This is a genomic window from Oculatella sp. FACHB-28 (genome assembly GCF_014696015.1).
Classification (GTDB): Bacteria; Cyanobacteriota; Cyanobacteriia; order Elainellales; family Elainellaceae; genus JAAUTN01.
This window is the reverse complement of record NZ_JACJPJ010000045.1, coordinates 1-115,343: the sequence shown is the minus strand read 5'-3', so window position 1 is coordinate 115,343 and position 115,343 is coordinate 1. Positions and strand designations below refer to the sequence as shown.

Here is a 115,343-nt window from a genome sequence, read left to right as displayed (position 1 = left end):
AATCAGCTGATCAGATGGGCAGAGAGTGCCCAAAAGAGGGCAGTTCACGGGCGAGTCATCGAGCGTATTGATCAATTGGCTCAAGCCGATGCGCGCTGGTTTGCCGTTCAGATTGAGGTTGGGCTGGGCAATAGTTACTGCTGTGGCAACACAACGCTGACTTTTCCGCTGATGAGCGCGATCAAGCCATTTCTGCTGCTCTATCTGTTGGAGCGCTGGGGAGAACAGGAAGTCTTTCAACAGATTGGGGTTCAACCCTCTGATGCTCCCTTCAATTCTTTAAAGCAACTGATTGTCGATCGGGGTCGCCCTCGTAACCCAATGATTAACAGTGGGGCGATCGCCCTCACCGAAAAGTTACCTGGAGACAACGCAAGTCAGCGCTGCCAGAACCTGTGCGACTGGTTAAACGAGCGATCGGATGCTCAACTGTGGCTAGATGAGGAAATGCTTGCCTCAGTTCGTTTGGCAGGCAGAGAAGTCAATCAATCCCTTGCTCGTTACCTATCAGAAGCAGGATATTTAGAAAATTTGGAAGTGGCACTTGATGCTTATGAACAGATTTGCTGTTTGTCAGGTCAAGTGAAAGACCTGGCGCGCTTGGGTAAACTGCTAGCGATTGAAAGTGATTGGCTAAAGCCGCTCCATCGCCAGATCGTGAATGCAGTCATGCTGACTTGTGGTTTATACGAAGCATCCAGTCGCTTTGCCATTCGGATAGGACTGCCGATGAAGTCAGGAATTAGTGGAGCGCTGCTGGCAGTCGTACCCGGACAAGGGGCGATCGCCTGTTACGGTCCCGCTTTGGATAGTGTAGGAAATTCTGTTGCAGGTCTTGCCTTCATCGAAGCTTTATCAAAAGAATTACAGCTTAATCTATTTGGATAATCCATCATCTCTATAGTTGTAGCCAAAAAAGGTAGCAATACTCAGTCCTGCCACTCTTTTTTGGCTAACTTAAGTGACTAACATTTCCCTTTTTTGCACAAATCACCAAATATTGATATACATTTGTATGTGACAAGTGTGATAAATTATCCAATTCGCACTTTAATAGAGAAAGAAAGGATTGAAAGAGTAAGCAACAGTGCGGTAACTGCAGGTTCTTTTTTTCTGTGAAACCAGCCCTACATGAAACTTTCAACCTTCCAATTTCAGTCTTAAAGCTACAGTCAATCAAGGAATCTCTAACAATGCCGAAGACAAACCGTGTCGATGATCCAACCCTGTCTAAGTTAATGGAGGTTGAATCCGATCTGGCAGCTCAAGAAGCGCAACTATTTGCTCAACTTGAAACGATTCGTGAAAAGCGTGGCAGCTTGCAATCTGTGATCAACATCTTTTCACCAGATTCAGCTCCAGCAAACAGTTCCGACACTGCCAATAAAAAATCTGCTGCTAAGCAGGCTGAACCTGATCTCGAATTGCTCACTTCTGCTGTTCAAACTGCTGTCGCTTCTTCTGAATCAAACGGTTCAAACGGAGCAGCCCCCGCAGAAAAAACTAAAAAAGCTCGTCGCCCTCGTGCAACTCAAGCAAAGGCTGCCGCGCCTCGCAAAGGTTCTCGTAGAGGACAAGATTTGCAGAATTACATGCGATCGGAGTTTGGTGGTTCATCTCTCACACAGGCCGTTCTAACTGTATTGGAAGGACAAAAAGATGGAGTGGTAAGCATTCCAGAAGTAATTGGCTCTATCTTTGTTTATGAAACGCCAAGAGAAATGCGGAGCAAAGCTAGCACCCGGATTGCTAACATTCTCTCAACCGGTTTGAAAAGCAATAAGTGGTATCGGGGTAAAACTGGACACTACAGCCTCTCCAAAGAAGCCGCAAATGCTGATCTAGCTTCTTAACCTGGTGATTTACCCAATGGTGATTTACGCTATTGGGAAGTCTCCCTGCATTTGCCCATGCATTTTTTTAATAAGTTAGAGTCTGCGATCGCACACCATTCCAGTTTGCTGATCGTCGGACTTGACCCAAACCCAGAACTGTTGCCCGCTCAATTTAACAGAGCCACAACATCAGAGTATCGCTGGACTGATAGCCCTTACCCTGGCGATACTCTCATTGAAGGGTTATGGCAATGGTTACAGTTCATCATTGCCGAAACGAGTGAATTGGTCTGTGCCTACAAGCCAACGTTGGGCTTTTATCAGGCATTAGGTGTCCCCGGAATGGAACTGTTGCAGCGAGTTTTGCAAGCAATTCCATCTCACATTCCGGTTATTTTAGATGCCAAGCATGGAGACTTAAACACCAGCACTCCCTTTGCCCGTAGTCTGTTTGAACAGTGGCGGGTCGATGCTGTGACGCTCAACCCTTATGTTGGGCAAGATCTAGTTGCTCCTTTTTTGGTGTATCCCGGCAAGGCAGTGTTTTTGCTTTGCTGTACGTCTAATCCATCTGCTTTGGCGGTGCAAGAGTCTATCCAAGTCCAAACTGCACAAATCCAAACTGTGCAAACTCAGCCCAATCTAGGTTTGCCACTCTACCTCCAGGTTGCCAAGGAATCGAGAAACTGGGGAACACCAGAACAGTTGGGATTAGAAGTGGGAACTACACTTCCCTCTGTCTTGAGCAGTGTGCGGGCGATCGCCCCAGAGCGCTTAATTCTGGCACGAAGCATCTGGCAGGAGGGGGTAGATCTCTCCCAAATGCTAGCGGCAGGTCTAGATGTAAATGGGGAGGGATTACTGATTCCTATCCCTCAAGACTGGCTGGGTCAGACTGATTTGTCTACAGCGGTGCGATCGCTGCGAGATCAGGTTAATTTAGCCAGAGCCAAAGCTGTGCGTGAAGGAGCAACCTGTGACCTCTGGGTATCCGATGTTTGCACCCTGGAGCAACAGCCCCACCTGGAACTCATCTTGCAGCTTTATGATATTGGCTGCATCCTGTTTGGCGAATTTGTTCAGGCGTCGGGCGAAACTTTTCCCTATTACATTGATCTGCGTAAGATCATCTCGAATCCACAGATCTTTCACCGGATTCTAAATGCTTACGCAGATATTCTCACAACGCTTGAATTCGACCGGATCGCAGGCATTCCCTACGGTTCCTTGCCAACCGCAACAGGGCTATCCCTGCGGCTAAACCGTCCCATGATTTTTCCTCGCAAAGAAGTAAAAGCGCATGGCACTCGTCGCCTGATCGAAGGCAATTTTGAGCCTGGAGAAACAGTAGTCGTCGTAGATGATATTTTAATCAGCGGTAACAGCGCTATGGAAGGAGCCGCAAAGCTGCAATCCGCCGGGTTAGAAGTCCGCGACATCGTTGTGTTTTTGGATCACGAAGGCGGCGTAAAGGATAGATTGCGGAGTAATGGGTATACTGCCCACTCGGTAATCACGCTGTCGGAAGTGACTGAGGCACTCTATCAATCAGGGCGCATCAGTCAAAAGCAGTTTGAGGCATTGGCAGAAGCCGAGGACTCTTAATTTTTGTTATTGGTTACTCATCATTCGTCATTTGTTGTTCATCATTCATTAGACTGCCATCAATCACTTTTTGAAGCGTGAAGGGTAGCGCGGCTCTGCCGCACTACCCTTCACGCAGAAGGTCTATTGTAAGGTGATGACCAGTGACTAGTGACCCATGACCAATGACCCAATACATCCTCGCCTTTGATCAAGGCACAACCAGTTCACGGGCAATTGTGTTTAACCCCAGTGGCGATATTCTCTCCATTGCCCAGAAGGAGTTTCGCCAAATTTTTCCGCAACCGGGCTGGGTCGAGCATGATGCAAATGAAATATGGTCGTCTCAACTTGGAGTTGCAAATGAGGCGATCGCCCACATTGGCATTCGTGCTAAAGATATTGCGGCGATCGGCATCACCAATCAACGAGAAACGACTCTGGTTTGGGATAGGAAAACTGGGCAGCCAATTCACAATGCAATCGTCTGGCAAGATCGTCGCACTGCTGGTCATTGTGATCAGCTGAAGGCGGCTGGTTATGAATCAACTTTTCAACAAAAAGCGGGGTTAGTGATTGATTCCTACTTTAGTGGCACAAAACTGAAGTGGTTGCTTGATCATGTCCCCGATGCGCGGCAGAGAGCCGAACGGGGTGAACTCGCCTTTGGCACGATTGACTCCTGGTTAGTTTGGAAACTAACTGATGGAGAACTTCACATCACTGATGCGACAAATGCTTGCCGTACTTTGCTTTTTAACATTCACACCTGTGAGTGGGATGATGAATTGCTAAAGATTTTAGATATTCCCCGTTCGGTGTTGCCAGAGGTTCGCTCCTCGTCAGAAGTATATGGACACACCGCAGAAGGAATCTTGGGCGCAAGAGTGGCGATCGCAGGCATTGCGGGTGACCAACAGGCGGCGACTTTTGGGCAGGTCTGTGGCGATCGCGGCATGGCTAAAAACACCTATGGCACGGGCTGCTTTGTGCTGCTCAACATTGGCGACGAGCCGGTTCTCTCCCGCTATAAGCTGCTCACCACCATTGCCTGGAAACTAAATCATCGAATCAACTACGCCTTAGAAGGCAGCATCTTCATCGCGGGTGCCGTTGTGCAATGGCTACGGGATGGACTGGGCATCATTCGCAACAGTGCAGAAGTGGAATCGCTGGCAATGAGTGTTCCCGATAATGGCGACGTTTACTTGGTGCCTGCCTTTGTGGGCCTGGGTGCGCCCCACTGGGACAGCTACGCTCGCGGTACCATCGTTGGGCTAACTCGTGGCTCTACCAGCGCCCACATCGCCCGTGCCGCCTTGGAAAGCATCGCCTACCAGACGGCAGACGTACTCACTGCCATGCGACAAGACTCTAACCTGGAGCTTTCAGAACTGCGGGTGGACGGCGGCGCGTCCCGAAACGACTTGCTAATGCAGTTTCAGGCAGACGTGCTAGGTGTTCCGGTGGTGCGTCCCAAAATTACTGAGACAACGGCTTTGGGAGCCGCTTACCTGGCAGGTCTGGCAGTTGGCTACTGGCAAGATCAAGCAGAAATTGCTCAGCAGTGGCAGGTCGAACGTCGATTTGAACCCAACATGAGTGATGACCAACGACATACGCTACTCGCCTCATGGCATCAAGCGGTTGACCGTGCCCGCTGGCAAAGCCCTGCTTCGTAAAGCTTTAGAGCTTTATGTAGAAACGGGGTTACTCTAGTTTGTTTTGCGTTGAAAGAATGACTGCATCTATGCCGCTCTCTTGGAGGGGTAAGCTGCTTGGCGCTTCTTCAATTAGAAAACCAGCCGTGCCGCCCTGCTTCACCAAATCAGGCATAAACTCACCTAATCGGCGTAGCCGTTCTGGATTGTCGTCCCAGTTGACTGTGATTGACTGATCAATTGCAAAGTGTTCAATTCCGCTGAGTTGGACAAAGTGATAACCCATTGGAGTCCATTCATCAGTTGTGATTTTGATGTGATGGCTGTTGCCACACCAGACCAGCAGTTTGGCACTAGTGGGCAGATTTTGTAAGCCGTTGACTAGATTCTCTGCCTGAACTCTCTCCCGTAAGTTTGTAAATTCTAGCGAAAGCGTGTCAGACAAGGGATATTCCTCAAAATCAATTTCGTAAGGAATTAGCGTCCAACCTAAACTCAAAGCTGCTTGAACAAAGGCTCTCATTTCAGGATGAGTCAGGTAGTTTGCTTCATCTTCTGGTAGTCTGGGCAACTGTCGAGTTTGGTTTGCCTCGGTTGCGACAGATTGTGTTAACGCTTCCATTGCCAGATAGCGAACTCCTGCCGCATGAGCAACAGGTAGAATTTGTCGTCCAATTTCACGGCTGCGAATGTTTCTAGTAGCTCCGTTGTGGGCTTCGTTCATCATCACAACGGGCGATCGCTCAAACCCAACGGCGACCAGTTCTGAGGGCGATCGCCATATCAAATTTGAGTTAGGAGTTGCCCAGCCCTGTTGTCGAGCAGTGCCTAAACCAAGTAAAACTCCTGCACCCGCTAAAAACTTTCTACGCTTCAATCGGGTTGATAGTAGTCCTGAAAAGGAACGGTTTATCTGGTAAAAACTTTGGCTTCCTTGATTCTGATGGGGTTGACGCATTTGCTAGAAGCTATTTGTTCGTACTATTTAACTCTCTATAGTCCGAAAGTTAACTTATGAAGCTTCGTTTGCCTTCACCCTACTAGTCTTGAGTGTTGAAGTGTAGCGAGAGATAGAGGGCGATCGCCAATTCTCAGCTATTTCTGAAGTGACTGCTGAAATGTCTTCACCGCTTCAACGTGATTTGTCATACCGATGCAACGTATCAACAAATCCAGATCAATTCCTTGCAATTCCTCACTGCTGGAAATCTTCTCATAGCGAAGCCCATCCTCTTCTGGTCGCAGGTGATAAACCTGTAACACACCGTCCTCCCAAAACCACACTTCAGGAATCTTCAGCCGCTTGTATGCCTCTAGTTTGTTAATGCCTCCACTGGTAAACACAACTTCGATCACTAAGTCAGGGCGCGATCGGTCGGGAGACAGTTTATAAGACTCATCTGCTTCGCGTTTAACGGCAGTCGCTTCATTTTCTATTGTCATTGACCCCGTTGGGATGAAATCGTATCCTGCCATCAGTAGGTAAAGTTCTACCAAGGCTGCAATTCTTTTTTTAATTGTTTCATGCGGTTCTCCTGGCATCCGTCTGATCTCCAATATTCCATCTAAAAACGACAGTCGGTAGCCAGGACGGTCTAACAACTGCTCAACAGCTTTGAACTCCCTCCAAGTCAGTGGCTCAAACAGCAGAGGTTCTTCCTTTTTAGTGGGAGCAATGATTGCTTGGGTCATAACATTCTCTAGTCTTGATGAATCCGGTTTAACTCGGGATTTCTGATTTGGGTGATGGACTACCTTTTTATCACTGCCTTTTCGAAAAATAGAGCATACAGCAATCTCCACTTAGATAAACCACAAGTCCCTGTAGGGGCAGTTCGCGAACTGCCCCTACGCTATGGCTTACTCATCCAAAAATGGCTTTAAGTGTCAGTAAACCTAGTCATATGTCATCTGAGTTAATTTCACCTTTCTCTTCTTCTAGTACACAAAGGCCCCAATTCTGGGTATTTGGCGAAGCGAGATTTGAACAAGCCGCCTACTACCTTCACGCTGTACTCAAGCTCAAATTGAAATGGCAGTGCCAAGGTTTTGCTTACTCTTAACCTTATCAATCAAAAGTTCCAAGGGTAGAATATGATAGGAGTATTAAGGAATGTAAATTGTATTTAGCAGGTTTCCAATGTCGAGTCGTACCTATTCCAAAGCTAAACGAGTAGTTGTGATTGGGGCGGGCATTGGAGGACTGACGGCAGCGGCGCTATTAGCGCATCGGGGTTATCAGGTGTTGGTGCTAGATCAGGCGCTGGTGCCGGGTGGGTGTGCTTCGACGTTTAAGCGACGCGGGTTTACGTTTGATGTTGGTGCGACTCAAGTTGCAGGGTTAGAACCCGGAGGAATTCACCATCGGATCTTTGCAGAATTAGACATTGATTTGCCAGAAGCAACTCCTTGCGATCCGGCTTGTGCAGTGTATTTGCCAGGAGAAACTCAACCGATCAGCGTTTGGCGTGACCCCGATCGCTGGCAGGCTGAGCGACAGCGGCAGTTCCCAGGCAGTGAACCATTTTGGCAACTGATGGCAGACTTGTTTCGCTATAGCTGGGCCTTTCAGTCTCGCGATCCGGTGTTGCCGCCCCGTAACCTGTGGGATTTTGGGCAGCTTGTTCAGGCGGTTCGTCCAGGAACGCTGTTTACGCTGCCACATACTTTTTCAACGGTGGGTCAGGTATTGCGCTGGTATGGGTTGGGGGGCGATCGCCGTCTCAAAACATTTCTTGACCTTCAGCTCAAGCTTTATTCTCAAGTTGATGCAGAAGACACGGCGCTGCTCTATGCAGCAACTGCGCTAGGGGTTTCTCAGGAGCCACAGGGACTTTATCATTTGCAGGGCAGTATGCAGGTATTGAGCGATCGCCTCGTCGCATCTCTAGAGCGGGATGGCGGCAAACTGCTGATGCGTCACACCGTTGAGCAGATCTATACAGAGAATGGGCAGGCAAAGGCGATCGCCATTCGCAACCAAAAAACAGGCGAAATCTGGACAGAAACCGCTGACCACATCGTCGCTAACGTCACTGTGCAAAATTTGATGCAGCTATTGGGCACAGAAGCTCCCAAAGGCTATGAGCGACGAGTAGAAAAATTGCCTTCAGCATCGGGCGCATTTGTGGTGTATCTGGGTGTTGACCAATCTGCTATTCCTGCTGATTGTCCACCACATCTTCAGTTTCTCTACGACTACGACGGACCAATTGGTGAAAACAATTCTTTATTTGTCTCGGTTAGCCATCCTGGAGATGGGCGTGCACCAGAGGGCAAGGCTACGGTAATTGCTTCCTCATTCACTGATCCAACAATCTGGTCACACTGCGACAACTATGAGTCATTGAAGCAGCAGTATACGGAAGAGGCGATCGCCCGCTTATCCCAATTCTTTCACCTCACTCCTGAAACCCTGGTTCATACTGAAGCGGCAACGCCACGCACCTTTGCTCACTTTACAGGGCGCGATCGCGGCATTGTCGGCGGCATTGGTCAACGCATCCCCACCTTTGGCCCGTTTGGATTTGCCAATCGTACGCCAGTCAAGCACCTTTGGCTGGTTGGAGACTCTACTCATCCCGGTGAAGGCACCGCAGGGGTAAGCTATTCTGCTCTTACCGTTGTTCGGCAGATTGAGGCATAGGACATCTGATGAAGGCAAAATAAGATTAAGGTCATTAGCTATTAGTCATTCATGTAAGCCAACACCTAACGACTAATAGCCAGTGGTCAACGACAATGATCAGTGACTAATGACTAACTACCAGCCCTAATTCTAAGAATCGCCAATTCTCATGACTGCCTACGTCCCGACTGAGCCAACCACAATCATCTACCCCAGTTCTGACGGTGAACCCTTGGCAGAGACTTCAATTCATGTAGATGCAATCATTGCGATTATCACTGCTCTGCGCCTTTATCTAGAAGGTCAGCAAGCCATCGTGTTGAGCAACCAGTTTTTTTATTTTGCTGAAGGATTTCCCCGGCTGCGCGTTGCTCCTGATGTCATGGTGATATTTGATGTAGTGCCTGGACCCCGCGACAACTATAAAGCTTGGGAGGAAGGTCAGGTACCCGCTGTCATCTTTGAAATCACATCAGAAGGCACCCGTGAGCAGGACAAAGTCCATAAGAAAACTCTGTATGAACAGATGGGGGTACGAGAATATTGGCTGTTTGACCCCAAAGGTGAATGGATTGAGGGGCAGTTGCAAGGATATCGCCTCCGGGGTGAGATTTATGAATCAATTATTGATGGGCGTAGTGAGCCGTTAGCCCTGCGCTTGCAGGTTGAAGCACAGTTACTTAATTTTTATCGTGAAGACACGGGTGAAAAGCTACTAGTCTCCGAAGAATTGGCGCAGGCACTGAAGCAAGAACGCCAACGGGCAGAACAGGAGCGCCAACGGGCAGAACAGGAGCGTCAACGGGCAGAGCGACTGGCAGCACAGCTACGCGCCGCTGGCATTGAGCCAGAAGAATAAGGGGCGATCTCGGAGAGATACCCGCAGGGGGTCGCCTCTCTGCTCGCCCTGGTCATCTGCTCAAGAAATTTAGTAAACTCCTCTGCAATTTTTCTCAAAGCACAGGTATCTTGTGTTCAGATCTCGCTTTAGCAGGGGCAGCATGACCGACATCTTTATTTCTTACTCCCGCAAGGATAAAGTCTTTACCCAATTACTTCATGCTGCGCTAGAAGCCACAGGACGAGAAGCCTGGATTGATTGGCAGGACATTCCCCTCACTGCCGACTGGTGGCAAGAGATTAAGCGCGGTATCGAAGGGGCAAATACTTTTGTCTTTATCATCAGCCCAGATTCCATTACTTCTTCTGTTTGTCGGCGGGAAGTTGAGCACGCAGTGCTGCACAACAAGCGTTTAGTGCCGATTGTGCATCGAGAAGAATTGAATCAAGCCTTGCTGCATCCTGCGTTAGCGAGTCACAACTGGTTATTTTTTCGAGAGAATGATGACTTTGATACTGCCTTTCAAGCTTTAATCAAGGCGATCGATACTGACCTGGAGCATTTGCATACTCACACTCAAATTCTCGTTCGCACTTTGGAATGGGAAGACAAAGGTCGCAACGACAGCTTTTTATTGCGCGGCAGCAACCTCAAAGATGCAGAGCAATGGTTGCAACAGAGTGCCAATAAAGATCCTCAGCCAACTGAGCAGCAGAAAAACTACATTAGCAAAAGTCGAGAGGCAGAAGATTTTAGTGAGCGAATCGCTCAGGCAAATGAGACAGCAAAGCGTAGACTCCGAATTGCCACCCTGGTCATGGGCATTGCTCTAGTGACTTTAGCGGCGGCAACAGTTGTCACAGTTCAGGCGTTTCAACAACAGCTCCATACCAAGATAGTCAACCGATTGGAGCAAGAAACAGACGATGCGTTGGAGCAATTTGACTCATCTCAATTAGATGGTCTGTTGAAAGTAATCAAAGCTGGACGGTATTTGCAGTCGGTGGTGGAGAATCGTTCTGTTGAGCAATATCCAACACTCAGTCCTGTGCTGGCTCTGCAAACCATTCTGCAAAATATTCAAGAACAGAATCGAATTCCAGCCCATCCCGGTGAGGTGAATGGCATCAGTTTTAATCCTAATAGGGGTCAAATTGCTACGGCCGGGGAGGATGGCGTGACCCGGCTCTGGAGTTTGACAGGAGAAAAGCTAGCTGAGATCGCCGGACATCCAGATGAAGTCAGCAACATTAGTTTTAGCCCTGACGGGATGCAGCTTGCGATCGCCGGGGAAAATGGAATGTTGCAGCTATGGGATCTGTCTGAGCAACAACTGGTTGCCCTTAGAATTTATCCAACCGGACTTACTGATGTCAGTTTCAGTCCCAGTGGTGGACAAGTGGCTACAGCCGGAGAAGATGGGATTGTTAGACTGTGGAGCTTTTCAGGTGAGTCCCGACAGTTTCAAGGACATACAGGAGAAGTCAACAGTATCAGCTTCAGCCCTGACGGTACTCAGATTGCTTCCTCTGGGAGAGATGACACGATACGGCTCTGGGATTTGTCAGGAAAGCCACTTGTCGAATTTAGAGGAGATGGAAGTGAGTTTAGCAGTGTCGATTTTCACTCAGACGGAACACAACTTGCAGCAGCAGGAGAAGATGGCACGGTCTGGCTTTGGAATATTTCTGGTGAAAAGATTGGAGAATTCAAAGCTCACCCGGTTGAAGTTACGAGTATTCAGTTCAGTTCCAATGGAACCCAGCTTGCGACAGCCGGAGAAGATGGCAGAATCAAGCTCTGGGATCTTTCTGGACAGCAACTAGCCAAATTCATAGGACATCAAAGTGGTGTAAATGTCGTGCGATTTAGCCCTGACGGAAAGCAGCTTGCGACAGCAGGAGAGGATGGCACTGTGCGATTGTGGGATTCTAGCCGCCAAGCTTCAGGACTTGAAGTGGAGCAGGAGGAACTAAGCGTTATATCAAGGGCTAATGAAAGCGTAATGGGAAATCAAGATGACTCGGTGCGATCGCTCTCTAATACCGACCTAACCACCTTTCTACAGCAAGGATGCGATTGGCTAAAAGACTACTTGGACACTAATCCTGCGATTGATGAGCGCGATCGTCAACTTTGTGGAAGGGACTAGGGGCTGGGGACTGGGGGTTAGGGCAGGAAGTTGTCATCCCTTATTCCTCATCTTTCTTATCCTCATCTTTCTCATTCTCTCCCTCCTTTTGCTCGTCTGGCTGTGACAATGCTGTTTTTGCTAGTCGAGTGGTGTAGATAGCGACTCCTACTGTTGCTAGTAGTCCTCCACCTTGGAGAATCAGGGAGCGAGGGGAATTGTCGCCACCGATGATGGATGTGCCGAAATAGCCGATGTAGACATATAGCGCGATCACCGGAATCATTCCCAGCCAGGTAAAGAAGAAGTACTGCCAGAAATTGACTTTGGTGCAGCTAAAGCCATAGTTCAGCACGTTGGAGGGAATGATCGGCGAAAGGCGACTGAGGAGTAGAATTTTCCAGCCTTTTTTTGCGATCGCCTGATCAAGCTGCCCAAAGGTAGGATAGCGCTGCATCAGTTTCTTCACCCGTTTGCGGGCAACTGTTCGACCCAGACCAAAACAAACAACGGCACCCAACGTATCGGCAACGGACGCAGACGCAATGCCTACGACTAAACCAAAAACGGTTCCTGCAACTAAAATCAACGCAATGTTGGGCAAGCCTGCAACACTTACCAGCACGTAAATCACAATAAATGCGGGAATCGCCCACCAGCCGAGCGATCGCAGCCAGTCATTTAGCCCAACTGACCATTCCTTTAGCGGTAGCGCACTTGTCGCTACGAGTATCGCAACTAGTACTCCAAGCAAAATCAGCAGTAGAGACTTTCTTTGACGTAACCATGCCTTCATAAAATGCTTTAAGAGACTTGTAAATGCGCCTCTTTTAAAGGTTTAGTCTACGACACAAAACTTTGCCATCTGTCTCAAGGAAACCCAATGGGTATTCCTCACAGAGACAAAATGCCTCGCCTCTATGTAGTGCTAAACACAAATGGTAGTGCCAAGGTAAGTGCCAAGCACAAACTATCCCAGCCTAAAGCTCTTCACCCGTTAGCTGCTGTCGCCAGGTTTGGGCCTGGAGCTGGGCAGCGTCATAAGCTTCAGTACGAGGTGGAATGCTCTCAGCGGTGGCGATCGCCCCCTCCAAATCGTATCCAGCCTGCTGCTGGGCGGCCTGCAAAATTTGCTGACTCCAGAGGTTGATCATCTGTTCAGCTTCTGGGCGAGTTGGGCTGTCCTCAGGAACTTGCTCGGCCGCCCGAATTGCTGCAAGCAACCCAGTCGTTGTGCTAATGCTAGCTGCCTCGTAGGCCTGCTGCATTCGCTCTTGCTCCAGAGTCTGGTTACGCCAGGTACGAATATCTGCCTGCGCCTCGTCGTGGAGGGCGCGTCCCTGTCCGATCTGCTCTGCCAGGGCAATCGCTTCTGGTAAGTTGCCCAGGGCAGCTAGTTCTCTCGCCCGGTCTAGATAAGGCTGGTCTTGAGTGCGCTGAATTTGATCTGTCCAATCTCGCACCCGCTGACGAGCCTCATCAGACAGGGCCCGACCCGACCCAATTCGATTAGCCTGCTCAATGGCTGATGTCAGATCACCGCTATTAGCAAACCGATCGGCTGTATCTAGGATGGGTCTGTCTTCCATCGTCTCAGCTTCACGAGTCCAGTCGGCGATCGCCTCTCGCGCCTCAGCCCGACGTGGATTGCCACGCGGAATTTGCTCTGCCTCGGCGATTGCTGCTCGCAAATCTCCTACAGAGCCAGGTTGCGCTAACTGTCTTGCCGTTTCCAGCCGCATGATGTCTTGTATCTCTGCCTGCCACTGGCTGATTAACTCCTGCGCTCTGCCATAAAGTGGACGACCCTGCCGCAGCCGCTGTGCTTGAACGATTGCAGCTTCCAGATCGGCAACCGTACCGCCCCACGATTGGGAATAAGCGGATGCTAAATGAGTCAAATCTTGAGCTTCTGCCTCCAAGTTGGCGCGTTCGGGAATGCGACGCAGAATGGCGATCGCCTCATCTGCATCCTGACGATTTAACGCTGATTCTGCTAGCTCCAGCATTCCTTTGCCCGCTTCAGTGATTACCTTTTGGGCTTCACCATAGGCATAGCTGCCATCACCAATTTCTTCTGCCAGCTTGACTGCCTCGCTCAGGTTGGACAGACCTCCTCGATCGATAAACCGTCTTGCCTCAGCGAGTTTCGCTGCATCCTCACGAGTCGCATTAATTAGCCCGTTCAACTCGTCATATTTGGTAGTCTTCCAGTAAGTGTTATCGACGGACAACAACCCAACCGCAATATCAAATGCCTTTCGCAAATCCTGCTGCCGAAGGGCGGCTTCTGCGTCTTTGTAAATCTTCTCCGCTTCTGCCCAAATTCCGTTCCAGCGATCGACCCGTTCCTGTACTTGGGCACGAGCAGAGGTGTCAGCAGGAATTTTGTTGGCAATATCCAATGCTTCTGAAAACTTACCCTGATCAAAGGCTTCCTCTGCCAAGTCCAAAACTTGTTGCGACCAGTCCTCAATGTGGCGGTTGATTTCTGGACGTAGGGGATGGTCGGCAGGCAGACTGTTGATTAGCTCAATCGCCTCCAGCAAGTCATTTGCCGTTTGCTTGTTTGCTGCCAGTTGAGCGCAATACAGCCGCAAAGATGCTGATGCAGTCGGCCAGAAAATCGACGGACAGTTTGGTACCGCAGGCAGCTTCAGCAATAGCGCAACCGAAACGATGCTAACTCCAGTCAGCGTAACTACAGAAGCGATCGCCCAAAACTTGAGACTGGTTGGAAGTCGCAGCTTGGGCAACTGTAATCTACGCCGTCTTGCCTGTTGAGGGTCTTCTGGATAGTCTGCACCAGGAAGATGAGGCGATTGCGCTGTCGTAAGCTGGGCGTAGGGCAACTGCTCAGCGGGTGGAATCGGACGGGGCGATCGTCGCCCTCCCGGCATCGGTTGGACAGTTGGACGCAGCAAAGAAGACTCAGGCGCAGGCAACTTCGGCATAGGTGGCCCCTGCTGGGGCAACGGACGTTTGCGAGACGCAGGTACTTTAGGCAGCTTTTTAGGAATTCGATGTGCTCGCCCCAAATCTGGACGATGCTCCGGTGTTCCCCAATCTTTACTCATATCCCAGCCCACAACAATGGCGCAGCAACCTAGATCGTCGAGCAGCAGTACGCAATAGTTGCAATCCTACTCCTCAATGGAGGAAAACGCCACTTTCTGGGGGCTAGAGACTAGAGGCTGGAGGCTAGGGAATGGAAGATTGAATGTCCCCAGACATTATCAGAGCGAAGCTCCTGCATCACCCCTAGTTCCTGGTCTCTTGCCCCCTTCACCCCCTAGCCCCTGCTTCTGCCTGCAAATCTCGAATCAACTGTTCTAGCTCATCGCTGCTAGCCTGATATACTTCGTTGCAGAAATGGCAGGTAGCTTCGGCTCCGTCGTCTTTTTCGATCATGTCTCGCAGCTCGTCCTTGCCCAACATCTTCAAGGCTCCTAAGACGCGATCGAAGGAACAACCGCAGTGGAAGCGCAACATCTGAGTTTCTGGAAAAATTTCCAGATTCATATCGCCCAACAGTTGCTCAAACATCTGTTGCAGCGATTTACCCTCTTTGAGTAATGGGGTAAACCCAGCTAGAGAAGCAACGCGAGATTCTAACAGTTGCACTAGGGCTTCATCTCTGGCAGCTTTGGGCATTACCTGCACCAGTAGCCCACCCGATGCCGTTACCCCTTCAGCACTGACAAACACGCCCAAAACGAGAGCTGAGGGAGTTTGCTCAGAGCTAACGAGATAGTGAGTGACATCATCCCCAATTTCTCCAGAAACCAGCTCTACCGTACTGGAGTAAGGATAGCCGTAGCCCACATCTCTAACGACATATAGGTAGCCGTTGTGTCCTACAGCTGCACCTACATCCAGCTTGCCAATTGGGCTAGGAGGAAGTTCTACGGTTGGGTTATCGACATAGCCGCGCACGGTTCCGTCTAATCCGGCATCAACTAGGATGCCACCTAACGGACCGTCACCATTGATCCGAATGTTCACTCGTGATTCGGGTCGCTTCATGCTGGAGGCAAGCAGAAGCCCTGCTGACATGGTTCGCCCTAGTGCTGCAGTCGCAACGTAGGAAAGGTTGTGGCGCTGTCTGGCTTCTTCTGTAAGACGTGTGGTAATTACGCCGACGGTGCGAATTCCTCCATCTGCTGCCGTCGCTCGAACTAACTGATCCGCCATGAAAATCCTAAATACTTCTTAATAGTCCCTTATTCCATTCTACGGTGTCTGTTTGATAGCCGAAGTCAGACGGACTACGTGTGGGTGGATATCCGTTTACTCGTTGCCAAGCTGAAGCTTAGTAATGCCGAACTGGAAGCTCCGGCTTTCTTCTCAATTTGGAGAAGACCAAAGCTGTAGCTTCTTTAGGTAATGGCCAAAGCTGTAGCTTCTTTAGGTAATTCTCAGGCTGGAGCTTGGGAACTAGGAACTATGAATATCGCTTTTGTGGATGTGTCTTTAGGGTGGAGCGATCGCCCCACCCCTAAACCTGATCAGGCAATATGAAACTAGCTATCCCCGGTGACAAGTACCTCGCCCTTGAGCATCCGTTGTGCGGCATCTAGTAGTGCTTCTTCTAGGTAAGGCTTCGTGAAGTAGCCTTTGGCACCCAGTTGAACGGCCATTTGGCGATGGCGATCGGCTCCTCTGGAGGTGAGCATTGCGATCGGCAGATGCGCCAAGTTAGGGTCTTTCTGAATACGTGAGAGCAATTCTAGACCGTCCATGCGCGGCATCTCGATGTCGCAGAAGACCAGGTCGCAGGGCAGTCCAGAACGGAGTTTTTCCCAGGCTTCCTGACCATCACGCGCTTGCTCGACTCGGTAGCCCACTTTGTTGAAGGTCATTGAGAGCAATTCGCGAACGGTGATGGAGTCGTCTACAATCAGCACCGTTGGGTCGGTCTTGATGACTGGCGGTTCGGCGGGTGGCTCTTGCTCTTTCTCCCAGAGGGCATTGCCTGCCTCACGACGAATCCGACCAACGGAGAGGTCAATTAGCTCTAGCACATCGGCGATCGGCATGATTCGCCCATCCCCTAGCACGGTGGCACCTGCAACACCGACGGGCTTAGGCACTGGTCCTTCTAGCTGCTTGATTACAATTTCCTGTTCGCCTAGCACTTGATCAACCTGGAGGGCAAGGAAATTGCCTGCGCTGCGTAACACGACCACTGAAACAATGTCTTCTTCCTGGTTGCCGCCGTACACACTGCCACGACCCAAACTGCGGTTGTATTTCAGCAATTCTGATAGCGGCTGGAAGGGCAGCAACGTATCGCGCCAGAGGATGCAGGAGCGTCCTTCGCTGTCAGTTTGAATGCGCTCTTTGGGTACGTCTAGCATGTCCTCTACCCCGTCCATGGGGAAGGCAATGCGAGCACGGTTGCTGATGCAGCAGAGCGCTTTAGAGATGCTGAGAGTGAGCGGTAGCCGAACGGTGAAGGTGGTGCCTTTACCGATAGTGGAATCAATGTTAATTACACCGCGAATTTCATTCAAGCTGGTACGTACAACGTCCATACCGATTCCGCGACCGGACAAATCATCTGCTTTGTCCTTCGTGGAGAAGCCGTGATGAAACAGCAGGTCATATACATCTAATTCGGTCATTTCTCTGGATTCGGCTGGTGTAATTAAGCCTTTTTCCAGTGCTTTGGCTTTGACCTTCTGGGGATTGATGCCAGCGCCATCGTCGGTGACCGAAATGACAGTTTGGTTACCCTGATGGAAGGTGCGAACGGTGATTCGTCCAACCGGCGGCTTGCGGGCTGCGATCCTTTCTTCTGGGGTTTCAATGCCATGAGTAATGGCGTTGTTGACCAGATGGGTCATTGGATCGTAAAGCTGTTCCAAAATCATTTTGTCGATCAGGGTTTCCCGTCCTTCGACGGTTAGCTCAGCTTGTTTGCCGCACTTAAGGGAAATGTCGCGTACGGCTCTGGGAAGGCGATCGGCTGTCTGAGCGAAGGGCACCATGCGAGAACGGGTTAAGCCTTCCTGAAGCTGTGTCGTGACCTGACGGAACATGCGCGTTACCTGGTCAGTTTCATCGACGACGAAATCGATGTCAGAGGCAGATTCCCTAACTCTGACAATCAGTTCGATCATTTCCTGGGAAAGGGTATGGAAGCCGGTGAAGCGGTCCATCTCCAGGGCATCAAAGCTTAAGCCTGTGGAGTGGCTGTTTTGGGTTATGGCTGAGCCGCCGTTGCCAGGAGAGGAAAGCTGATAACTTTTACGGTTGGAGAGCAGGGAGCTTTCTAAGAGCGATCGCTCATACAAATCGCGCATCCGTTGCCCTACATCACTCAATTGCTGCACCTGGTAGAGCAGGTTATCGAGAAACTGTCTTAGGCGTTCCTGTCCTTGCTCCAGGCTATTACGGTTAACGACGAGTTCCCCAACCAGGTTGTTAAGGTTGTCCAGGTTTTTCACCGAAACTCTCATCGTCTGGTCGCTAAGAACTCCGCCGCCTCGACGAGTATTGCGGCGATTGGGCGCGAGCGCAGGACGGCGGGCGTTCTTGCTAGTCGGTGAACCGCCTAGAGTTTGGTCGGCATCTTCCAGCAGCTTTTCCAGGTCGTCGAATTCGTCAACGGCTTCTACTGCCGGGTTCGCTGAATGGGTAGATGGCGATATGGCTGAAAAATCATCACCCAACAGTGCGTCCAAATCGGCGAAATCGTCTACCGCTTCTGAAGATGAAGCATCAAAATCGAGGGAGATGGGTTCAGCTACTTGATCTTCAAGCAACGTATCCAGGTCGGCGAAATCGTCTTGCAGAGGTGCGACTGATTCTTTAACCGAGTCAGTGGATGCAGTGGATTCTTCCAGCAGGGCATCTAAATCGGCGAAGTCATCAGACTCGATCGCATCGAGTTCAGCATCAAGGGCGACCCCCTGCGGGTATCTCTCTGAGATCGCCTCATCCACTTCATCAGCGTCATCCAGCAGCGCATCCAAATCAGTAAAGTCGTCCGCTTCAGTAATCCCGACTGCTTCCGGGCTGGAGTCTGAAAGGTCAGGCAAAACGTCTACTTCAGTCATTTCGCTGATTTCTGGAACGCCTGTAATTTCTTCCAGATCGGTTTCTGAACCAAAGGACAGGTCGCCGAGGTCGAGGTCGTTGGCATCAGTGGTGGGAGTGTCTGTTAGCTCATCAAAGGCGATCGCATCGTTGGAGGTGATTGCCTCCTCACTCAATTCCTCGTCTGCGCCAAACAGGTCAAAGTCAAAAGTTTCCTCGTTTAGAATGCCTGCGTCTTCGCCGACGTTCATCTCATCAAAACTAAACGCCTCATCAGTTTCTACGTCCTGCGCCGCAGAGAGTTCGGTTTCGAAATCTAACCCAGATTCTTCACCGAACATGGCTGAAAAATCCTGTTCCTGCTCATCTGCACCGTCATCAAGACTAAGCATCGCTTCATCCAATGCTTCTAAACTTTCAGTGCTATCAGTATCCAGGTTGAAGTCTAGGTCCGAAGGACTATCAGCATCCAGATCAAAGCTCAAATCCCCAGTTCCTTCAGTATCCAGGTTGAAGCCTAAATCTTCAGTGCTCTCAACATCCAAGTTGAGATTTAGATCCGATCCACTATTAGCATCCAGATTGAAGCCTAAATCTTCAGTTTCTTCAGCATCTAGACTAAAGCTCAAATCCTCAGCATCTAGACTAAAGCTCAAATCCTCGGTTTCTTCAGCATCCTCAGCATCCAGGTTGAAATCCAGATCCGAAGCACTATCAGCATCCAGGTTAAAGCCTAAATCTTCAGTTTCTTCAGCATCTAAGTTGAGATCTAGATCCGAAGTACTATCAGCATTTAGGTTGAAGCCTAAATCTTCAGTTCCTTCAGCATCTAGACTAAAGCCCAAATCCTCGGTTTCTTCAGCATCCAGGTTGAAGTCTAGATCCGAAGTATCATCGGTATCCAGGTTGAAATCCAGATCCGACGCACTATCAGCATCCAAGTTGAAGCCTAAATCTTCGGTTTCTTCGGCATCCAGGTTGAAGTTTGTTGTTTCAGCCGTTTCTGTGCCCAGGTCAAAGTCTAAATCGGCGGCAGATTCCGTCAGATCTAGATTTAGTCCCGTAGTGTCTTCCAGATCAAATAAGTTTTCTGAGAAACCTTGAGGTTCTGTTGAGTTTTCGATGGTGCCAAGATCGAAAAGGGCATCGTCAGTTCCAGATGAATCTGGAGCAGATGAGTCGCTCAAATCGGCTTCATCGTCCGTCTCGCCAAACAGGCTAGAAAACTCTGTATCTTCTTCTGAGGAAAGGTCGAGAGTAACTGGCTCAAGCGATTCAGTGATCTCTGGCTCGAACAAGCTATCAAAGCCGGTATCGTTGTCTGAAAGATTGTCTGAAAGATCGGATGTTGGAGAAGGAGCGATCGCTTCTTCCCCCTCTGAGGAAAGGTCGAAGGTAGCTGGCTCAAGCGATTCAGTGATCTCTGGCTCAAACAAGCTGTCAAAGCCAGTATCGCTGTCTAAAGGAGCGTCTGAAAGATCGGATGTTGGAGAGGGAGCGATCGCTTCTTCCCCTTCTCCAAAAAGTCCTTCCAGGTCTTCCCCTGTTTCTTCTAGGTCAGACGGGTTGGCTGTGAGATCCAGTGATTCTGCTGCAAAGTTGGCTTCAGGTTCAAACAGTCCGTCAAACTCTGCTTCAGATTCAGTTTCCTCTGTGTCAAACGAGTCAAAGACAAATCCTTCTACAAAGTCAGACGAGTCGGAAGTAAATCCTTCCACGAAGTTAGATGGCTCTGATGGCTCTGAAACAGGTTCGTCCTCAGACTCGGATAGGTCTATGACGAAGCCCTCTACAAATAGCTCCTCTACAACAACCCCTACTGGGGCAGCGGCATCTGTTTCGGCCATTGATTCGAGTACTTCGTCATCAAAAGCCTCAGAGGTTGCCTCATCTTCTGTAGCGTAATCAAGTTCTGGTTCTGCTTGCGGTACGGCCGGCACAACCTGTTGGGACGACGTTACGGGTTGAGCCGGAATAGGGTCGTCAAATGGATCGGCAAACAGATCTGCATCTGCCTGATTCTTTTTCGAGCTTTGAGTGACAGAGACTCCTGAGAATGAGTCAAAAAAGTCGTCGTCCGCATCGAAATCGTGAATTGAGGAAGGTTGTCCCTGAGTTTGAGTAAATTCCTCAAATTCCTCGTCCCAAGGATCAAATACGGAAGAAGCTGTTTGCTCTGCGTTGGGTATATCTGTGGCAGGCGGAGCCTCGGGCTCTGAGACAAACAGCGACGTATTATCTGGCTCTGAGACAAATAGCGATGCATCATCGGCTAAGGTTTCGATCGGCGTTTCTGTGTCTACCAGCAGTTCCTCTTCCAGAGGTAAATCTTCTTCAATTAGCAGATCCTCTGCAGGTTGAGCTGCTGCGGTAACGAGTGCATCGTCGTGTAAGAAGGCATCAATGAGAGAATCGTCGCCACTGGAATCTTGCAATATTTCCCAGTCTTGAGCGGCATCGGCAGATTCGGGGGAGTCGGAGGAGGGGCGATCTCCGAGAGATACCCGCAAGGGATCGCTCTCCATTTCCATTGCGTCTATCGAGAAATCATCTGTCTCAAAGCTGCTTAGGTCAACGTCGTCCAACTCCAGAACCAGATCATCTGCCTGATCTGTCTGATTAGTAGACAGGGTTTCTGAAAGTTCGTCTTCGTCTGAGAAGGGATCAGGGAGTTCACCAAACGGGAACTCAGCAAACGGTTCAGGAGCTTGATCTGGTTGCTCTAGTTCAGGTTCTTCTGCCGTAAACGCCTGATCTAAATGGTTTAACGAGAAAGGGTCAGAAGCTTCTGCCGTGAAATCCTCATCCAGATCGGCAAACAGATCCGTGAGGTTTTCCAGGTCACCGCTTGCTTTAGGCAGACTACTTTGGGTGTCTGGTTCGTCTACTTCCACATCGGCAAAGGGATCGGACAGATCCGAACTTTCAAATTCGCTTTCCAGGAAATCTAGAGACAGTTCGTCTGTGACTTCAACTATGGCTTCAACATTGAGGTTCGCGATTAGATCGCCCTCTGGCTGGTCAGGCATTTCGTTCATCAAGTCGCCTAGATCGTCCAAGGCTGACGACTGACTCATTCCAGAACTATCGCCAAAGAGTTCACTGCTGTTTAGCAGCCCTGACAGGTCATCATCATCCTGGATTTCGGTTTGCAGAGACAGGTCGTCGTCCAAAGCATCCTGGTCAAACAGCAGGTCTGAAAAGTCGCTAGAAGCATCTGCATCAAGCGCATCTGAGAAATCCCCAGATGCATCTACAATCACGACTTCCTCCTGCCAGGTCATTCCCAAATCGGGAACTTCCCCTTCAAACAGGTCAGCTAAACTGTTTAGCTCAGCCGCACCGACTTCTGGACCCGTATGATCTGCGAATCGTGACGGACTGGAAGGTTGCCCTAGATTCAGATCTGTACCTGGATCGTTGTACTCTGGAGCGGGTTCCCCAAACCCAAGGTCAGCTTCCGAGAAATTGCTCTCTTGTTGAGCAGAAGTTGATTCATCAACGAAAGTTGATTCGGTGAACCAGCTATCATCCTGGTCAAACAGATTGTCTGGCTCGGTAGATTCTGCAGCGGTCAATGGCTCGTCATCCGTGTCAAGCGCGAAGTCGGGTAGCTCCAGTTCGCTGTCGCTGCGGTCAAAGTCTACTGAAGCCAACAGGTCTGCAAAGTCGTCCAGACCTTCTGCGGGTTCAGGTTCAGCGGGCAATAAGGCTCTAAGGCTTTCGCTACAGCAAATTTCGGCAGAACGACCAGACAGAACAAGCTCTTGGGCTTGCTTAATGTCTTTGATAACGGTTGGCGCGAGGGTGCGGTAGCTGTTGTCGGAGTGGGCGATCGCCCGCCGAGCAAGTTCCAGCAGTTCACACCATTGAGCTAACTCAAACTGTTCTCCCGCTTGGGACAGATTACGGCATACAAACTGAAGCTGTTCACGACTGACAGGCTGGTCTGCTTGCTTAAACAGTCCCAACATCTCTCGCAACTGAGCCGGAACATCACTTTGAAATACTAGTCTCAGAGCACTTTCCTCAGAGACAGGTTGCATCCTTGTGGGGGCAGCAGGAGCAGCAGCGACAGGTTGTTCCAGCCCCAGATCGACATCCTCTGGGGGCACCGATCCGCACTGGCTAACAAGCCGACCCAGATGTTCGTTGAGTGCTGTGAATACGGGCATCACGTCCGACATCACCTCTTCAGCTTTGTCATCGGTTAAGCCAAACGGTCCTTGCAGGTGTTCAAGCAATTCCTGAAGCGTATCAAACACCCGCAAAAACAGAGTTTCTAACTTTTGGTCAACCTGAATAGGGCATTCTTTTAAGACTTTGAAATAATCTTCCAGGCGATGAGAGGTTTGCTGGATTCCGTTTAGCCCCAGCATGGCTGCCCCACCCTTGACGGAATGTGCCGCTCGGAACATCTCATTGACCATTTCTGGGTCAGCGATCGTACTTTGCAGATTCAGCAAACCCTGCTCAATCGTATTGAGGTGGTCTTTCGCCTCCTCAATGAAGTACCCCATAATCCGCTGTTGTTGTTCAGACAGCATAGCAGTGTCCCTCTGATTAATCTGGGCAAAGCCCCTCGACTAGAGTGCATTTCAACGGGGACAAAGCGACGACCTCAGGTGTGGTGTGCCCCCAGTTTTAACTGAGCTTCAAATTCAGTCTTTGTTTGATTAACTTTACCCGATTCTATTTAAATCGACATCAAAGCTAAGTAAATCTACTCTTGCACTACCTGAATCTTAATATCTAGGGTTCTCAGCTACTCCTAAACAGTGGCTTATTTGGGGTCTGCCTCTACTCGGAATCGCTCCACCGACGTGAGCAGATCTCGCGCAACGCCAACCAGGCTTTGCAAAGAACCAGACACTCGTTGGGCTTCTTGAGAGGTTTCTTGAGCCGTCAATTCGACCGACTGCATGACTTGTGCCACATTGCGGGAGGTTTCGGTCTGCTCAACGGTGTCGGCGGTGATGGATCGCACCAGTACATCGATTCGGTTTGACACCTGAATGATGTCTTCGAGCGATCGCTTGGCCTGCTCTGCTAGCCGAGTACCCTCAATCACCTGCTGCGTGCCTTCTTCCATCGCAGTCATTACAGAGCCCGTCTCACTCTGAATTTGCAGGACGATTTGCTCAATTTCCTTGGATGCTTTTGCGGCTCGGTCAGCCAACTGTCGCACTTCGTCTGCCACGATCGCAAAGCCTCGTCCCGCTTCTCCGGCTCTCGCCGCCTCAATACTGGCGTTCAGTGCCAGCAGGTTGGTACGAGAAGCGATTTGAGAAATCAATGCCACAATCTTGGAAATTTCTTGGGAAGATTCTGCCAGTCGCTTCACTTTACGGGTGGTTTCTGCAACCGTTTCTCGAATTTCGAGAATACCGGATACGGTGCGTTCTACCGCTTCGCCGCCCTTAAGGGCGGTTGCTGATGCTGAACGCGCCACTTCCTCGGCTTCACGGGCACTTTCGGCTACTCGCTGAATCGAGTCAGTCATCACCTGCACAGAATTTAGCGTCACGGCTAGCTCTTCTGCCTGTCGCAAAGCGTCAGAGGAAAGCGATCGCGCAAAAATTTCGTTTTCTGTTGCACCTTTATTAACCTGACGTGCCGCAATCTTCACCTGTTGTACGATGTCTCGCAGGTTCTGAATGGTCAGGTTAAAGGAATCCGCTACCGCGCCCAGCACATCAGCCGTTACCTCTGCCTGTACGGTCAAGTCGCCTCTCGCTGCGCCTTCTACATCGTCCAGCAGGCGAATCACCTGACGTTGCAAGTCTTCCTTAGCCTGTTCTTGCTCTTCTGCCTTGCGCTGCGCTTCGCTGGTAGTGGTCAAGATTACTCGCGCCATTTGGTTAAACCCAGCCGCAAGTTGACCAAATTCATCTTTGGAATAGACTGTTGCTCGCGCACTCAAATCGCCGTGAGATACGGCTTCAAATTGAGCCTGTAAATCGTCGGCCGTGCGCTTGATTTGCTTGTTGGTTGCTCCAGCGAGGATAAAGGCAGTTGTGCCACCGACCAATCCAGCAGCCAGGCTCGCTGCCAGGGCTGCCCGATCAAGCTGTGAAGCAATTTGGACGCGGGTTTCCTGAGCAAGGCTTTGATTTCTCGTTGTAACGAGTCTAAAGCCGTAGTGGATAAAGGCTACGGTTAAGAGGGAAACGACACCCGTGGCGATCGCCACCACCAGCTTCTTCCCACCCAGTGGTGTATTTTCCAGGAAACTGAGAGCGCCCTGTTCAACATTGACCTCGGTATCTAAGCTTTGATTATCAGAATGGGCAAACGTTGGCAACTGCTCGGAGCTGCCAGAGATACTAAAGATCTCATCCTCTCGGATGACCGAGTGATCGCTACTGTCACCAAAGTCAAAGCCACCATCGCTGTTGTTAGAACTGCCAAAGCCAGAGCTGATGTTGGGGCTAGCAAAGCCAGCAGAGTTATCAGACAAATCAAAGTCGGAAATGCTGCCTAAGTCATCAAACTCGTCAAATTCGTCGAGAAAGTCTACATTGCTGCGACTGCCTACACCTGCGGAGGAATCGCTGACAAACGCGACCTCTTCGTTGGTAGCAAAGTCACTTTCATCGAAACCTTCTGAATAGCCGTTTCCTTCTGAAGAGACAAAGGTGCGATCGTCATCGTCATAGAAACTACCGTTGTACTCGCCTGAGTCTGGATCAGCGTAACCAAACGTTTCTTCTTGCTTAAAGGTCGCCGCAGATTCTTCCGCAGCCATAAACAGAGTCTCTTCATCGGTGGGTGGACGCGTGTTTAACCCAGATGAATCCTGAAAATCAGGCGGCGTATAGTCAGATTCATCAAAGTCGCTGGGAGGAGCAAACTTACTGCCAGTCGAAAAGCCTGAATCGCTGGCATAACCCGAACTGCTGGTGTAGATGCTGGGCATATCTGCTGCATCTGGATCAACACTGTCCGAATTGCCTGAGAAGTCAAAAGAGTCTTCGTCTACTGTAAAGGGATCACCAAAATCGTCAAAGGTTTCGGCTTCGGCTTCACCCGCTACATGGCTTGTTCCGCCACTAGCAAAGGGGTCGTCAAACGGGGAGGTGCTGCTAGCAGCGGCATAGCCAGAACTTACTGGTATATCGTCGGAGCTATCTACATCAAGGCTGGCAAAGTCAAAGTCACTACCAAAATTTTGGTCGGGCGAATCTTGCCAGTTGTCAGCAGGCGCACCAAAGTTAGCGGAATTAAACGCCGCTTGAGACTCCATGGTGCTGTCAAAGTCCTCATCAATATCTGTAAATCCATCGGCAGCAAAGTCATCGATGTCGTCCTCATCGAGATCTCCAGCACCGATGAACTGCCCTGCATAAGCCATGCCGTTATTGGCGTAGTCAAGGTATTCTGCATCTGAGGTGAGTCCCAATACCGACTGATATTGCTCTAGTGCCACCTCGTATTGCTGTAAGCCATAGCAGTAGATGTGCCCCCGTAAAAGACGCACGTTTGGGTCTTCTGGGTAATCTTCAACCAGGCGATCGACAATGGCAGCGGCCTCCTCATAGCTGCCCTGCATGTAGGCTTTCTCAGCCTGTTGATATTCCTGTGCGTACTCCGTGCCTGATCCCATTTGCCTTCTCCTGCCCGTGCAATACCCGCTTATGCTAAAAGTTCATGCTGCCCACCGTGCTGATCGAAGAATTGCTATCTGATCGAGCAGTCTAAGAAATCGGTTAGATTCTTTTCCTGTTGACCACTCTCCCCGAAGAAAAGGAGCCATCCCGTCTGGGACGTTGGTTGGTATTTGAATTTCATCAACATCCAACCAGTCCATTCCTAAAATCCGGTCAACTGCTAAGCCTAGCATAGCGTCTTGATCTTCGACGGCGATCACTGAAATGTCTTGCCTATCTGTGCTTAAAGGAGTTGGATCTCCTAAAAATTGACCGAGATCCGCGACCCAGATTACTCTTCCACGAACGTTTAGTGTACCTAACAATAAGGGAGAAACATTCGGGATGGGAGTAATTCGGTCGGAAGAAGATGAGATGACTTCGCGAATTCCAGTTGCAGGTAAGGCAAATTCATCTCCTGAAGGCACAAAAAACCTCAGATGCAGTTCACCTTCAGGACTCTCTAATTCCTGAAATTCTGGAACTTGGTCTTGACCTCTACCTGTTAAGAAATCTGGGTTGCCTATCATCACACCTGCTATTTTTTGAAACGGCTTTTATCGCAATAATTCTACCCTCGTAACAATTGTTTAACCGTACCTACTAACTCTGTCGGTTGAAAAGGTTTGGCAATGTAGGCGTCGGCTCCTTGTTTCATTCCCCAATAGCGGTCGAATTCTTCGCCTTTGGAGGAACACATTACCACAGGAACATTTTGAGTTTTTGGATCAGCTTTAAGCCTGCGGCAAACTTCATATCCGTTCATGCGTGGCATCACAATGTCTAGCACAACTAAATCAGGACATTTTCCCTGAATTTGCTCTAGTGCCTCGACTCCGTCGCTGGCGACCGTTACGTCTAATCCGCTGCCTTTGAGCAAATCTGTAATCATCTCCCGCTGCGTCACACTGTCTTCTACCACTAGAACTGTACTCATAACTTCCCACCTGCTCACCGCGATCGCCAACGGAAAGAACTACTGTAATCTACCTTGGAGTCTAATCAAATTAAGTAAAGTACTCCTTATCATAATTAACTGGATTTAACCTTAAGGTTTTGATGAAGTAGAAGCGGAAGGAATATCAATTTCTAGCTCATCTTCCAAGGCTTCTGCGAGAAGGCGATCAGGGCGGGGGCGATCGGGATACCCCAACCCAACATATTTTTCTACCAGCATCAATAATTCATTTTCGCCAAACGGCTTCGTCAAATAGTCCGTTGCTCCTACCATGCGGGCTTTTACCCGGTCAATAAAGCCTTCTTTGCCCGTCAGCATCACGATGGGGGTTTGCCGGAATGCAGTAGACTTACGCAGCATGGCGCAAATTTCGTAGCCATCTAGTTCTGGCATGGCGATGTCACACAAAATCAGGTCGGGCTTTAGCTGAAAAACTAGACTCAGCGCCCTAACTGGATTGCTAATCGCAGTGGCTTCATAACCTTGCTCGTTCAAGATAAATTCCACTGCTTTGCGGATTGTTGCTCCGTCATCGATGCAAACAATGCGAGGCACCTTGTCTTGCTGCTGCAGGTCAAAGTTACGTCTGCCAAACAGAGATTCTTCTGAAGTGAGGTGCAAGAGCTGCACTAGCCCTTGCTGTACATAGGGATAGATAGCTTTGGCAACGGTGAGAATGTCCCGATTGAGGTAGCGCGCCATTTGCCGGATGGAGGTCTTCCCGTCTACCCATCTGCCTAGCATTTTGAAAGCATTCTCATTCAAAGCTTCACGCAACTGCGTAGGGTCTGAAATTACAGGGCACTGATCCGGCGACTGGATGTGAGGATGAAACTGCTTCCATTCCTGCACCTGTTTAATAATCTTGACCAGCAGCGGACCAATCTCCAGGGTGGTGAGTTGAGGAGAGAGGGCGGGTCCAATTTCAAAAATGAAAGAGCCTTGGTGAAAGCTGAGCAGATCAAACAAGGTCTCATGCACCATGCTCTGGATGATGCTGCGTCCCTGAGCGGGTGTGAGAATGTGGTTTTCTAGCAGTGCCCAGAGGTGTCCATATTCAGGTGCGTTGACGGTAGCAATTGAGGAAACGCTGATGTTATCAAGGACGTTATCTGTTTTTTTGTAGCGCCGCAGATGGTCGCGCAGCCGAGTTAGATTACCGCCGCTGTCGCCAGCGTAGATGATTTGACCATTGATGAAGAAAACAAACCAGGAGCGATCGCTCATTCGTTTAGAGGCACGTCGCAAGGCAGAGCTACCGACCGCATCGCCCACAATGCTTCCCATTCCATACGCTTCCACAAACAGCTCACCCGTTCTCTGACCCAACTCAACGAGCTGTAAAATGCTGCGGATATCGATTTCGCTCAACTTGCCCTGCATGTAGCCAAAATGCTCTCCTGAAAACAGCCTAAACCTGGGTCAAGCTTGCCTACCTGATCGCTCTAACTTTCACAACTTCCAAGTAACTGACTGTGGCAATCACTGCAATCCTAAAGCAACTGACTCGGCAAGGGTGCAATATGTGTCATATAACTATAACTTCCTCTTAGAAGTTTCAGTTCCCTTTTAATGAGATCAATCAGAAAAGAAGCAGTGTTGTTGGCAATCCGCCCTAAAGTGACGATACCATTGATGGATTCCAGGGGTGCTATTTGGTTCAGTTTGGCAATGTTGCTGTAACAAATCTGGTGGAGTTTAGGTGTCACTGTGGTGTCGAAAGCGAAATTGAATCAGTGAAATTGCTATAGAAATTGCTATAGCAGGTTGTTTTGCTAGCGTTGTCTCCTTAAACTGGATTCAATTAATTTAGATTTAAACCAATCGAATTTGAGCCAACTAGATTTAAGCCAACTAGACTGGATAGCTGAGTTCGCAAATAAGCTAATAGAAACAGAATCAAGCTAAGACACGGAAGGGGATTATCGGCGTGCTGTATCTGGCAGAAGTACAGAGAAAGGCTAGAGTGATTGGAGGTGGCAAGGCTGAGTTTAAGCTGTTAGCCTGTCAGCGGTCTGAGCAATGTTGGACTGCCGTATCGGGAGATGAAATCATTCCAGCACCGGATGACGCTGGATACAACGCGGGCGCACTGGTCATGGTGGATTTGACCAATGGCAAGCAGGTGCAGCGGCATAGTGAAGCAGGTCGCCAGCTCGTTAGCATTCTGCAAAACTTCTCGCGTTTACAAGAGAAGTTTAAAACCCAGGAAGAAGAAATTGAGCAGTGGAAGCAGTCTCTTACTTACCAGAGCCAGGAGCTAAATCTCCGAGAGATGGAGATGGAAACCCGCCGCGAACAGCTCGAACAGATGGAGCAAGAGTTTGAGAAGCTAGAGCAGCAGCAGCAAGAAATTGAAGCAACCCGTGAAGAAGTGAATCGACTGCGGGAAGAGTTTGACCGCAAGAACCAGGAGCTAGAGGGAGCGTGGGCGCAGCTGCACGGAGAGATGCATAAGCTGGAGGAGCGTCAGGCAGAGCTACAGCAGACGGTCGGACTGGATGAAGAACAGGCTCTACACATCCAAGAATTGTTGAGTCGATTGTCCGGAGCGGTTGCACCAACGGAGTCTGTGCGGGAACAGCTTAACTTTTCTTTTGAGGCAATTTCTCAGTATCAGCAAACGCTCGACCATCACTGGCAAAATCTGGAGCAACAGCGCAATTCGGCTCAGCAGCTTCAGTTGGAAGTAGACCAGCAGACTCCAGATATTCAAAATCGCTGGCAGGCTTGGCATGAAGCGCAGGATGCTTTGGAGCGATCGCGCTCTGAGCTATTGGTGCAGCAAAATGCACTGACGCTGAAGCAGGCACAGGCACAAGCGCTGATGGTGCGATCGCAAAACCAGGACGATCTGCATCGGCAGATTTGCCGAATTGCAGAAGGATCAGACAAGGTCTTGGTTGGAACTAGGGTTGACGTTGATACCCTGGAGCAAATGTCAATCGACGAACTGCAAAAGGTTGTACAAGATTTGCAGCGAGATTTAGAAAAGGTTTTTCGGTTTGTTAACGGGCAGGAAGAGGAACTGACGCTGCAACAAGAGGCGATCGATGCCCTCAAAGAGCGGATGCAGCAGGCTAGCGAGTACGACCGAATGGCGCTAGAAACGGAACTAGCCGAGGAACAAGATCGCTACAAGATGTTGAATGAAACACTGGTCGGTCAGCGGCGTAACTATCGAGATCGAGAGCAGGTGCTTCAGCAACATCAAACAGTTTTAGACCGTCGCCAAGGTAAAACGGTAGAAAATCCGCCTTCTGTTGAAGGCAATCTGAATTTAGAGCCGATTATCACACAGCTTGAGGAGCTACGGCAGCAGCAAGCAGAGGATCTAAAAGAACTTCAGGAACAGATTCAGCAGATTCAGACGGCAATTGAGCAAGCTCAGAGCACTGTCGATCATCAGGCGGGTGAACAAGAGCTAAAGCGCAATGAAATTAAGCAACTAGAGCAGCAGTGGCAAACCCAAAAAGCCCAGGCAGCAGAACTGTGGGGCAGGGTCAACTTATATCAGGAGACACTGCAACCGACCCAGGACAACCTCAATAGCGTGAAGGAAAAGCTGGAGGCGATCGCTAATCTCACCGCTCAGTTCCAGGAAGCTAGCGACTATCAGCTTCAGGCGATCGCAGAAATGCAGCAAACCATTGAGCAATTGACGAGCAATCCGACTCCAGAGTTTGCGACTTCATAAGCAGCCATTTTATGGATTGTTTGATGGATTGTTAGTGTGCAGGCAGATCCAGTCTCCCCGGACAATCGCGATTGCTCCTCCCGGGAAAGGGTCCGTTTGAGTGCGGTTTGGCGCAGAGATAAGTGCAGTGAGCTTTTCGATCTGGTCAAAGTTAGGGGCTTCGGGTAGAACCTGTTGCAGCCATTGCCGCATGACTCGTCGCTGAAGGGCTGGGTGAGCCGACTTTAACACCAATCGGTTGAGTCGATGCTCTGAGCAATCTTCCTTTGAAGGGGACTGGTTTGATGCGGAAGGCTCTAGTGCGGTTGCTTGCTGTCGCAGGGCAGTAGTAGCTGTTTCTAAATAATTGATGTCGCCTCGCAGTAGCTCCGCCGTTTGCGATAGCGCTTGCTCAATTCGGGGGTTGAAGTGAGTTTTGAGGTAAGGCAACAGTTCCCGGCGAATGCGGTTGCGGGCGTAGTGTAGATCCTGATTAGTTGCATCTTGCCAAACCTGAAGCTGAGCCGTTTCACAAAACTGGGCTGTTTCAGCCCGGGTCATTTCGAGCAGCGGTCGGACAAGATGCAACCCAGGACTTAGCTCTCGCTGCCAGGTCAGGGCTTGCAGCCCATCTATACCGCTGCCCCGCATCAGGTTGTAGAGCAATGTTTCAGCGCGATCGCTAGCCGTATGCCCTGTTGCAATGGCACTATAACCGTGTTTTCTTGCAATCTCAGCAAGCTCCCCATAGCGCCATTCTCGTGCTGCGGCTTCGCTTTTAGGTGGAGCGATCGCCACCGCCCCAAAATAGGGAACTTGCCACTGTTGAGCTAATTGCTCAACGTAATCTGCATTCGCTGAGGAATCCGATCGCCAGCGGTGGTCGCAGTGAGCGATCGCCAAGGTCCAATTCCATTTAGGCTGTAAATCGAGCAGCAACCGCACCAGACATAGTGAGTCCTGTCCACCAGAAACCGCTACTAGCAGATGTTGACCCTTCTGCAACAAACCTCTAGCCCGGATGATTTGATGCACTGACGCATGAATTGCTGTCCAGGTCATGCGTCATAACCCACGAGCAACCCTAGAAAAACCAACCATAGCTATGTAAGCCCTTCCCTAAGATATTGACTCCCAGGTAACAGACCCAGACGACGACAAAGCCTGATGCCGCGAGGATTGCGGGACGACGGCCCTGCCAACCCCGAGTGATCCGGGCATGCAGATAAGCTGCAAAAACGAGCCAGGTAATTAGCGCCCAAGTTTCCTTCGGGTCCCAACTCCAATAAGACCCCCAGGCTTCGTTTGCCCAAACGGCTCCAGCAATAATGCCAATCGTGAGCAGCGGAAATCCTAATCCAATGGTGCGATAGCTAATGTTGTCTAGCGTATCTGCCAAACTCAAGCGTTGAGGAGACAAAGGTTCAGTAGCAACAGGAGCAGAGGTTGCTACAGCATCTAATACAGCCGTGCCGCCTACAGCCTGACTCTCGATGGCTGAGGTCGTTTCAGCAACTACGACTGCCATCTGGTTAGCTTCACTGGGTTTGCGGAGTTGACGGCGCGAATCGCGATAGGCTCCCGTGCCGACAGAACTGCCGCGCAGTTCAATGTTTTGACCGCGAGTGACGACCAAGAAAGCGATCGCCAGCAGTGCCCCAACCAGTAGCGCGGCATAGCTCAGCAACATGACGCTGACGTGCATCATTAGCCAGTTTGACTTGAGAGCAGGCACCAATGGCTCAGCGTTCTGCATTTGAGAGGGCAGAGTCAGCGTTGCAAAAGCCGTAATGCTCATCGCCACAGGTGCCGTAACGGTACCAACGAGGCGACTGCGGCTCGAGTTCTCCACCACCAGATGCACAGCAGTAATGCCCCATGCCAGAAAAAATAGTGACTCGTACAGATTGCTGAGGGGAAAATAACCTGCTTCGATCCAACGGGAGGCTAGAAGGGTCGCGATGCAAAGATTGGCAATCGCCATTCCCCCCGTTCCTAAAATTGCCAGGTAGGGAATTCGGGGAAACGCCGTACCGCCCCAATAAAGCAGCATGGTGACAAACAGAACGGCAAATGAGGCGTTATCAAGCCATCCCTGAAGCGAAACCAAATCCATGCGTTTCTTCTCCCCCTTAAACTTCTCTCTCTATCCTATCGGTCTTCCTCTGCCTATAGGCGTATGGATTGATCCAAACCTCCATTCTTCACTCTTTGCTGTAGCTAATCTGGCTGGACTGATAGTTAGGTGGCTCGACATGAATGCTAATACGAACAGGGCCATATCTCTCTTCTAAATGGGTTTCTACGGCTTCTGTAATTTGGTGGGCTGCGGCTACGTCTTCAGCATCTACGATCAAATGCATTTCCATAAACACTTGCCGTCCTAATAGACCTCTAGAAGCAATATCGTGACAGTTGATCACACCGGGTACCTGCATCACGACCTGGTAGATTGCTTCTGGGGCGATCGCCATTTCATCCACTAGCCAGGGTAAGTTTGCTCGTAGCACCATCCACCCACTGCGAAACACCAGCAGCGCCACTGGAAATGCTAAGAAAATATCCAGCCATTGGTAGCCTAACCAAACACCCAACAAGCTCACTAGAACAGTGATGGTGATCCAGATGTCGCTCATGGTGTGGTGAGCATCTGCGATCAGAATATTGCTACCCAACCGTTGCCCTACCCGCCGCTCGTAAAAGGCAACAAAAATATTCACTCCTAATACAAACAACACGAGCCATAGAGCGATCGCCGACAGTTCTACGGCTTGCCCACCTGCAAAGATCCGCTCGACCGCTCCCTGCAAAATTTCAAAACAGGCAATTCCTAGAAATGCAGCAATTCCTAGCGCGCCGACGGCTTCAAATTTTTGATGTCCGTAGGGATGATCCCGGTCGGGTTGAGGTGAAGAAAATCTACTGGCGATTAGTCCTAAAACATTGCTAGCACTATCGGTGACGCTATGCAGCGCATCTGCAATCAAACTGAGTGAACCTGTCCACCAACCTACTCCTGCTTTAATCAACATGACCAGCAGGTTAAGCAGCAATGTGATCAGCAATACTCGACGCACCTGAGCGCGGTAGTCCACGGCTTTGTCTCACTTCAATAATGCTTTTCACCAAAATCACACGGAAATCACGGCATCTCAAGAAAAACAGATTGTGTACAAAAAACTATCTTTCCAATTTCTTAAATTCTGTGTAAGGGCAACTGAACATTACAACAATCCTCTTTGAAGCTACATCTAGAAACGGTATGAGATTGATGAGCGCGAATTCTGGCGGTTTAAGCAGGTTAAACGGTTGCTCAAACGGTTAAAAGCAACTGTATGATTGAAGACTATCAGCCTCCCCAACTCAATTCATGACAGTATTTGACGAAAGGCGAATTTCATCTGGCGAAATAGTCATTACGCGGCCAGACTTCAAATTTAGGCATCTTGAGATAAACGATAGACAAGGAGCTTAAGCTGAATGTCATTAAATTAGGATTTGAGCTACGTGGCTATTTAGTCTCAAGGCTATTGAATTCAAGGCAGTCGCAGCTTAGATTCCGCTTTTGAAAAGAACCTAAGTGATGCCAAAAATATCACCCCAATAACCGTTTTAGTGAGGATCATCCTATGGTGCGTCAGGTCTTAAGAGTGACCCAAAACACCGTCTTTAAGCGTCGTCCCGTTTCGGCTTCAGAGCTAGAAACAGAGGAAAGTTACAGCGTATCGGCGGGTGCTACGTTAGAAATTCAATCCTATGCTTACGCCGATGCAAACGGAGAATTTGATGGTCACATCAAGTTTGCGATCGCCAATCAAGCTTATTACATTCGCGGTATGAACACCTGGTATGTTTACAATCGCCATGCTCAGGTTGAGTTTGATGGCAAGGTGGTCTATCCGCAAGAAGAGCAGGCAGCCAGCTTTATTTTGAAAGTGACAGAAAATACACTCTTTAAGCGTCGTCCCCTTCAATCAGGGCAGTTGAGTGCTGAAGAAGTGCAGGCGATCGCCAAAGGTGCGTCTTTTGAGCTTCAGTCCTATGCCTATGCCAATGCTCAGGGAGACTTTAACAATCACATTAAATTTGCGTTAGAAAACCAAGAAGACTACATTCGAGGGTTGAGTTCCTGGTTTGTCTACGAACAGCACGCCCATGTCGAGTTTGACAACGATGTGGTCTATCCCATTCCTCAAGTTCCCAGTTCTACCCCATCGCCTACACCAAGCCCTGGAGCAGGAGCGCCCCGACCATTTCAAGGGAGAAGCTTTAAACTCCCTGGCAACCAGAGTACTTTCTACACCGATCAACCCATTATTCCGGGGGGTAGCTTTACTTGGGGGGAAGCAACTAAAAGCGGCACTCGTATTCCTAAAACGACTCAAGAAGTCAGTAACATTTTGGCTCTAGCAAGGCAGCTTCAGCGGGCCAGAAACCAGATTGGTAGACCGTTTAGAATTACATCCTGGTATCGCCCCGAGCCCTATAACACTCGGGTGGGTGGGGTGAGAAACAGTCAGCACTTAAGCGGCAGAGCGGCAGATATTTCTGTTGCTGGATATTCTGGGCGGCAGGTTGCAAATGCGGTGATGTCCTGGTGGCCAGGCGGTGTGGGAGTCTACCCTGGCAACCGCAGACATATTGTTCACCTTGATGTGGGCGGACGACGCAAATGGGGCTTTTGAGCAAGTGTTGAGCGCAGTGCAGGATGCTGCAAGATTGATAGTGTTCCCTGCGCTAACACACCCTACAGTTCTGCCTGCAATTATCTTTTGACCTATTAATAACTAACTTATTGAGGAGTGCTGTATGTCTTCCCAACTCAGGCTGAATCTTGTTGAGGGATCTGTTTCGTTTAACTTTTCACCAGAGGCAGCAAAAGCGCTTCAGGCGGCGATCGCCACTCTAATGGATAGCCTTAGAGCCACTGCCTCTCATGCCACTTCGGGCGGGGGGAAGCCTAATCCCCAAAAGCCAATGGAATACCAATATACCGGAGATGTCTTTTTAGAAATCTTTTGCAATCCGAATATATGGTCTAGCCCATTTGCAGCAAAAGTTTTGATCACGTTGCGGGATGAACGAATTCGTCTCAGCACAGAAGCCGAGTTGACGCGTCTGATCGAAGATATCAACCAATATCTAGAACAGCAGTGAACCAGCGCAGCAAGGATCGAAAGCCCCCAGCAATTGCGATCGCCTCACTGGAAAGCGTAGAATCGGGGCAACAGAACGCCTAGCCTCTAAAAACCTTAATGAACTCAGACACTCTTCTCCAAATTGTCCAAAAAGGATTTCGCGTTACCCTGGGCGCGACTGCATCATTAATTGAAACCTTGCAAGATCCGCAACGTCGTGACGAAAACCTTTACAGGCTAAGAGCTGAACTAGGTCAACTCACTGAAGAATGGGCCGTAAAAGGTGAGATGACGGAGCAAGAAGCACGAAACTTTGTGGACACAATTTTGTCTCAACACGCTGCTCAAACAAACTCCAGCGATACCCCTAACACTCCTAGCAGTTCTAGTACGGCAACGGCCGCTCCACCCGATGTGCAGCTTGATTTAGAAGAGCTGACTGCACAAATTGCTGCGATTCGGGCAGAGCTTGAGAGACTACGAGAGCAAGATTCACCATCTTAGTCTCGAAAAGTCCCTGACGCTCATTCTGGACTCACTTTGACACTTGCTGTATTGGCGATCGCCTAGTATCGCCAAGCGCGTGTCAGGGTGACTGATTGTTTTGTAGCTTTGTTTTGTGACTAATCGTTATCCCAATCTTCCCGCCCCAGCAGATCACCAATGCGATCGCGGAGCAGAAAGCTGCTTTTTTCTAACTCACATTCAACCCAATTCCATTCCCGGGCGGGAATGTACTGGCAAAGAACATAAATGGGCTGATGACGGCTGATCACTCCTTGTTGAACGAGTTGACGAGCTTCATCCCGAATGAAGTCCATGGAGTATTGAATGGATTGGAGCATTGATTCACCCTCTGCTTTAACCAACGTATTAACTGTGACGACCGAGAGCCTTGACCGAAAAATGAATAAAAGTGGAAGATTGCCGTATTAAGGCAAAATTAATAGACAAAATTGAACAGCTCAGCTAGCAAGCCCTTGACTTTGTAGCCCTCTATACTGAATCTTTTTTATCTTCAAGCTAAACCCTATCTGATTATATTAATAAAAATTACGAAAGTCATCAAGTCCTGACATTTTCCCCTTCTCCTGTAATCTAACGAAAAGCCCCTAATAGTTTATAGAGCTGGATTAGAGGGTTTAGCTGATTTAATTGCGTGATTGCTATTTCTTCCCTAAGTCGTATGTCCGACTGACTCAGCCTATGCCCCAGAAAACTCGTTAACTCTAGATCCTCAAAGCTTGCTTTTGCTAGAACTGATACTATTCTTTAAACTTAACCGCTCGACTTTAATACAAAGTGGTGCGTTGCTGTACTAACTCTGCTGCCAGTTGCAAAGCTGCTTTCATGCTGGTCGCATCTGCAACACCTCGTCCAGCAATATCAAAGGCCGTGCCATGATCAGGAGAAGTGCGGACAAACGGTAGCCCAATGGTGGTGTTGACGGCTCGGTCAAACGCCATTAACTTGACCGGTATTAGCCCCTGATCGTGGTAAAGCGCCAGGTATGCATCATGCGCTGACGATTGAGTAGTCCCGAACCAGGCTTGACCAGGACGCGTCCAGAGGGTGTCAGGTGGAACGGGTCCTTCCATCTGGATATGAGGATAGCGATCGCCCATTTCTTTGATCCAGGGAATTAACCAGTTCTGCTCTTCGTGCCCCAATTGCCCCTGTTCGCCACTGTGAGGGTTGAGCCCAGCGATCGCGATTCGCGGTTCAACAATGCCAAAGTCTTGCCGCAGACACAGCAGCAGCAGGTCTAACTTTGCGGTCATCAGTTGAGGCGAGAGGGCATCGGGCACCTGTCGCAGTGGAATGTGGGTCGTTGCTAGCAGCGTTCGCAGCAGCCAACCCGTATGGGGCGATCGCGCCACAAACAGCATTCCAAATCGCTCAACTCCTGCCCGTTCGGCTAACAGTTCGGTTTGCCCTGGGTAATGGTGTCCAGCTGCCTTCCAGGCAGATTTGGCGATCGGGGCAGTAACAATGCCCTGAAAGTCTCCTGCTAGTGTGCGGGCGATCGCCGTTTCCAAGAAGCTAAACCCGGCCGCACCACTCGCTGCATTACCCGTTCCCAATACAATTTGCGGCTCGATCGCCTCAGCTAGTGGCACGTCCAAGATGGTTAAGTTTTGCGGATCTGCTAAATCGTTACCTGATTGCCCCTGAGAAATCAGGGACTTTTGTAAAGTTTCGTAAGCATTTTGTAATAGTTTGCGACTGCCGACCACAGTCACATCACAGCCTGTTGTTGCTGGATCGGCAAGCGCTCTTAATACAACTTCAGCCCCAATGCCTGCCGGATCGCCCAGGGCGATCGCCAATCGAGGACGCGGAGCCGCTGTACTGGAAACTGGAATTGTAGGTGTGAGAAACATGGCTACAAACTGCTTTAGAATACTTCAGATAGGTTTGAAAATCCGATTCATCTGCACACAGGAGAACTTGAGTGAACGGCGAAATCTTTAATGCTGCAATATTGGCTTCTACCCTAATTCTGGTAGGACTAGGAATGGGGTTCCTGCTGCTGAGAATTCAAGGCGGCGAAGAATAAGGAGATCTTGTAGAAAAGAACTTTATCCTCTGGTAGGGGCAGGTTTTGCTATCTTTGCCCTTGGCTGACGGCATTATTGCTAAACCTGCCCCCACAGACGTTTTGTTCACCAAAATTCTCTAAAACAGCATCTGATCTCATAGGCAACTTAACTTCAGATCTAAGAAGATCTAAGGTACTTATTTCTAAAATTGAAGCTATTCTTCTGGCTCATCCAGATGTTCAGCCACTTCGTGGTAGAGATTCAGAACGTGGCTATCTTTCAGGTAATAAAAAACATTTCGCCCTTGCTTGCGATAGCTGACCAGCCGCAACGCCCGCAACGCCCGCAGTTGATGGGAAACGGCTGACTCGCTCATCTTGACGATCGCCGCTAGATCGCATACGCATAGCTCTTGAATTGCCAGAGCAGACAAAATCCGAAGACGGTTTGCGTCTCCCAGCAAGCTAAAAAACTCCGCCATCCGCTGAGACTTTTCAACACTGAGAATATCTCGATGCAGATTGCGAACATTGCTCAAATCAACTGGATGCTGAACCGTGCAGTTGAGATCGCGGTCTGCCTGAGATAACTTTGCCTTCGGTGTTTTAGCCGTAGAAGAATCCGAGATAGCCATAGGGAGTACAAAAGGAAGAACAAGGGCAACTGTCGGAAGACAGTCCCTACTCTATACCTACCCTATCAGCTTTATAAGGAGGGCGATCGCCCTGAGAGTTGAATCATCGCTGTCTACTGAGACAAAGAGCTATGCTTCTAATCTGGTGATTGCCAATTCATCACCCCAGGCAAATGAATGCGGAATAAATGAGTAGTTTCTGATAATCTTATAAAAAGTTAATGATCTTCTTATTGAATCTCTCATGACCTTATTGATCGTAGGTGCGACTGGCACCTTGGGAAGACAAGTGACCCGTCGCGCCCTCGATGAGGGATACGAAGTGCGCTGTCTCGTTCGAGGTTTTAAGAAAGCGGCCTTCCTGAAGGAATGGGGCGCTGAACTGGTGAAGGGAGACTTGCGTGATCCTGAAAGTATTACTGCTGCACTCAAGGGTGTAACAGCTGTCATCGATGCTGCAACTACCCGTCCGACTGATTCACTTAGCATCAGTCAGGTTGACTGGGAAGGCAAAGTATCCCTGATTCAGGCAGCAAAAGCAGCTAACGTCGAACGATTCATCTTTTTCTCAATTCTGGATGCAGAAAAATATCCCGATGTGCCGTTGATGCAGATCAAGTCCTGTACTGAAGCCTTCCTGGCTGAATCAGGATTGAACTACACCATTCTGCGCCCCTGCGGATTTTTACAGGGCTTAATCGGTCAATATGCCATCCCCATCTTGGAACGCCAGTCTGTTTGGGTGATGGGCGACACCTCCCCGATCGCCTACATGGATACCCAAGACATCGCCAAGTTTGCGGTGCAATCGCTCAAAGTTCCCGAAACCGCAAACCAATCTTTTCCGGTTGTAGGTTCACGTGCGTGGGGAGCTTACGAAATCATTCGCCTCTGTGAACGGCTATCTGGGCAAGAAGCAAAAGTGTCTCGAATGCCCATCGGCTTGCTGCGGGCTGTCCGCCGAATTGCTCGATTTTTCCAATGGGGTTGGAACTTGTCCGATCGCCTCGCCTTCACCGAAGTTATCGCCACTGGTAAGCCACTACAGGCTTCAATGGATCGCACTTACGAAGTATTTGGAATTGAGCCCAAAGAGATCACTACTCTAGAAGCTTATATGCAGGAATATTTCAACCGCATTATGAAGAAGCTGCGGGAGTTAGACTACGAAAAAGAAAAAGCTAAAGCAAAAAAGAAAACTCCATTCAAAAAGCAAAGTTGAGGGCAAACCGCTAAGGGAAAAGCATTCAGCTATAGGTATGTATAGGGGCATGGCATTTGGCAGATAAACTCTGGAATAGTCCAAGAGTTTTCGCCTAAATGCCACGCTTTTTTAATGAATACTTTCTACTATCCAAGTATTCAAGCACTTCCTTAATCTGTCTTTCACTAAGTTATTTTGCTTAATTTCCAAATTCAGTCAGATCAATCTTTTCTACCTCCAAAGTCTGAATTGTTTCTCTAAAATCTAGTAGATTCTTGACTCAGTCAGAAGAGTGATGAGTCTAAAAATTTCCCGTGCCATGATCTGAGGAAGTCGGGCTCAAAACCTGATTAAAAAAAATGAAACAGTTTTCATAACTTTTTGGGATAGGAGAACATCATGGCTAAGGCAAAAGACATTTTGACATTAATTGAAGCTGATCACCGTAAGGTTGAAGAGCTATTTGAAGAACTGGAAAAAAGCAAAAGCTCCAAGAAAACCTACGAATGTTTGACTCAAATCTACAAGGAATTGAATCTGCACGCTAAAGCTGAAGAGCTGGTTTTTTATCCAGCTATGCGGGAATATGATGAAACTGCTGAATTCATTGAAGAGGCAGAAGAAGAACATGAAGAAGCAGAAGTTCTTCTAGAAGAAATTAAGACAATGAGCCCCAGTGATGACCAGTTCAAGACGAAGATTGAGCAGCTTAAAAAAGCAGTTCAGCATCACGTCGAAGAAGAGGAAAGTGAAATCTTTGAAGCCGTCCGAGAATGCATGGAGGATGACGAACTGAAGTCTTTAGGCAAAGAGTTTCAAGACGCAAAAGCGAAGTTGGAAGGAGAGGTTGTTGCTGCAATCAAGTAGCAGTAACCCCTGCAATACCAACCTTCTTTAAGGCTGCACATAGAAATGGTATAAGCAGAAAATATCCCCGTAGGGGCTTAGCATTCAGTAGACGGACTATGAAATAGCCCGAAAACTCTTGCCCGAATGCTAAGCTCCTTTACTATTTTTGGATAACAGATGTTCTTAAAAGACAGATTGGACCTTCCAAATCCTCCCTGGGAATCGACTCAGAAAGTATCAAGACAGAGCAATCAAGATACTAATTAATAGAATCGTTCCTACAACGAACCAAACTGCGTTGCGACTAAACCAGCTTCTTGCTAGAGAAGTCCATTTTGGCTTGTAGGGTGTGACCTGCCGAATCTGCTGGGACTGGTCAACGTAGAGTGTGCAGTCCTTAGCATAGGGACGCTGGGGAAAGTTGCAGGTGTCATCGGCATGATAAAGACAGGTTGGACAGAGATAGTCTCCCCCGTCTGCACGATGTAGGGGGATACCGGGATGCCCGAAGGCTTTGAGCGGCAAGCGGCAGTGGGGGCAGGCGATCGCCTGCACTTCAACGGGCTGATGACAACGAGGACACTCAGACATCAACAAACTCTGGATAGTCAATGGACGCGGGCTACCCCAATCCTAGCCCAGCTAATTCTCAGCAACTCGGAGGTCAGGCAGATTCCATAAAGGTCCGCCTAGAGAAGAATACTCTATGCCCTGGACTGTATTGCGAACAGCAGCCATGTCCAAGGCGTTAACCAAATAGATAAATGGCAGGTGTTCCTGCATTAATTGCTGAGCCTGAGCGTAGATTTCCCTGCGTCCAGCTTCATCCAAAACCTGTGACCCTTTGACATAAAGGTTAGCGATTTCGCGTTCCCAATCGGCAAACTGTTGCCCTTCAACGGGAGGCTGCCCTGCGGTAGGTGCCTGGTTGAAGGTATGCAAGCTGCCGTCTAAAGCCCAAACTGCTGACCAGCCGTGAGGTTCAGTGCTTGCAGTGATACCTCCCAAGTAAGCGTCCCACTCAAAGGTATTGCCTAGTCGGTTAATCAGAGTGTTGAAATCAATTGGCTGAAAATCGACCTGCATCCCAATTTGAGCCAGGTCTTGCTTGATTTGAGCACCGATGGTTGCAATTCGTCTGCCGCCAGAATTGGTTAGAAGGGTGAATTGAACTCGATTGCCCTCTGCATCCAGCAATTGACCTGCACTGTTGTACTGAAATCCTGCACTGGTCAGTAACTCTTTTGCTTGCTCTAGATTGTAGTCGTAGGTTTTTAAGCCTTCCTGTGGAGAAAGATAGTAGACGCTCTGCACTGGAATTGGGGAATTTTGAGCTTCACCTAATCCCAAAAAGATGTTGTTGATCATCGTGGGGCGATCGATCGCATGAGCGACTGCCTGACGAAATTCCAAGGTGTTGAACCAGCGCGATTTGATTGGGTCAACGATTGGTTGTCCATTACGGCTGGCTTGATTCAAGTTGAAGCAGAAATAGAGCGCACTGGTGTCTGGACCGCCTTGATAAATACTGAAGTTTCCTCTGTTTTCTTCTTTCTTCAGCAGTTGAAAGGTGGAGGCTGAGATTTCAATTAGATCGGAGCCACCGGAGCGAAATTCGAGCAGGGCTGTGTCGGTGTTCTCAATAATCTGCCAGACAAACCGTTCAACATAAGGCTTAGGATTGCCTTGCTCATCCTGCTGCCAGTAGTAGGGGTTACGGCGCATGACGACCCGCTCTGCGGGGGAATAGCTGACCATGACATAGGGTCCGTTGCCGACGATTTCTCCAGGGTCGGTACCAGTGCCCCAAGTGGAGAGAAATAACGGTTCCCCGGCTGAATTTTTTGTTTCAACGGCTTCACGCAGTTTGTGGGCTGGCAAGATAGGTGCGCCGCCACCGTAGAGCAGGAGGGGAGCAAAGGGTTCGGGGGAGACAAATTCGATTTGGCGATCGCCCACCTTTCTCACAGTCGGTAACGCCCCGCTTTCGCCAATTCGCAGTACGTCTCGCGTGGGAGCCGGGATTTCTTCGTTCAGGTAAACGTCGTTGAAGGTAAAAACTACATCATCTACTGTCAGCGGTTCCCCATCTGACCACTTCAGCCCTTCGCGCAGGGTAAACGTAATTCTCAGGTTATCGTCTGAGACTTCCCATGATTCTGCTTGAGCCGGAATAATTTCCCCAGTCATGCCATCACTGGTAATCAAGCCCTCATAGATGTAGCCAAATACATTAGGAGCTGCTTGGTTGAGCGCATAGTTAAAGGTAGAGGGATCAGTGCCAACGGAGGCAACCATTTGAGGAACCTGAGTGGCTTCAGCTTTGAAGCGATCGAGGCTGCATGAGTTGAGGGCGATCGCTACCACTGACAGCAGCACCAGGCTTGCTTGACGTAGAGAAATTTTTGAGAATACAGAAAAAAACATTGAGCTAGAAAACTTAATTTTCAGTGACTTGAAGTTCGTAGAGATTCCAGATCGGACCGCCTAATGCAGAATACTTTACGCCTTCAATGCGATCGCGCACAGCCATCAAAGACAGCGGATTGACTAAATAGATAAACGGCAAATATTCCTGTGCCAAGCGCTGGGTTTGTCCATAAATGACTTTGCGTTTTTCGTCATCCAGTTCTTGACCACCCTGAACATAAAGCCGACTAATCTCTAATTCCCAATCTGTGACTTCACGCCCTTCGATAGGAGTTTGCCCTTGTGCGGGTGCCTGGTTGAAGACGTGTAGTCTGCCATCGACTGACCAGGTATTTCTGCCGCCATCTGGCTCAATCCCGGCTCCACCAATGCCTAATATTAGTGCCTCCCAATCAAGGCTGTTATCGAGCTTATCCACCAGGGTGTTGAACGAAATCGGCTGAAAGTCAACCTGGATGCCAATTTGGGGCAAATCTCGCTTAAGTTGCGATCCCAGCGCTTCGCGCACTTTGTTTCCAGCATTGGTAATCAGGTTAAAGCGCACTCGATTACCGTCTGCATCCAACAGTTGCCCTGCGCTGTTGTACTTAAATCCAGCACTTTCGAGTAACTCTTTTGCTTTAGCTGGATCGTATTCGTAGGTGGGTAAACCCTGCTCTGGCGGCAAGTAGTAGGGATTCTGGATGTAAATGGGGGAGTTTTGAGGAACACCCAACCCCTGGTAAATGTTGTTGATCATGGTGGGGCGATCGATTGCATAGGCGATCGCCCTCCGAAACTCCAGTGAGTTAAACCAGCGTGACTTAACCGGATCAATCAAAGGTGTTCCATTTCGGCTGCCCTTGTTCAGGTTGAATGTCAAAAAGGTGGTACTGAGCGCTGGGCCACCCTCATAAATAGTGAAATTACCCCTTCTTTCTTCTCGTTTGGTCAGCGCAAAGTATTCCGGCGGAATGGCTTCAACGTCTAATCCCCCCGAACGAAACTGCATTAGAGAAGTGTCCGTTGATTCGACGATTTCAAGCACAACGCGCTCAATGTAGGGCTGCGGGTTGCCTTGGGCATCTTTACGCCAGTAATAAGGATTTCGCTCTAGCACAATCCGTTGAGTTGGCGCATAGTTCGCAATGTAGTAAGGACCACTGCCCACAATTTCAGCTGGAGGGGTATCTGTTCCCAAAGCTGAAAGAAAGAAAGGATTGCCCTCTGAATCCGTCTGTTCTATGGAGTTCTGCAAGGCGTGTTGAGGCAAGATTTCGCCCAACCCCGCAAACCGTAGCAGGGGCGCAAAGGGTTCAGGAGAGCGAAACTCAACCCGACGCTCATCTAGTTTCCTAACGCTTGGAAAAGCTCCTGTCTCGCCAATCCGAAAGATGTCTTGAACACTGCTGGGGACCTTTTCGTTGAAGACAATGCTGTTGTAGGTAAAGACGACATCATCTACCGTCAAAGGCTCGCCGTCAGACCATTTCAAATCTTCCTGCAAGGTGAAAATAATGCTTTGCTGGTCGTCTGAAATGTCCCACTTTTCTGCGATTCCCGGTTCTAGCTCACCTGTTAGCCCGTTTTGGGAGAGTAGCCCTTCGTAGATGTAAGCCAGAACGTCGCTGGACTCGGTGTTAATAATTGGGTTAAAGGTTTTGGGGTCGCTGAGGCTGCTGACTACAATTCGTGGAACCTGGGCTGCTTCGGTTTTGAACGAGTTGAGACTGCATGAACTGAGGGCGATCGCCACCACCGATAGCAGCACCACCAGCATCTTTCGCCAGGAAATTCTTGACCACACAGCAGAAATCATCCAACAGATTGAACGGAACTTCTTTGCATCATAAACGTTGAGGCTTGAAGTGAGTGTTGCCTATTCTGCGGCGGTCTATTCTTCTAAAGGTAGATCAGCAAAAACGGTTGCAATGAAACAATGAGGCAGATGTTACTACCCATAGTTGCAACGAATCACAGTTACGAAGAATAGCCTCTCACTTCATCACTGCTCCCATGAATTTTAACTTTTCCGACACTTTCTGGATTTTGCTACTGATCGCCTCTGTTCAACCTGCGTGGCAGCGGCAAACCGTCGAGCTGCGACGTATGCAGGCACTGAAAGAATTTGAACGGCAACGAGGTGGTCGCGTTATTTTGCTGATTCACCGACAGGAATCTATTAACCTGTTGGGAATTCCGCTTTCGCGCTTTATCAGCATTGAAGATTCAGAACAAATTTTGCGGGCAATTCGCCTGACTCCGCCCGGAACTCCGATCGATCTAATTCTGCATACGCCCGGAGGTTTGGTGCTGGCAACTGAGCAGATTGCTAGAGCGCTGATTCGTCACCCTTCTAAAGTGACGGTGTTTGTGCCGCACTATGCTATGAGTGGCGGCACGATGCTGGCACTGGCGGCTGACGAAATTGTGATGGATGAAAATGCGGTGCTGGGGCCGGTTGATCCCCAGTTAGGTAACTTTCCAGCCGCCAGCATTTTGCGGGTCAGGCAAGACAAGCCGATCGGTGAGGTGGATGACCAGACGCTGATTATGGCGGATATTGCTCAAAAGGCGATCGCTCAGGTACAGCGTTTTGTCCGCACCTTGCTAGAAGATGAAGTGCCTAAAAGGAAAATTTCGCCTGAAAAAATAGATTCGATCATTGAAGCAATTACCACGGGGCGTGTCACTCACGACTATCCGATCACGGTCGAAGAAGCCAAAGAAATGGGTTTGCCGATCAATACCGATATGCCCACCTCAATTTATCAACTGATGGATCTGTATCCTCAGCCACGCGGCGGTCGCCCCAGTGTGCAATACATTCCCATGCCCTATGAGCCTCGTCCCCGCCTGCCAGAACCCGGAGGCACTTCACCTCAGCCGCAGCGCTAGGAGTTTAACCTGCCTACCTGTAGGGGCGATTCGCGAATCGCCCCTACATAAAATTTCTCGTTAAGCTGTTGGTTAAATCTAGTTTATGGAGATATTAATATGAGCAATTCAAATCAGAACGAAGACAAAAACATCATTAAAGTGGACGCTGTTACGTTAACAGCGATTGTGGTGGGGCTGTTGCTATTGCCCTTGCTGTTGACTGGGTTTATTTCCCAGTAAGCTTTAGGAAAACTAAAATACGCCAATCGATCGCGTCGGAAATAGCCGAAGCAGCGTCAGGAAAATTATTCTCAAACCGACAGGCACTTGCAGATTGCTTAATCGGTTAGGTCTTGCGCTGCTTAAGGATGTCGGTGATCGCATCAAGACCCCATCAACGAGTTGAAAAGGCTTCGTCAAAGCGACGAGTCACAGGCTCAATCAGGAATGTCAGGACTGATTTTTGGCGAGTCACGATTTCTGCGGTGGCAGCCATGCCGGGAACCAACTCAACGGGCTTACCCTGCACAGCCACAGAAGTGCGGTTTAACTTGACTCGTGTTGTAAAAACCAAACCCAAGTCTTCGTCGAGTGTGGCGTTGGGGCTAACCTGCATGACTTCGCCCTCAATCGTGCCAAACTCCTGAAATGGGAAGGTTGCGACTTTGATCTTTGCCCGCATTCCTTCCTCAATAAAACCGATGTCCCGGTTCAGCACCTTGACCTCTAGCATCAGGTCTTCGCCTGCGGGCAAGATGGACAGTATTTCTTCACCCGGTTCAATGGTGCGTTCTGCCAGTGTCGTTTCGATGTTGTAAATTCTGCCAGAAATAGGCGCACGAATAGTTTGTCCATCGGTTTTGATGGTCGCTTCATTCAACTGCCCTTCAATGTTTGACAACTCTTCCTGGCGTTGGGTAAGTTGAGTCAAAATTTCACTGCGCCGCTGTGATTCCAGGCTTTCAGCAGTCTGCTGTGCCGCTTGATAAGCCTGCTGTGCCTGTTGGATGGCTTGCTCTTGACCCGCGATTTCTTGCCCTAGTGAGGCAACTCGGTCCTGGGCTTCGGTCAGCCGATCTTTAGCTTCCAGATAGTCAAATCGGGGAATGGCTCCCTCCACCAAACCACGCAGACTGGCTTCTCGTTCACGAGCATTTTCCAGCGTTTCTCTAGCGTTAATCAAATTTTCTTGCAGTCGAGCCAGTTGGGTTCGGGCTTCATTCACTGCCGCTGCTTGACGATTTGCATCGGCGATCGCCGCTCCCCGACGCGTATCAAAGTCTCCTAGCCGAGCCGCCAATAGCTGATCCTGCACGGCATTGCCAGTCGATGTTTCACCTGTCCGCTCAGCTTCCAATCGAGCCAGATCTTGACGAACTAGCTCTGCGGCTGATTGCAGGCGATCGACTTCTGCTTGAGACAGGGTGGGGTCTTGCTCAACCAGGATGTCTCCCTGTTTGACTTCATCGCCTTCCTGCACTTTGATCTCACGGATTACGCCACCTTCGAGCGATCGCACCGGACGTACCTGAGTAGAGGGGATCAGTTCTCCTTGAGCAACCGCTACCTCATCTACTCTGCTGTAATGCGCCCAGGCGATCGCCCCTACGACTAAAATGCTGATACTTCCGGCTAGCAGCCGCGTGTAGAGAGGCGGCAATTGGCGAACGGCTTTACCCAACTCGTAAGACAGGTAATCTTCGGGGTTGACAAACTGCTGTCGGGTTTGGCGAGTTTGAGCGGCGGAAGTCGGCTGAGAAGAATCCATATCTAAGCAATCTCGTTCAAACAGATTTTCTGACGTTTAGATCCTAGTGGCTATCCCGGAGATAGACTTATTTCTTCATCTAAGGTTTCCCAATTTTTCAGTAAATCTCATGACCTTACCTTCAGGCTTCCTGCATGAATCATTTTTTGAAGCGTGAATGGTGGCGTGGCGAAGTCGCATCGCCATTCACGCTTTTTTGTATAAAGCTGAGTATTTTGAGTGCTCCGTGTACGCAGGGCGCGCTCAAAATACCCGGACTTGAAAAGAATTAGCGTTAAAAAAAGAGACATACATTGCTGTATGCCTCCTGATCTTGGAGAGAAAAATTGAAGCGTTGTTCCTGTAGAAATCCAGTTACGCGGGAGGTTAGGTGCAACTTAACGTTAGACCTTTAGAATCCAGGCTTCACGAGTGTTTGCACTGACAAACGGAGCAGGAACGTAGGGGATGTCAACGCCCAAGGAAACAAAGGCAGCACGAATTGCAGTGGCATGTGCTGTTTCGATAGAGCCAATGCTGGCACCTGCCGTCACCAATTCAGGAGCACCGAGTTTAGCGACTTCGTTGGCATAGGCGATCGCCGCATCTACTTCCAGCGCTAGCGCCAACTTGGCAATATTCACATCCGAGTCCAAAGCACCTTCTCCGGCTTCCAGGTAAGAAGACAGGTCATAGCTTTCCTCAGCCATCACGGGAGTTCCACCCAGGCTGGTAATCACTGATGTTAGAGTATCTCGGTGAACCATGTGGTCAGCCTGGTTTTTCAGCGCCAGTGCCAAAACTGCCTGACCGACTTCAGTGTCACTTAAAGCACCTGCGGCAAAGCCATAGGCCCAAATTGCCTGGTGCTCATAATAGAGTGCGCCGTTCAAAACTTCCCTATCGCGGCGGCGTCCAGCTTGAGCAGGGCGGGCCGTAATAGCCGATAGCCCCAATGCGCCTGATACTCCGGCGAGCGCTCCCCCAAATAGCACACCCCGTCGAGAAATACTGCGGTGGGAAGTAGGTCCAATCAGCAAAAAATTCTCTTTCGTCATAATAGATCCAGTTCTCCTCTAGACTCAGCAGGTAAGCAAATAATTGATTTAGGCTCGACAGGCTTCACGACAAGCTAGACTACGAACGCAAAAACCAGAGGAACAGCCGCAAAGCTGCTTCCCTCAGGGTGAAGTGCCAACTTACCCTTGCCAATCTAGAAAGATATACGCGTCACCGAGCAGTTTGGATTTGCCCACCCTGATACAACAAGTAGAATGGTTGGAAGTGCAGTCCGAAACCCTCGCAGATTTAGCTGTTTTTATCTTCTGTATAACTTTTGCCCTAACGTCGCATGACTCCTCCTCAGTCGCCTCAAAAACCACCCAATTCACCAAAAACTTTGCTGGGTGCTATCACTCAGGCTGTGCAAACTGTTCAGGCAAGGGTCGATTTTTCTAAACTTGCGCTGAAGCCAGACGCAAAGGTACCAGAACTGTGGGTGCAGGAGGCAGACGCAGACAAAGCTGAGGTTTATCCACTGCTGGGCGATCGCTACCTGCTGGGACGCAGCTCTAAATCTTGCGACATTGTGGTGCGAAATCCGGTGATCAGCCAGATTCACCTCTCCCTTACGCGTGACAGCAAACAGGGCAACGCCGCTTTCAAGATTAAGGACGAAAACTCCACTAATGGTATCTATCGCGGCAAACGCAGAGTCACCGAGACGACCCTGCGCCATGGCGACGTTTTTACGTTGGGGCCGCCAGAGTTAGCGGCTTCTGTGCGCGTTCAATACGTTTATCCGCCTCCCTGGTACATCAAAACAGCGCAGTATGGGCTATATGGACTAACCGGAGCAACTGCTCTTGTCGCGATGTGGATTGGGGTGGAATGGCAACGTTTCTCCGTTCGCCCCCTGCCCGAATCGGTTCAAGGTCCGGTCGTTGTTCTAGCCCGCGACGGTCAAACCCCTCTACAGCCGATTCGGAATGAGGCACACCTGGAGCTAGAGCAACTATCCAACTTTTCGCCCTATCTGCCAGATGCCGTCATTGCCTCTGAAGATTCTCGGTTTAACTGGCATCTGGGCGTTGACCCAATCGGCATCCTGCGTGCTTTGGTGACGAACGTTTCTAGCGGTGAAATTCGCGAAGGTGCCAGCACCGTTACTCAGCAGCTTGCTCGCAGCATCTTCCAGGAATATGTCGGGCGGGAAGACTCGGCAGGTCGCAAAATTCGTGAGGCGATCGTTGCGCTAAAGCTGGAAACTTTCCATAGCAAAGATTTCCTCATGCTGACCTACTTAAACCGGGTTTATTTAGGTAACGGTAACTATGGATTTGAGGATGCGGCTCAGTTTTATTTTGGAAAATCTGCCGCTGACCTGACGCTGTCTGAAGCCGCCACACTGGTAGGAATTTTGCCAGCACCCAACAGCTTTAACCCGGTTCAGGACTATCAAGCCGCTGTGGAACTGCGCGATCGCATCCTCACTCGCATGGCAGCTCAAGGCATGGTCAGCCAGGAAGAAGCTCAGCGGGCCAGGCGATCGCGCATCGAGATTAATCCAGAGGCGATCGAAGAACTGGAAAGCACAATCGCGCCCTACTTTTATGGTCAAGTTTTTAACGAATTGGAGACGCTTTTAGGCGCAGAGTTGGCTCAAGAAGGAAACTTCATCGTTGAAAGCAGTCTTGATCCCCAAATTCAAGCTCAGGCGGAAACTAGCCTTCAGGGTGCAGTGGGAAACGATGGATTAAACTATGGCTTTTCTCAAGGGGCGATCGTCACGCTCAACTCCAGCACCGGAGAGGTACTTGCCCTGGTCGGTGGTACCAACTACCAGGAAAGCCAGTTTAATCGCGCAAGTCAGGCTCTGCGACAGCCCGGATCAACTTTTAAGGTATTTGCCTACGCCGCTGCTTTAGAGCGCGGAATTTCACCTGGACAGTCCTACTCCTGTGCTCCTCTAGATTGGGGTGGTCAAACCTTCGCAGGTTGCCGTTCGGGTGCAGGTAGCATGGATATGTACACAGGTTTAGCTCTGTCTGAAAACGCGGTTGCGCTCCGAATTGCTCAAGAAGTTGGGCTAGATAACGTAGTGTCTGTCGCTCGGCGAATGGGAGTTGACTCTGAACTTAATCCAGTCCCTGGGTTGGTTTTAGGGCAAAGTGAAGCGACCCTGCTAGAAATGACTGGCGCGTTTGCCGTTTTTGCCAACCAGGGACAAAGAAATCGTCCCCACACGATTGGTCGTATCCTCGATAGCAGTGATTGTGGCAACCCTGAGGACTTAAGCACCTGCCGAGTGATCTACGACTACGCCCAGGATGCTGAATCTAACTTACCTGTCATAAACCCTCAAGTCGCAGATACAATGACCGATTTGCTCCAGGGTGTGATCCAGAGTGGCACGGGACGCGGAGCAGCCGTAGGCCGAGGTGAGGCTGGAAAAACAGGGACAACGAATGACAACGTAGACCTCTGGTTTATCGGCTACATTCCCAGACAAGAACTAGTTACAGGGGTTTGGTTAGGAAACGATGACAACACACCGACTTCTGGCAGTAGCGCTCAAGCAGCTCAAATTTGGGGTGACTATATGAGCCAAGTCAGGCAGTAAACCAAGTAAGTCGCTTCCTAAACTGGGTCAAACCCGGATTAGACAGTATTTTGGCAAACCTGTGCAGAAATATACAAGCCCAGCTTCTGTAGAAAGGTGTTCATCGCATCTTTACAGAAGCTTGTTTTTGGATATACTTCTTATCAATCTTTCCTAAAAAAGATAGGTAGGATTTTATGACATGCTGCTGTCATTGACTGAGAGATCAGCTATGATCACAGCGAAACAAGTTCAATAGCAGAACTGGGGTATGTCCGAATTAAACGCACTACCCTAAATCGCTCTGAATGGCACCTTTACATCACTTGGTTTGGAGAGGATCGTGACTATTTACATTGGCAACCTGTCTTTTCAGGCTACCGAAGAAGACTTACGTGAAGTATTTGCTGAATACGGTAAGGTTAGCCGGATCAGCCTCCCTACAGACCGCGAAACAGGCAGAAAAAGAGGTTTTGCCTTTGTGGAGATGGAGGACGAATCCAAAGAGGACTTGGCAATCTCTGAGCTTGACGGTGCCGAATGGCTAGGTCGAGAGATCAGAGTCAACAAGGCTAAACCCCGTGAAGGCGGAGGAGGGAACGTGGGCCGTAAGAACGGCGGAAGCTTTTCTAGAAGCTAAAGTTACTTCCCTTCAATCTTCTACAGCCGAGCGTAGTAGAGAACCTAAGTAGCAGAATCAGGATGATTTCCGGCTCTGGTGTCCGGCTCCACTAGCTGCTAAGGGATCTTTGCGTCGTTTGGTTAACGAAGACTCCAAGCAACAGATTGTTGCTGACAGCGATCGCTGCCTGATAGGAGCAATCTCCATCAAAGTACCCTTTTACTAGCATCTTATACTCTTGCTTGGCTTGCCTCTAGCTTATGGTAGAGTTCCTATTCTTGAGTGGAAGCTAACGAGAGCACAGAAGCTTTAGGTGCTGTTACATAATAACGTTTCTCTGAAAATGGGACACAGATGGGAGGGGTGCCCTTCCATCTGTGTCCCTAACTTTTGGAATTGGACAAGAAAGCAAAGCGTAGAGGCGAGTCCCCTACGCTTTGCTTTTAGCTTAAGTAATGGCAGCTTAAAGAAAACAGCTTATCGACAGAAGCGCATCCTGCAACACAAAATGCGCCCCCATCAACAAACTACACAGAAACAGTAGCCTTGGTGATGGCGTTGAGTTCACCCTTGGCGTACTTAGCAGCAAAATCATCCAGGGAAACTTGCTTGATGCCGCTTGCCTGACCAGCTGTTCCAAAAGCTTCGTAGCGGTCGGAGCAGACTTTTTGCATGTACTTGATTGAGGGCTTGAGGAAGTGGCGGGGGTCAAACTCTTTAGTGTTTTGTGCCAAAGCTTCCCGAACCGCAGCTGTAATAGCTAAACGGTTGTCCGTGTCGATATTCACCTTGCGAACGCCGCTCTTGATGCCCTTTTGAATTTCTTCAACAGGTACACCGTAGGTTTCGGGGATGGTGCCACCATACTGGTTGATGATCGCAATCAGATCTTCAGGAACGGAGGAAGAACCGTGCATTACCAAGTGGGTGTTAGGCAAACGACGGTGAATCTCTTCGATGCGGCTGATTGCCAAAATTTCACCGGTCGGCTTACGAGTGAACTTGTAAGCTCCGTGGCTGGTGCCAATTGCCACTGCCAGTGCATCAACCTGGGTCTGCTCAACAAAATCAACAGCCTGGTCAGGATCAGTTAACAGCTGGTCATGAGACAGCTTGCCCTCAAAACCATGACCGTCTTCCTTGTCACCCATACCGGTTTCCAAAGAACCCAAGCAACCCAGTTCACCCTCGACGCTAACGCCGATGGAGTGAGCCACCTTGACCACTTCACGAGTCACATCAACGTTGTACTCGTAGCTGGCTGGGGTTTTTGCGTCTCCTTCCAGAGAGCCATCCATCATCACGCTGGTGAAACCCTGGCGCATCGCAGAATAGCAAGTCGCAGGCTCATTGCCGTGGTCTTGGTGCATGGCAATGGGAATGTGAGGATAGGTTTCAACTGCAGCCAAAATCAGGTGGCGCAAGAAATTTTCCCCAGCATATTTGCGAGCACCGCGAGATGCCTGCAAAATTACAGGGCTATTTGTCTCATGGGCAGCCTGCATAATTGCCTGAATCTGCTCCATGTTGTTGACATTGTAAGCAGGAATGCCGTAGCCATTCTCAGCGGCATGATCGAGCATCAGCCGCATTGGTACGAGCGCCATAGATTATCCTCCTAATACTTCGTCGGTATCAAATCGCTTTTAGACAGTTTTTAACAGTCTCAAATCTTACGATAATCTTAAGGCACTTTTTAGACGAGTGCGAAACGGATTTTAGGAATCCTGATTAGCTGCTCTTACTGAAACAATAATTTCAACTAATTTGATTTAGAAGTTCGCCATTCCGCTATTCAAAGAAACACTATTCAGAAATATGGGTCGCCCGGGATTCGAACCCGGAACTAATCGGTTAAAAGCCGAGTACTCTACCTTTGAGTTAGCGACCCATCGCTACTAGCTTATCAGCTAAATCTAACGGTTTTCGCGTTAAATTTACTTCCCTGATTGCCGTTTACCAACATATCACATCCTTTGGTCAAGTTGTATAGGTTAATGAAAAGTTTCGGCAAAAAATAGCACTATTTGTCGAGGTGCAGATTCAAGGTCGGAAGTTGATGCTGAAGTAAAAACCGTAGTCTTGGGCGTTTTCGCCGCGATCGCTCAAGTCAACCAGGGGCAGGGCCGCATCCAGCCGAATGGCGAAATCGGGCAAAGGCTCCCAAATTAGCCCCAGACCCACTCCTGCTAAGAAGGTTTGATCGGGAAGTTGGTTGGGGTTGTCGTCAGAATTCCAGACTGAGCCGACTTCTGCAAATGGAGCAAGCTGGAGAATGGGAATGCCTGCCTCATCGCGTTGAAGCGCAGTGCGATTTTCAACTGAAAACCGGAAGCCGTTGTCTCCAGAGCGAGCATTTTGGCGATAGCCTCGGAGCGACTGCCCGCCACCGATCACAAAGATCTGAGAGGGCAGCAAGCTATCGGGGGTTAACTGCATGTCTGCCTGCATGATCAGCAGGTTGTCGGGATTTAACACCTGTACCCGCTGCGCCTGTCCCAACCAGCTAAAGAATCGCCCATCAGGGATTGGCTCAGGGTTGATGGTGGCATCAAGCAGGTCAACGCCCAGACTGAACTGCGATCGCAGTGCCCAGGCTCCCCGCACGTCTCGCCGCACGTAGTCTTGCCCAAATCGGATAACGCTGGTGCTGCTTCTGCCCTGCTCATCAGGTCCAAACTGGAAGGGTGTAGGAATATCAGAAATAAATGTTTGCCCGTCCTGGTGGGTGAAGCCGAGGGAGAGGGCAAATTCTTCGCGGGGCGATCGCACCAGCGGTTGGCGGAAACTGATTTCGTACAGATCAGAATTTCCTTCAATGTTCAGAAATGAAAATTCTGGGTCAGTCACGCGATAGTCAGTCGGTGAGTAGCGAAGCTGAAGCGTGCCATTCATCGGATTGAGCGGCACCCGATAGCTAAAGTCAAGAATGTTAGATCCGCCCGTCGTTGAGCGATAGTACGCAGCCGCCAATTCATCACCCAACCCCGTCGGGCTGCGATAGCGCAAGTCAACGCCAAGTCGCTCGGAACCAATGCCAGGGGGAGAGAAGTTATCAATGCTGAAACTGCTGACAAATGGGTCTGCTTCGGTCACTCTCACCGTGAGAATGCTTTGACCCAAGCCACTTCCTGCTCGGAGGCTGGCTTCTACATTGTCAAACAGCGGGTCTAGCCGCAGGAGGCGCAGTTGGTCTTCTAGTTCTGCTTGGTTGAGTGGAGTGCTGGCTCCGAGTTCAACGCGATCGCGCACATAGGATGAGTTAACGCGCTCAGTGCCTTCAATTTCGATGCTTTCTAGCGAACCTTCTACCACCACAATCTGCACGACTCCATCAGTGATGGTCTGGTCTGCTACGACTGCTCTGGAGGTAATGTACCCCTGATCAAGGTAGAGCTGAGTAATTGCATCTGCGACGGTAATCAGTTCTTCACGGGTCAGCGATCGCCCTTCAAACGGCTCTACGACGGGCGCAAAGTCGTTTTCATCAAATACTGTGCTGCCTACTACCTCAATTTGACGTACCTCAATTTCAACTGAGGAGTTATCTGGCACAGGTGGCGTTGCTTCTGATCCTGGCTCTGGCTCTGGCTCTGGTTCTGGTGTCTCTGTTCCCTCAACAGGTGCGACCGGAGTTTCTTCCTCAGGTGTGACCGGAATTGGAGCAGGAGCTGGCTGCAAGAAGCGATCGTCTGGGTCGGGCAAAGTTTCTGGACCAGCAGGAACTTGTCCCAGTTGCAGCCATTCTGGACTGTCAATTTGAGGCGCTTCAGCCTGAGGAATTTCAGCCTGAGGATTGTCGGAATTGAGAGCCGTTTCAATTGGGTTTGGTACAGCTGCCGCGCTCGAAGCAAGGCAAGCTGTTATCCCCGGAATTGAAACCCCACACCAAAATGCCAAAAGCCTGAAATGCCAGCGCATAAACGCCTGCGTCTCCAATTTCTCGGAAAGGTCATGCAAAGACTACCAGAGTTATTAAACTCCATTCCGGAAGATCCTCCAATTTTCTGTTTATTTACAGAATATGGGTGATACAGGATATGGGTGATCAGCGGCGACGGACTTTGCTCACCATTTTGCGCGAGAAGCGCAGGTTTAGCTGAGCTGCCTCTGCCCAATCTTGCAAAATTCGGAAGAATGTCTGGCGGTCCTCGGCTTGCAGCACAGCGGTTTGGTCGGCAGTTTCAATCACGTAAGGGTAGCCACTGCCGATGATCACTTCACCTCGTACCCAGTCCATGACGCGCTCTAGCAAGCCTGCCTCGTACATCCATAGCGGCATCTCAATGCGGGTGGGGTAGCCTTCTCGCGTCGTTTTGAGGTAAGTGAAAGCAATTTTGTCACGCTGTTCCTGGTAATCTGAAAGGATGCCGAATCGCTGACAGAGAAATAGAGGGGTGCGATCGCCCCACTCCATAAACGGATTAACCAACTGAGCATCGTGAATTGCCCCAACTTCTGGCAGTTTGTAGAGCTTTTGCAGCATCACGGTCAGGTCACGCGCATAGGTCGTATCAACGTAACCTACCAGCGGCACGCGGCACTTCTCGCTGGCGCGGAGTAATTCCAGGAAGCAATCGAGATATTTTTGGCGCAAATCCCGGTCGAAGGCATCTGCGAACGTGCCCACCAGTGATCCGTCAAAAAACACGAGGCAGTCATTGGAGTTGGGGTGTTCCTGAATGTATTGAATCAGCCGCTCTGTTTCCATTTGAAAGCGGCGCAAGTTGACCTTACGGTCAGCGGGTTCACCGCTGTTGCCGACCTGCAACTCACTGGGTGTCATCACATCCAGGGCAATGTCTTTGTTGTAGCTGCCGCTAGGCAAATGCGGATTCTCAAACCAGCCTATCTGCACCAGCGCTACGGGAATTGACAAATCTTTGCCGGGATAGATTTGAGAGCCATCTACTGCAAAGGTGGAAATTCCTATCAGGCGATCGCGCACCCAGTTCAGACTTTGCTCTCGACTTTGCCAGACTAACTTGCAGGGCAAAACGCCATTAGATGCACCATCGAAAGGCTCTAGCGATCGCGCCCCCATCTCAAACGGAAAATCGTCCAGCATACTTTCGAGTTTGGCTGGTGGCAATTTCATCAACTCTGCTAGGGCAGCTTGATACTGCTGCAAAAATTGCCAGGTTTCACGATCAAACGCATTGAACTGCTCGCGTTTGGCATCTAAGATATCGCGAACTTGGGAAGGTTTGAGAGGCATAAGCGGGAGATGGAAATGAGTGGATCGGGGGGTGGGAATTGGGGGTTGTGAGGTTGGGGGGGTGAACACTTGTAACGAGAAAAGGTCTTCAAAAATCTCTTTAGCCCCTAGCCTCCAGCTCTAGTTCCCCATTTCGATATATTAAGCTCTATTTCAATCTGCTTACATCTCCAGGACGAAGTAAAAATCGTCTGGAAGTCCGTGATACGATGCATCGCGTAGCCTTAGAGATGGGAGAAAAAACCTTTGGCACTACGGGTTGCTGTTGTTGGTTCGGGTCCGGCAGGCTCTTCCGCTGCTGAGACTTTAGCAAAAGCTGGAATTGAAACCTATTTATTTGAACGCAAGTTAGACAACGCTAAGCCTTGCGGTGGAGCCATTCCGCTGTGTATGGTGAGCGAATTCGATCTTCCACCCGAAATCATCGACCGCCGCGTTCGCAAGATGAAGATGATCTCGCCGTCTAACGTCGAGGTCAATATTGGGGGCACGTTGACTGACGATGAGTACATCGGCATGTGTCGGCGGGAAGTGTTGGATGGGTTCTTGCGCGATCGCGCCCACAAGCTCGGCGCAAAGCTGATCAATGGCACCGTTCACGCACTAGAAATTCCGTCAAACAGCACTGATCCTTACACGCTCCACTATGCTGATCATTCCAACGGCAACTTGGAGGGCATTGCTAAAACCCTGCAAGTCGATGTGGTGATTGGTGCGGACGGCGCTAACTCTCGGATTGCCAAGGCGATCGATGCGGGTGACTACAACTATGCGATCGCTTTCCAAGAGCGCATCCGGTTGCCCGAAGACAAGATGGCGTACTACCAGGACTTGGCAGAAATGTACGTGGGAGATGATGTCTCCACCGATTTCTACGCCTGGGTCTTCCCCAAGTATGACCACGTTGCGGTTGGCACTGGCACGATGAAAGTGAACAAAGCCGACATCAAAAAGCTCCAGGCAGGCATCCGCGCCCGTGCTGCAAAGCGCTTGGAAGGCGGTGAAATCATCAAAGTCGAAGCGCATCCGATTCCAGAGCATCCCAGACCTCGCCGAGTGGTTGGTCGGGTAGCGCTAGTGGGCGATGCAGCGGGTACTGTCACCAAGTCTTCGGGTGAAGGCATTTACTTTGCCGCTAAGTCTGCTCGGATGTGCGCTGAAGCGATCGTGGAGTTTTCCAGAAATGGTGAGCGCATTCCCACGGAAGCTGACCTGAAGGTGTACCTGAAGCGGTGGGATAAGATGTACGGCTTGACCTACAAGGTACTTGACCTGCTGCAAACAGTCTTCTATCGTTCCGATGCGACTCGTGAAGCGTTTGTGGAAATGTGCGCCGACATGGATGTGCAGAAACTCACGTTTGACAGCTATCTGTACAAGACGGTAGTTCCTGCGAACCCAATCACGCAGCTTAAAATTACTGCCAAAACGATTGGTAGCTTGCTGCGCGGCAGTGCATTGGCTCCTTAAGCGAGGCATCAGGGCGATCGCCCATTAACAAGAAACGGGGATACCTCCTGTGATACAGGAAGTGTCCCCTGTTTTTTATTGAGTCATGGGTCATTGGCTAACGAGATGAAGGACAGATGACCGACAACAAACACGGTTTATTTGTAGGTTTGGCAACTCTGGATTTAATTTATCTGACAGAGGCATTGCCAACCCAAAATCAGAAGATTGTGGCGCTGGATTACACCGTAGCAGCGGGTGGCCCGGCGACAAATGCGGCAGTTACGTTTGGATATTTGGGCGATCGCCCCACCCTACTCAGTATTTTTGGCGCTCATCCAATTAATCAGCTAGTGCTAGCGGATTTAGAGCAGTGTAGTGTGGCAATCGCTGACCTGAATCCGAAACAATCGGAACCTCTGCCCACCTCTTCGATCATCGTCACTCAGGCAACTGGAGAACGTGCGGTCGTTTCCCTTAACGCAGTCCGGTCGCAGGCTGGTCTGGAGCAAATGGAGCAGGCGTTGGGCGATCGCATTCCCCCAGATAGCCTATCCGGGATTGATATTGTGTTGATTGACGGGCACCAGATGGAAGTCGGGCGAGAAATTGCTCAACGGGCAAAAGCTTCTCAAATTCCTGTTGTCATTGATGGCGGAAGCTGGAAGCCGGGATTTGAGGAAGTTTTGCCCTTAGCGGATTATGTAATCTGCTCCAGCAATTTCCATCCTCCAGGCTGCTCTAGCGCTAAAGAGGTTTTAGTTTATCTAACTCATTTGGGCGTTCCTCACATTGCCATCACTCAGGGCAGAGAACCAATTCAGGCTTTTTGCGAAGGCACTGCCAGCTCAATTCCAGTACCTCAAATTCGTCCTGTAGACACGCTGGGGGCAGGAGACATTTTTCACGGCGCATTTTGTCATTACATCTTGCGGCTCGGTTTTGAGCAGGCGATCGCCGCTTCAGCAAACGTCGCTGCTAAAGCCTGTGAATCATTTGGCACCCGTTCTTGGATGTAAGGATGCGCGATGCTGGGTAAGCAGGGAGAGATGAAGAATGAGCCTTTATCCTTAGTCATCTGCCTTTATTGCAAGCTGATAGTCAGCGATGTTTGGCTGAGTTTAGGGTTCAGTTGAGACAAGATTTTGGATGGTTCTTTTAATCATGCAGTCTAGAGTCTCAAGGATGCAGTTCCGGACTTCAGTGATGGAGTTTGGAGCCTGATTGCTGACAAATCTTTTCGTGTAAGTTGGGTGGAACAACGTGAAACCCAACACCTTCCTGGATTCTGTTGGGTTCTGCTTTGCTTCACCCAACCTACTTTTGTTGATAGTTTTAGAGTTTTATTGAGCAACCAGGTTTTGAACTGAAGTGATGCAGTTTGAAGTTGGAACGATCCGGTTTGGAGTTGGAACGATCCGGTTCTGAACTGAAATGGTGAAGTCTAAAACAGGAATGATGAGGTTTGGAATTAGAATGATGCGACTTAAAACAGGAATGATGCAGTTCTGAACAGGAATGATGAGGTTTGAAACAGGAATGATGCAGTTTGGAATTAGAATGATGGGGTTTAAAGCTGGAATGATGCAGTTTTGAATTGGAATGATGCAGTTCAGACCCTTAATGGCGCAGCGATCGCCACTAACCCTTTTACACTGACTGAGGAAATTTGAGTGCAGAGCCTACAATCGATTGCGGGAACTCCGGTTGAAGATATTTTGGCGATCGCCCGTTCTCTGGGCTGGGGAGCCTCACGCATTTTGCGGTCATACTATCGGGGTGAACCCTGGCAAGATGGCACCGAGCGCGATTTAGAAGTCCAAGAGAAAAAGGATGGCCCCGTGACGGCAGCAGATCTTGCCGTCAACAGCTATATCTTAGACAACCTGCAGGCGGCTTTAGGGACAGAATCGTTTGGCTACCTCAGTGAGGAAACCTACAAAGCCAAAGCTGCGGCGATCGCCAACGAATGGGTGTGGATCATTGACCCACTCGACGGCACCCGTGACTTTATTGATAAGACGGGAGAGTATGCTTTTCACCTGGCTTTGACTCATCAGGGGCGTCCCGTGTTGACCGTAGTGACTTGCCCAGAGTTAGAAAAGCTTTATTACGCAACTTTAGGCGGTGGTGCATTTGTTGAAACGCCTGACGGTGCTACCAGCCCCCTACGAGTATCGGAGCAAAGCCGGATAGAAGATTTGAAACTGGTCGTTAGCCGTAGCCATCGAGACGAGCGCTTCAATAATCTGCTTCAGCAGCTTCCTTGCCAGAACCAGGTTTATGTGGGCAGTGTCGGCGGCAAGATTGCGGCAATTGTGGAACAACGAGCGGATGTTTATCTCTCACTTTCAGGCAAATCGGCTCCCAAAGATTGGGATATGGCTGCGCCAGAGCTAATCTTGACCGAGGCAGGCGGACAATTCACCCACGCTGACGGTACGCCCTTGCAATACAACACGGGTGACGTAAATCAGTGGGGCTGTCTAATCGCCAGCAACGGTACTTTTCATACAGAATTGCGTGCGATCGCCACTCAAATCCTGAATGAAGTAGATAACTAGGTATTGTAGGGGCGTTTCGCGAAACGCCCCTACAATGGGTTTTCGCTTACTTGCTCGACATGGCTTAAGCCTGACGTGAGGCAATCACCGCATAAAAGGGATCGGCTCCAGCAATACCAAACATTTGCAGAAAGCTAGGCGTTGAAGATTGATTTGCAATCACTTCTGGCTGACTAAATCCTGGCACTGAGGCGTAGTAGCCCTTGACTAGCTCGACGCGATCGCCCTCAGACCCATCCCGCCATGCCTGAATCGCTTTCTGGTAGAACATTCGATTGGAAAAGCTAATAATGCAGATACCACCCGGTTTAAGCACCCGGTAAATTTCTGCAAAAATCTGCTCTGGATACTGCAAATACTGTACAGAAACCGTATTCAGAACTGCATCAAAAGATTGGTCAGGCAAGGGCAACACCTGAGTCTGGTTCAAATTCTGCACAAAGTAATGGTCTAGTTGGGGGTTACGCGCTAACTCTTCTGCATTCAGTCCATGCCCTTCGACATGCTCAAACTTCATCTTTTCAGGCAGGTGAGAAACCCAACTGCTCATCATATCAAGGATGCGGGTCTGGGGCTTGAGCCGCTGCTGATAAAGGTTGGTTAGTTGCTGAATGAAGCTGTCATCGACGTGGGTGACAAAGCGCGGATAGTCGTAAAACAGCGTATCGTCTGAATCATCTAACTTTGTGCGTTGAACAGGCTGTAGGGGCATAGCGTGGAAGAAACATAGCGTTACACTTCCAGTTTAAACATCTATCCACTTCACGTAAAAAAAGGGGGAAGGCTTTGCCCTCCCCTCTTTTTTGCCCTAACCTTTACGGCTACAGCTGTGAAATGCAGCGTTGCTGATTTGCAGTTTTGCTAGGACGTAAAAGCAAAGCTTTTATCTCTCGAAGTGCTAAAGATAGCAATAACAAAATTTTAGGCGTTGCTGAGGAGGATAACCTCGAATGCAAAATTTGTCTCTATGCCCAAGCTTATCTCTTGAAGCAGCAAAGCCAAATTGTAACTGATCGCTGACTTACTCCAATCTTCTATCAAGCGATCGCAAATTGTCATCAAGAGAGGATTCTGAGCAACCCCAGAAGATTTAAGCTTCCATGAGCTATCTCCTCTAGCGAGGACAAACTTACTCGTCAAAATCTTCTACTAACTCTCCGTCTAGCTGCTTCAGACGAATGTGCTTACGACCCAGAGAAATTTCAAATTCGTCTCCAGGTTTGAGATCCATTTGCTTGGTATAAGCTGAGCCAATCAGCAAATTGCCATTAGATTGGACGCTGATTCTGTAACTAGCGCTACGTCCACCTCGTCCATTATTGCTCTGCTTACCGTCAAGCTGAATTCCTTCTGCATCAATTAGAGCATTCAGGAACTTCATCATGTTGACCCGCTCTACACCGTTTTTAGTGACCGTGTAATAGCCGCATTCTCTAGCCTTTTCTTCTTTGCTCAGATGTTCTAGCTCCTTGACTTTAGCAAGAAGCACTTCACCAGTCAGAGGTTCGATCTTTTTCTTTTTACTCATCAACGTAAATCTGAATTAATCAACAAGGAGTTAGCGTAGCAGTACCCTAGCTGGCGATCGCCAAGGAATTTACAAACCTAGCTTTAGCTCAGCTTTTGAAACTATATTACACTGCTAGAGTCAATTTTCTCACTGAGTTTATATTGGAATGCTGTCTTTTTGATGAGTCTTCTTAAACCGAATATAAATGTGAAGTACTCCTGGCTGTCAAGCCATCCTACAATTCAGCATTGTTGCTTACATTCTGGTAAGGAATTCGTTCTGACAGAATGTTCATCTATAGCAATGCAAGTCAGGTTATGAATACTGCACTCCAGTAGATTAAGCCTTTCAAACCTATTTTGCTGGTTCATTTGTCGATGTTGAAAGGTTTAAGCAGAGTAGCGCTGGCTCCATTCTTGTTCCTGATGTAGCCTAGTGCAGTGAGTTCCACAACTATTCCGGATTGCTATCGCTTCGATTTTTATTCAGATTAAAGCTAAATGTTCAGCAATAGGGCTGTTGCTACAGTCCTAAATAATCTGTAAAAGTACTCATTCTCATACACATCACCCATTTATGCAACGTGCAACTAAAAGTCTAAACCCCTTGATTTTGCGTTAAATCCTGCTTCAAAAAAGTTGCACATTGCGGCATTGCACAAATCATTTAAGGCTACAGTATTCTCAGTTTGTGAACGAGCAGATCAAGTAGTCTGGACTTAGCGCTTGAAAGGATGTGTGAAGGTTTAAAGCTAGCATGAAGCTAACAACTCGCGGACACTATAGCGTCAAGGCAATGCTTGACCTGAGCTTGCAGCCCGAACGAGGGGCTACCTCAGTCAGAGCGATCGCCCAACGCCAAGAGCTACCCGCTCCCTATCTAGAAAAATTGCTGATTGAGCTACGTCGGGCAGGACTGGTTGAATCCATTCGGGGTGCTCAAGGAGGCTATCGGTTAGCGCGATCGCCTGCCCAGATTTCTCTTGGTCAAATCCTCGAAGCCGTCGGCGAAACAGTCGAGCCACTGCCACGTCACTCGCCCGAAGCCGAACAAGCCGAAGACTGGGTCACCTTTAGCCTGTGGCATCGGCTCCATCAAAAGCTGAAAGATGCCCTTTACAGCATTTCCCTCGAAGATCTTTATTACGATGCTCGAAGCTGGCAGGCAGCTCAGGGAGAAGCAACGAGCTTTGTCGTTTAGGCGGAACTGCTATCGCTCTTCGGGCTTGGGAATACTGAATTCAACCAGCCTGGAAATCTGCACTGAGGATTGATATGAATCGAGAATTTGAGCCGCTTGAACAAAACGCAATTGTCTATATCAAGGAAAGCAATACGTTAATTTCTGGCTACACTACCTTTGAAGTTTCTGAGTTGGTTGAAGCCATGCAAAACCAGATTGGGCAAAGCGAAAACTGGTTTAAAGGCATAGAGTGTGAAATTTTGAGCCCCAACAGAGGGTTGCACAAAGGTAAGGTCAGGATTGCTTTAGAGTTTTGTGGGGAAGAGTTGGAATTGCTCGAACAAGACGACCATCAGCCCACTCCAAACCTTTCAGAAGACTTGCTCAATGAAGTTTGGCAACTTCTGCTCAACTCAGTTGAATAATTCTGGAAACGGTCAGTTTTGTGCAAGCTCTTTATGGTTGTCAACTTATGGTTGTCAACGTTGGATAATAAAGCGGTAGCTTGTACGAATTTGACAGACCCATGTTAGCGAGCCAATCTGATTCTCCTGCCTTAGCGATTCCCGTTGAACAAATTCAGTACAACGAGCAGGGGCTAGTACCCGCGATTGTGCAGGATTATCTAGATGGAACGGTGCTGATGATGGCGTGGATGAATCGAGAGTCTTTACAAAAGACATTAGACACTGGAGAAACCTGGTTTTGGAGCCGATCGCGAGCATCTCTATGGCACAAAGGTGAAACTTCGGGGCATTTACAGCAGGTGCGATCGCTGCGATATGACTGCGATAGCGATGCGCTGTTAATTGGCGTGGAGCAAATCGGCGACATTGCCTGCCACACTGGAGAGCGCAGTTGCTTTCATCAAGTGGATAGCGAAGTGAAAGCTCCACCTGCGGATACGTTATCCCAAGTTTATGAGGTGATTTGCGATCGCCGCGATCATCCCAACCCCGACTCCTATACCTACAAGCTGTTGGCAGGGGGAGACAACAAGATTCTTAAGAAGATTGGGGAAGAATCTGCGGAAGTGGTAATGGCTTGCAAGGATGACGATCTAGAGGCGATCGCGGGCGAAGTAGCCGACTTGTTCTATCACACGCTCGTAGCTCTGGCGCATCATAAAGTAGATATCCGAGATGTTTACCGCAAGCTGCAAGAGCGGCGACGATAGGGTGACTAGGGGATGCTGAGCATCCCCAGTTTTGCTTTTGCGGGTCAGGCGATCGTCACTTCTGGCGACAAATACACGTCCTGGATGGTGTGGAACAACTTCACGCCTTCCTCAAACGGACGCTGAAATGCTTTGCGTCCTGAAATCAAACCACAGCCACCAGCCCGCTTGTTGACTACTGCTGTCCGCACGGCTTCAGCAAAATCATTTTTGCCAGAGGCACCGCCAGAATTGATCAACCCCATCCGCCCGGCGTAGCAGTTGAGTACCTGATAGCGGGTCAAGTCGATTGGGTGGTCGGTGGTGAGTTCTGAGTAAACGCGCTTGTCGGTTTTGCCGTAGCTGCTGCCAGTAGCTTCAACGACTGCACCGTAGCCGTTATTGACTTCGGGCAGTTTTTGCTTAATGATATCTGCCTGAATTGTCACGCCAATGTGATTTGCCTGTCCGGTCAGGTCAGCGGCGAGGTGATAGTCTGTGCCGTTTTGCTTGAAGCTGCTGTTTCGCAAATAGCACCATAGAATGGTTGCCAGACCTAGCTCATGGGCACGGGCAAAGGCTCTGCTGACTTCCTGAATCTGCCGAGCTGACTCTGGTGAGCCAAAGTAAATGGTGGCTCCGACTGCGACTGCGCCCAGATTCCAGGCTTGCTCGACAGAGGCAAACATAATCTGGTCAAACTGGTTAGGGTAGGTCAGCAGTTCGTTGTGGTTGAGCTTGACGATAAAGGGAATTTTGTGGGCGTATTTGCGAGAGACGCTGCCCAAAACTCCTAATGTAGTAGCGACAGCATTGCACTCGGCGGCGATCGCCAGTTTCACAATATTCTCACTGTCAAAGTACATGGGGTTAGGCGCAAACGATGCTGCCGCAGAATGCTCGATCCCCTGGTCAACAGGAAGGATCGACAGGTAGCCCGTGTTAGCCAACCGGCCGGACGAGTAAAGCTGCTGAAGGCTGCGAAGCACTTGGGGAGAGCGATCGGTTTGAGCAAAAATCCGGTCTACCCAGTCTGGACCAGGTAGATGCAGCATATCCTTAGAAACCTTGGCACGATGGGTGAGTAAATCTTCTGCTTCGTCACCCAAAACCGCTTCAATTGACTGGGGTGCAGATAAGCTAGTAACCACAACAGTTTCCTCGACAGCTTCTATATTTTCTCCAGGCTAGCGCAAGCTTCCCCCGATCATGCGTCTAATAAGGTTTCTCTAATAAAGAGGCTACAGATGGAAGGGCACCCCCGCGTCGCGAGAGTGCATCCCTGATTTTTTAGTGGGAAAGGAGTAAGTGACTACTGCTATATTTAGCAACCCATCATGCTATGGCTGCACGATGAACTGCGACTCAACGGGTTCAACTCTTCCTGATTGAACGAGGGCTTGATGGATGAATGCTGCAACTTCGGCTCTGGTCGCGTTCTGGTTTGGCTCTAGGGTCTGTGGATTGGGGTGATTTACGACTAATCTAGACTCTGTCGCAGCGGCTATTTTGCCTGTGGCATAATCAGGAATTTGCTCAGCATCCTGGTAGGTTTGCTCAATTCCAGTCGAGTCGGCAGGCGCATTGAGTCCTAGACCTGTCGCTAGTGCAACCAATGCCTGCACTCTGGGAATCTGCTGAGTCGGCTGAAACACATTGCCTGGATAGCCTTCGATATAACCAATTTGATAAGACTTTTGGATGGCTGAAGCGGCCCAAAAATCAGCAGGTACATCACCAAAGGTAGGAGCCGATCGCTTATCAGGTTCTTGCCCAAACGCTTCCCGCAACATGGCAGCAAACTCTGCCCGAGTAATGGGTTGATTGGGGCGGAAGGTGCCATCATCAAACCCGCTAATGATGCCTCGCGCAGACATTTCTGAAATGAACGGTCGTGCCCAAAAGTCAGATGGCACATCCGTAAACTCAATCGGTTCGCCAACGGGTAAAGCGTCCGGAGGTGTGGCGGTGGGGGAAGGATCAACCGGAAGGGGAACAATTCCCCCAGCCTGCGGTGTATCCAAGTCTTCTGAAGGCTCTCTTGCATCCAACGGCACGGCGGCTCTACGGCTCTCGGCGGCTTCTCTAGCAGGTACCGGAATCACCACTACATTAGTTTGGCGACCCCCTTGAGGCTCCAGCCCTGGCACTACGCCAAATGGAACCAAGCGCTCGGGTTCAACCTCTTCCGCAGAATCTTCTTCTTGGCGATCGCCTTCAGAAGCATCCGGTTGCTGGGGCAAAATTTGTGGATCTAGCAGCACAAAACTCTGTTCTCGGCGACTGGTTGACCAGAAGAAAACGGTGCCAAGCACTAGAAAAGCAATCACAATGCTGATCAGCTCATCAAAGCCAAGCGGTCTGCCAGAAGGTGGGGTAGAACCTGGAGGCGGGGGAGGAGAGTTTGTCATTGCTGGATGCTGCCTATTTAATTGAGTCGTTTTTTGCCAATCTTTGCGATTTACCGCACATTTCTCGCATGCTGTTCTCTATATAACCATCTTCTAAAAGCACTTCTCAATTACTCTAATGGCAGAGTTGGTTGGCAGAGTCGTTGTGAGCACTCGATTGAGTCGCTTTTACAGTTAATCTACGGGCACGCACCCCTAACTGTAAAATCATGGCAGTACCTTCTGATGATTAGTTGAAACTACAGGCGCGAGGACTTCAACGATGGACACCCACAGTTTTTTAGATGCGATCGTTGCTGAACTAGGCTCCATGATTGCAGAAGATGAGAGAACCCGAAGCGAAATCATCAAGCTTCAACAAGAAATTCAACTGCTCAAGACTAGGGCTGAAGTTTCTGAAACCAATGTTGAAGAACTTAGACAGAATGCTATTCAGTTGAGAGCAGCGCTGGCTGAAATCAAAGCCAACAAAGTTCAGGAAAGGGCGATCGCGGCTCAAATTCAAGCCAACGCAATTCAGGGGAAAGCTGACGAAGTTCAGCAGAAGGCTGTTGATCAATCTGCTGACCTAGATATTGATGACAGTCAGGTTAAGCAAGCCCAAGAGCGGGCTGCCGCACTGCAAGAGCAAGCAAGTCAGGCTCAAGCTAGAGCAGATGAAGCCCAAGAGCGAGCGAATGACGCTCAGGCTAAAGCAGATGAAACAGAAACCAAGGTTGCAGAAATTCAATCTAGCGTTGAATTAAACAAAGAAACAAACAAACTTGATTAAAGACGTTTGAAGGGCACCAGCAACAAGTTATACAAGTTACAAACATTGCAAGTATTGCAATGTTTGAATCACCTAATTAATGAATTATTGCGAGAACATAAAAGCAGCGTAAACAAGGATACTCACCAGAGGTTATAAATTAGCCTTTAATTATTCTTGCAATCATAAATCAATTTCCAACTTTGGAGCCTGGCAATGAGTTTTACATCTGTCATGAGGGTGAAGTAGAGGCTCTATTCTACAAATTCTTGTAGCAGGATGTGCAGAGACAATCAGAAGGTATTTGAGCAGTAGAAAATGCCTTCTGTAAGAGAAAAGCATTTAGCAGGAAAACCTTGAGATCCTGACCCAATGCCTTTTTCTAGCGCGATCACAAGCTCCAGGCTAATCTTTTCAACATTTGCTTAGGGGACTAAAGGCTGACGAGACAGTCAGTCAAAAGGATGATGAAGTTGCTATCAGCAAATGTCACTTTTTAATAAGAACGCACATTTTAATTGTGCAAGAGAAGGAGAACAACGATGGTAACATCTTTAGAAGATACAAAGCGCTCTGCAATTGCTATGAAGCTAGCAGAAATGCTGGCTATGCAGGATTTATTGATTTCTAATGAACAAAACTTTTTAACCGCTGCTTCTGACGGTGAGCTTCGCAAGCGTTTTCAGAACATGCTTGAGGACGACCAGAAGAACAAAGGGATTTTGGAAACTGTTGTTGTTCAGTATGGCAACAAAGCAGAGCCCAAGCAAACGACTCAGCAAATGATCGAAAAAACTCGGCAGCTGATGCAAGGCTCTGAGCTAACCATGCTAGAGAAGGTAGCTCAGCATGAGTTGTTGAAGCATGCTCAAACTATGATGGGCTTGTTGGTTCACAAGTGCGCTCAGGTTGTTGGTGCAGACATCGAAGCGGCGATCGCCCCGCTCAACACTGTTAACTTTGAGAACCGCGCTCACCAAGAGCAACTCAAAGGCATCATCGAAGTAATCGGTGTGCGTGAATTGACTGGCAAAGAGCCTGATCAAGGACTCTGGGGTCGTGTTCAAGATGCGATCGCTGCCTTTAGCGGTGTCGTAGGCAGTGCTGTCACTCAAACCTCTGACAAGTCCGACATGAACATCCAGGACATCATCCGGATGGATCACCAGAAAGCAAACACCCTGTTTATGGAGATCGCAGGCAGCAACGATCCTCAGAAGATTCAGGAATACTTTGGGCAGCTCTACAAAGACTTGACTGCTCACTCTGAAGCTGAGGAAGAGGTTGTCTACCCCGCTGTGCGTCCGTTCTACGGAGAGGGTGACACTCAGGAGCTTTATGACGAGCAGGCTCAGATGAAGGCAATCCTGGATGACATCAAGAGCACCAGTCCTTCCTCACCTGAGTTTAAGTCCAAGGTGGAGAACCTCCGAGAAATCGTGATGGATCACGTCCGTCAGGAAGAGAGCACCATGTTCTCTGCGATTCGCAACAACTGCTCTGAAGACCAGCAAGAGCAGATGGCAACACGCTTTAAGCAGTCCAAGAGCCGGATTCAAGACAGAATGGCCTCTTCTGTTCGCTAATAGCCACATAGCAATAGCGGTCCCTTAAGTTCCTCTCCCGCGGGAGAGGCTTAAGGTAAGAACGGTTAGAAGAGTTGCACCTGCGGTGCCAACCAAATTATTTAGGGCTGAGAGCTAAGTCATGTACTATAGCTCTCAGCCCTTTGTAATGTTGTCATATTGAGTCAAGATATGAAGCAGGATCACATACTTAGTACAGTCGTTTGCCCCTCACATTGCTGCAGCTGGCAGTCTCATTTCCACTCACTATCAAGAAAACTGCTCAGGAAGATCTTAGCCAGTAGTATTCTAACTTGCTCTGTTGTGCTGCTAGTGGAGCCAATCCAAGCACATGAGGAGGAGTGCGGCACTGCAACTTATTACGACACGGGCGAAGTGACTAGTAGCGGTGAATCATTTGATCCGGGTGCGTACACTGCGGCTTCTAGCTACATTCCTAATGGCACCTATGTTGTTGTTCAGAACCTGGATAATGGGTTAGAAGTGACTGTTGAGGTTAATGATTACAATCCAGGCTGGGGAATTATTGACGTTACGCCTGCCGTGATGGAGGCACTAGATCCCGGTGGGGACAAACTGAGTCTGGAAGTCTGTCTTTACTATTAAAGGATCTTTGCACTGAAGCTTGCTAGATACCTTTGATGTTTAGAGGTGGGTTTAGCCAATAAAACGTTGTTCCATCTGAGGGTTCAACGCTAAACCTACCCCTACAGGGGTTGAAAATTCTTTGGAAAGACTGCCATCTCAATTAATCATGCAAAACAATGTAGTGTTTGTTCAAACTAACTTGTCCAGTTTGCAGAAGGTGAGTGATTAAGCGAGTCACAGTTACTCTAGTTGTACAACAAGCACTCGCCAAATCTTCGTGAGTCAAACGTACATTCAGACGAACGCCGTCTTCGACTGGCTCTCCAACCTCTTGCTTAAGCAGCAATAACAGTTCCCATAGACGATCTTTGACGCGTGGTTGTCCAGCAATCAACAATAGCTTTTCTGTTTGTTTGAGCCGTTGAGCAATTTTGGGCATGAGCAGGTTAGCCAGACAAGGAGATGTGGTGATTTGCTCCTGGGGAATGTAGACAAGCTGCACATCTGACATAGCGATCGCCTGGTAAATACTCAGAGAAGTCAACGTAGAGCCAAACACCATCGAAGCCCCTGCTAAACCCATCAGAACCTCTTTGCCATTGCCTGAAAAGGTACTTAGCTTGACCAACCCCTGATTAACTAGGCAAATCTCCTGAGGTTTGAGTGGAACAGTCTCACCCTTTGCATAACTATGGATAGGATAATCTTGGCTAGGGTCATAGCCCTTTTCCTGAGTCGGTGAGGAACTGCGCTTAGCAAGTCTGCGCATCAGCCAGCACAAAGAAACGGGCTCACCTATTGAATTTTGAATCGTAGCAACCGTTAAAGCTACATTAAGGGGTTCTTCTAAGCGGGGTTGAACAACGGTTTCAATTTTTTGTACTCGTTTTGACTGATGCAACTGACTTAGCTTAGAGCGAAAAGCCTGACGCTCCGTTTCTAACACAAAGGTTGCTATGGGTCGGCCTGTCAAGAACTGCTGTGACAAATTGAGTAACTGAGCGGCAGCTTGATTTGCCTGGTGAATCATGCCCTGAAGATCAGTCACAAAATAACCGTCTGGGGCAAATTCAAACAGGTTTTGATAGCGCTGCCGCTCTGCTTCTACAATGGCTCTAGTCGCAACCAATTCTTCGCTTTGCTGGTTTAATTCCTCTGCGGCTACCTGCAATTCTTCCGATGCAATTCCTAATTCCTTAAGAGCTGAGGGCAAGATGCTAGCGCTAGGCACAAGCGTAGAGTTGACATCATCATAGAGCGCAAAGATGCGTTCGTACGCGGCTTCTAATTGTCGAACTAAAACGTCAACTGGCAGTTTATAGTGTCCCATTCTCTTTAAAGTTACTGGATAACTTTATGATGACCCCATTGAGCCTGGAGAGTTACGCTGTCGTTCTTCAGCAGCCTCTACACTCTTATTTTGCCTTGCTTGAAGGGCATCTGAGACAGGTATTCCCAATGCCTCTGCCAGTTCAGCGGGTGGAGCTTGACGAGAGGGCGAATTTAAATAAACACCCTTTAACGGAGGCTCTATCGGCTTCATTTGATGGGAAATGGTATAAAAGCGATGCGTTGGCTCTCGCTCGCCTCGTTCCTGTAGAGATTCAGCTGAGATCTTCTTGCGTAACTTGATGATGGCGTCCATGATCGCTTCTGGACGGGGCGGGCAACCCGGAATGTAAACATCAATTGGCAAAATTTTGTCGGCTCCTCTTACCGCAGTGGGTGAGTCAGCACTAAACATACCGCCTGTAATCATGCAGGCTCCCATTGCGATCACATATTTAGGGTCAGGCATCTGTTCATACAGACGCATTGTAGGTTGAGACATCTTCATGTTGAGAGTGCCTGCCAGAATGATCAGGTCAGCCTGCCGAGGACTAGAGCGTGGAATTAAGCCAAACCGATCGAAGTCGAAACGCGAGCCAATCAGAGCAGCAAATTCGATGAAGCAGCAGGCTGTGCCATAAAGTAGTGGCCAGAGGCTAGACAGCCTTGCCCAGTTGTATAAGTCGTCTACTGTAGTCAAAATTACATTTTCGGAAAGCTGCTGAGTGACACCTGGATATTCGATTGGATTAATGATTGCACTCTCTTGCTCAAGCGATTGGCGATCGCCTGGAGGGTTTGCCGAAGCAGGAATGTAACTTGTCATGACGCTCTCCAAAGATTCTGCTCAGTAGCCTCAGCCCAACTAATCTGAACTTGATGGGGTTTCAGTAGGACGGGCTATTCTGATCTACCTTAGCGATCGCTGCCAGTCAGATGGTCTATCTTGAGAGCTAGTTCAACGAACTACTTTATATCTAAAGAATGAATTTTTTAGTCAGAGAAATAGCTTTACTTCATCTCAGCTTCATCTCAGCCGTTGCAGGGTTCGGATGAAGTTTCCTTTAAAAAATCAAAACACGGGTGGCTTAAATTCAAGCTTTTGATGTGTTTACCTATAAAACTTCTGTCAGTACGGACGCTAAGTGTTAAAGATTACATGAATTCATGTCTCTTATCTTCTTCCTTCCTCTACGTACTGCTACTGTATATCCATTAAAAATTAGTGTTGCTGTTCAGTTCTTTGCTAAGCCCTCCGTGTAACTTTTCACCTTGCTGAACGTGTTGCGGTGGAAGTTTTGGCATCCTTCCGCTGGATGGAGGTACAAAACGGCGCGCTTTCCCACGTAAGTGGGTGCAAAATGCGCGGAACCAGTCTTTTTGGTTCCGATGCTTTAAGTCATGCGATGCCAAAGATAGCAGTAAACCCCTCTTAGGTCCTTTTGCTGAGGAGAAGTGCTGTTTTCGTAAAGCCTCTCTCAGCCTCATGTCGAGACTACTCCCTCCTTTGCCCCCTAATCAAAGCCCACTCAGGAGTCTATCACTATGGAACCCTTCGGTATCTATACCTTATCGAGCGATGTCGTTTACGACCAGGTTGTAGCTTTACTAAACAGCATTAAGGTGAATGCTGGAGTTGACATTCCCGTCTGTATCATCCCTTACAATGAGATGCCGAAACGAGTGGGATTAGAGGTTAGCTCTAGACGTAACGTTACTTTCTTTGACGATTGGGATGCAATCCGTCGATGGGAGGACTTTGCTGAAGAAGTTTGGGCTGCTCATCCTAGGGCTAAACAGACTCACTTGCCGCTGCCAGGATGGTACCGAAGCCATGTTCAGAGACGCTTTGCAGCATTTGACGGCCCGTTTGAGAAATTTGTTTTCTTTGATGCAGATACGTTGGTCATGAAGCCGCTTGACGATGTCATCGAGAAGCTCAATTCCTACGACTTTGTGTTCAATGACTGGGAGCATTTGAAGCCTGAAGCCATTGCCGCATTAAATCTCTCCACGATTGAGAAGACGGGGCTGTATTCACGCAATGACGTGCGCTCTAAACTACACTGCGGTAGTTTCTTTGGCTCCAAGCGCGGCATTTTTAACCCTGAGGAACTGACGGCTTTAAAGAAGCGGTTGATTGACGATCGCGAAGTTGAATGGATTAACGGCAAGGGCTGGTGGGACGACGCATTTTTGTTTAGCTATCTCAGTCTACGCAGCGATCGCCCCCTATTCAATTTCACCCTCAGCCCCAATGGTCAGGAGCGCACTGGCAACTGCGCCAATGCTGATCCATTCGTCGACGTTGATAATGTGCTGTATAACCAGCAGGGAATGAAGCCGATTTTGCGGATTCATTACATGAGCTATTCGTCTAAAGATTTCACTCGGTTGAGCCAGGGCGAAGAGGTTGATATTCCCCATCGGGATGTGTTTTTGCACTACCGCTTTCTTAGAGAGCCGCAAAATAAACCAGAGCACCTCCTACCTGCTAATCTGATTACTAAAACTCAGCGGATGACTCAACGAGTTGTCCACAAAGTTAAAAAAAGCCTCGTAGCTAGTTGATACTGTGTCTACACGAGGTTACCTGTATTAGCGCTGCTGATCTATTTAATGAACCTAATGAACAAGAAAGGACGTTTCACGAAACGCCCTTTCTTGTTCTAATACCGATTCCTAATACCGATTCAAACAAATTTCGGTACAACTCAAGCGGCGTTGGGGTTCAAATCAATCATTCTGCGCGTAGCATAGGTGCCAACGGGACTCCAGATCACATAGGGAAGTAAGAGTAAGGCTGCATTGGGAGTAATAGACCAGACAAACAGCGCTAATCCGCTTCCTAGAATGAAGCCAGTACCACCCAGAACCGTACCGATGCTCAAGCTGCGAAACTGGAGCGTAGCCGGAATATAGGCAACGGTAACGATTTCAACTAGAAGGTAGATCCCCATTAGCAGCCAGGTTTTGAAGCTGCCTGGTTCTTGCTGCCAAACTAAAATCGCTGACCCTGCACCACAAGCAAAAATTACCATCCAAATTAAGGGAATGGCAGGTTCAAAAAACAGCCATTTGGGTCGCTCTAGACGAGCCGCCCAAGGAATATCACGCGGTTTGATAAATGCTGCAAATAGAGCAACGATTAGGGTGACTCCGCCAATCACCATCCAGGGTTTCAACATAACTTTAAGGAAAAACTCGTTTACTGATTGTGTTAAGCGTAGTAACCAGTGAAGGCGATCGCCTCTTCCATCAGCAGCATTCTAAAAAAAGAACAAAAAAGGCAGTAGGCATTCCCTACTACCCTTACCTGAGTATGGCTTTCAAAGAGGTGTAGAGCGACCTCGCAACCTGAGTACTGCCCTACACTGCAACTAACTGCTCGTGTTTACTATCTTTTGGCTGTTTACCACTTTTTATAAGGGAGGAACTTACCATTCATGATCACTTTGACGCGATTGCCCTTGGGATCTTCTTCTTTCTCAATATCTAGGGTGAAGTCGATCGCACTCATGATACCGTCTCCAAACTTCTCGTGAATTACTTCTTTCATTGGCATTCCATACACCTGCATGATCTCGTAAAACCGATAAATCAGCGGATCGGTAGGGACGATTGGACCCAATCCTTTCACAGGATAAGAGGACAGTTCTGCGGCAACATCTGGGCCAAGTCCCAACGCACTGACAATCTTGCTGGCTTCCTCTTCAGAAGCGCTAGCCTGACGATAAAACACAGCGGCGATCCAAACTTCGTCACGTCCAACGAGCTTTTCTAGCTCAGCAAATGTGACCCCCGTTGCTTCTTTTGCAGCCAACAGCTTTTTGGTGATTTCTAAGGTTTCTGTTACTGGCATGAGAAAACTCCTTTATTTTGATACGACGAGTTTGCGAATGCGAGATTCAACGCTTCTTTCATCTCAACCTGCGCTGAGTTATCTGCGAGATTCAGCGCTTGAGGCTTACAAATCCCCATCTTGCTCAGGTCGTCAATCAAATTCGTCAGCTTCTGAGGCATACTCTCAAAAAACTGCCAGTGATCCTGAGGAAAGCGATCGCCGCTATAGGGATGCGAGGCAGTACTAGACCTAGCTTTTGTCGAAACTGCCATAAGTAATGCTTTGAAAAAACCTTGCAAGTAGGTTATCAAATGTGGCTTTACCTGACATCAGAGCTTCTTTTGAAGAAATAGGACTTTCTTTAGATATAGCTAGTAGGTTGGGTTAAAGCATGAAACCCAAAAACCTGCACTTTCAAGGCGATCGCCATTGGTAGAGAGTACATTATGTAGCAATCTTAAACAGGTTGTGAGCAGCGCACTGCAAAGGAGCACGTTGCTCACAACCTATTCGGACCTCCTAACCGCTAGATGTACCCCAAAACCTATCGCTCTAACACCGTCATAAACTTACCTCGCGCAAATGGGGCTGGCACGATAGGCATAAAGTGAATGCGATCGCTGACGATTTGCTTGACGTAAAACTCGTTGATCGTGTGCGTTACCTGTTCTCGTGTGCCAATGATCCAAATCTGCACTTTTTCGGCAGGCGGAACGGGCAGCAGTTCGTTGAACTCTGTAGTCATACTATTTGCCTCACTGTTGTGATGTAGAGAAGAACAGCTTAAGGCGTGGTTTCCCAACCACTCGTTTTGCTTCAGCAAGGCAATTGATCTTAAAATCAACACAGCCTAGCCTCCTGCTTACCCCAGGAGTTAGGTTAGCTGGTTAGCGAGTGTGCCACCACTCCTAATCAGCGTTATCCTCACCTTAAGCTTTGTCCACTGGAAAACCAGTGTTTTTTAGAATAGAGGAAAGGGCGATCGGACACAAGCGTATGAAGGGAATTGTGGGCGATCGATGAGAATGAGAGCGTGAGAAGCAAAACGCTTTACCCATCCAGTGGACTTCGCACCCCACGTCCACCCCGATTCAACATAATTTCTACAGGGGTATTAGGCTGAAAAAATCTATCTAATAATATCGTTATACGGATTCAGTTTAGTTAAAGTATCTATTCATGAAAAACGTCCCATTAATCCATCCCATTTATCTTGATGTACCGATGCTAGTATCGTTTGCAGCAGCAGTACAAGGCGGTCTTGTATTGGAGGCAGAAGTGACTGCTGAGAAAAAAGGGAGTGGAGCAGCTTCAGCAAATGCCTCTGGGAAATTTGGTCTTAGCAAGCTCTTTCAAGCACTAGTTGATACGAGTACTTCAGTGGAGTTAACTGGGAATCTTTCTAATGAATCACATGAAACTCGTAAAGAATCTAAATCTTATACAGAAGCATCGATAGCAATCATTCTCTACCATCAACTTCAGCAAAGTGGCGGCTATATCGTAAAACTTGAAAATGTTGAAGATATACAGAAATATACGCCAGGTACACTCATCGAAATAGCTGGCACAGTGGAAAAGAACGCAGTTGATGCAGTTATTGACTATCTCGATGCCGCAGATATTTTCTCTAGGATGGCAACTCCGAATACACAGACACAAGCAAAAGGAAAGGGAACGACTCAGAGCAAAAATCCGCAATCTGAGATTGGAAGAATACGTGAGGCTCTCAATCTTGATCGAAAGCGCACTCCAATTTCTAACGTTGTAGTCCGATGTTCTGAACCACAAGATTTGAATGCTGTAGTTACATTGCGTACAGATAATCTGCGTGATTTAACGCTAAGTGAACTACACAGAAACCACGTTCGCATTGTTGGCAAAATTACTCGTTCAATTGAACAAGGAGAAACGATGAGTTCATTTGAAAATTATGGTATGGCGATGTTGCCACCGCAGATGCTAAACGGGGTATTTGCAGAAATTACAAATACTGAAGGTATCATAGCTCAATTCACTGATGTTCAGGTTGAAGGGCCTGCTTTTCAGATCCTTCCATTGATGATTTTTGTGTAAAAAATCTGTATAACAATCGCATTGCAGCGGACAGTTGAGAGTCTCCTTGTCAATCGTTTAGGTTCTTTTGCTGCCGCTGAATGCAATCGTTAGGCTCCAGTTGGCTATCGGTGAAAAATCCTGTGGGTTGTCGATTTTGTGTTGCGCCATTCGACTAACGAAAGCAATCACGTAATCCATAAAGGAGCAGCAAAATGCGCAACTGGAGTTCTCGAATAGTCCCAGCCATCCCGACCATCACCGCCTTTGAACAGTCGCCCGATCGCGGACAGGGACTGGCGCGTGACATGCCCGTGCGCTGGGCGCTCGAGGAAGTGGGTCAGCCTTATGACGTTCGTCTTGTTTCATTCAGTGCGATGAAGGAAGCTACACATCGTGCGCTTCATCCTTTCGGGCAAATACCGACCTATGAAGAAGGCGATCTCGCCTTGTTCGAGTCGGGGGCGATCGTGTTTCATATCGCGGAGCACCATGCAGGACTGCTGCCGAACGACGCGAACGCCCGGGCACGCGCGATCACATGGATGTTTGCCGCGCTCTCCACGGTCGAGCCTGTGATCGTTCAACGCGAAGTCTCTATGTATTTGGAGCACGACAAGTCCTGGCATGAGGAGCGCCTGCTGCTCGTCGAGGATCGCATCCGCAGCCGACTGGACGACCTCTCCGGTCGGCTCGGTGATGGCGAGTGGCTCGATGGGGCGTTCAGTGCTGGCGATTTGCTGATGGTGCAGGTGCTGCGCAGACTAAGCAGATCGGGCATTCTGGACGACTATCCGAACCTCATAGCCTATGTCGCCCGTGGCGAAGCGCGACCGGCTTTTAAACGGGCTTTCGATGCTCAGTTGGCGGTTTTCACTGGCAAGTCGTCCAGCCAGTTGGAATGAGCAGCCTAACAATCCCGTTGTACACCGACTGTATAAAGCTTCGGTATTAAGCTCGAAAGGTTATCTGCGGCGGGTGAACGGGAACGTTAGCTGGCTCGAATTATTGGTGTTGGTCGGTGCTTGGAACTTGTCTGCTAGATTCATTAAACTTGAGAAGTTGAGTAAGCCTATCCTCAGATGGCTCTGGAGCTATGGCATTTGAATTAGATCATCTCTTTATCTGGACTGACATTGGTGCTGACGAAGCTGAGCGTCTAGTATCATTCGGTTTGGTAGAGGGAACCTCTAATACGCATCTTGGGCAGGGCACAACCAATCGCCGTTTCTTTTTCCATAATGCAATGTTGGAGTTGTTGTGGGTTCATGATCCAGAAGAGGCGAGGTCTGAGCTAATTCGTCCCACTCGGCTTTGGGAGCGATGGGAGAATCGAAATGGTGGGGGCTGTCCATTCGGGGTCTGTCTACGTCCAGCCTTAGGTTTTGGTAACACAGTTGCATTTTCCAGTTGGGCATATCACCCACCTTATTTGCCTAAAGCACTGAGTATTGAGGTAGGAAAAAATAGCGATGTATTAACTGAGCCATGGCTGTTCCAGACTCCGTTTGGTCAACGTCCAGATCAATATCCTGTTGAGAAGTCGCAACCTCTAGAGCATGGTATTGGTTTACGCGAAATTACTCGTGTAGAGTTGGTTAGTCCCACTGCAAATAATTTGTCACCCGAACTTCAAGCAGTGGTTAATACAAAGCAGATAAAGCTACGGGAAGGAGCAGCGTATTGTGTAGAGCTTGGGTTTGATGGAGAAGTGCAAGGGCCGCAGGTAGATTTTCGACCTGGCTTGCCACTTGTGATGAGTTGGTAACGTAAAGTCGCCAGACCTACACGGCTCAGTGTTCAAATAGATGGAGCGATCGCCCCTCAAAATCTCTCCATTTCACGCCACTACGGACGATACTAAAATTGTTGCACGTCAAGTATGAGGATTTTTCGGACGAAGGAATTTAAGGGCGATCGCCAGCGACAAAGAACGGTTTTCCATGTACCCTAAAGCTGTTGCGCTACCGCTGGCTGGCTTATGGACTTTACTTTTCTTTTGGGATTGTTGGCAGGTTTGCTAACCACTACAGCCTTCGTCCCGCAGGTGCTAAGAACCTGGCGTACTAAGTCAGCCAATGATTTATCCACAGGTATGTTTGTTGTGTTTTGCAGTGGTGTAACCCTGTGGCTGATCTACGGCATTCTTACCCGTGACTTCCCTGTAATCATCGCAAATGCAGTCACGTTGATGCTGGCATTAACCATCTTGGCGATGAAATTTAAGTATCGGTAAACTTACATTCGCATGACTTCTTACAAACCGACGAAAGCTGAAATTCAGGCAGCGGTTGGCAAAACGGTTCCAGATATCATCGCACCTGATCTGCGAGTGTTGTTTTGCGGCATTAATCCCAGTCTCTACAGCGCAGTGGTTCAACATCATTTTGCGCGTCCGGGCAACCGCTTCTGGAAAACGCTGTACGCCGCAGGATTTACCGATCGCCTGCTCCACCCATCTGAAGATCAACAGCTTCTCACTTTTGGCTACGGACTCACCAACATTGTCGATCGAGCAACCGCCAGGGCAGACGAACTCGACGCTGAAGAACTGGTGATAGGACATCAACAATTAGCTGCTAAAGTGATGCGCGATCGCCCCAAATGTCTTGCCATTCTGGGAATTAGCGCCTATCGCACTGCGTTCAAACGGCCCAAAGCTACTCTAGGACGACAGCCTGAGATACTCCACGACACTTTGATTTGGGTTTTGCCAAACCCCAGTGGGTTGAATGCTCACTATCAGCTTGATGATCTGAAGCAGGTGTACCAAGAATTGAAGGACACAATTTGAAGGACACAATTTGAAGGCAGCATTGCATGAATCATTTTTTGAAGCATGAATGGTAGAACGGTTCCATTGCGCTACGATTCACGCAGAAGACCTATGTAGACGATTTGTGTAGGTCGTCCCGTCATTCCATCAGGAACTCTATGGTTCAACATTTGACCGCTGCCAATCCTGATCAAAAGCACTCATTCGGCATATTGCTAAAACAGTGGCGCAACCAGCGGGGTTTCAGTCAGATTGATTTGGCAGTGACCAGTCAAGTTTCTCAACGCCACATTAGTTTCCTTGAGTCGGGACGCGCTAAACCCAGCCGAGAAATGGTGCTGCAACTGGCAACCGTTCTAGAGATTCCGCTCAGGCAGCAAAACTTGATGCTAACGGCAGCGGGGTTTACTCCGATTCATGCTGAGACAGATTTGGCGGCTCCTGAGATGGCGTCAGTGCGTAAGGCGATCGATTTTATGTTGCGGCAGCAGGAACCCTACCCAGCACTCGTAGTCGATCGCTACTGGCATCTGCTTTTAGCCAATGATGCTGCGACTCGACTGCTGACGACCTTCATTGGGCTAGATCAACTGCAAGCCCACTTTTGCACAGACGGAAAAATTAATCTGATGCGGGCTGTTTTCCATCCGCAGGGGTTACGCCCGTTTATTGTCAACTGGGAAGAATTTTCAGAGCATTTGCTGCAACGGCTGCACCGTGAAGCGATGGCAGAAGTTGAACACGAGCAGTCTATGTCTACCTTGCTGCTGCACGAATTGATGAGTTATCCAGGTGTCCCTGAAATTTGGCATACCACAAACCACACCGCACAAAATACGCTACTTCTGACTATCCACCTTAAGCGAGATGTGCTGGAGCTGCAGTTTTTCTCAACGATCGCCACTTTAGGGACACCCTATGACATCACGCTTCAAGAACTGCGGATTGAATGTATGTTTCCAGCGGATGAAATCAGCGATCGCACCTGGAAGCAAATCAGCCCGGTATAAATCATTCTCCGTCCTTGCCCAGGGCGGTTCAGCGAAAATTTTCTGGTGAAAAAATTTTGACAATTAAAACGGATTTGGTACAACTCCAGAATTTTTGACAATATAGATTTTATATAGCAGTTCTAAATCAGCTGTAAGACGAGCCGAGTGCGCCTCTCATCACCCATTCAGCCAGTCCACTCAGTTAGGATTGTTATATAGATTTCATCACACTTACTGGAATTGCAAGATGAACGACCTAAAATCTGTCAAAAAAGCTGCATCTACAGTGTCAAACGCTCGTCATGCCAAAGCTTTGGTTGACAGGTTAAGGGGAAAAGTGAATAACTTCGCGGTGCTTGACGCGCAAGGTGGGTTGATCGGCGAAGTCCAAGATTTAGTGCTAGACCCTTCGGGGGATGAAGGAAATTTTAACTTAGCGGTCATTCACCCCACGCCTACCGGAAATCGCACGCTGTTGATTCATAGTGGTTCGCTGCGAAAGATTGATATTCCAAACCGCACTTTCTTCACCAAGCTGAGCGAAGCAGAAGTGGCACAGCTACCTGAGCATCGATCGCTTGACACCTCCGAGAGCCGTGAGCTAGCAGAACTAACTTCTGGCGAAAGGTCGCAAGAGCTAAGTCTGGTCGGTGGTTCCAAGCGAGAGGTTGAATCTTCTGGCGAATTTGACCCCTTTCCGCCCGAAGGACTTCAAGGCGCTTTAGAAACGACGCCTCCGGCGACTGATGCTCTGTTGGACACCACTTCGTCTACGACTGAGCCATCGCAGGTGATCGAAGAAGTCGTGCGAACCCTCGAAGAGAAGCTAGTCCTCAATCGCGGCAAACGCAAAGCGGGCGAGGTAATTGTGCGTAAAGAAGTTGAAACGCGCATGGTCGAGGTGCCGGTGCGCTACGAGAAGCTAATCATAGAGCAGATTGGGACAGATGTCGGCGCAGAAACTCGCCAGCTTGCGGCGATTGACCTGGGCAAAGGGGAAGTGATTGGGGTTGAGTTTGCTGATGCTTCAGATTCAACCTATCTACCCAGAGTTAAGGGCGAATTTGCCACCCCTGCGGCTGCCAGCCATGTCCTAGATATGATCGCCAAAACTTTGCACCACCGCTGCAAGCAGGTCAATATTGAAATCTTGCTGGGCGGCTGGGATGTGCAAAAAACTTACCATGAGTTTCCCAGTCCGCGCCTGGCCGGACAGATGTTGGAGGCGATCGCCAAGGCTCTTCCCCACCGCTGCAATCAGGTCAACGTCGAGCTTTTAGTTGAAAACTCCCAGATCCAGCGCACCTACCAGGAATGGTTTGAGCAATTCCGGTCGCAGGATTCGTAACCTGGCAAGACCCATGACCCCTGATCAAATATGCAAGGATGTAGAAAGTGCTGCTTTAATCTCTACCCATGTCTTCAGTTGATCCAGCTTTAGCTCCTTTACTGCAACGCTTGCGCCAGTTACGGACTGCATTAATCCGCCTGCACAAGGCTCTGCTAGATTCTGAACGGATTGTCTATGAGCAGTTTCACGGACGCATTCAGACGAATGGCGAGTTTTTTCAATTGGTGATTGGGCACGAATGGTTTAGCTGGCTGCGCCCAATTTCTCAGTTTATTGCTCACCTGGATGAGACGCTGAGCGGTAAGGAGCCAGTCACTCTAGAGCAGGCAAACCAGCTTTTAGAGCAGGCGCGATCGCTGATTCAGCCTGCTTCAGAAAATGCATTGAAAAAGCGCTACTATCACGCTATCCAGCGTGACCCTAACATTGCCCTGATGCACGCAGAAGTGGCAAATTTGCTGGTTGCTTAGCTCATCGAGTAGTTTAGTGAGGAGCATTTGAACTGCTTGAAGATGAATTGGCAGCAAACCATTAAACGGCTCAAACCTTATACCTGGGTCATGCTGCCACTGCTGGGAGTGGTAGCGGTTGGGGTCGTTTTGGCTAGACAACTGCTGTTACCTGGTGCAGTGCCTGCTGAAGATGACTTGAGTTACCCAGTAGAACGCGACGCAACAAAGCTGGCTGCTGCATCTGTTCCCTCCCCGAATGCCACACCCGCAACCCAGGCTTCCCCTACACCCTCGCCAATGCCATCGGCTGCGGTTCCTGCCCTAACCCCAGAGCAGGAGGAATTAAACCGCCGCAACACCGAAGAGTTTTTGTCTTCTTTACCGTCGGTCGATTCTCTAATTGAGATGCGGGTGGCGATCGCTACAGGGATTCCTTCTGCTGCCATTCGCACGTCTACAGACGCAGTTGTGTTTGACGAGAATGGAGAGCAACTCCAGACGCTCTCCGCCGAGACAACCTACACGGCTCAGCCCAGTGGCAATTCAGTTCAGCTAAACTCCGCCCAACTGCCCTCTGTGGTCATGATCGATCCGTCGCCTCAAGGACTGTTTTATTTGGGCGATCGCGGCTATCGGGGGCGATTGTTGCTGATTGCGGAGGGGGGAAATCTTTGGGCAGTCAACTTTGTGGACATGAGAAGCTACCTCTACAGCGTTGTAGGTAGTGAAGTATCACCCAGTTGGAATGTGGAGGCGCTCAAGGCACAGGCGATCGCCGCTCGTTCCTATGGGTTGACTTATCACTTTAAACCCGTCCATTCTGCCTATGATATAGGTTCAACCGAGCGCTATCAGGTCTATCGAGGCATTGAACGAGAGGCAGATACAATTCGTCAGGCGGTCGATGCAACCGCTGGAGAGTTTGTTAGCTACGAAGGCGGCATTGTTGAGTCGCTGTATGCTGCCTCAGATGCGATCGTGATGGAAGCTTTTCAAGGACGCGGAATGAGTCAGCTAGGAGCGCTAGATTTAGCAAATCAAGGATATAGCTACCAGCAAATCTTGAGTAATTACTATCCTGGAACTGAAGTGGGTCGAATCAAACAAGAGTTTGAATAAAACTGAAAGATAGTACAGCATTGTAATGTTTTTAGGAATGGTAGGTGAGGTACTGAGCGCCCCACCTACTATTTCTATGCAGGAAGTACCAAGTGAAAAAGCAACAAGCGATACTTTCTTTTTGGAAAGTAGTCTACACTAGTCAGCAGACAAGCAAAAAAACTAGGTGATTTCGTTGGCTAACATTGTTGATACTGCCGCTAATGCTGGTTCTTTCAGCACCCTAGTTACTGCAATTAAAGCTGCCAATCTGGTAGATACTTTGAAAGGCGCTGGTCCTTTTACTGTTTTTGCACCTACTGATGAAGCGTTCGCTAAACTCCCTGATGGGACGGTAGATGCACTGCTTAAGGACATCCCAAAACTCAAGCAAATTCTGACTTATCACGTTGTTTCAGGCAAAGTGATGGCATCTGATGTAGTTAAGCTAAAATCAGCAACTACTGTTGAAGGTTCAGATGTAAAAATCGATGCTACAAATGGCAGTGTTAAGGTAAATGATGCCACAGTTGCAACTCCTGATGTTGCAGCAGATAACGGCGTGATTCACATCATTGACACCGTATTATTGCCTGCTTAATTGCTTGGTTGAATAATACCTTTTAGATGCGGGGTAACAGTTATTGATAGCTGTTGCCCCGTATCTGTTGAGAGATAGCGTTTGAAGATTGTTCGATACATCTCTCAATTACACCCCAACTGTTAACTCTAAAATTATTAAGCAAATCTATGAAGTCAGTTGATGAGCAACTGTTAATTCCTCAAGCCGATTACATCAAATTGTTGCGTCCATTGCTTCCAGTCGAAGCATTTGAGCCTGATCTAAATAAGCTCGTAATCCTTCTGCTTAATCTGATCATTTTAGGATTAGGCTGGGCGATCGCAACCTACTTAAATCAGTGGCACACCAACCTCTTATGGCTTTATTTACCCCTAACGCTCATCATGGGCAACAGCATCATTGTTTTATTGTTCAGCTCTCATGCGTTGCTGCACGGCAGCGTTATTAAAAATTCTCGTCTAATTCATTGGATCAGTTTGTTGGGTTTAGCTATGTGGTGGATGCCTCCCACACTCTGGAAAGCAGTTCATAATCGAGAACATCATGGTAAGACAAATTCTTTAGCTGATCCGGATCGCAATTATTTATCCAAGCAGTCCAACACTTGGGGAAAGTGGATTCAGAATCAATTTGTCCCTTCTTCCGAGGTAAATCCTATTTGTTTAGCCATTGGCATGGCTACAGCTTGGGGAATTCATGGCTTTCGCAATCTCACTTCTGTACTGTTGTTTAATCGCAAAGATGTTGACTATGTTCCCGCTGCTTTTACAGTTAGCGCTAGGGAGCGTTGGGCGATCGCCCAGGAATTTCTGCTAATTTTCATGCTTCACTTCAGTATCATGGCTTATCTAAACTTTGAGCCAATCAAACTGGTGTTGAGCTATTTCCTGCCGATCGGAATTGGCTATGCCGGAGCTATGTTCTACATTTTTACAAATCACATGCTGTGTCAAATGACAAGCATCAACGATCCGTTAATTAATAGTGTCTCTCTGAAAGTCCCTAAGCTATTGGATGTGCTTCACCTAAATTTCTCTTATCACACGGAACACCATATCTTTCCAGGGATAAATTGTGATTATTATCCTGTTGTTCAAAAATTACTGCAGCTCCATTATCCCGAACGGTTGAATTTATTAGAGGCAGGGGAAGTTTGGCGTTTACTGATGCAAACTCCTCGACACCATCAAAACGACACCACTTTTACAGATTGGTCAGGGAAAAAGTTTGTGTCTTGTCCTCTTAGTCAACCCATGGAGGATTAGCGAGCTCAATGAAAAACTGCGTTGTGAAGCTGCAAGATGTATAAACTTTTACCAGGTTCTGTTTCTGTGTTAGAGTAGTTAATACAAATAGCTAATTAGGTGAGCAAAGATGTCCACGCCACGTAATCCTGCTCTCCGTCAAGAACTTTTGAGCCAAAAGCCACTTGTCATTCCTCCTAGAGAGAATGAATCAATGTTCGAATGGTTAGAAAGCACTGGGCGATTTAAGCCTTATGAGACGGCTGAAGAGATCCCCTATAAGCCAGTAGAAGAGTTGGAGGAGATTATGGATGCCCCTCTCTATGGTGTAGATAAGGAAGATGATGATGATTGGGGTGGAGAGGACTAATTACTCCTTCTCAATTAAAGATCAGGGATGTGCTCCCGCGACGGGGGGGCGCATCCCTGATCTTTAATTGAGAAGGGAATAATCTCAAACACTACATCGCTAAATATAGTAAAAATTGCAGCTTCAAAACGATTTTCTTTGAGGCTGCAATTTTTCTTTTTTCTCCTGAATTCCGCTCCACCACTTGATTAGAGAAAATTTGTTCTCTTGCTAACAAAGCTAAGACCTCTGGTAAAGAGACGGTAAGCTCTGATACAAACGCCCTGTAATGTCCGCAGTTGTCCGATGAGAGTTACAGAAGTTGCACCATTTATTGGAACTCTCGACTATGAGTCATACACTGATTCGCTTTGGGCAATTGGCGGCAACCCTTCCAGTTGTTGCTTTTAGCGTTGGTTATGCAACGCAGGCAGGCGCGGTTAGCCTTGGGCCCGCTGCCGAATACAACGTCTTCGTATTGGGAGACTATAACCAGACCGGCACAGATACCGAAGGAAAATTAGCCGTCGGGGGTGATGCTAGCTTTACGGATGGCTTTGCTGTCGGAATGCTGCTACGGGGTGAGGGCAATGGAGAGGTCATAGTTGTTGGGGGAGACACGACCCTCAGCAATGGCAAGGTCTATGGAGATGCCACGTTTGGTGGAAATCAGGCGATCGCCTCTAACGTTGGCTTTGAAATATTAGATACTAACAATCAGGTGATTCGGCAGGGCAACATCACCCAAGGGCAACCCATTGACTTTGCTGCCGCCGGACAGCACCTCCGCACGCTATCCGCCTCTCTCCACGCCCAATCACAGGCTGTCCCCACAACCAAAGAAGTGAGAGAAGAATGGGGCAACCGTTTTACCACCATCATTGGAAACAATACCAAAACATTATTTGAGCAATATGGCACCAGCCTATTGGCAACAATGGAAGGTTCTGATTCTAAGCTGAATATTTTCAATATTTCTGCTGATGAGTTGGCAAGTACGAAATACTTCAACATTTTGGCTCCTGAAGACTCCACTGTTCTAATCAACGTCACTGGCGAAGTTGCTTCCATGTCAGGGTTTGGCTTCTTCTTTAATGGGGAAGACTGCAACAACAGCAATGTTCACATGGGGTGTCGAGGCAAAGCCCAAAATGTCTTGTTTAACTTCTCTGAGGCAAAGTCGCTTGACCTAAATAGCATCAGCATCATGGGCAGCGTCTTAGCTCCTAACGCCGATGTGAAATTCAATAATGGTCACATTAACGGCAACCTGATTGCAGGCTCTCTGTCAGGCAACGGTCAGTCCAACCTGCACCTGTTCAAAGGTGATCGTCCCGAAAGTCCTGATACTGAGTCGGTTCCAGAACCCGGAACGGTAGCGGGAATTATCTTGTCGCTAGCTGCTTTCGGCGCATCTCGTCGTAAAAAAGCTGAGTGATAGGAGTTGGGGGTTGAGGGCTCCTCGTTACAAGGTAGAACCTGGAAACGAGGTTTAAAGTCCCCAATCCCTAATCCCGCTATCATAGGGTCTATCCTAGATCAGGCTCTCTAGATAGACTCGATGCTGAACATTCCTCAACTGCTGGCAAACGAACTCTCGCTCAAACCGTTTCAGATTCAAAATGCCCTGGAGCTTTTTGGCGAAGGCGCAACGGTGCCGTTTATTGCCCGTTATCGCAAAGAGCGCACAGGCGAAATGGACGAAACGCAATTGCGTAACCTGTTCGATCGCTACACCTACTTGACAGAGTTGGAGGAGCGCAAGCAGAGCATTCTAGAGTCGATCGCCCAACAGGACAAACTCACCGACGAGCTACGCACCAAAATAGAGGCGTGTCTGCAAAAAAATGAGTTAGAAGATTTATATCTGCCCTATCGTCCCAAACGTCGTACTAGAGCGGCGATCGCCCGTGAAAAAGGACTAGAGCCTCTAGCAACATGGATTAAGTCGCTGAATCATCCCAAGGCAGAGGGGCGATCGCTAAAAGAGGAAGCCGCCAAATACGTTTCTGCCGAGAAGGGAGTAGCAACGGCTGAGGCTGCCCTGAGTGGTGCGTCAGACATCCTGGCAGAAGAGGTGGCAGACACTGCCAAACACCGCGCCTATTTGCGCGAATACCTGATGGAATCCAGCGTCTTGACCTCGCGCATTAAACCAGATCATGCAGAAGGATCGACGAAGTTTGAGATGTATCGCAACTATCAAACGAAGGTTAAAACGGTTGCACCCCATAACCTGTTAGCGCTCTATCGAGGTGAAGCAGAGGGCATTTTGGAAGTAGCGCTGGAGTTTGACCAGGATGCAGTCTTGTCTTACCTAGAATCTGAGGAAATTCGCACAAAAGTGAAACCCGTGCGTGACTTTTATCGGGCAATGGTGCAAGATGCCTTCGAGCGCCTGATGAAAAACTCACTGATTACTGAAGTTCGCACTGCCAAAAAGCAAGCCGCTGATGTAGAGTCGATCAAAACCTTTGAGGCAAACCTGCGAGAACTGTTGTTAGCGGCACCTGCCGGAATGAAGCCAACGCTGGCGATCGACCCCGGTTTTCGCACAGGCTGCAAAGTGGTCGCGCTGGATCAAACGGGTCAATTTTTAAAGTATCAAACGATCTTTCCCCACCATTCGGCTGAGCAGCGCAAACAGGCAGCCCGAACGCTCGCAGACCTGATTCAGACTTATCACATTGAACTGGTGGCGATCGGTAATGGCACCGCTGGACGGGAAACCGATGAGTTTGTCAAAGAAGTACTGCAAACGTTAGAACGCAAGCCCATTTCGGTAATCGTGAATGAGGCGGGTGCGTCGGTGTATTCAGCCAGCGAGGTGGCGATCGCCGAATTTCCTGATCAAGATATCACCGTTCGCGGCTCCGTTAGCATTGGTCGTCGTCTCCAAGATCCACTTGCAGAACTGGTGAAAATTGATCCCAAATCGATTGGCGTGGGGCAATATCAGCACGACGTTGACCAGAAACTGTTGAAAAAGAAACTGGACGAAACCGTTGAAAGCTGCGTGAACTACGTTGGCGTAGATCTCAACACCGCTTCAAAGGAATTACTCACGTTTGTGTCGGGAATTTCTGCTGCCGTTGCCAACAACATTGTCGCCTATCGCAATCAAAATGGCGCATTTCGCAATCGTCGCCAACTGTTGAAAGTACCCAAATTGGGACCAAAAGCATTTGAACAGGCGGCTGGTTTTTTACGCATTCGAGAGGGCGAAAATCCGTTAGACAACACAGCGGTTCACCCAGAAAGCTATCGCGTAGTTGAGCAAATTGCGGCTGATTTAAACCAGCCGCTGCAAAACATCACTGAAATTGCCGCTCGGTTAAAGCAGATTGACCTGAAGAAATATGTGACAGAGGCGATCGGTGAACCAACCCTGCGTGACATTCTGACGGAGTTGGAGAAGCCGGGACGTGATCCCCGTGCCGAGTTCAAATATGCCACGTTTAAGGAAGGGATAAAGGAAATCTCTGATTTAAAGGAGGGCATGGAGCTAGAAGGTGTAGTCACCAACGTGGCTAACTTTGGTGCCTTTGTTGACGTTGGTGTCCATCAGGACGGGTTAGTGCATGTGTCGCAGTTGGCAGACCGATTCATTAGCGATCCCAAACAGGTGGTCAAAGTCGGGCAGGTGGTGACGGTACGCGTTTTAGAAGTGAATGAACAGCTTAAACGAATTAGTCTGTCCATGCGTTCTGCCGATAAGCCTGCTCCTGCTCAAAATCGTCCCCAAAAAGGAAAATCTCAACCGTCAGCTTCGCAGCCTTCAGCTCCCACTTTAGAAGATCTGAAAGCGAAGTTTGGCAAACGAAAGTAGGGTGTTGCTGACTCAGACCAGCCATTTAGTAGCGGAACACGCTTAAAACGTTGGGTTCCGCTTTGCTCCACTCAACCTACTTCAAGAGTTTTGTAGGATGGGTGAAGCAGAGCAGAACCCATGCTGTTAAAGAAACTGAGCTGGAAGATCCGATACTAAATCCGTCTGTAGAGTAGCAGTACCGGGAGGGGCGAAGCATTCGGCAAAAGAATTGTGCCTTAGTGGCAGGAATCATGACCGAATGCTTCGCCCTTACACCCAATAGTGATTCTTTACGAAATGGATTCCGTATGAGTCCTGAAACTAACGCAGTAAATTAGCTTAAATGCGTCAGTAGAGGAATTTATCGCTGTAGCTATACAAGGGGAGACTGCTGTAAGTCCCACTGCTGTAACAAACAAAACTTGGACAGAGCCGAGAGCCAGAGACGTACTTCCTGATTGAGTACGCCTCACAATATCTTCATACTTGTTCTCGCTCTTTTAAAGTTCAGTTCAACTCGGCTTAACCCTTGCTTGACCTTCTCATAAAAAATTAATGGGAACATCAATACGGTTGTAAACCAAATGGTCTGTAATATTTCAGACTTCTTACTCAAGCAGAGTACTTTAGATAGGTTTTTGATTTCGTGTCTCAAAAGACTTTTACTCACCGATTTTGGATGGCGATCGCAGTCTCATTCATGTTTAGTTTTTTGAGTGGAAATTATCAGCCTGCACAGGCAGAAGATGAACGGATTGTGATTGATATGCCCGTAGATAGGCAGGTCGATCACAGTGAGTTGGTTGCACAGGCAGAGTCGCTGCTGGGCGAGGCGATCAGTCGTCAGTTTAGCCAAAACCCTGATCTTTCGACTCTTCAAGTAGATGTGGTGGGCGATCGCAATGGTGAGATGATTCCAATTCTGACCGTGACTGTTTCTCGCGCTCAGTGGCAGGCAAATCCTCAGGTGAGTGCCTGGAGCCGATATTACCGTGCTTCTTACGCTTTGCTTCAACGACATGAGGCAGCGGAAACAGTGGCAGTGGCTCCAGCTAGAGCTGCGGATGGAAACACTGATATCCAAGATCGCTTTTGGATTGATGAAGCCTTTGATTCGGGTCGTCTCACTGGAGCAGCCGCCCAGGATTATCTGAGTGATCTGGATTGATTTTGAGGTCCGAGTGCAAGCCTGTCCAATTGATGTGACGGACTGGTGATGAATCCCTGACAAGAACTCAAAGTTCTGTCGCAATCAAGTGTGTGAGTTCTCATCAGAGAAAAGCTTCAGATTCTAATGGGGAGGGTGCTGACCGTGTTTTGACTCAAAAGTGAGTGGTTTCACGTTGATCGAATTCCAGGACTTACAGCCATTGTCAGGTGGATAAGCCACGGGTAGGGGCAGTTGGCGAACTGCCCTGCAGAAATTTGTGGTCTACACAAGTGGAAACTGCTGTAAGTCATTTTTCTAACCCTAACAGGTTCAGTTAGTTAGTTTGACAACAGATTCGGCTAGCAAGTTCAATATTGAGAGGAGAACACAGGTGATTCACGATAACGGAAGTAGCAATAGATCGGGCAACCGTTCTTTTGAGGACGTTCTGCGGGCTAGAATGTCTCGGCGTAACGTTCTTGCGCGTGGTGCTGCACTGTCAGCCACTGGTTTTTTAGCAGCGCTAGCTGGCAACAAGCTGTTTACTCAGGAAGCCACTGCTGCTACAGCCCAGGCTGCTGGTGATGCCGTTGCTCAAGGTACTGGAACGGCGATCGCTCAGCGGAGTGGCAGCCTGATCAACTTCTCATTTGTTCGTGCTGCGGATGGCGCGGGCGCTACTCCGAGCATTTCATCTGATTACCAGTACGAGGTGCTAATTCCCTGGGGAACCCCCATTCAACCCGGTGGTCCAGCTTACAACGGTGAACCTAACAGACGACCCACCGCTGCCCAGCAGGCTCAGCAAGTGGGAATTGGTCACGACGGCATGTGGTTCTTCCCCATTGGTGATGGTAACGACCACGGAATGCTGGCAATTAACCACGAGTTTGGTGACAACACTCACATCCTTGGTAAAGAAGCGCCAGAAAGCCTTGAAGATGTACGTCTCTCCCAGCACGCTCATGGTGCATCAGTGGTTGAAATTAGAAAGGAGAATGGCAGGTGGCAGAATGTCAGCAGTTCCAATGCTCGCCGCATTCACGTCAACACACCCGTTACCTTCAGCGGTCCAGCCGCCAACAGCCGTCTGCTGAGAACTGCTGCGGGAAATGCGCCTTTAGGAACCGTTAACAACTGCGCCAACGGCAAAACCCCCTGGGGAACCTACCTCACCTGTGAAGAAAACTTCAACGGTTACTTTGGTGCAAAGGATGCGGCGTGGACACCTGACGAAGCACAAGCCCGCTATGGTTTTAGTGCAGAGGGTTTTGGCTACGGCTGGCATCTATTTGACCCTCGCTTCGACCTGTCAAACTCCAGCTACAAGAACGAAGAAAACCGCTTTGGTTGGGTAGTTGAAATCGACCCAATGAACGGTGCTCAAACTCCTGTTAAGCGCACTGCACTGGGTCGCGTTAAGCACGAAAACGCAGAGGTTGTAGTCGGACAAGGCGGTCGTGCCGTTGTCTATATGGGCGATGATGAGCGCTTTGACTACATCTACAAGTTTGTTTCAGATAGCAATTGGCGATCGATGATTGCACGGGGCATCAGCCCACTGGATCAGGGTAAGCTCTACGTTGCTAAGTTCAACGACGACGGCACAGGCAACTGGATTGAACTCACCATCAACAACCCTGCTCTCAGAGCTAAGTTTGCGGATCAGGCTGAAGTGTTGACCTACACCCGCCTTGCTGCTGACGCTGTAGGGGCTACCCCAATGGATCGCCCAGAGTGGATTTCTACTGCTCCCAACGGTGATGTCTATGCGACTCTGACAAACAACACCCGACGCACAGAAGCTACCCCTCCCAACCCCCAAGCACCAAACCCCTTTGGTCACATCATCAAGTGGCGCGATAGCAACAACCATGTCGGCACTACCTTTACCTGGGATATCTTTGTTCTAGCTACAGATACCCACTCCACTGAGAAAAGCGCTTTTGGTAGCCCAGATGGTCTATGGGCTGACCCAGATGGACGGCTGTTCATTGAGACGGATGGCGATCAGCCTGAAGTGAATGGCGTGAAGCTGAATGATCAGATGCTCGTTGCTGACACAAATACAGGTGAAATTCGCCGAATCTTTTCGGGCGTGACAGACTGTGAAGTCACTGGAATTACGGTAACACCTGATCGCCGAACAATGTTCGTTAACCTCCAGCATCCGGGCAACGGCGACCCCAGCGTTACCAACTTTCCAGCACCCCAAGGAAGCGGCAGAATTCCTCGTGACGCAACCATTGTAATTACCCGCAAAAACGGCGGCATCATCGGTTCCTAGATTCGGTGCGGCGTTGGGTTTGCTGCTAGCCAGAAACCCAACGTCCAGCAGTTTGTTTTATCCGCAATTACTCACTAGGTGATTCTATGAAACGTTTTGCGCTTGCTGTCGGGTTGGGTTTAGGTTTATCAGCGATCGCTGCTCCCGCTCATGCTGCACTCTTTGCTTGGGATGTTGAATATAGCGGCTGGTGGGAAGAAAGTGGCGGCGGTTCTATCTTTGGAACAATCGTCGCAGATGACGAAGACACTCAAGACGGCATCATTTCCGGTGATGAGTTGAAATCCTGGCTTTGGAACTGGAGCGGAAATGATGTTGTACCTGCGTTTTCCTTCTCTTCTAAAGAGTCAGGTGCAACAGCAGACTTTGACGCTAGCTTTTATGTTGATGGCAGACTGAATCAGCCCGAACTGCTAGATGGACTTGACCAGGGAACGTTCACCTCTGGTTCTGGTGATGCAGTCTTGGACTTGGAGTTTCTGTACGCAATCTCCTACACCGACGGTGTTGAATCTTTCTCACCCGGCAATCCTGGAGCAGTGCTTGGAACGGTTGCAGTCGCAGATCCCGTTCCCGTTCCTGAACCTGCTACGGTTTTAGGTTTAGCTGCTCTAGTGGGTTTGGCTGCTACCACCGTCAAGCGCCAGAAGCAAGCGACTTAAGGAGCCTGCAAATTTCTCAAGATTAGGACAAAGGAAGGGAGGCTGGGTCAAACCTAGCCTCCCTTTTCTCTCGTTTCTGGCTTTTAGCCAAAATGTAATTCTAGAGGCTCTGCCTCTTGCAGCTAGAGGAGGCACCTCCGAAGCAGTATTCTCAAGCTATACCTAGCAACGAGGGAAACGAGGCAATCTCTCTAAACCTGAGCTGATTTATTATCCTGAATCAAGTATGTACAACGTTTAGAAGTTTGATTTCATTATGAGGCTTACCCAAACTCCACAGGACCAATACATTAAAGTCGGAGATGTTAATACTCGCTACTGGGCTTTGGGGGATGGAGAAGCCACAGTCATCTTGCTTCATGGTCTAGGAAGCTGTGTAGAAACGTGGACATACAATATTGGTGCTTTGGCGCAGCACCATCGAGTTTATGCGATTGATCTGGTTGGTTCGGGTCGCTCCGATAAGCCGCCAACTTCTTACTCTTTAGTTGACCTGGCGAAGTTTGTTCAGGCTTTCATGGATGTTCTTAACTTGGAACGAGCTAGCCTGGTGGGAAACTCGTTAGGAGGCGGAATTGCCCTACAGTTTGCCCTGCTTTTTCCTGAGCAAATAGAAAAATTAGTCCTGGCAAACAGTTTAGGGTTGGGCAAGGAGATTACGTTTTTCCTCCGGTTAGCTTCATTGCCCTGGCCTAGCCAGTTGTTCCGTCCCAGTCGGATTAGTACCGCTTCTGTATTAAAGCAAATTGTGTATGACTCAGCGGTGATTACAGACGATTGGGTTGAAGTGCTATATCAGATTGGCAATCTTCCCGGCACGCCAGAGGCATTACAGAGGCAACTCAGAGCCAATATTGATTTTTGGGGAGTTCGCCCGGAGGTTTATCGCCCCATTGTTGATCAACTTGCCACGATTCATACACCGACCCTCATTATTTGGGGACAACAAGATCCGATATTGCCGGTTGCTCATGCTCAGTTTGCAGCAGAACAGTTACCCAACGCTGATCTACAGATTTTTGATGAGTGTGGACATTGGTCCCAGGTTGAGCGATCGCAAGAGTTCAACGCTGCAATTCTGAATTTTTTGCAGGATTGAACGCACTTGATTGCATTCAAACGGAAGATCTATGAATTGGCTTTAGCCCAAAGAGAAATCGCAGAATGTTATAGCGTTTTACGAACAAATCGTAGAGCAGGATGGTTATAAAGAGTGAAGCAGTGCTAATCAAAAAGAATTTTGCGAACACACCTGTTTGCCACTGCACGACATAGAAGGCGATCGCCACCAAAACAGTTTGATGCAGTACATAAATGGGATAAGACGCAGGACTAAGATACCGCAATACTCGATTGTTAAAGTTTAAGTATTTGCGACCCAACCCCAAAAGTGCCATTACCCAAAGCCAGGAGTTTAAGCCGCGCAACATCTGGTACAGCACATACCCCAACGAATAGCTTCGCTCTGGTAAAACATTGGTTTGCCAGAGCCCAGATAGCACTGACATAGAGGCGATCGCCAATAGTGCGATCGCCTTCCAATTTCGCTCTATTGCCAGTTCAAATCTTGGATCTGCACAAATTAAGTAGCCATAAATAAAGTAAGCAAGATATAAACAGAAATTTGCCCAGTCGTTGTAAAGGTTCTGAAATCCAATCCAGTGAGGGCGCAAAGCTGCTTCAATGAGTACTAGGGGTAAGGCTAACAGGAAGATTGCTCCGGGTTTTTCGACTAGTGTTGCCAGCTTTGAAATCCAGGATTGACCGGCCTTTTTGAAATATAGAAATAGCGGCAAAGCCAGCAAGGAAAAGGTAAACAAATAGATCAAAAACCAGAGATGTCCCCACTCAAAATTTCCTTCAGGACGAACGCCATTAAAGAACCGGGGATAAAACTGAAGGTATGAAGGGCGATCGCTCGAAGTGCTTAGAAGATGATAGTAAACTTGAGGCGGAATTAGGATTAGGGTGCCAAATAGAAAAGGAATGAATAGCCGCTTAAACCGTTCTAAAACGTACTGAACTGCCATTTGAGTTTGCAGAATAAACCAGGAAGCAGCGCCCGAAAGCAAGAAAAACAGCGGCATATGCCACTGATGAACAAACAAGACGAAAGCATTCATTCCCGGACTCAAAACATCGTTTTGAATGTAAAATTCGCCCAGTTCACCTTTGTAGAAGACTGCAGCCGCGTGAAAGTAGATCAGCAAAAGCACCGCTAGCACTCGTAGCCAATCGAAGTCGTAGCGGCGGGTAGTGTTTGTAGACTTACTCAACATTGACTGGGAAAGCGAATCTGAAAACAGGTATCGCCGGGTTGAGAGGTAACGCGAATATCCCCCTCATGACGTTTAACGATTTTGTAGCTCGTGTTTAATCCTAATCCGGTGCCTTTACCAACGCCTTTTGTAGTAAAGAAGGGCTCATAGATGTGAGGCTGCACTTCGGGCGGAATGCCAATGCCATTGTCTGCAATCTCAATCAGCACCCAGTCTGCCTCACAACGAGTGCGTATCCAGATCGTTGGCTGGCTTGTGATTGAGAAGTGCCTTGCTCTGTTTTGCCAGCCCGTTGGAATCATCACAGGATTGGTATGGAGTGCTGGCGTGACCGACATTGGAGTGCTGCTTGTATTGAGGTTAAACCGTTCTAGTGTGGCGGCGATCGCATTATCAATCACATTCATCCACACCTGCTCTAGCTCTGACCCGTGTGACATCACCTTGGGCAAATCTTCGGCGTAGTCTCGAACTATTGCCACACCTCGCTTCAGCTTGTGTCCCAAAATTGTGAGTGTGCTTTCTAAGCCCTTATGAATGTCAACAGGCTGAAGGTCGTCTGGATCGAGCGTAGAGTAATCCTGAACGGCTCCCACGAGTTGATGAATTCGTTCAGTGCTGTGTCCTAAAGTATTCAGTAATCCCACCACGGTCAGGGTAGCTTCCAGCCAGGTGAAAACGTCTTGAAGACAAATGTTGTTTAAGCAAGTGAGAATTTGGTCAAGCCAGTCACTATCCAGTCCAGCATTGACAAACGTGGAAGCAAACTGCCAACTGTTTTGTATGTTGTGGTCATCCATCCAATCGGTAAGCTGGTCTTCGCAATCACTCTGGGTCATTGAGTCGAGCGTGGGTGGGTTTTGAGCCTGGACGATCGCGTCCTGCTGCAAACGGATCAAAAACTCACGTTGTTCGTCCGTCAAACACTTATGAGTGAGCTTGAGTGTCTGGGTTTGCATCAGCGGAAACACCCGTCGCAACTCCCGTGCTGCCCGCTGCGCGGCTGAAGCAGGATTATTTAGCTCATGCGCCAACCCCGCAGCAAGCGTACCCAGTGAAATTAGGCGCTCTCGATGCTGCGCCAGGACTTGAATCTCCTGCATCCGCACAATCATGGTTTGCAAAACGCTTTTTGCAACGGTCGGGCACAGCCCCATAAACTGCCAGAAAGTATCTGCATCCAGTTCCAGGATGTGACAGGTTGTAACGGCTCTACCGCTAGCCCAAAAGTAGGGTACGCCCATTAGCAGTGGCACTTCACCAATCAGCGTGGGGCGATCGTGCTGCACCAGCAAAATATCCTGATTGCCAGAGCGCTGAGTCATGCGGCAAATCCCTTCCAGCAGCACAAACACACAGTTTGCCGGGTCTCCCTCAGCCCGCAACAGCCCGCCCGGTGGAACTCTAACCGCTTTTCCTTGGGCAACCATCCATTCCAGCTTTGCCTCCGGTATTTGGGCAAAAACGGGAATTCGGCGAAGTAGATCAGTGGTGACAGGAGCAGGTTTGAGGCTCAGCATAGGTAGTTACCGATTGATTGCAACTTATGCAACTTGAGAGGGGGCAGCGGAACTGTCAGATTCCTTTAAATCCATGGGTAGGTATATTTGGAAGCAGGTACAGCCAGGTTTTGAAGTAACCTGAATCTGACCTTGATGCTGACTTACAATCACTCGGTGGGCGATCGGAAGTCCTAGACCCGTTCCATTATCTGTTGCTTTTGTTGTAAAAAACTGGTCAAAAACGTAAGGCTGAATTTCATCCGGAATGCCAGGGCCAGTATCCACAATTTCTACTAACACGCTTTCGCCAACTTGAGACGTTCGCAGAGTGAGTTTTCCCTGTCCTGCCATTGCGTCGATCGCATTGTCGATCAGATGTGTCCAGACCTGGTTCAAATCCCCCCCATACACACAGATAGGAGGTAAGGTGCGATCAAAGTCGCGAATCACTTCAATCCCAGTGACTAGCCGATGATTCAAAACTGCTAAAGTTCTCTCTAACCCTTCATGGATATCCATTTCCTGCAAAGGAGCCTGGTCGAGATAGGTGTAATCTTTTGCAGCCTGGACAAGTTCGGCGATGTGCTGAGTACTAAACTCGACATCATTCGTTAAGGCTAAGCTCTTAAGCGTGCCTTTTAACCAGGCTAAAACCGCACACACGGCTCCATTGGGAACAACACTCTCGATATCGTTGAGGACAGTAACATCCAAACCCGCACGAGTCAAAACTTTAGCAAAGTGTTGCGGGTGTGGAATGCTGCGTTTGATCAGCCATTGAACAATGTCTTCCTCCTGCACTTGCCATCCCTGCGGATTAATCTCTGCCGGAAAGATCGTCATCCGTTGCAGGAGGGTTTGCTGAAGCGTAATCAAAAACTCTTGCTGATCAGAGGTCATCTGATGGGCGTTGAGCTTGACGGTCAGCGGTTGGAGCCATTGAAATAACTCCTGCAAACGCTCGACCGCTTCTCGCCCTGTAGCGGACACCTGCCGTAGCTCCTGAGCCAGTCCTGAGGTGAGTGTGCCAAGGGATACCAGCTTTTCCGCCTGTAAGGAGACGGTTCCTAGATCCTGTGTTCGCTGAGCGGTTGAAATCAGTAACTCACGGTTGATCAGGGGACACAACTCCATCATTTTCCAGAATGCGGCCGTGTCAAACTCCAGCAGATTGCTTTTAGGTAAGGCGCGTGCTGTAGCTAGATAGGGCTGTTCTAACAGGATGAGTTCGTGACCAAAGTAGGAGTAAGGCTCAAAATTAGTCCAAGGAATTTGGCGATCGCCCATCTGCTTGGTGCACTGAATTTCGCCATCCAGCAGCACCCAAAAAGAGCCTGACGGTTCGCCTTCGACTGCCAAAATTTCTCCCGGTTCAAGCGATCGCTCGCATCCCAGTTTGGCAAAGTCAAGCTGCTCGTCGCTCAGGTCAGCAAACAGCGGTATCCGACGCAGCATCTTCAGATCAATCATGAGCCGTGCCCCAGCAGTGATCCCATTTAGCCACCTTTTATTGTAATGATGCTGTAGCACTCTGCACTTAAAGATTCAATTCTCAGCGAGTGCTAAAGCCAAGGGGCATTATCCATTAACGCAGTTAACATCTTTTCAAAGTTTTGGCGGAATAGCACGGCCAACAGTCCACACGACACCGTTGTGGTTCCCATCACCCAGCCAAAATGGGAGACGTGCCATACTCCACCAAACAGAGCAAAGAGAATAAGACCCGCACCCGAGCCGCCTAAGAATAACAGGGTCATCTGTTTCAGAGTACGGGGGTGTGGCTCAGTATTTTTAGAATTCACCTGTCTCTCCTCCAAGTCATTCAACGGTATTGGATGCCTATCGAAATGCTTTAAGTTTAACCGATACCAACTTTTCCTAAGGCTGAGCATCTTGGAGCGTGCCTCGCGTATGCTCCAAAATGCTCAGCTTTCAATAAAAAGGATATGAGTTTTGAGAACATTAGAGTTTTGGAAACACCAATGGTTGGAATAGGAATGGTTGAAATTGGTATTGATGCCATGGCTCAACGAGCCTAAGCATTTAGCTGATGTCCCTGAAAATCCCTTTACAAGTGTGAAGCGATTGTGAAGTTTCCGTAGACGCATTGAGGCTTAAGTCAGGGTTAAACCCGCCTTAAAGTGACTGTGAGAATTGTTAAGTTGGTAAATTTGAACACAGTTTAGCCTTCATGTCATCATCGGTGCCCTGAGTGAATTGTCCCTGCTGATTAAAGAAGGGGCTACAAGTTTTGCTGCGTGCCAAAACGCTAGACGGTTCACGGTTGTTCTTCACACTTATTCTTCACATTCACAAAGGCGGCTCATGGCGAACGTATTTATCAACGAATTTCACTACGACAACGCTGGAACTGATACTGGCGAAGCGATTGAACTGGCGGGGTTAGCCGGAATTGATTTGACCGGATGGCAGATTGTTCTTTATAACGGAGCGAATGGCTTAGAGTATAGTAGGCGATCGCTCGCCGGACTCACTATCTCCGATCAGGAAAATGGGTTTGGCACTATCACCGTTACTTATCCTTCTAACGGTATCCAGAACGGTGCTCCGGATGGTATCGCCTTAGTCGATGACACGGGTGCTGTCGTACAATTTCTCAGCTACGAAGGCGTTTTTACAGCCCTTGATGGCCCCGCTGTCGGACTAGAGAGCGTCGATATTGGCGTACGGGAACTAGATTCGACTCCGGTTGGCTCTTCCCTCCAGCTTCAGGGAACAGGTCGCACCAGTACAGATTTTACCTGGGCACCTGCGGCTGATGACAGCTTTGGTGAGGTGAATGTAGGTCAAATCTTTCAGGGCAATGATGATACAGGAATCACCATTACCCAAACGGATAGCAGCACTGCCGTGAGTGAGGCGGGTCAGACTGATACCTATGCGATCGCTCTTAAAACTACGCCCAGCAACCCAGTCATCATCACAATCAATGCAGATACTCAAACTGAGATCAGTGTGGATGGCACAACTTTCACGCGATCGTTAGAGGTGAGGCTGGGTAACACCACACCCCAGACAGTTACGGTCAGGGCAATTGATGATAACGACGCTGAGACTTCTCCCCATACGGGTACCATCTCTCACATAACTGCAAGTGCAGACGCAAACTATAACGGGCTTGCCATACCAAACTTGACAGTCAATATCACAGATAATGATATCGCAGTCACCAAAATCCATCAGATTCAGGGCAACGCATCTACTCAGCAGGCAGGTGGTGCCCACAACGATGTCAGCCCGCTTACGGGGCAAAACGTCACCCTTGAGGGAGTGGTTGTTGCTGACTTTCAGTTGACCAACCAGCTTCGAGGCTTCTTCATTCAAGAGGAAACGGCTGATCAGGATGGAGATGCAACCACCTCTGAAGGCATCTTTGTTTTTACGGGCAACAATGCGCCTTTAGACGTGCAGGAGGGGCAAGTTGTTCGGGTGACAGGCAATGTCAGTGAGTTTTTTGGTATGACTCAGGTCAGTGCTACTACGGCTGACAGCATCAAACTGGTCGATGGCGATAACAATATCGGACAAGTCACGACGACGACCCTTGATTTGCCTGCGACGGGTAACATTGATGACTACTACGAACTGTCTGAAGGAATGCGCGTCGAGTTTGCAGACACGCTGTATGTCTCCGAGTACTTTGAGCTAGCCCGCTATGGTCAGATCGTTTTGACCGAAGGCGATCGCCCCTTCCAATACAGTCATATTGATGACACCCCAACCGCAGCAGAATACACTGAGTTTTTGGATAACTTAGAGCGCAGCCGGATTATTTTGGATGACGATGATAGCATTCAAAACTCACCGTTGCCAAACGGTGTAATCTACTACCCGCAGCCCGATGGATTAAGTACCGGGACTCAAGGCACTGACTTCTTCCGGGGTGGAGATACGATCAACAACTTGACTGGAGTATTGCACTGGTCATTTGCTGGGCAGGCTGGTACGGATGCCTGGAGAATTCGTCCTACCGAGGCTGATCCGGTTGAGTTCACTGTGAATAATCCTCGTCCTGAAACATCACCCGACGTTGGCGGTAATATTAAAGTCGCTAACTTCAACGTGTTAAACTATTTCACCAGCATCGACACTACGGGCGGCAATGGTTCCCCTCGTGGAGCCGATAGTGCAGCTGAGTTTGGGCGTCAAAACGCAAAACTCACGGCTGCTCTAGCGGAAATTGACGCAGACGTATTTGGTTTGGTTGAAATTGAAAACAATGGTACTGCTGTCCAAGAACTGGTGAATCGCCTGAATGCCGTTGTGGGTGAAGGAACCTACGACTACATCGACACGGGTGTAGTAGGCACAGATCAAATCACGGTTGCTGTCATTTATAAGCCTGCTGTGTTGCAGCCTAGAGGAGAAGAAGCAATTTTGCTTGACTCCGAATTCACCGATCCCAACAACGCTGGCATTCAGCGCAATCGTCCGGCGATTGCTCAAGCATTTGAGGTAATTGACTCTAATAATGCAGACTTTGGCTCTGTGTTTAATGTGGTCGTGAATCATCTCAAGTCCAAGGGTGGAGGTGATGCCACAGGAGCAGATGTTGACCAGAATGATGGTCAAGGACAGTTTAACGACACGCGCACCAAAGCTGCCGACTATTTGGTGAATACCTGGCTTCCCACTGACCCAACCGGACAGGGTGATACGGACTATCTGATTATTGGTGACTTAAATGCCTACAAAGGGGAAACGCCAATCACAACGATCAAGAATGCAGGCTACACCGATCTGGTAGAAAAATTTGGCGGTGATGATGCCTACAGCTATGTTTTTGACGGGCAGCTTGGCTACCTCGATCATGCCCTGGCCAGTGAGTCAATGGAGTTACAGGTTACTGGTACAGCAGAATGGCACATTAACGCGGATGAAATTCCTGTATTTGACTACAACGATACTATTGATGACGGCGCAGGAGAAGCCAGCTTTGAGGCGGAACCCTCTGGCAATGATCTGTACGAACCCAATGCTTTCCGCACCTCTGACCACGATCCGGTCATTATTGGACTCGATCTCGCGCCAGAGTTTAATGTGATTAACGGCACTTCCCAACGTGATGATCTGACTGGAACCGATCGCAATGACCGAATTACTGGTTTTGATGGAAATGACGTGATCACAACAGGCGGTGGACGCGATCGCATCGTTTACACCAACATTGGCGATCGCGGTGACACCATCACCGACTTTGAAGTAGATCAAGACAAACTGGTGTTGACGGAACTGTTAGATAGCCTGATTTCGGGTGGATATAACGGTGAGGATGCGATCGCCGATGGCTATGTTGAAGTCCTTCAGCAGGGTAACTCTGGCAGATTCTCCATCCAGATCGATGAAGACGGTTCAACCGGAAATCGTCCATCCGTCCCATTTATAAATGTTCAAGGAAACAGTCTCTCACTAGAGAGCCTAAATGTAGCGAGTAATTTCGTGTTTTAGGTTGTTACACTAATTCCAAGAATTAGGGCTACAGATGGGATACCCCTCTATCTGTAGCCCTCTTTTAGAGAAGTATTACCCACTGTTGATTCTGGATTAACTTACCCGCATTAGTTACTAGTTATTGGTCATTGGTAATCTTAGTCTCTGCTACCAGCTTTCCAGGCGATCGCCTTCTGGGGTTGTGGGTCAGGCAATTTCAAAGAAATAATCCCTGCTGCTAACACCAAAATCGTGGATGTCCAGAGGCAACCAACTAGCCCAAAAAACTGAAAGATGAGTCCCGATAAAACTGTGCCTGCAAGTCGTCCACCAGAATTTGCCATATAGTAAAACCCAACGTTGAGCGCTACTTTGTCATCGTCCGTGAATGCCAGCACCAGATAGGAATGAACGGCTGAATTAAAGGCAAAAACAACACCAAAAATGGTGAGTCCGGCAATGATTGCGATGTTAGGGGGAACATTGAGGAGGAGTGCGAGGGCGATCGCCGCTGGCACCGCGGTTAGGGTAAACGTCCAGAACTGAATCGTTGCTGCTCTGGGCGGTTGACCGGAGCCAAAGCGGTTTAATAACGTTGGCGCAAGAAACTGAATGGTGCCATAGCCGATTACCCAGCAGGCTAGGAACCCTCCGACCCGCGTGAATGTCCAGCCCAACACGTCATACAAAAAGACGGGCAGACCGACGACAAACCAGACATCTCTAGAGCCAAACAGGAAAAACCGGGCAGCAGACAGGATATTAATTTCACGGCTCTTAGAAAAGAGTTGTTTGAATCCTACTTTTGTCTTGATTCTCCCCATCCCTTTGGGTAGGAAGAAACCCGTCAGTATGATAGCAAACAGCCCTGCCGCCATGATCAATAGTGAGTCTTTAAAGCCAAATGCAGCAAGCAGAGCGCTACCCGCAAAGAAACCTACTCCTTTGAGCGCATTCTTGGAGCCAGTCAGGACTGCTACCCACTTAAACAATGAGGACTGCGCTTCCTGAGGCACCACCAGTCGAATGGCGCTTTTAGAACTCATTTTGGTCAGGTCCTTGGCAATGCCAGAGAATGCCTGAGCAACCATGACAAAAACAACCGCAACCCACTGCGTCCACTCTGGATTGAGAAACGCCAGCAACACCAGTGAGAAGACCTGTAGCCCGATGCCTGTGTAGAGCGTCACCTTTAGCCCCATCTGGGAACCAATCCATCCACCTAAAAAGTTGGTGACAACGCCAAAAATTTCGTAGAACAAAAACAGCATCGCAATTTCTAATGGACTGTAACCAATCCGGTTGAAATAAAGCAACACCAGCATTCGCAGGGCACCATCGGTGATGGTGAACCCCCAGTAGGCGATCGTCACCAGGATGTAATTTCGCAAATTGGCTCGGTCAGCAGTGGATGCAGTCATCTGAGTGAAAGTGATAAGGGTAATTCAAGAAAGACTGAGTGCAACTTTTCGTGCCAGTTCTACCATGCGGTTGGCGTAACCCCATTCGTTGTCATACCAAGCAAGAATCTTCACCTGAGTGTCATCCACAACCATTGTCGAGAGGGCATCAATGATCGAAGATCGGGGATCATCTTTGTAGTCAATCGAAACGAGGGGACGCTCTTCGTAACCCAAGATGCCCTGAAGCGGTCCCTCGGCGGCAGTTTTGAGTAAATGGTTGACTTCTGCAACAGTCGTTGGACGACTCACTTCAAAGACGCAATCTGTCAGGGATGCGTTGAGCAAAGGAACTCGCACGGCTAAACCGTTGAGCTTGCCGTTCAACTCTGGATAAATTAGCCCGATCGCCGTTGCCGACCCGGTAGTCGTAGGAATCAGAGATAAACTGGTTGCTCTCGCCCGTCGTAGGTCTTTGTGAGGTGCATCCACAATGGTTTGAGTATTAGTATTGTCATGAATTGTGGTGATGACACCGTGACGAATGCCCAACCCTTCGTGAATCACTTTTACGACCGGAGCCAGACAGTTTGTAGTGCAGGAGGCTGCTGTGAGCAGATCGTGTTTGTCAGGTTTATACAGATGATCGTTCACCCCCATGACGACGTTTAGCGCCCCTTCTTTCACGGGTGCCGCCACGATCACTTTTCGCACTCCTCGCTTGAAGTAGGGATCAAGGGATTGCACAGTTCTGAATTTGCCGGAGCATTCTAACACCAGGTCAACACCCAGATCTTCCCAGGGCACTTCATCAGGAGTGCTGTGTTCACTGAAGCTGAGGAATTGGTCTGCAATCCAAACTCGCTCGTCTTTTGCGGCAACTTCGGGTGCCCAGCGTCCATGAACGGAGTCAAATTTGAGTAGGTGTGCTGCGGTTTCTGGTCCGCCCTTTACTTCATTAATGTGAGTAAATTTTAGTTCTGGACAATCCCATGCAGCCCGCAATGCAAGTCGCCCGATTCTGCCAAATCCGTTAATGCCAACTTTCACACTCATTAAAATGCTGTCCTCTCTATCCAACAATGGTTCTAGGGTGAGATCTTGCGGCGATCGCCCCTCAAACACAGTTCTCTCCCTGCCAAACTTGATCTGGTCCAGTCGTAATGGAGCAGGAGACGTGGTTGATACCCGTTTCGTCTGCACAAAATTCCACAGTCACCCCCGTCTCAAAGAGGCTCATATCAATTCGGACTGTTATGTCCTAACAGGGTGGCACTCATTGATATCCCTTTCATGATTGAATTCAATTTGGCTAAATCGTTTTGTATTAAACTAACAGACTATGTTAATCATTTCAAATAAAATTGATTTGTCAAGTCGCCTAAATCACTCGCAGCCGCAAAAATGCATTGATTGCTTCGTGATATTGAATTCCACTAGGCGATCGCACTGTTACTGGCGTTGCTGATTTGATGTATGAATTCCGTAGGGGCATGGCATTGCCATGCCCCTACAGAGGGGATTGAAATCCGTGAATCATACCCGCATTCAGCAACGCCCTGCTACTAGCCGCTTACCGTCCATTCCGTAAATATGTAACCAGTTGCTCTCCTGCGGTTTCAATGTGACGCTTGAGCAGCCTCACTGCTGTTTTTGAATCTCCCTGGCGGCAAGCATCCAGGATTTGCTGATGCTCCTGCTGCGACTTATCCAAATAGTTCATCTTCACCATTTGCAGCCGAATGTAGCGATCGATATTCACATGCAGCGTTTTAATTAGGGATAGTAGGCGAGGGCGATCGCCAGCCCCGTAAAGCACCGCGTGAAATTCCCAGTTCAGCTTTGCCCAGCGCCCCACATCGGTTTCGCGATCGGTTTTCTCTAGAATGTCAGCCGCTTTCTGCAAATCTGCTTCTGTCAGCTTTGGAATCGCAAGCTGAAGCGCCAAACTCTCTAGCGCTACACGAATCTCACAGATTTCCTGCGCCTCTGCCGGAGACATGATCGCCACCGTTGCCCCACGATTAGGAGAAAGCAGTACCAGTCCCTCTGCCTCAAGCTGTCGCAACGCCTCCCGCAGCGGGATGCGGCTCACGCCAAACTGAGCCGCAATTTCATCTTGCCGCAATGACTGTCCTTCCTGGAATACGCCCTGCACGATCGCCTCTCGCAGCGCATCGGCAATCAGGTCAGGCGTACTCCGCTGATGGCGCAACACACCCGCTGCTAGGTCACCTAAATCTACTGATTCCATAAAATGATCACGGATATTTTATTTTTGTATACGATTTTTTGTATACAATATTCATTGTAAAGGATGAGGGACGAGGATGAATACTGTATTCATCCTCGTCCCTCATCCCTAACCCCCTCGATCAGGAGCCAACCATGAGCATTCAACCCCAACCAGACCGAGTCATTATCTTTGATACGACCCTACGAGATGGCGAACAGTCTCCCGGTGCAACGCTAAACCCGGAAGAGAAGCTGGTGATTGCTCAACAACTGGCGCGGCTGGGTGTGGATGTGATTGAGGCTGGGTTTGCGGTTTCCAGTCCCGGTGATTTTGAGGCAGTGAATAACATTGCAAAGATTGTCGGTGTTGAAGGTGGGCCAATTATTTGCAGTTTGGCTAGAGCGGTTCGGCAAGATATTCAGACGGCGGCAGAAGCCTTACAGCCTGCGGCGCATCCTCGGATTCATACGTTTATTTCAACCTCTGATATTCACTTGAAATATCAGTTGAAGAAGTCGCGCCAGGAAGTGTTGGCGATCGCCGAAGAAATGGTTGCCTACGCCAAAAGCTTTGTGACCGATGTAGAATTTTCGCCGATGGATGCTAGCCGTTCTGACCCGGAGTTTTTGTATCAGGTGTTGGAACGGGCGATTGCCGCTGGAGCGACTACGCTCAACATTCCCGACACCGTCGGCTACTGCACTCCCAAGGATATGGAAGCACTGATTCGCGGCATTCGAGAAAATGTGCTTGGAATCGATCAGGTCATTCTCTCGGTTCATACGCAAAATGATTTGGGTTTGGCAACAGCAAACGCGCTGACGGCAATCGAGCAGGGCGTGCGTCAGGTGGAATGCACAATTAACGGCATTGGCGAACGGGCAGGTAACGCTGCATTAGAAGAAGTGGTGATGGCGCTGCAAGTCCGCAAGTCACACTTCAATGTGTTTCTAGGTCGTCCATCAAATTCGGAAGCGCCGCTAACCCGGATCAATACTCAAGAAATCTACAAAGCCTCCCGATTGGTTTCTACCGCAACCGGAATGTCAGTGCAGCCCAACAAGGCGATCGTGGGTGCGAATGCCTTTGCCCATGAGTCTGGAATTCACCAGGACGGCATTCTCAAGCACCGGGAAACCTACGAAATTATGGATGCTGCCTCAGTTGGCTTGACTGCTAATCAGATTGTGCTGGGCAAGCATTCCGGCCGCAATGCCTTTAGGACTCGTTTGCAAGAGTTGGGCTTTGAGCTGAACGAGGAAGATTTGAACCGGGCGTTTCATCGCTTCAAAGAAGTAGCGGATAAGAAGAAAGAGGTCTCTGACCGGGATCTGGAGGCGATCGCCCGTGACGAGCTACAGGCTCAGGTCGAACACGCCTTTCAGCTTGAGCAGGTGCAGGTGTCCTGTGGCGATTGCTCCAGCCCGACTGCCACAGTGACGGTTCTCATGCCCGATGGCAGAATTCTAACCGACGCGGCTGTGGGAACTGGTCCGGTTGATGCCGTTTACAAAGCCGTGAATCGGCTAGTTCAGGTGCCCAACGAATTGATTGAGTTCTCTGTCCAATCTGTTACCGAAGGCATTGACGCACTGGGACGCGTCACAATCCATCTGCGCTATCAGGAGCGATTGTTTGTCGGGCAGGCATCCGACACGGATATCGTCGTGGCTTCTGCCTACGCCTATGTGAATGCCCTGAATCGGCTCTATAGCTATTGGCAAAAGCAACCTTCCGCAGAACCGCATCAGAGAGTGAGTATGTTCGCCGAAATTCCCAACTTTTAGAGAACTTGAGAATCCATGAATATCCAAACTGCGTTTAATCGGGCTGCTGCCGAGTATGATGGGCTGCGGCGCATTCTGATTCCCTGTTTTGATGACTTTTATGGCACAGCCGTTCAGGTGATTCCATTTGAACGTACCAAACCCCTCAAAGCTCTGGACTTGGGAGCAGGAACTGGACTGTATTCCGGCATGGTGCAGGCGCTATTTCCCAACGCAGAATTCACCCTAATGGATTTTGCGCTAGAGATGTTAGAAAAAGCCCAGGCTCGGTTTGCAGGACTAGGCAAATCTCCCCAAGTTTTGATTGGAGACTATGCAGAAACGGACTTTGGCAACTCCTACGACCTGATCATTTCTGCGCTATCCATTCACCACTTGTCTGATGCAAACAAAGCAATGCTCTACCGTCGCATCTATCAGGCACTCAAACCAGGCGGAATATTTATCAACGCCGATCAGGTACAGGGCAAAACGGCTTGTTTGGACAAGCTCTATCGGCAAAACTGGCTCAACTCAGTGCAAATCGGCGCTTCGGCGGATGAACTTGCCGCTGCCCGAAAGCGAATGGAGTTCGATCGCCTTGCCCCTCTTGATCTTCAATTGAGCTGGCTAGAAGCCGCAGGGTTTCAAGATGTAGACTGCTGGTACAAAAACTTTAGCTTTGTGGTATTCGGCGGATATCGAGAAACTGTATAACTTGACAAACATTACTCAGGTCAAATCTTCTTAAACAACTGCAACATTGTACGGGTAGGTTTAGCAGCCAAAACTCAGATGGAGCCGAGGCTGAATGGCAAAACCTATCCCTACGGGAACTGCGGTTATTTGGGAGGATTTGATGTTAATTAGGTTTATCGATCTGTCGAGCCATATTACGGAAGTAGTCCATCTCGCTTTCAGAGCGGCGACGATTTGGACGAAGATTAACTGCATTGCTAGCAACTGAGGTTGTGGCAGACTCAGCAGGCTTATCCTCTTGAGCTTTGTCCTCAAAGTAATAGCTGGGTGTGCTCAAACCAAAGAGCCTACTAAAGAAAACGAACGTTTTCTGCAATGCTGTAATTAGTCCGCGCAAGACTCGCTCAACAAAGGCGATGAGACGAATGAAAGTATTACGAATGATAGGTTGCATAGCCTGACCTCGAACTCTCTCTAACCCTAACAAATAACCTCAAGATTTGACCGTGTAGCACGTTTTAAAATATGCAGTTTCATGTAGAAATGGTATTACACCAAATTCGGTTAATTTATCTTTCGCTTTACATCACAATATTGAGATCCTCTGGTTTCCCTTCTGCGTCAACCACACCATTCTTAAGAACAATGATGTAATCGGCTTGACGTAGAACAAAGGGACGATGAGAAACGACGAGGTAGGTAGGGTTGTAAGAAATAGGGGAGCGAGGTGTAACGGCAAGGAGGTGTGACCAAAGAGTTTGTTCGGTTTCAAGGTCAAGGGCACTGGAGAGGTCATCAAAGACGAGTAGCTCGGGTCGCCGAAGTAACATTCGGGCAGCGGCAGCGCGTTGCTGTTGCCCACCCGAAAGACGCATTCCTTTGGAGCCGATCAGGGTATTGAGTTCTTCTGGCATTGCAGCGAGATCCTGATCCAGCGCAGCAATGGCGATCGCTTTCCTCAATTCCGCCTCATCAGTCTGAAATCCCATCAACAAATTCTCTTGCAGCGTATTGCTGAACAACTGGGGTACCTGTGGTGTATAAGCACTGCGTGGCGGCACAAAAAACTGATCAGGCTGTTCGATGCGCAATCCGTTCCAGTAAATTTCCCCAGATTGTCTGGGGAGTAGACCCAGTAAGACTCGCAGCAACGTCGTTTTCCCTGATCCGACTCGACCTGTGATAACGGTCAGGCTCCCTCGTTTCAACGTCATGCTGATATTGGTAATGCCACGACCAGACCAGCATTGCGAAGCAGTATCGCTGCTTGGATATCGGTAGGTCAGATTTTCTACTCTTAACTCTTCAAGCGCAGTATCTCTTTTGGGTTGGGCGATCGCAGGCAATTCAGTCATTCGCCCTTTGAGATCGGGCAAATACAGCGGTGCAGGTTCAACCAGCCCTTCCACTCTGTTACTCTCCTGCTCTTCCACACTGCTAATCAACGTTCCCATCCGCTCTAATGACACCTCTGTTTGCTTTGTTAGAGCTAAGAAGCCGCCGAAAAACCACAAAAAATCTGTAACAAACGCCAGGTAATACACAAATAAAGCAAAGTCACCCACACTGAGCGTGCGTTCGCGAAGTGTCTCTGAAAGCAAATCGCCACCCCCCACTCCAGATTGGGCTGCCACTAATAGGATTAGACCGGTACCCAGGCTGACCAAATTTTCTAAACTAGACTGGATGATTGCTGTAAAAACCTGATCTTGCACCACACGTTGTTGGCGTTGGTCACCGAGCCAGCGCAGATGATTGAGAACAGGAGTTTCGGCTCCTGCGACCTGAATGGCTTGCACAGCGGAGAATAGTTCTCCAATTAATCCAGTTACCTGCTGGGTTGCCTGACGGCTCGCAGAGCGATACCGCTTTATGCGAGCCTCAGCATGTTGAAGGGTGAGAGCGATCGCCACCAAGGGTAAAAAGACTAGTAAGGTTAACCGTGCATTGACGTTGAAAAGAATGATGAGAGCAACGATTGCGAACACCCCGGCTGAAAAAAATTCATTGGTGCCCACCACAGTATCTTCTACCTGAGCCGCATCATCTCGAAAGAAACTAATGACCTCACCGGGTGAAACTGTTTTACGACCCACTGTGAGAGATTCTGCACCTGGACGCTGCAACAACTTGTCTAACAAATTGCGTCGCAGTAAAGAACTCATCGTAAAGCGGTGCTGGGTTTTGGTAACGCGTCCAGCAAAGATAGCGACAATGCGAGCAGCACCCACTGCAAAGATCAACGCCACCCACACCATCGGGGATTGCAGAGAGATCAATTGAGCGCTGCCACTTGTCTCTGTGCTGGTTAGGGTATTAAAAAACTCACGGATGATTAAACCGGGTACAACAGGTAGTCCTGCAATAAACAGCCACAAAATGGTATCGAGCAAGTACAGCCCAAAGGCGTAGCGAATCATTCGCCAGAGAAGTTTCCAGATTGCTATTCTTTGAGTGGTCATTCTTAATTAGATTGAATATTGAATAGAGTTACAACGCAAAAGTCTGAATATGACATTCTGAACTATGCCATTAGTGTCGTAGCGTTCACCTTGAGTAATTGTGAAAAGCGCGATCGCTGATCATTTTGGAGGGTAAAGCGATCGCCATATTCCACCACTTTCCCCTGCTCTAACATCAGAATTTGATCAACTCTTTGGATAGTGGCTAACCGATGGGCAATGATGATTCCCGTGCGATTGTGGAGAAGTCGGGCGATCGCCCGTTCAATGCATTGCTCTGTTATTGGATCAAGCCGAGACGAGGCTTCATCGAGAATCACCAGTCCTGGATTTTTAAGAAACACACGGGCAAAGGCTAATAGCTGCGCTTGCCCTGCTGAAAGTCCGGCACTGTCTGCCCCAAGTTGAGTATCTAACCCGTCGGGTAATGACTGAAGCCATTCGGTTAGCTCCAGGTTATTCAACGTTTCCAGAATTTCTGTATCCCGAATTCGAGCATCAAAAAAAGTCAAATTATCTCGAACACTAGCTTGAAATAACTGTACATCTTGGGTTACCAACCCCACTCGTTGCCTGAGCTCAGAAAGGGGCGTTTGGGCGATCGGAATATTTCCTAAGCGGATCTCTCCGGTCTGAACATCGTAGAGCCGCAGGAGCAAACGGGCGATCGTGCTTTTGCCGCTTCCAGTGCGTCCAAGCAATCCGAGGGTCTGTCCAGCAGGTAGATGCAGGGAGAGGTTCTGAAGCGTATGGATAGAGGGTGAAGGAGTAATTTTTTGCTCACGATTCCCCTGTTTAATGCTTTCATAACTAAACCAAACCTGTTGAAATGAAACGGACAAAGCTCCTGCTGGCAAATGAGCATTACCCAAATCTTGTATCTGCGATCGCACATTCAACAACTCTCGAATCCGGTGAATACTGGCTTCAACTTGCTGCAATTCTTCCAGTTCTTCGCGGATGCGTTCGATCGGTTGGTTGAGGAGGTTGGTGTAGTGAAAGATGAGATAGGCAGTCCCAATCGTGATCGCGTTTTGGTTCCACAGGTAAGCAGAAACAGCAAGGGCGATCGCATTACCCAGGGTAAACAACCCCACGCTCGTAGACCAAAGAATCGTACTCGCAAATCTAGCTTTTTGATAGATGGGCAACCATCGTTGTAAGAGTTCATAAAAACGGCGCATGACATAGCTAACGGCTCCATTGGCACGAATGTCTTCCCGTCCTACTAGATGTTCACCTAAGAAGCCAAAAAAATCAGCGCTCATCTGCCGATAGGCTGCCCAGGGAGTAACGGCAACGGATTGTATTCCTAACAGTAGTGACAACGCAATGAGTGAAAATAGAGTTAAACTTACACCTGCTAATAGGTTCTCAGCAAATAAAATGATCAGAATTCCCAACAACAAAACACCATTGCCTAACACATGAATGACGAGTTGAGAAAAGAAACGAGACAACAGATTCACATCTCCATCCACTCGTTCTAATAATTCTCCTGGGGTGTGTGATTTATGAAAGGACAGATCTAGATTTAAACAATGTTTGGCTAAATCGAGCCGTAAGGCATTGGTAGCAGTCCAGGCAACCATTTCGCCTAAGTAGGTTGCCGTGACTGTTAAAATCTGTGTCAGTAAAGCCAAACCCATGAAGAGAAAGGCAGCTATCAAAAGTTTTTGCTGGGAGCCACCGGATACGGCAGTATCAATGAAGTAGCCCAGAATTTGCGGATTGAGAATTTGGAAGCCAATGCTACTGAGGAGGGCGATCGCCAATCCAACCACGCGACCCTGCTGTGGCTTGAGGTAATGTGCCAGGAGAGAAGTATATTGCTTGAGAGGAATTTGCATTGTTTAGCTGAGCACAGGTGGAACCCTCACTAGCAGGTGCGATCGCCCTTCAACAAAAGGTCTTGGTGCAGCTTACCGCAAAGATTGCCTGTGGGTAAGGCAGATTTGGCTCCTAGCGGGAGTATTTTGATGCCTAAACGGAATAGTTTACGCAACGCAACCCGATCTACTTCAATGTGCAAAAATCACAGCAGAAATTGCCGCAATTGTTCAATCACCAGTTCTGTGCCGATAGAACTATTCAAGCCATTCCAGAGATGATAGGTCGTGAAAAGACCCGGTTCTGTTGGCTGGCAGAAAGGGATTGGGCGATCGCATTTTCCTGCCAACTGGTTTGAGTCGTTGAAGTTTGGCGTTCTAGAACGCGATCGAGTTTTGAAGATACTGAATTCATTAGATAGTTAGATAAATCATCCAAAACCATCATGGCTTGAATAGGTGTGCTGGCTACATGCCGGTAATCCTTGACTTCAAAGACCTTTCCTTGCTGTACTAGACTTCCTGCACGAATATAAAGTGAGTGTGACAGTTGAGGATCGCAGCGAAGCAAGATAGCTTCTGAATAGAAGCTAATGTCAGAAGCAGATATGCGATATAACGAGTTGGAGCATCTATCGAAGCGCCACTTTAAGCGCTTGTGTGGGGTCAACCGTGAAACGTTTAGCG

97 protein-coding genes and 1 tRNA gene (1 of these 98 running past the window's edge) are annotated in these 115,343 nt (G+C 48.9%); 51 read left to right on the top strand and 47 right to left on the bottom strand.

Annotated elements, in window-relative coordinates:
* From H6F88_RS07630 to glpK, 4 genes are all read left to right on the top strand, one after another.
* Nucleotides 1–888, top strand: the 3' portion of a protein-coding gene (locus H6F88_RS07630) for a glutaminase (protein WP_190642145.1). Its footprint begins 30 nt before the window's first position; only the last 888 of its 918 coding nucleotides appear in the window; its start codon lies beyond the left edge, outside the window; the stop codon is at nucleotides 886–888.
* 305 nt (nucleotides 889–1,193) lie between these two features.
* Nucleotides 1,194–1,853, top strand: a complete 660-nt coding sequence (locus H6F88_RS07625; protein WP_190642144.1) for a hypothetical protein — start codon at nucleotides 1,194–1,196, stop codon at nucleotides 1,851–1,853.
* Between the two features lie 57 nt (nucleotides 1,854–1,910).
* The gene (locus tag H6F88_RS07620; RefSeq protein ID WP_190642143.1) at nucleotides 1,911–3,440 is read left to right on the top strand and encodes a bifunctional orotidine-5'-phosphate decarboxylase/orotate phosphoribosyltransferase; all 1,530 of its coding nucleotides are present in this window, start codon (nucleotides 1,911–1,913) and stop codon (nucleotides 3,438–3,440) included.
* A gap of 164 nt (nucleotides 3,441–3,604) precedes the next feature.
* Nucleotides 3,605–5,101, top strand: coding sequence for a glycerol kinase GlpK (gene glpK, locus H6F88_RS07615; protein WP_190642142.1), 1,497 nt, complete (start codon nucleotides 3,605–3,607; stop codon nucleotides 5,099–5,101).
* 28 nt (nucleotides 5,102–5,129) lie between these two features.
* Here glpK and H6F88_RS07610 read toward each other — a convergent pair whose 3' ends face one another.
* Nucleotides 5,130–6,038: a hypothetical protein gene (locus H6F88_RS07610; RefSeq protein WP_190642141.1), complete on the bottom strand. Its 909-nt coding sequence runs from the start codon at nucleotides 6,036–6,038 to the stop codon at nucleotides 5,130–5,132.
* Nucleotides 6,039–6,175: 137 nt separating this feature from the next.
* Nucleotides 6,176–6,772, bottom strand: coding sequence for a Uma2 family endonuclease (locus tag H6F88_RS07605; RefSeq protein WP_190642140.1), 597 nt, complete (start codon nucleotides 6,770–6,772; stop codon nucleotides 6,176–6,178).
* Nucleotides 6,773–7,220: 448 nt separating this feature from the next.
* Here H6F88_RS07605 and crtD point away from each other — a divergent pair, with 448 nt between their 5' ends.
* The 3 genes from crtD to H6F88_RS07590 all read left to right on the top strand — a co-directional run bounded on the left by crtD (nucleotide 7,221) and on the right by H6F88_RS07590 (nucleotide 11,701).
* Nucleotides 7,221–8,726 (top strand): C-3',4' desaturase CrtD, encoded by a 1,506-nt coding sequence (crtD, locus tag H6F88_RS07600; RefSeq protein WP_190642139.1) that lies wholly within the window; start codon nucleotides 7,221–7,223, stop codon nucleotides 8,724–8,726.
* Between the two features lie 151 nt (nucleotides 8,727–8,877).
* Nucleotides 8,878–9,567, top strand: a complete 690-nt coding sequence (locus H6F88_RS07595) for a Uma2 family endonuclease (RefSeq protein WP_190642138.1) — start codon at nucleotides 8,878–8,880, stop codon at nucleotides 9,565–9,567.
* Between the two features lie 142 nt (nucleotides 9,568–9,709).
* The gene (locus H6F88_RS07590) at nucleotides 9,710–11,701 is read left to right on the top strand and encodes a TIR domain-containing protein (protein WP_190642137.1); all 1,992 of its coding nucleotides are present in this window, start codon (nucleotides 9,710–9,712) and stop codon (nucleotides 11,699–11,701) included.
* Between the two features lie 40 nt (nucleotides 11,702–11,741).
* Here H6F88_RS07590 and H6F88_RS07585 read toward each other — a convergent pair whose 3' ends face one another.
* The 3 genes from H6F88_RS07585 to hslO form a co-directional block, all read right to left on the bottom strand.
* A complete protein-coding gene (locus tag H6F88_RS07585) occupies nucleotides 11,742–12,476 on the bottom strand; it encodes a TVP38/TMEM64 family protein (protein WP_190642136.1) in 735 nt (244 codons plus the stop codon).
* A 184-nt stretch (nucleotides 12,477–12,660) separates the two neighbouring features.
* Nucleotides 12,661–14,757 (bottom strand): chromosome segregation ATPase, encoded by a 2,097-nt coding sequence (locus H6F88_RS07580; protein WP_190642135.1) that lies wholly within the window; start codon nucleotides 14,755–14,757, stop codon nucleotides 12,661–12,663.
* 208 nt (nucleotides 14,758–14,965) lie between these two features.
* Entirely contained in the window at nucleotides 14,966–15,874 is a 909-nt protein-coding gene (gene hslO / locus H6F88_RS07575; protein ID WP_190642134.1) for an Hsp33 family molecular chaperone HslO, read from the bottom strand.
* 192 nt (nucleotides 15,875–16,066) lie between these two features.
* Between hslO and H6F88_RS33890 the strand changes: the two genes are divergently transcribed.
* On the top strand, nucleotides 16,067–16,201 hold the full coding sequence (locus H6F88_RS33890) for a hypothetical protein (RefSeq protein ID WP_277882149.1): 135 nt from the start codon (nucleotides 16,067–16,069) through the stop codon (nucleotides 16,199–16,201).
* Nucleotides 16,202–16,203: 2 nt separating this feature from the next.
* On the opposite strand, the gene H6F88_RS32595 is transcribed toward H6F88_RS33890, so the two are convergent.
* The 5 genes from H6F88_RS32595 to H6F88_RS07545 form a co-directional block, all read right to left on the bottom strand.
* The gene (locus H6F88_RS32595) at nucleotides 16,204–23,271 is read right to left on the bottom strand and encodes a response regulator (protein ID WP_199333496.1); all 7,068 of its coding nucleotides are present in this window, start codon (nucleotides 23,269–23,271) and stop codon (nucleotides 16,204–16,206) included.
* A 236-nt stretch (nucleotides 23,272–23,507) separates the two neighbouring features.
* On the bottom strand, nucleotides 23,508–26,330 hold the full coding sequence (locus H6F88_RS07560) for a methyl-accepting chemotaxis protein (RefSeq protein WP_190642133.1): 2,823 nt from the start codon (nucleotides 26,328–26,330) through the stop codon (nucleotides 23,508–23,510).
* A 42-nt stretch (nucleotides 26,331–26,372) separates the two neighbouring features.
* Nucleotides 26,373–26,903, bottom strand: a complete 531-nt coding sequence (locus tag H6F88_RS07555; protein ID WP_190642132.1) for a chemotaxis protein CheW — start codon at nucleotides 26,901–26,903, stop codon at nucleotides 26,373–26,375.
* 41 nt (nucleotides 26,904–26,944) lie between these two features.
* Nucleotides 26,945–27,310 (bottom strand): response regulator, encoded by a 366-nt coding sequence (locus H6F88_RS07550; RefSeq protein WP_190642131.1) that lies wholly within the window; start codon nucleotides 27,308–27,310, stop codon nucleotides 26,945–26,947.
* A gap of 111 nt (nucleotides 27,311–27,421) precedes the next feature.
* Entirely contained in the window at nucleotides 27,422–28,714 is a 1,293-nt protein-coding gene (locus H6F88_RS07545) for a response regulator (protein ID WP_190642130.1), read from the bottom strand.
* Nucleotides 28,715–29,261: 547 nt separating this feature from the next.
* Here H6F88_RS07545 and hmpF point away from each other — a divergent pair.
* Nucleotides 29,262–31,028: a pilus motility taxis protein HmpF gene (hmpF, locus tag H6F88_RS07540; protein ID WP_190642129.1), complete on the top strand. Its 1,767-nt coding sequence runs from the start codon at nucleotides 29,262–29,264 to the stop codon at nucleotides 31,026–31,028.
* A gap of 9 nt (nucleotides 31,029–31,037) precedes the next feature.
* Here hmpF and tilS read toward each other — a convergent pair whose 3' ends face one another.
* From tilS to H6F88_RS07525, 3 genes are all read right to left on the bottom strand, one after another.
* A complete protein-coding gene (gene tilS / locus H6F88_RS07535; RefSeq protein ID WP_190642128.1) occupies nucleotides 31,038–32,069 on the bottom strand; it encodes a tRNA lysidine(34) synthetase TilS in 1,032 nt (343 codons plus the stop codon).
* A gap of 22 nt (nucleotides 32,070–32,091) precedes the next feature.
* The gene (gene ccsB / locus H6F88_RS07530; RefSeq protein ID WP_190642127.1) at nucleotides 32,092–33,123 is read right to left on the bottom strand and encodes a c-type cytochrome biogenesis protein CcsB; all 1,032 of its coding nucleotides are present in this window, start codon (nucleotides 33,121–33,123) and stop codon (nucleotides 32,092–32,094) included.
* An 88-nt stretch (nucleotides 33,124–33,211) separates the two neighbouring features.
* Nucleotides 33,212–34,102 carry a cation diffusion facilitator family transporter gene (locus tag H6F88_RS07525; protein WP_347277674.1) on the bottom strand — a complete coding sequence of 297 codons (891 nt, stop codon included), beginning with the start codon at nucleotides 34,100–34,102 and terminating at the stop codon, nucleotides 33,212–33,214.
* 534 nt (nucleotides 34,103–34,636) lie between these two features.
* Between H6F88_RS07525 and H6F88_RS07520 the strand changes: the two genes are divergently transcribed.
* The 3 genes from H6F88_RS07520 to H6F88_RS07510 all read left to right on the top strand — a co-directional run bounded on the left by H6F88_RS07520 (nucleotide 34,637) and on the right by H6F88_RS07510 (nucleotide 36,649).
* Entirely contained in the window at nucleotides 34,637–35,692 is a 1,056-nt protein-coding gene (locus H6F88_RS07520) for a D-Ala-D-Ala carboxypeptidase family metallohydrolase (RefSeq protein WP_190642126.1), read from the top strand.
* Between the two features lie 124 nt (nucleotides 35,693–35,816).
* Nucleotides 35,817–36,164, top strand: a complete 348-nt coding sequence (locus H6F88_RS07515) for a hypothetical protein (RefSeq protein ID WP_190642125.1) — start codon at nucleotides 35,817–35,819, stop codon at nucleotides 36,162–36,164.
* Between the two features lie 98 nt (nucleotides 36,165–36,262).
* Nucleotides 36,263–36,649, top strand: coding sequence for a hypothetical protein (locus tag H6F88_RS07510; RefSeq protein WP_190642124.1), 387 nt, complete (start codon nucleotides 36,263–36,265; stop codon nucleotides 36,647–36,649).
* Between the two features lie 119 nt (nucleotides 36,650–36,768).
* Here the strand turns inward: H6F88_RS07510 and H6F88_RS07505 are convergent, their stop codons facing one another.
* Together H6F88_RS07505 and pdxA are read right to left on the bottom strand one after the other, a co-directional pair.
* Nucleotides 36,769–36,990, bottom strand: coding sequence for a DUF4327 family protein (locus H6F88_RS07505; protein WP_190642123.1), 222 nt, complete (start codon nucleotides 36,988–36,990; stop codon nucleotides 36,769–36,771).
* Between the two features lie 447 nt (nucleotides 36,991–37,437).
* Entirely contained in the window at nucleotides 37,438–38,529 is a 1,092-nt protein-coding gene (gene pdxA, locus H6F88_RS07500; RefSeq protein WP_190642122.1) for a 4-hydroxythreonine-4-phosphate dehydrogenase PdxA, read from the bottom strand.
* A 71-nt stretch (nucleotides 38,530–38,600) separates the two neighbouring features.
* Between pdxA and H6F88_RS07495 the strand changes: the two genes are divergently transcribed.
* Nucleotides 38,601–38,705, top strand: a complete 105-nt coding sequence (locus tag H6F88_RS07495) for a PetM family cytochrome b6-f complex subunit 7 (protein ID WP_190642121.1) — start codon at nucleotides 38,601–38,603, stop codon at nucleotides 38,703–38,705.
* Nucleotides 38,706–38,902: 197 nt separating this feature from the next.
* On the opposite strand, the gene H6F88_RS07490 is transcribed toward H6F88_RS07495, so the two are convergent.
* Nucleotides 38,903–39,322: a metalloregulator ArsR/SmtB family transcription factor gene (locus H6F88_RS07490; RefSeq protein WP_190642120.1), complete on the bottom strand. Its 420-nt coding sequence runs from the start codon at nucleotides 39,320–39,322 to the stop codon at nucleotides 38,903–38,905.
* Nucleotides 39,323–39,566: 244 nt separating this feature from the next.
* Here H6F88_RS07490 and H6F88_RS07485 point away from each other — a divergent pair, with 244 nt between their 5' ends.
* Nucleotides 39,567–40,544 carry an SDR family oxidoreductase gene (locus tag H6F88_RS07485; RefSeq protein ID WP_190642119.1) on the top strand — a complete coding sequence of 326 codons (978 nt, stop codon included), beginning with the start codon at nucleotides 39,567–39,569 and terminating at the stop codon, nucleotides 40,542–40,544.
* A 381-nt stretch (nucleotides 40,545–40,925) separates the two neighbouring features.
* Nucleotides 40,926–41,393 (top strand): hemerythrin domain-containing protein, encoded by a 468-nt coding sequence (locus H6F88_RS07480; RefSeq protein ID WP_190642118.1) that lies wholly within the window; start codon nucleotides 40,926–40,928, stop codon nucleotides 41,391–41,393.
* Between the two features lie 219 nt (nucleotides 41,394–41,612).
* On the opposite strand, the gene H6F88_RS07475 is transcribed toward H6F88_RS07480, so the two are convergent.
* From H6F88_RS07475 to H6F88_RS07465, 3 genes are read right to left on the bottom strand one after another with little or no spacing between them, the layout of a single operon-like run.
* Nucleotides 41,613–41,966, bottom strand: coding sequence for a zinc ribbon domain-containing protein (locus tag H6F88_RS07475; RefSeq protein ID WP_190642117.1), 354 nt, complete (start codon nucleotides 41,964–41,966; stop codon nucleotides 41,613–41,615).
* 51 nt (nucleotides 41,967–42,017) lie between these two features.
* Nucleotides 42,018–43,802: an ABC transporter substrate-binding protein gene (locus H6F88_RS07470; protein ID WP_190642116.1), complete on the bottom strand. Its 1,785-nt coding sequence runs from the start codon at nucleotides 43,800–43,802 to the stop codon at nucleotides 42,018–42,020.
* Between the two features lie 13 nt (nucleotides 43,803–43,815).
* Nucleotides 43,816–45,603, bottom strand: a complete 1,788-nt coding sequence (locus H6F88_RS07465; RefSeq protein ID WP_190642115.1) for an ABC transporter substrate-binding protein — start codon at nucleotides 45,601–45,603, stop codon at nucleotides 43,816–43,818.
* 197 nt (nucleotides 45,604–45,800) lie between these two features.
* Here H6F88_RS07465 and H6F88_RS07460 point away from each other — a divergent pair, with 197 nt between their 5' ends.
* Together H6F88_RS07460 and H6F88_RS33885 are read left to right on the top strand one after the other, a co-directional pair.
* Nucleotides 45,801–46,682, top strand: coding sequence for a hypothetical protein (locus H6F88_RS07460; RefSeq protein WP_190642114.1), 882 nt, complete (start codon nucleotides 45,801–45,803; stop codon nucleotides 46,680–46,682).
* A gap of 99 nt (nucleotides 46,683–46,781) precedes the next feature.
* Nucleotides 46,782–46,904: a hypothetical protein gene (locus H6F88_RS33885; protein WP_277882148.1), complete on the top strand. Its 123-nt coding sequence runs from the start codon at nucleotides 46,782–46,784 to the stop codon at nucleotides 46,902–46,904.
* A 12-nt stretch (nucleotides 46,905–46,916) separates the two neighbouring features.
* On the opposite strand, the gene H6F88_RS07455 is transcribed toward H6F88_RS33885, so the two are convergent.
* The 3 genes from H6F88_RS07455 to H6F88_RS07445 all read right to left on the bottom strand — a co-directional run bounded on the left by H6F88_RS07455 (nucleotide 46,917) and on the right by H6F88_RS07445 (nucleotide 49,469).
* Nucleotides 46,917–47,084 (bottom strand): hypothetical protein, encoded by a 168-nt coding sequence (locus H6F88_RS07455; RefSeq protein WP_190642113.1) that lies wholly within the window; start codon nucleotides 47,082–47,084, stop codon nucleotides 46,917–46,919.
* Nucleotides 47,059–48,432: an HlyD family type I secretion periplasmic adaptor subunit gene (locus H6F88_RS07450; RefSeq protein WP_190642112.1), complete on the bottom strand. Its 1,374-nt coding sequence runs from the start codon at nucleotides 48,430–48,432 to the stop codon at nucleotides 47,059–47,061. The genes H6F88_RS07455 and H6F88_RS07450 overlap by 26 nt, the downstream gene beginning before the upstream one ends.
* A gap of 383 nt (nucleotides 48,433–48,815) precedes the next feature.
* Nucleotides 48,816–49,469, bottom strand: a complete 654-nt coding sequence (locus H6F88_RS07445; protein ID WP_190642111.1) for a DUF4439 domain-containing protein — start codon at nucleotides 49,467–49,469, stop codon at nucleotides 48,816–48,818.
* Between the two features lie 293 nt (nucleotides 49,470–49,762).
* Here H6F88_RS07445 and H6F88_RS07440 point away from each other — a divergent pair, with 293 nt between their 5' ends.
* Nucleotides 49,763–52,033 carry a transglycosylase domain-containing protein gene (locus H6F88_RS07440; RefSeq protein WP_190642110.1) on the top strand — a complete coding sequence of 757 codons (2,271 nt, stop codon included), beginning with the start codon at nucleotides 49,763–49,765 and terminating at the stop codon, nucleotides 52,031–52,033.
* A gap of 322 nt (nucleotides 52,034–52,355) precedes the next feature.
* The gene (locus tag H6F88_RS07435; RefSeq protein ID WP_190642109.1) at nucleotides 52,356–52,652 is read left to right on the top strand and encodes an RNA-binding protein; all 297 of its coding nucleotides are present in this window, start codon (nucleotides 52,356–52,358) and stop codon (nucleotides 52,650–52,652) included.
* Nucleotides 52,653–53,161: 509 nt separating this feature from the next.
* Here the strand turns inward: H6F88_RS07435 and fba are convergent.
* The 4 genes from fba to H6F88_RS07415 form a co-directional block, all read right to left on the bottom strand.
* Entirely contained in the window at nucleotides 53,162–54,241 is a 1,080-nt protein-coding gene (gene fba, locus H6F88_RS07430) for a class II fructose-bisphosphate aldolase (protein WP_190642108.1), read from the bottom strand.
* 212 nt (nucleotides 54,242–54,453) lie between these two features.
* Nucleotides 54,454–54,525: transfer RNA gene (locus H6F88_RS07425), tRNA-Lys, on the bottom strand.
* A 152-nt stretch (nucleotides 54,526–54,677) separates the two neighbouring features.
* On the bottom strand, nucleotides 54,678–56,594 hold the full coding sequence (locus tag H6F88_RS07420) for a ShlB/FhaC/HecB family hemolysin secretion/activation protein (protein ID WP_206756428.1): 1,917 nt from the start codon (nucleotides 56,592–56,594) through the stop codon (nucleotides 54,678–54,680).
* Nucleotides 56,595–56,682: 88 nt separating this feature from the next.
* Nucleotides 56,683–57,852, bottom strand: coding sequence for a DNA double-strand break repair nuclease NurA (locus H6F88_RS07415; RefSeq protein ID WP_190642107.1), 1,170 nt, complete (start codon nucleotides 57,850–57,852; stop codon nucleotides 56,683–56,685).
* A gap of 246 nt (nucleotides 57,853–58,098) precedes the next feature.
* Here H6F88_RS07415 and chlP point away from each other — a divergent pair, with 246 nt between their 5' ends.
* From chlP to H6F88_RS07400, 3 genes are all read left to right on the top strand, one after another.
* Entirely contained in the window at nucleotides 58,099–59,322 is a 1,224-nt protein-coding gene (gene chlP / locus H6F88_RS07410; protein WP_190642106.1) for a geranylgeranyl reductase, read from the top strand.
* Between the two features lie 116 nt (nucleotides 59,323–59,438).
* Nucleotides 59,439–60,320, top strand: coding sequence for a PfkB family carbohydrate kinase (locus H6F88_RS07405; protein ID WP_190642105.1), 882 nt, complete (start codon nucleotides 59,439–59,441; stop codon nucleotides 60,318–60,320).
* 654 nt (nucleotides 60,321–60,974) lie between these two features.
* Nucleotides 60,975–61,865 carry a 3'(2'),5'-bisphosphate nucleotidase CysQ gene (locus H6F88_RS07400; protein ID WP_347277312.1) on the top strand — a complete coding sequence of 297 codons (891 nt, stop codon included), beginning with the start codon at nucleotides 60,975–60,977 and terminating at the stop codon, nucleotides 61,863–61,865.
* A gap of 64 nt (nucleotides 61,866–61,929) precedes the next feature.
* Here H6F88_RS07400 and H6F88_RS07395 read toward each other — a convergent pair whose 3' ends face one another.
* Entirely contained in the window at nucleotides 61,930–62,577 is a 648-nt protein-coding gene (locus tag H6F88_RS07395; RefSeq protein WP_190642104.1) for a class I SAM-dependent methyltransferase, read from the bottom strand.
* A 417-nt stretch (nucleotides 62,578–62,994) separates the two neighbouring features.
* A complete protein-coding gene (locus H6F88_RS07390) occupies nucleotides 62,995–63,393 on the bottom strand; it encodes an AbrB family transcriptional regulator (protein ID WP_190642103.1) in 399 nt (132 codons plus the stop codon).
* Nucleotides 63,394–64,131: 738 nt separating this feature from the next.
* Between H6F88_RS07390 and H6F88_RS07385 the strand changes: the two genes are divergently transcribed.
* From H6F88_RS07385 to hisIE, 3 genes are all read left to right on the top strand, one after another.
* Nucleotides 64,132–64,575 carry an RrF2 family transcriptional regulator gene (locus tag H6F88_RS07385; RefSeq protein ID WP_190642102.1) on the top strand — a complete coding sequence of 148 codons (444 nt, stop codon included), beginning with the start codon at nucleotides 64,132–64,134 and terminating at the stop codon, nucleotides 64,573–64,575.
* A 74-nt stretch (nucleotides 64,576–64,649) separates the two neighbouring features.
* Nucleotides 64,650–64,982 (top strand): KGK domain-containing protein, encoded by a 333-nt coding sequence (locus H6F88_RS07380; protein WP_190642101.1) that lies wholly within the window; start codon nucleotides 64,650–64,652, stop codon nucleotides 64,980–64,982.
* Between the two features lie 101 nt (nucleotides 64,983–65,083).
* Nucleotides 65,084–65,734: a bifunctional phosphoribosyl-AMP cyclohydrolase/phosphoribosyl-ATP diphosphatase HisIE gene (gene hisIE, locus H6F88_RS07375; protein ID WP_190642100.1), complete on the top strand. Its 651-nt coding sequence runs from the start codon at nucleotides 65,084–65,086 to the stop codon at nucleotides 65,732–65,734.
* A 44-nt stretch (nucleotides 65,735–65,778) separates the two neighbouring features.
* Here the strand turns inward: hisIE and H6F88_RS07370 are convergent, their stop codons facing one another.
* Together H6F88_RS07370 and H6F88_RS07365 are read right to left on the bottom strand one after the other, a co-directional pair.
* The gene (locus tag H6F88_RS07370; protein WP_190642099.1) at nucleotides 65,779–66,864 is read right to left on the bottom strand and encodes a class I fructose-bisphosphate aldolase; all 1,086 of its coding nucleotides are present in this window, start codon (nucleotides 66,862–66,864) and stop codon (nucleotides 65,779–65,781) included.
* A 189-nt stretch (nucleotides 66,865–67,053) separates the two neighbouring features.
* Nucleotides 67,054–68,124: an S-layer homology domain-containing protein gene (locus H6F88_RS07365; protein WP_190642098.1), complete on the bottom strand. Its 1,071-nt coding sequence runs from the start codon at nucleotides 68,122–68,124 to the stop codon at nucleotides 67,054–67,056.
* 262 nt (nucleotides 68,125–68,386) lie between these two features.
* Between H6F88_RS07365 and H6F88_RS07360 the strand changes: the two genes are divergently transcribed.
* From H6F88_RS07360 to H6F88_RS07350, 3 genes are all read left to right on the top strand, one after another.
* Nucleotides 68,387–68,896: a hypothetical protein gene (locus H6F88_RS07360; protein ID WP_190642097.1), complete on the top strand. Its 510-nt coding sequence runs from the start codon at nucleotides 68,387–68,389 to the stop codon at nucleotides 68,894–68,896.
* Between the two features lie 521 nt (nucleotides 68,897–69,417).
* Nucleotides 69,418–70,461 carry a hemerythrin domain-containing protein gene (locus H6F88_RS07355; protein WP_190642096.1) on the top strand — a complete coding sequence of 348 codons (1,044 nt, stop codon included), beginning with the start codon at nucleotides 69,418–69,420 and terminating at the stop codon, nucleotides 70,459–70,461.
* Between the two features lie 312 nt (nucleotides 70,462–70,773).
* Nucleotides 70,774–71,067: a septal ring lytic transglycosylase RlpA family protein gene (locus H6F88_RS07350; protein WP_190642095.1), complete on the top strand. Its 294-nt coding sequence runs from the start codon at nucleotides 70,774–70,776 to the stop codon at nucleotides 71,065–71,067.
* A 142-nt stretch (nucleotides 71,068–71,209) separates the two neighbouring features.
* Here the strand turns inward: H6F88_RS07350 and H6F88_RS07345 are convergent, their stop codons facing one another.
* Both H6F88_RS07345 and nuoB read right to left on the bottom strand, forming a co-directional pair.
* Nucleotides 71,210–72,379, bottom strand: a complete 1,170-nt coding sequence (locus H6F88_RS07345; RefSeq protein WP_199333495.1) for a PAS domain-containing protein — start codon at nucleotides 72,377–72,379, stop codon at nucleotides 71,210–71,212.
* Nucleotides 72,380–72,403: 24 nt separating this feature from the next.
* Nucleotides 72,404–73,204 (bottom strand): NADH-quinone oxidoreductase subunit NuoB, encoded by an 801-nt coding sequence (gene nuoB / locus H6F88_RS07340; protein ID WP_190642094.1) that lies wholly within the window; start codon nucleotides 73,202–73,204, stop codon nucleotides 72,404–72,406.
* Between the two features lie 719 nt (nucleotides 73,205–73,923).
* On the opposite strand from nuoB, the gene H6F88_RS07335 reads away from it, so the two are divergent.
* Nucleotides 73,924–74,949, top strand: coding sequence for an Npun_R2821/Npun_R2822 family protein (locus tag H6F88_RS07335; protein ID WP_190642093.1), 1,026 nt, complete (start codon nucleotides 73,924–73,926; stop codon nucleotides 74,947–74,949).
* Nucleotides 74,950–75,092: 143 nt separating this feature from the next.
* Here the strand turns inward: H6F88_RS07335 and H6F88_RS07330 are convergent, their stop codons facing one another.
* Together H6F88_RS07330 and cynS are read right to left on the bottom strand one after the other, a co-directional pair.
* Nucleotides 75,093–75,566: a tryptophan-rich sensory protein gene (locus H6F88_RS07330; RefSeq protein WP_190642092.1), complete on the bottom strand. Its 474-nt coding sequence runs from the start codon at nucleotides 75,564–75,566 to the stop codon at nucleotides 75,093–75,095.
* 224 nt (nucleotides 75,567–75,790) lie between these two features.
* The gene (cynS, locus tag H6F88_RS07325; protein WP_190642091.1) at nucleotides 75,791–76,240 is read right to left on the bottom strand and encodes a cyanase; all 450 of its coding nucleotides are present in this window, start codon (nucleotides 76,238–76,240) and stop codon (nucleotides 75,791–75,793) included.
* On the opposite strand from cynS, the gene H6F88_RS07320 reads away from it, so the two are divergent.
* Nucleotides 76,239–76,469, top strand: coding sequence for a hypothetical protein (locus tag H6F88_RS07320; protein WP_190642090.1), 231 nt, complete (start codon nucleotides 76,239–76,241; stop codon nucleotides 76,467–76,469). The two genes, cynS and H6F88_RS07320, sit on opposite strands and share 2 nt — an antisense overlap.
* Before the next feature lie 297 nt (nucleotides 76,470–76,766).
* On the opposite strand, the gene H6F88_RS07315 is transcribed toward H6F88_RS07320, so the two are convergent.
* Complete coding sequence (locus tag H6F88_RS07315; protein WP_190642089.1) at nucleotides 76,767–76,967, bottom strand: hypothetical protein; 201 nt, start codon at nucleotides 76,965–76,967, stop codon at nucleotides 76,767–76,769.
* A 434-nt stretch (nucleotides 76,968–77,401) separates the two neighbouring features.
* Here H6F88_RS07315 and H6F88_RS07310 point away from each other — a divergent pair, with 434 nt between their 5' ends.
* The 18 genes from H6F88_RS07310 (at nucleotide 77,402) to H6F88_RS07225 (ending at nucleotide 96,131) form a co-directional block, all read left to right on the top strand.
* Nucleotides 77,402–78,298, top strand: a complete 897-nt coding sequence (locus tag H6F88_RS07310) for a hypothetical protein (protein ID WP_190642088.1) — start codon at nucleotides 77,402–77,404, stop codon at nucleotides 78,296–78,298.
* A 194-nt stretch (nucleotides 78,299–78,492) separates the two neighbouring features.
* Nucleotides 78,493–79,182, top strand: a complete 690-nt coding sequence (locus tag H6F88_RS07305; protein WP_190642087.1) for a glutathione S-transferase family protein — start codon at nucleotides 78,493–78,495, stop codon at nucleotides 79,180–79,182.
* A 191-nt stretch (nucleotides 79,183–79,373) separates the two neighbouring features.
* Nucleotides 79,374–80,045, top strand: coding sequence for a hypothetical protein (locus H6F88_RS07300; RefSeq protein ID WP_190642086.1), 672 nt, complete (start codon nucleotides 79,374–79,376; stop codon nucleotides 80,043–80,045).
* 213 nt (nucleotides 80,046–80,258) lie between these two features.
* A complete protein-coding gene (locus H6F88_RS07295; RefSeq protein WP_190642085.1) occupies nucleotides 80,259–80,513 on the top strand; it encodes a SemiSWEET transporter in 255 nt (84 codons plus the stop codon).
* A 12-nt stretch (nucleotides 80,514–80,525) separates the two neighbouring features.
* On the top strand, nucleotides 80,526–81,071 hold the full coding sequence (gene mug / locus H6F88_RS07290; RefSeq protein WP_190642084.1) for a G/U mismatch-specific DNA glycosylase: 546 nt from the start codon (nucleotides 80,526–80,528) through the stop codon (nucleotides 81,069–81,071).
* A gap of 140 nt (nucleotides 81,072–81,211) precedes the next feature.
* A complete protein-coding gene (locus H6F88_RS07285; RefSeq protein WP_190642083.1) occupies nucleotides 81,212–82,063 on the top strand; it encodes a helix-turn-helix domain-containing protein in 852 nt (283 codons plus the stop codon).
* A 229-nt stretch (nucleotides 82,064–82,292) separates the two neighbouring features.
* Nucleotides 82,293–83,393, top strand: coding sequence for a DUF2382 domain-containing protein (locus tag H6F88_RS07280; protein ID WP_190642082.1), 1,101 nt, complete (start codon nucleotides 82,293–82,295; stop codon nucleotides 83,391–83,393).
* A 68-nt stretch (nucleotides 83,394–83,461) separates the two neighbouring features.
* Entirely contained in the window at nucleotides 83,462–83,866 is a 405-nt protein-coding gene (locus H6F88_RS07275; protein ID WP_190642081.1) for a hypothetical protein, read from the top strand.
* Between the two features lie 42 nt (nucleotides 83,867–83,908).
* A complete protein-coding gene (locus H6F88_RS07270; protein ID WP_190642080.1) occupies nucleotides 83,909–84,967 on the top strand; it encodes a SpoIID/LytB domain-containing protein in 1,059 nt (352 codons plus the stop codon).
* 175 nt (nucleotides 84,968–85,142) lie between these two features.
* Complete coding sequence (locus H6F88_RS07265) at nucleotides 85,143–85,547, top strand: fasciclin domain-containing protein (protein WP_190642079.1); 405 nt, start codon at nucleotides 85,143–85,145, stop codon at nucleotides 85,545–85,547.
* A 149-nt stretch (nucleotides 85,548–85,696) separates the two neighbouring features.
* Complete coding sequence (locus tag H6F88_RS07260; protein ID WP_190642078.1) at nucleotides 85,697–86,794, top strand: fatty acid desaturase; 1,098 nt, start codon at nucleotides 85,697–85,699, stop codon at nucleotides 86,792–86,794.
* A gap of 109 nt (nucleotides 86,795–86,903) precedes the next feature.
* Entirely contained in the window at nucleotides 86,904–87,143 is a 240-nt protein-coding gene (locus tag H6F88_RS07255) for a DUF3134 family protein (protein ID WP_190642077.1), read from the top strand.
* A gap of 328 nt (nucleotides 87,144–87,471) precedes the next feature.
* Nucleotides 87,472–88,560, top strand: a complete 1,089-nt coding sequence (locus tag H6F88_RS07250) for a choice-of-anchor A family protein (protein WP_190642076.1) — start codon at nucleotides 87,472–87,474, stop codon at nucleotides 88,558–88,560.
* A 123-nt stretch (nucleotides 88,561–88,683) separates the two neighbouring features.
* Nucleotides 88,684–90,951: a Tex family protein gene (locus H6F88_RS07245; protein ID WP_190642075.1), complete on the top strand. Its 2,268-nt coding sequence runs from the start codon at nucleotides 88,684–88,686 to the stop codon at nucleotides 90,949–90,951.
* Between the two features lie 628 nt (nucleotides 90,952–91,579).
* Entirely contained in the window at nucleotides 91,580–92,101 is a 522-nt protein-coding gene (locus H6F88_RS07240) for a hypothetical protein (RefSeq protein ID WP_190642074.1), read from the top strand.
* Nucleotides 92,102–92,474: 373 nt separating this feature from the next.
* Nucleotides 92,475–94,370 carry an alkaline phosphatase PhoX gene (locus H6F88_RS07235; protein ID WP_190642073.1) on the top strand — a complete coding sequence of 632 codons (1,896 nt, stop codon included), beginning with the start codon at nucleotides 92,475–92,477 and terminating at the stop codon, nucleotides 94,368–94,370.
* Between the two features lie 86 nt (nucleotides 94,371–94,456).
* Nucleotides 94,457–95,032, top strand: a complete 576-nt coding sequence (locus H6F88_RS07230; RefSeq protein WP_190642072.1) for a PEP-CTERM sorting domain-containing protein — start codon at nucleotides 94,457–94,459, stop codon at nucleotides 95,030–95,032.
* Nucleotides 95,033–95,288: 256 nt separating this feature from the next.
* Nucleotides 95,289–96,131, top strand: a complete 843-nt coding sequence (locus tag H6F88_RS07225; RefSeq protein WP_190642071.1) for an alpha/beta fold hydrolase — start codon at nucleotides 95,289–95,291, stop codon at nucleotides 96,129–96,131.
* A gap of 16 nt (nucleotides 96,132–96,147) precedes the next feature.
* On the opposite strand, the gene H6F88_RS07220 is transcribed toward H6F88_RS07225, so the two are convergent.
* The 4 genes from H6F88_RS07220 to H6F88_RS07205 form a co-directional block, all read right to left on the bottom strand.
* Nucleotides 96,148–97,311: an acyltransferase family protein gene (locus H6F88_RS07220; protein ID WP_190642070.1), complete on the bottom strand. Its 1,164-nt coding sequence runs from the start codon at nucleotides 97,309–97,311 to the stop codon at nucleotides 96,148–96,150.
* The gene (locus tag H6F88_RS07215) at nucleotides 97,305–98,831 is read right to left on the bottom strand and encodes an ATP-binding protein (protein ID WP_199333494.1); all 1,527 of its coding nucleotides are present in this window, start codon (nucleotides 98,829–98,831) and stop codon (nucleotides 97,305–97,307) included. Before H6F88_RS07215 ends, H6F88_RS07220 begins: the two co-directional genes overlap by 7 nt.
* A 24-nt stretch (nucleotides 98,832–98,855) precedes the next feature.
* Nucleotides 98,856–100,283, bottom strand: coding sequence for an ATP-binding protein (locus tag H6F88_RS07210; protein ID WP_190642069.1), 1,428 nt, complete (start codon nucleotides 100,281–100,283; stop codon nucleotides 98,856–98,858).
* A gap of 92 nt (nucleotides 100,284–100,375) precedes the next feature.
* A complete protein-coding gene (locus H6F88_RS07205; protein ID WP_199333493.1) occupies nucleotides 100,376–100,615 on the bottom strand; it encodes a hypothetical protein in 240 nt (79 codons plus the stop codon).
* 523 nt (nucleotides 100,616–101,138) lie between these two features.
* Between H6F88_RS07205 and H6F88_RS07200 the strand changes: the two genes are divergently transcribed.
* Nucleotides 101,139–104,282, top strand: coding sequence for an ExeM/NucH family extracellular endonuclease (locus H6F88_RS07200; RefSeq protein WP_190642068.1), 3,144 nt, complete (start codon nucleotides 101,139–101,141; stop codon nucleotides 104,280–104,282).
* A gap of 140 nt (nucleotides 104,283–104,422) precedes the next feature.
* On the opposite strand, the gene arsJ is transcribed toward H6F88_RS07200, so the two are convergent.
* From arsJ to H6F88_RS07185, 3 genes are all read right to left on the bottom strand, one after another.
* Nucleotides 104,423–105,685 (bottom strand): organoarsenical effux MFS transporter ArsJ, encoded by a 1,263-nt coding sequence (gene arsJ, locus H6F88_RS07195; protein ID WP_190642067.1) that lies wholly within the window; start codon nucleotides 105,683–105,685, stop codon nucleotides 104,423–104,425.
* A 24-nt stretch (nucleotides 105,686–105,709) separates the two neighbouring features.
* Nucleotides 105,710–106,720, bottom strand: a complete 1,011-nt coding sequence (locus H6F88_RS07190; protein ID WP_190642272.1) for an ArsJ-associated glyceraldehyde-3-phosphate dehydrogenase — start codon at nucleotides 106,718–106,720, stop codon at nucleotides 105,710–105,712.
* A 517-nt stretch (nucleotides 106,721–107,237) separates the two neighbouring features.
* Nucleotides 107,238–107,918 (bottom strand): GntR family transcriptional regulator, encoded by a 681-nt coding sequence (locus H6F88_RS07185; protein WP_190642066.1) that lies wholly within the window; start codon nucleotides 107,916–107,918, stop codon nucleotides 107,238–107,240.
* Between the two features lie 134 nt (nucleotides 107,919–108,052).
* Here H6F88_RS07185 and H6F88_RS07180 point away from each other — a divergent pair, with 134 nt between their 5' ends.
* Nucleotides 108,053–109,687, top strand: coding sequence for a 2-isopropylmalate synthase (locus tag H6F88_RS07180; protein WP_190642065.1), 1,635 nt, complete (start codon nucleotides 108,053–108,055; stop codon nucleotides 109,685–109,687).
* Between the two features lie 15 nt (nucleotides 109,688–109,702).
* Nucleotides 109,703–110,383 carry a class I SAM-dependent methyltransferase gene (locus H6F88_RS07175; RefSeq protein WP_190642064.1) on the top strand — a complete coding sequence of 227 codons (681 nt, stop codon included), beginning with the start codon at nucleotides 109,703–109,705 and terminating at the stop codon, nucleotides 110,381–110,383.
* A gap of 145 nt (nucleotides 110,384–110,528) precedes the next feature.
* On the opposite strand, the gene H6F88_RS07170 is transcribed toward H6F88_RS07175, so the two are convergent.
* The 5 genes from H6F88_RS07170 to H6F88_RS07150 all read right to left on the bottom strand — a co-directional run bounded on the left by H6F88_RS07170 (nucleotide 110,529) and on the right by H6F88_RS07150 (nucleotide 115,071).
* Nucleotides 110,529–110,819, bottom strand: coding sequence for a hypothetical protein (locus H6F88_RS07170; RefSeq protein WP_190642063.1), 291 nt, complete (start codon nucleotides 110,817–110,819; stop codon nucleotides 110,529–110,531).
* 127 nt (nucleotides 110,820–110,946) lie between these two features.
* Nucleotides 110,947–112,827 (bottom strand): ABC transporter ATP-binding protein, encoded by a 1,881-nt coding sequence (locus tag H6F88_RS07165; protein ID WP_190642062.1) that lies wholly within the window; start codon nucleotides 112,825–112,827, stop codon nucleotides 110,947–110,949.
* 62 nt (nucleotides 112,828–112,889) lie between these two features.
* Nucleotides 112,890–114,677 (bottom strand): ABC transporter ATP-binding protein, encoded by a 1,788-nt coding sequence (locus tag H6F88_RS07160; RefSeq protein ID WP_190642061.1) that lies wholly within the window; start codon nucleotides 114,675–114,677, stop codon nucleotides 112,890–112,892.
* 29 nt (nucleotides 114,678–114,706) lie between these two features.
* Nucleotides 114,707–114,859, bottom strand: coding sequence for a hypothetical protein (locus tag H6F88_RS07155; protein WP_190642060.1), 153 nt, complete (start codon nucleotides 114,857–114,859; stop codon nucleotides 114,707–114,709).
* Between the two features lie 59 nt (nucleotides 114,860–114,918).
* On the bottom strand, nucleotides 114,919–115,071 hold the full coding sequence (locus tag H6F88_RS07150; RefSeq protein ID WP_190642059.1) for a hypothetical protein: 153 nt from the start codon (nucleotides 115,069–115,071) through the stop codon (nucleotides 114,919–114,921).
* Nucleotides 115,072–115,343: the final 272 nt, after the last annotated feature.

Excerpts from the sequence above, each read along its gene's own strand:
- H6F88_RS07580 (WP_190642135.1), bottom strand. The coding sequence starts at position 14,757 with ATGAGTAAAGATTGGGGAACACCGGAGCATCGTCCAGATTTGGGGCGA.
- H6F88_RS07470 (WP_190642116.1), bottom strand. The coding sequence starts at position 43,802 with ATGTTTTTTTCTGTATTCTCAAAAATTTCTCTACGTCAAGCAAGCCTG.
- fba (WP_190642108.1), bottom strand. The coding sequence starts at position 54,241 with ATGGCGCTCGTACCAATGCGGCTGATGCTCGATCATGCCGCTGAGAAT.
- H6F88_RS07220 (WP_190642070.1), bottom strand. The coding sequence starts at position 97,311 with ATGTTGAGTAAGTCTACAAACACTACCCGCCGCTACGACTTCGATTGG.
- H6F88_RS07250 (WP_190642076.1), top strand. The coding sequence starts at position 87,472 with ATGAGTCATACACTGATTCGCTTTGGGCAATTGGCGGCAACCCTTCCA.
- H6F88_RS07475 (WP_190642117.1), bottom strand. The coding sequence starts at position 41,966 with ATGTCTGAGTGTCCTCGTTGTCATCAGCCCGTTGAAGTGCAGGCGATC.
- H6F88_RS07215 (WP_199333494.1), bottom strand. The coding sequence starts at position 98,831 with ATGCTGAGCCTCAAACCTGCTCCTGTCACCACTGATCTACTTCGCCGA.
- H6F88_RS07185 (WP_190642066.1), bottom strand. The coding sequence starts at position 107,918 with ATGGAATCAGTAGATTTAGGTGACCTAGCAGCGGGTGTGTTGCGCCAT.
- H6F88_RS07175 (WP_190642064.1), top strand. The coding sequence starts at position 109,703 with ATGAATATCCAAACTGCGTTTAATCGGGCTGCTGCCGAGTATGATGGG.
- H6F88_RS07515 (WP_190642125.1), top strand. The coding sequence starts at position 35,817 with ATGTCTTCCCAACTCAGGCTGAATCTTGTTGAGGGATCTGTTTCGTTT.
- H6F88_RS07310 (WP_190642088.1), top strand. The coding sequence starts at position 77,402 with ATGAAAAACGTCCCATTAATCCATCCCATTTATCTTGATGTACCGATG.
- pdxA (WP_190642122.1), bottom strand. The coding sequence starts at position 38,529 with ATGTTTCTCACACCTACAATTCCAGTTTCCAGTACAGCGGCTCCGCGT.
- H6F88_RS07480 (WP_190642118.1), top strand. The coding sequence starts at position 40,926 with ATGGCTAAGGCAAAAGACATTTTGACATTAATTGAAGCTGATCACCGT.
- H6F88_RS07490 (WP_190642120.1), bottom strand. The coding sequence starts at position 39,322 with ATGGCTATCTCGGATTCTTCTACGGCTAAAACACCGAAGGCAAAGTTA.
- H6F88_RS07320 (WP_190642090.1), top strand. The coding sequence starts at position 76,239 with ATGAGAAAACTCCTTTATTTTGATACGACGAGTTTGCGAATGCGAGAT.
- cynS (WP_190642091.1), bottom strand. The coding sequence starts at position 76,240 with ATGCCAGTAACAGAAACCTTAGAAATCACCAAAAAGCTGTTGGCTGCA.
- H6F88_RS07355 (WP_190642096.1), top strand. The coding sequence starts at position 69,418 with ATGGTAACATCTTTAGAAGATACAAAGCGCTCTGCAATTGCTATGAAG.
- H6F88_RS07295 (WP_190642085.1), top strand. The coding sequence starts at position 80,259 with ATGGACTTTACTTTTCTTTTGGGATTGTTGGCAGGTTTGCTAACCACT.
- H6F88_RS07160 (WP_190642061.1), bottom strand. The coding sequence starts at position 114,677 with ATGCAAATTCCTCTCAAGCAATATACTTCTCTCCTGGCACATTACCTC.
- H6F88_RS07545 (WP_190642130.1), bottom strand. The coding sequence starts at position 28,714 with ATGCAGGGCAAGTTGAGCGAAATCGATATCCGCAGCATTTTACAGCTC.
- mug (WP_190642084.1), top strand. The coding sequence starts at position 80,526 with ATGACTTCTTACAAACCGACGAAAGCTGAAATTCAGGCAGCGGTTGGC.
- H6F88_RS07200 (WP_190642068.1), top strand. The coding sequence starts at position 101,139 with ATGGCGAACGTATTTATCAACGAATTTCACTACGACAACGCTGGAACT.
- H6F88_RS07270 (WP_190642080.1), top strand. The coding sequence starts at position 83,909 with ATGAATTGGCAGCAAACCATTAAACGGCTCAAACCTTATACCTGGGTC.
- tilS (WP_190642128.1), bottom strand. The coding sequence starts at position 32,069 with ATGACCTGGACAGCAATTCATGCGTCAGTGCATCAAATCATCCGGGCT.
- hslO (WP_190642134.1), bottom strand. The coding sequence starts at position 15,874 with ATGGCGGATCAGTTAGTTCGAGCGACGGCAGCAGATGGAGGAATTCGC.
- H6F88_RS07180 (WP_190642065.1), top strand. The coding sequence starts at position 108,053 with ATGAGCATTCAACCCCAACCAGACCGAGTCATTATCTTTGATACGACC.
- H6F88_RS07360 (WP_190642097.1), top strand. The coding sequence starts at position 68,387 with ATGGACACCCACAGTTTTTTAGATGCGATCGTTGCTGAACTAGGCTCC.
- H6F88_RS07585 (WP_190642136.1), bottom strand. The coding sequence starts at position 12,476 with ATGAAGGCATGGTTACGTCAAAGAAAGTCTCTACTGCTGATTTTGCTT.
- H6F88_RS07445 (WP_190642111.1), bottom strand. The coding sequence starts at position 49,469 with ATGACGAAAGAGAATTTTTTGCTGATTGGACCTACTTCCCACCGCAGT.
- H6F88_RS07245 (WP_190642075.1), top strand. The coding sequence starts at position 88,684 with ATGCTGAACATTCCTCAACTGCTGGCAAACGAACTCTCGCTCAAACCG.
- H6F88_RS07520 (WP_190642126.1), top strand. The coding sequence starts at position 34,637 with ATGGTGCGTCAGGTCTTAAGAGTGACCCAAAACACCGTCTTTAAGCGT.
- H6F88_RS07415 (WP_190642107.1), bottom strand. The coding sequence starts at position 57,852 with ATGCCTCTCAAACCTTCCCAAGTTCGCGATATCTTAGATGCCAAACGC.
- crtD (WP_190642139.1), top strand. The coding sequence starts at position 7,221 with ATGTCGAGTCGTACCTATTCCAAAGCTAAACGAGTAGTTGTGATTGGG.
- H6F88_RS07365 (WP_190642098.1), bottom strand. The coding sequence starts at position 68,124 with ATGACAAACTCTCCTCCCCCGCCTCCAGGTTCTACCCCACCTTCTGGC.
- H6F88_RS07260 (WP_190642078.1), top strand. The coding sequence starts at position 85,697 with ATGAAGTCAGTTGATGAGCAACTGTTAATTCCTCAAGCCGATTACATC.
- H6F88_RS07620 (WP_190642143.1), top strand. The coding sequence starts at position 1,911 with ATGCATTTTTTTAATAAGTTAGAGTCTGCGATCGCACACCATTCCAGT.
- glpK (WP_190642142.1), top strand. The coding sequence starts at position 3,605 with ATGACCCAATACATCCTCGCCTTTGATCAAGGCACAACCAGTTCACGG.
- H6F88_RS07625 (WP_190642144.1), top strand. The coding sequence starts at position 1,194 with ATGCCGAAGACAAACCGTGTCGATGATCCAACCCTGTCTAAGTTAATG.
- H6F88_RS07225 (WP_190642071.1), top strand. The coding sequence starts at position 95,289 with ATGAGGCTTACCCAAACTCCACAGGACCAATACATTAAAGTCGGAGAT.
- H6F88_RS07450 (WP_190642112.1), bottom strand. The coding sequence starts at position 48,432 with ATGGATTCTTCTCAGCCGACTTCCGCCGCTCAAACTCGCCAAACCCGA.
- H6F88_RS07170 (WP_190642063.1), bottom strand. The coding sequence starts at position 110,819 with ATGCAACCTATCATTCGTAATACTTTCATTCGTCTCATCGCCTTTGTT.
- H6F88_RS07550 (WP_190642131.1), bottom strand. The coding sequence starts at position 27,310 with ATGAGTACAGTTCTAGTGGTAGAAGACAGTGTGACGCAGCGGGAGATG.
- H6F88_RS07255 (WP_190642077.1), top strand. The coding sequence starts at position 86,904 with ATGTCCACGCCACGTAATCCTGCTCTCCGTCAAGAACTTTTGAGCCAA.
- H6F88_RS07335 (WP_190642093.1), top strand. The coding sequence starts at position 73,924 with ATGGAACCCTTCGGTATCTATACCTTATCGAGCGATGTCGTTTACGAC.
- H6F88_RS33885 (WP_277882148.1), top strand. The coding sequence starts at position 46,782 with ATGAGCAATTCAAATCAGAACGAAGACAAAAACATCATTAAAGTGGAC.
- hisIE (WP_190642100.1), top strand. The coding sequence starts at position 65,084 with ATGTTAGCGAGCCAATCTGATTCTCCTGCCTTAGCGATTCCCGTTGAA.
- H6F88_RS07315 (WP_190642089.1), bottom strand. The coding sequence starts at position 76,967 with ATGACTACAGAGTTCAACGAACTGCTGCCCGTTCCGCCTGCCGAAAAA.
- H6F88_RS07305 (WP_190642087.1), top strand. The coding sequence starts at position 78,493 with ATGCGCAACTGGAGTTCTCGAATAGTCCCAGCCATCCCGACCATCACC.
- H6F88_RS07505 (WP_190642123.1), bottom strand. The coding sequence starts at position 36,990 with ATGCTCCAATCCATTCAATACTCCATGGACTTCATTCGGGATGAAGCT.
- H6F88_RS07300 (WP_190642086.1), top strand. The coding sequence starts at position 79,374 with ATGGCATTTGAATTAGATCATCTCTTTATCTGGACTGACATTGGTGCT.
- H6F88_RS07590 (WP_190642137.1), top strand. The coding sequence starts at position 9,710 with ATGACCGACATCTTTATTTCTTACTCCCGCAAGGATAAAGTCTTTACC.
- H6F88_RS07210 (WP_190642069.1), bottom strand. The coding sequence starts at position 100,283 with ATGATTGATCTGAAGATGCTGCGTCGGATACCGCTGTTTGCTGACCTG.
- H6F88_RS07230 (WP_190642072.1), top strand. The coding sequence starts at position 94,457 with ATGAAACGTTTTGCGCTTGCTGTCGGGTTGGGTTTAGGTTTATCAGCG.
- H6F88_RS07405 (WP_190642105.1), top strand. The coding sequence starts at position 59,439 with ATGACCGACAACAAACACGGTTTATTTGTAGGTTTGGCAACTCTGGAT.
- H6F88_RS07285 (WP_190642083.1), top strand. The coding sequence starts at position 81,212 with ATGGTTCAACATTTGACCGCTGCCAATCCTGATCAAAAGCACTCATTC.
- H6F88_RS07465 (WP_190642115.1), bottom strand. The coding sequence starts at position 45,603 with ATGATTTCTGCTGTGTGGTCAAGAATTTCCTGGCGAAAGATGCTGGTG.
- H6F88_RS07610 (WP_190642141.1), bottom strand. The coding sequence starts at position 6,038 with ATGCGTCAACCCCATCAGAATCAAGGAAGCCAAAGTTTTTACCAGATA.
- H6F88_RS07440 (WP_190642110.1), top strand. The coding sequence starts at position 49,763 with ATGACTCCTCCTCAGTCGCCTCAAAAACCACCCAATTCACCAAAAACT.
- H6F88_RS07485 (WP_190642119.1), top strand. The coding sequence starts at position 39,567 with ATGACCTTATTGATCGTAGGTGCGACTGGCACCTTGGGAAGACAAGTG.
- H6F88_RS07165 (WP_190642062.1), bottom strand. The coding sequence starts at position 112,827 with ATGACCACTCAAAGAATAGCAATCTGGAAACTTCTCTGGCGAATGATT.
- H6F88_RS07330 (WP_190642092.1), bottom strand. The coding sequence starts at position 75,566 with ATGTTGAAACCCTGGATGGTGATTGGCGGAGTCACCCTAATCGTTGCT.
- H6F88_RS07395 (WP_190642104.1), bottom strand. The coding sequence starts at position 62,577 with ATGCCCCTACAGCCTGTTCAACGCACAAAGTTAGATGATTCAGACGAT.
- arsJ (WP_190642067.1), bottom strand. The coding sequence starts at position 105,685 with ATGACTGCATCCACTGCTGACCGAGCCAATTTGCGAAATTACATCCTG.
- H6F88_RS07605 (WP_190642140.1), bottom strand. The coding sequence starts at position 6,772 with ATGACCCAAGCAATCATTGCTCCCACTAAAAAGGAAGAACCTCTGCTG.
- H6F88_RS07380 (WP_190642101.1), top strand. The coding sequence starts at position 64,650 with ATGAATCGAGAATTTGAGCCGCTTGAACAAAACGCAATTGTCTATATC.
- H6F88_RS07460 (WP_190642114.1), top strand. The coding sequence starts at position 45,801 with ATGAATTTTAACTTTTCCGACACTTTCTGGATTTTGCTACTGATCGCC.
- H6F88_RS07190 (WP_190642272.1), bottom strand. The coding sequence starts at position 106,720 with ATGAGTGTGAAAGTTGGCATTAACGGATTTGGCAGAATCGGGCGACTT.
- nuoB (WP_190642094.1), bottom strand. The coding sequence starts at position 73,204 with ATGACAAGTTACATTCCTGCTTCGGCAAACCCTCCAGGCGATCGCCAA.
- H6F88_RS07150 (WP_190642059.1), bottom strand. The coding sequence starts at position 115,071 with ATGAATTCAGTATCTTCAAAACTCGATCGCGTTCTAGAACGCCAAACT.
- H6F88_RS07555 (WP_190642132.1), bottom strand. The coding sequence starts at position 26,903 with ATGATAGGCAACCCAGATTTCTTAACAGGTAGAGGTCAAGACCAAGTT.
- H6F88_RS07385 (WP_190642102.1), top strand. The coding sequence starts at position 64,132 with ATGAAGCTAACAACTCGCGGACACTATAGCGTCAAGGCAATGCTTGAC.
- ccsB (WP_190642127.1), bottom strand. The coding sequence starts at position 33,123 with ATGGATTTGGTTTCGCTTCAGGGATGGCTTGATAACGCCTCATTTGCC.
- H6F88_RS07560 (WP_190642133.1), bottom strand. The coding sequence starts at position 26,330 with ATGGGATCAGGCACGGAGTACGCACAGGAATATCAACAGGCTGAGAAA.
- H6F88_RS07275 (WP_190642081.1), top strand. The coding sequence starts at position 83,462 with ATGTCTTCAGTTGATCCAGCTTTAGCTCCTTTACTGCAACGCTTGCGC.
- H6F88_RS07280 (WP_190642082.1), top strand. The coding sequence starts at position 82,293 with ATGAACGACCTAAAATCTGTCAAAAAAGCTGCATCTACAGTGTCAAAC.
- H6F88_RS07510 (WP_190642124.1), top strand. The coding sequence starts at position 36,263 with ATGAACTCAGACACTCTTCTCCAAATTGTCCAAAAAGGATTTCGCGTT.
- H6F88_RS07390 (WP_190642103.1), bottom strand. The coding sequence starts at position 63,393 with ATGAGTAAAAAGAAAAAGATCGAACCTCTGACTGGTGAAGTGCTTCTT.
- H6F88_RS32595 (WP_199333496.1), bottom strand. The coding sequence starts at position 23,271 with ATGCTGTCTGAACAACAACAGCGGATTATGGGGTACTTCATTGAGGAG.
- H6F88_RS07595 (WP_190642138.1), top strand. The coding sequence starts at position 8,878 with ATGACTGCCTACGTCCCGACTGAGCCAACCACAATCATCTACCCCAGT.
- H6F88_RS33890 (WP_277882149.1), top strand. The coding sequence starts at position 16,067 with ATGGCCAAAGCTGTAGCTTCTTTAGGTAATTCTCAGGCTGGAGCTTGG.
- H6F88_RS07345 (WP_199333495.1), bottom strand. The coding sequence starts at position 72,379 with ATGGGACACTATAAACTGCCAGTTGACGTTTTAGTTCGACAATTAGAA.